This window comes from Cellvibrio zantedeschiae (assembly GCF_014652535.1).
GTDB classification, from domain to species: domain Bacteria; phylum Pseudomonadota; class Gammaproteobacteria; order Pseudomonadales; family Cellvibrionaceae; genus Cellvibrio; species Cellvibrio zantedeschiae.
In genome coordinates, this window is the sequence record NZ_BMYZ01000001.1 from 1,728,265 (window position 1) to 1,843,607 (window position 115,343).

At 44.3% G+C, this 115,343-nt stretch carries 98 protein-coding genes and 3 tRNA genes (2 of these 101 only partly in view); 45 read left to right on the forward strand and 56 right to left on the reverse strand.

Annotated features, from left to right (window positions below; translation table 11 throughout):
- Nucleotides 1-100: the start of a 5'-nucleotidase gene (locus IE104_RS07665; RefSeq protein ID WP_189417225.1), read on the reverse strand. Its footprint begins 827 nt before the window's first position; only the first 100 of its 927 coding nucleotides appear in the window; it begins with the start codon at nucleotides 98-100; its stop codon lies off the left edge, out of view.
- A gap of 200 nt (nucleotides 101-300) precedes the next feature.
- Between IE104_RS07665 and ccoG the strand changes: the two genes are divergently transcribed.
- The 3 genes from ccoG to IE104_RS07680 all read left to right on the forward strand — a co-directional run bounded on the left by ccoG (nucleotide 301) and on the right by IE104_RS07680 (nucleotide 3,783).
- A complete protein-coding gene (gene ccoG, locus IE104_RS07670) occupies nucleotides 301-1,725 on the forward strand; it encodes a cytochrome c oxidase accessory protein CcoG (RefSeq protein WP_189417228.1) in 1,425 nt (474 codons plus the stop codon).
- A 19-nt stretch (nucleotides 1,726-1,744) separates the two neighbouring features.
- On the forward strand, nucleotides 1,745-3,178 hold the full coding sequence (locus IE104_RS07675; protein ID WP_189417231.1) for an aminotransferase-like domain-containing protein: 1,434 nt from the start codon (nucleotides 1,745-1,747) through the stop codon (nucleotides 3,176-3,178).
- Nucleotides 3,179-3,306: 128 nt separating this feature from the next.
- A complete protein-coding gene (locus tag IE104_RS07680) occupies nucleotides 3,307-3,783 on the forward strand; it encodes a hypothetical protein (RefSeq protein WP_189417233.1) in 477 nt (158 codons plus the stop codon).
- 361 nt (nucleotides 3,784-4,144) lie between these two features.
- Here IE104_RS07680 and IE104_RS07685 read toward each other — a convergent pair.
- The 20 genes from IE104_RS07685 to IE104_RS07780 all read right to left on the reverse strand — a co-directional run bounded on the left by IE104_RS07685 (nucleotide 4,145) and on the right by IE104_RS07780 (nucleotide 22,016).
- Nucleotides 4,145-4,231: transfer RNA gene (locus IE104_RS07685), tRNA-Leu, on the reverse strand.
- Between the two features lie 34 nt (nucleotides 4,232-4,265).
- Nucleotides 4,266-4,339 (reverse strand) — tRNA-Cys (locus IE104_RS07690).
- A 116-nt stretch (nucleotides 4,340-4,455) separates the two neighbouring features.
- Nucleotides 4,456-5,016 (reverse strand): CDP-diacylglycerol--glycerol-3-phosphate 3-phosphatidyltransferase, encoded by a 561-nt coding sequence (gene pgsA, locus IE104_RS07695; RefSeq protein WP_189417236.1) that lies wholly within the window; start codon nucleotides 5,014-5,016, stop codon nucleotides 4,456-4,458.
- 85 nt (nucleotides 5,017-5,101) lie between these two features.
- Nucleotides 5,102-6,943 carry an excinuclease ABC subunit UvrC gene (gene uvrC / locus IE104_RS07700; protein ID WP_189417239.1) on the reverse strand — a complete coding sequence of 614 codons (1,842 nt, stop codon included), beginning with the start codon at nucleotides 6,941-6,943 and terminating at the stop codon, nucleotides 5,102-5,104.
- Between the two features lie 67 nt (nucleotides 6,944-7,010).
- Nucleotides 7,011-7,664: a response regulator gene (locus IE104_RS07705; protein WP_189417242.1), complete on the reverse strand. Its 654-nt coding sequence runs from the start codon at nucleotides 7,662-7,664 to the stop codon at nucleotides 7,011-7,013.
- Nucleotides 7,665-7,858: 194 nt separating this feature from the next.
- The gene (gene murB, locus IE104_RS07710; RefSeq protein ID WP_189417245.1) at nucleotides 7,859-8,878 is read right to left on the reverse strand and encodes a UDP-N-acetylmuramate dehydrogenase; all 1,020 of its coding nucleotides are present in this window, start codon (nucleotides 8,876-8,878) and stop codon (nucleotides 7,859-7,861) included.
- A 32-nt stretch (nucleotides 8,879-8,910) separates the two neighbouring features.
- Nucleotides 8,911-9,390, reverse strand: a complete 480-nt coding sequence (locus IE104_RS07715) for a low molecular weight protein-tyrosine-phosphatase (protein ID WP_189417248.1) — start codon at nucleotides 9,388-9,390, stop codon at nucleotides 8,911-8,913.
- 1 nt (nucleotide 9,391) lies between these two features.
- Nucleotides 9,392-10,153, reverse strand: a complete 762-nt coding sequence (gene kdsB, locus IE104_RS07720) for a 3-deoxy-manno-octulosonate cytidylyltransferase (protein WP_189417250.1) — start codon at nucleotides 10,151-10,153, stop codon at nucleotides 9,392-9,394.
- A gap of 9 nt (nucleotides 10,154-10,162) precedes the next feature.
- Nucleotides 10,163-11,161 (reverse strand): tetraacyldisaccharide 4'-kinase, encoded by a 999-nt coding sequence (gene lpxK, locus IE104_RS07725; RefSeq protein WP_189417252.1) that lies wholly within the window; start codon nucleotides 11,159-11,161, stop codon nucleotides 10,163-10,165.
- Nucleotides 11,162-11,282: 121 nt separating this feature from the next.
- Complete coding sequence (locus IE104_RS07730) at nucleotides 11,283-11,717, reverse strand: ExbD/TolR family protein (RefSeq protein WP_189417254.1); 435 nt, start codon at nucleotides 11,715-11,717, stop codon at nucleotides 11,283-11,285.
- A gap of 3 nt (nucleotides 11,718-11,720) precedes the next feature.
- A complete protein-coding gene (locus tag IE104_RS07735) occupies nucleotides 11,721-12,347 on the reverse strand; it encodes a MotA/TolQ/ExbB proton channel family protein (protein WP_189417256.1) in 627 nt (208 codons plus the stop codon).
- Between the two features lie 156 nt (nucleotides 12,348-12,503).
- On the reverse strand, nucleotides 12,504-14,846 hold the full coding sequence (locus IE104_RS07740; protein ID WP_229837711.1) for a DNA internalization-related competence protein ComEC/Rec2: 2,343 nt from the start codon (nucleotides 14,844-14,846) through the stop codon (nucleotides 12,504-12,506).
- Between the two features lie 23 nt (nucleotides 14,847-14,869).
- Nucleotides 14,870-15,502 carry a peptide-methionine (S)-S-oxide reductase MsrA gene (msrA, locus tag IE104_RS07745; RefSeq protein ID WP_189417259.1) on the reverse strand — a complete coding sequence of 211 codons (633 nt, stop codon included), beginning with the start codon at nucleotides 15,500-15,502 and terminating at the stop codon, nucleotides 14,870-14,872.
- 41 nt (nucleotides 15,503-15,543) lie between these two features.
- Nucleotides 15,544-16,620, reverse strand: coding sequence for a protease SohB (gene sohB, locus IE104_RS07750; RefSeq protein ID WP_189417261.1), 1,077 nt, complete (start codon nucleotides 16,618-16,620; stop codon nucleotides 15,544-15,546).
- Between the two features lie 28 nt (nucleotides 16,621-16,648).
- Entirely contained in the window at nucleotides 16,649-17,302 is a 654-nt protein-coding gene (locus tag IE104_RS07755; protein WP_189417263.1) for a cation/multidrug efflux pump, read from the reverse strand.
- A gap of 12 nt (nucleotides 17,303-17,314) precedes the next feature.
- Nucleotides 17,315-18,100, reverse strand: coding sequence for an NAD(+) diphosphatase (nudC, locus tag IE104_RS07760; protein WP_189417265.1), 786 nt, complete (start codon nucleotides 18,098-18,100; stop codon nucleotides 17,315-17,317).
- A gap of 20 nt (nucleotides 18,101-18,120) precedes the next feature.
- Complete coding sequence (locus IE104_RS07765) at nucleotides 18,121-19,827, reverse strand: FimL-related protein (protein WP_189417267.1); 1,707 nt, start codon at nucleotides 19,825-19,827, stop codon at nucleotides 18,121-18,123.
- A 128-nt stretch (nucleotides 19,828-19,955) separates the two neighbouring features.
- On the reverse strand, nucleotides 19,956-20,693 hold the full coding sequence (gene dnaQ, locus IE104_RS07770) for a DNA polymerase III subunit epsilon (RefSeq protein ID WP_189417269.1): 738 nt from the start codon (nucleotides 20,691-20,693) through the stop codon (nucleotides 19,956-19,958).
- 25 nt (nucleotides 20,694-20,718) lie between these two features.
- Entirely contained in the window at nucleotides 20,719-21,153 is a 435-nt protein-coding gene (gene rnhA / locus IE104_RS07775; protein WP_189417271.1) for a ribonuclease HI, read from the reverse strand.
- 23 nt (nucleotides 21,154-21,176) lie between these two features.
- Complete coding sequence (locus IE104_RS07780) at nucleotides 21,177-22,016, reverse strand: class I SAM-dependent methyltransferase (protein ID WP_189417273.1); 840 nt, start codon at nucleotides 22,014-22,016, stop codon at nucleotides 21,177-21,179.
- A gap of 129 nt (nucleotides 22,017-22,145) precedes the next feature.
- Between IE104_RS07780 and gloB the strand changes: the two genes are divergently transcribed.
- Nucleotides 22,146-22,928: a hydroxyacylglutathione hydrolase gene (gloB, locus tag IE104_RS07785; RefSeq protein WP_189417275.1), complete on the forward strand. Its 783-nt coding sequence runs from the start codon at nucleotides 22,146-22,148 to the stop codon at nucleotides 22,926-22,928.
- 133 nt (nucleotides 22,929-23,061) lie between these two features.
- Nucleotides 23,062-24,615, forward strand: coding sequence for a lytic transglycosylase (locus IE104_RS07790; protein WP_189417277.1), 1,554 nt, complete (start codon nucleotides 23,062-23,064; stop codon nucleotides 24,613-24,615).
- Between the two features lie 15 nt (nucleotides 24,616-24,630).
- Here IE104_RS07790 and IE104_RS07795 read toward each other — a convergent pair whose 3' ends face one another.
- The 5 genes from IE104_RS07795 to IE104_RS07815 all read right to left on the reverse strand — a co-directional run bounded on the left by IE104_RS07795 (nucleotide 24,631) and on the right by IE104_RS07815 (nucleotide 31,840).
- The gene (locus IE104_RS07795) at nucleotides 24,631-26,229 is read right to left on the reverse strand and encodes an ABC transporter ATP-binding protein (RefSeq protein ID WP_189417279.1); all 1,599 of its coding nucleotides are present in this window, start codon (nucleotides 26,227-26,229) and stop codon (nucleotides 24,631-24,633) included.
- 15 nt (nucleotides 26,230-26,244) lie between these two features.
- The gene (locus IE104_RS07800; protein WP_189417281.1) at nucleotides 26,245-27,117 is read right to left on the reverse strand and encodes an ABC transporter permease; all 873 of its coding nucleotides are present in this window, start codon (nucleotides 27,115-27,117) and stop codon (nucleotides 26,245-26,247) included.
- A 1-nt stretch (nucleotide 27,118) separates the two neighbouring features.
- Complete coding sequence (locus tag IE104_RS07805) at nucleotides 27,119-28,054, reverse strand: ABC transporter permease (RefSeq protein WP_189417282.1); 936 nt, start codon at nucleotides 28,052-28,054, stop codon at nucleotides 27,119-27,121.
- A gap of 1 nt (nucleotide 28,055) precedes the next feature.
- The gene (locus IE104_RS07810) at nucleotides 28,056-29,675 is read right to left on the reverse strand and encodes a peptide ABC transporter substrate-binding protein (RefSeq protein WP_189417284.1); all 1,620 of its coding nucleotides are present in this window, start codon (nucleotides 29,673-29,675) and stop codon (nucleotides 28,056-28,058) included.
- Nucleotides 29,676-29,779: 104 nt separating this feature from the next.
- Nucleotides 29,780-31,840 (reverse strand): M3 family metallopeptidase, encoded by a 2,061-nt coding sequence (locus IE104_RS07815; RefSeq protein ID WP_189417286.1) that lies wholly within the window; start codon nucleotides 31,838-31,840, stop codon nucleotides 29,780-29,782.
- Nucleotides 31,841-32,125: 285 nt separating this feature from the next.
- Between IE104_RS07815 and IE104_RS07820 the strand changes: the two genes are divergently transcribed.
- Complete coding sequence (locus IE104_RS07820; protein WP_189417289.1) at nucleotides 32,126-32,740, forward strand: histidine kinase; 615 nt, start codon at nucleotides 32,126-32,128, stop codon at nucleotides 32,738-32,740.
- A 12-nt stretch (nucleotides 32,741-32,752) separates the two neighbouring features.
- Nucleotides 32,753-33,724, forward strand: coding sequence for a sensor domain-containing diguanylate cyclase (locus tag IE104_RS07825; RefSeq protein ID WP_229837714.1), 972 nt, complete (start codon nucleotides 32,753-32,755; stop codon nucleotides 33,722-33,724).
- Nucleotides 33,725-33,744: 20 nt separating this feature from the next.
- On the opposite strand, the gene IE104_RS07830 is transcribed toward IE104_RS07825, so the two are convergent.
- From IE104_RS07830 to topA, 10 genes are all read right to left on the reverse strand, one after another.
- On the reverse strand, nucleotides 33,745-34,290 hold the full coding sequence (locus IE104_RS07830) for a DUF1415 domain-containing protein (RefSeq protein WP_189417292.1): 546 nt from the start codon (nucleotides 34,288-34,290) through the stop codon (nucleotides 33,745-33,747).
- 80 nt (nucleotides 34,291-34,370) lie between these two features.
- On the reverse strand, nucleotides 34,371-36,239 hold the full coding sequence (locus tag IE104_RS07835; RefSeq protein ID WP_189417294.1) for a SurA N-terminal domain-containing protein: 1,869 nt from the start codon (nucleotides 36,237-36,239) through the stop codon (nucleotides 34,371-34,373).
- 177 nt (nucleotides 36,240-36,416) lie between these two features.
- A complete protein-coding gene (gene hbs / locus IE104_RS07840; protein ID WP_189417298.1) occupies nucleotides 36,417-36,749 on the reverse strand; it encodes a non-specific DNA-binding protein Hbs in 333 nt (110 codons plus the stop codon).
- A gap of 156 nt (nucleotides 36,750-36,905) precedes the next feature.
- The gene (gene lon, locus IE104_RS07845) at nucleotides 36,906-39,320 is read right to left on the reverse strand and encodes an endopeptidase La (protein WP_189417301.1); all 2,415 of its coding nucleotides are present in this window, start codon (nucleotides 39,318-39,320) and stop codon (nucleotides 36,906-36,908) included.
- Nucleotides 39,321-39,474: 154 nt separating this feature from the next.
- Nucleotides 39,475-40,770: an ATP-dependent Clp protease ATP-binding subunit ClpX gene (gene clpX / locus IE104_RS07850; RefSeq protein WP_189417303.1), complete on the reverse strand. Its 1,296-nt coding sequence runs from the start codon at nucleotides 40,768-40,770 to the stop codon at nucleotides 39,475-39,477.
- A 104-nt stretch (nucleotides 40,771-40,874) separates the two neighbouring features.
- Nucleotides 40,875-41,504: an ATP-dependent Clp endopeptidase proteolytic subunit ClpP gene (gene clpP, locus IE104_RS07855; RefSeq protein WP_189417305.1), complete on the reverse strand. Its 630-nt coding sequence runs from the start codon at nucleotides 41,502-41,504 to the stop codon at nucleotides 40,875-40,877.
- Between the two features lie 178 nt (nucleotides 41,505-41,682).
- Entirely contained in the window at nucleotides 41,683-42,996 is a 1,314-nt protein-coding gene (gene tig / locus IE104_RS07860) for a trigger factor (protein ID WP_189417308.1), read from the reverse strand.
- 67 nt (nucleotides 42,997-43,063) lie between these two features.
- A tRNA-Leu gene (locus tag IE104_RS07865) sits at nucleotides 43,064-43,148 on the reverse strand.
- A gap of 207 nt (nucleotides 43,149-43,355) precedes the next feature.
- Complete coding sequence (locus IE104_RS07870; protein WP_189417310.1) at nucleotides 43,356-43,856, reverse strand: DUF6586 family protein; 501 nt, start codon at nucleotides 43,854-43,856, stop codon at nucleotides 43,356-43,358.
- A gap of 91 nt (nucleotides 43,857-43,947) precedes the next feature.
- Nucleotides 43,948-46,572, reverse strand: a complete 2,625-nt coding sequence (topA, locus tag IE104_RS07875; RefSeq protein WP_189417312.1) for a type I DNA topoisomerase — start codon at nucleotides 46,570-46,572, stop codon at nucleotides 43,948-43,950.
- Between the two features lie 380 nt (nucleotides 46,573-46,952).
- Here topA and IE104_RS07880 point away from each other — a divergent pair, with 380 nt between their 5' ends.
- Nucleotides 46,953-47,657 (forward strand): hypothetical protein, encoded by a 705-nt coding sequence (locus IE104_RS07880; RefSeq protein WP_189417314.1) that lies wholly within the window; start codon nucleotides 46,953-46,955, stop codon nucleotides 47,655-47,657.
- Here the strand turns inward: IE104_RS07880 and IE104_RS07885 are convergent.
- Entirely contained in the window at nucleotides 47,654-48,151 is a 498-nt protein-coding gene (locus IE104_RS07885; RefSeq protein WP_189417316.1) for a hypothetical protein, read from the reverse strand. The genes IE104_RS07880 and IE104_RS07885 overlap by 4 nt on opposite strands.
- A gap of 89 nt (nucleotides 48,152-48,240) precedes the next feature.
- Between IE104_RS07885 and IE104_RS07890 the strand changes: the two genes are divergently transcribed.
- Entirely contained in the window at nucleotides 48,241-48,702 is a 462-nt protein-coding gene (locus IE104_RS07890) for a universal stress protein (protein WP_189417318.1), read from the forward strand.
- Between the two features lie 5 nt (nucleotides 48,703-48,707).
- On the opposite strand, the gene IE104_RS07895 is transcribed toward IE104_RS07890, so the two are convergent.
- Nucleotides 48,708-50,648 carry an ATP-binding cassette domain-containing protein gene (locus tag IE104_RS07895; RefSeq protein WP_189417327.1) on the reverse strand — a complete coding sequence of 647 codons (1,941 nt, stop codon included), beginning with the start codon at nucleotides 50,646-50,648 and terminating at the stop codon, nucleotides 48,708-48,710.
- A 172-nt stretch (nucleotides 50,649-50,820) separates the two neighbouring features.
- Between IE104_RS07895 and IE104_RS07900 the strand changes: the two genes are divergently transcribed.
- On the forward strand, nucleotides 50,821-51,810 hold the full coding sequence (locus IE104_RS07900; protein ID WP_189417329.1) for a Gfo/Idh/MocA family protein: 990 nt from the start codon (nucleotides 50,821-50,823) through the stop codon (nucleotides 51,808-51,810).
- 25 nt (nucleotides 51,811-51,835) lie between these two features.
- Here IE104_RS07900 and IE104_RS07905 read toward each other — a convergent pair whose 3' ends face one another.
- Entirely contained in the window at nucleotides 51,836-52,315 is a 480-nt protein-coding gene (locus tag IE104_RS07905; protein WP_189417331.1) for an RDD family protein, read from the reverse strand.
- A 7-nt stretch (nucleotides 52,316-52,322) separates the two neighbouring features.
- Complete coding sequence (locus IE104_RS07910) at nucleotides 52,323-53,219, reverse strand: adenylate/guanylate cyclase domain-containing protein (protein WP_189417333.1); 897 nt, start codon at nucleotides 53,217-53,219, stop codon at nucleotides 52,323-52,325.
- 531 nt (nucleotides 53,220-53,750) lie between these two features.
- Between IE104_RS07910 and IE104_RS07915 the strand changes: the two genes are divergently transcribed.
- From IE104_RS07915 to IE104_RS07925, 3 genes are all read left to right on the forward strand, one after another.
- Nucleotides 53,751-56,753: a TonB-dependent receptor gene (locus IE104_RS07915; RefSeq protein ID WP_189417334.1), complete on the forward strand. Its 3,003-nt coding sequence runs from the start codon at nucleotides 53,751-53,753 to the stop codon at nucleotides 56,751-56,753.
- A 225-nt stretch (nucleotides 56,754-56,978) separates the two neighbouring features.
- A complete protein-coding gene (locus tag IE104_RS07920) occupies nucleotides 56,979-57,719 on the forward strand; it encodes a SapC family protein (protein WP_189417336.1) in 741 nt (246 codons plus the stop codon).
- A gap of 57 nt (nucleotides 57,720-57,776) precedes the next feature.
- Complete coding sequence (locus IE104_RS07925; RefSeq protein WP_189417338.1) at nucleotides 57,777-59,255, forward strand: tryptophan halogenase family protein; 1,479 nt, start codon at nucleotides 57,777-57,779, stop codon at nucleotides 59,253-59,255.
- A gap of 95 nt (nucleotides 59,256-59,350) precedes the next feature.
- On the opposite strand, the gene IE104_RS07930 is transcribed toward IE104_RS07925, so the two are convergent.
- The 3 genes from IE104_RS07930 to IE104_RS07940 form a co-directional block, all read right to left on the reverse strand.
- Nucleotides 59,351-60,559 carry a sigma-54 interaction domain-containing protein gene (locus tag IE104_RS07930; protein WP_189417340.1) on the reverse strand — a complete coding sequence of 403 codons (1,209 nt, stop codon included), beginning with the start codon at nucleotides 60,557-60,559 and terminating at the stop codon, nucleotides 59,351-59,353.
- 251 nt (nucleotides 60,560-60,810) lie between these two features.
- A complete protein-coding gene (locus IE104_RS07935) occupies nucleotides 60,811-61,809 on the reverse strand; it encodes a sulfate ABC transporter substrate-binding protein (RefSeq protein WP_189417342.1) in 999 nt (332 codons plus the stop codon).
- Nucleotides 61,810-62,298: 489 nt separating this feature from the next.
- Nucleotides 62,299-64,398 carry a TonB-dependent receptor gene (locus tag IE104_RS07940; RefSeq protein WP_189417344.1) on the reverse strand — a complete coding sequence of 700 codons (2,100 nt, stop codon included), beginning with the start codon at nucleotides 64,396-64,398 and terminating at the stop codon, nucleotides 62,299-62,301.
- Between the two features lie 427 nt (nucleotides 64,399-64,825).
- Here IE104_RS07940 and IE104_RS07945 point away from each other — a divergent pair, with 427 nt between their 5' ends.
- The 19 genes from IE104_RS07945 to IE104_RS08035 all read left to right on the forward strand — a co-directional run bounded on the left by IE104_RS07945 (nucleotide 64,826) and on the right by IE104_RS08035 (nucleotide 85,437).
- Nucleotides 64,826-67,474 (forward strand): TonB-dependent receptor, encoded by a 2,649-nt coding sequence (locus IE104_RS07945; RefSeq protein ID WP_189417346.1) that lies wholly within the window; start codon nucleotides 64,826-64,828, stop codon nucleotides 67,472-67,474.
- An 86-nt stretch (nucleotides 67,475-67,560) separates the two neighbouring features.
- Nucleotides 67,561-68,124, forward strand: a complete 564-nt coding sequence (locus tag IE104_RS07950; protein ID WP_189417348.1) for a heme-binding protein — start codon at nucleotides 67,561-67,563, stop codon at nucleotides 68,122-68,124.
- Between the two features lie 9 nt (nucleotides 68,125-68,133).
- Complete coding sequence (locus IE104_RS07955) at nucleotides 68,134-70,233, forward strand: protein-disulfide reductase DsbD family protein (protein WP_189417350.1); 2,100 nt, start codon at nucleotides 68,134-68,136, stop codon at nucleotides 70,231-70,233.
- Nucleotides 70,234-70,284: 51 nt separating this feature from the next.
- Nucleotides 70,285-70,899 carry a redoxin domain-containing protein gene (locus IE104_RS07960; protein WP_189417352.1) on the forward strand — a complete coding sequence of 205 codons (615 nt, stop codon included), beginning with the start codon at nucleotides 70,285-70,287 and terminating at the stop codon, nucleotides 70,897-70,899.
- Nucleotides 70,900-71,278: 379 nt separating this feature from the next.
- On the forward strand, nucleotides 71,279-72,244 hold the full coding sequence (locus tag IE104_RS07965) for an SMP-30/gluconolactonase/LRE family protein (RefSeq protein ID WP_189417353.1): 966 nt from the start codon (nucleotides 71,279-71,281) through the stop codon (nucleotides 72,242-72,244).
- A gap of 80 nt (nucleotides 72,245-72,324) precedes the next feature.
- Nucleotides 72,325-73,215 carry a dienelactone hydrolase family protein gene (locus tag IE104_RS07970; RefSeq protein WP_189417355.1) on the forward strand — a complete coding sequence of 297 codons (891 nt, stop codon included), beginning with the start codon at nucleotides 72,325-72,327 and terminating at the stop codon, nucleotides 73,213-73,215.
- Between the two features lie 395 nt (nucleotides 73,216-73,610).
- A complete protein-coding gene (locus IE104_RS07975) occupies nucleotides 73,611-74,081 on the forward strand; it encodes a rhodanese-like domain-containing protein (RefSeq protein WP_189417356.1) in 471 nt (156 codons plus the stop codon).
- 124 nt (nucleotides 74,082-74,205) lie between these two features.
- On the forward strand, nucleotides 74,206-74,706 hold the full coding sequence (locus tag IE104_RS07980) for a DUF6644 family protein (RefSeq protein ID WP_229837716.1): 501 nt from the start codon (nucleotides 74,206-74,208) through the stop codon (nucleotides 74,704-74,706).
- A 19-nt stretch (nucleotides 74,707-74,725) separates the two neighbouring features.
- A complete protein-coding gene (locus tag IE104_RS07985; RefSeq protein WP_189417357.1) occupies nucleotides 74,726-75,205 on the forward strand; it encodes a DUF6644 family protein in 480 nt (159 codons plus the stop codon).
- A 154-nt stretch (nucleotides 75,206-75,359) separates the two neighbouring features.
- On the forward strand, nucleotides 75,360-75,794 hold the full coding sequence (locus IE104_RS07990; RefSeq protein ID WP_189417358.1) for a cytochrome c: 435 nt from the start codon (nucleotides 75,360-75,362) through the stop codon (nucleotides 75,792-75,794).
- A gap of 355 nt (nucleotides 75,795-76,149) precedes the next feature.
- Complete coding sequence (locus tag IE104_RS07995; RefSeq protein WP_189417359.1) at nucleotides 76,150-78,915, forward strand: TonB-dependent receptor; 2,766 nt, start codon at nucleotides 76,150-76,152, stop codon at nucleotides 78,913-78,915.
- Between the two features lie 42 nt (nucleotides 78,916-78,957).
- Complete coding sequence (locus IE104_RS08000; protein ID WP_189417360.1) at nucleotides 78,958-79,377, forward strand: DUF6152 family protein; 420 nt, start codon at nucleotides 78,958-78,960, stop codon at nucleotides 79,375-79,377.
- Nucleotides 79,378-79,407: 30 nt separating this feature from the next.
- Nucleotides 79,408-80,232, forward strand: a complete 825-nt coding sequence (locus tag IE104_RS08005; RefSeq protein WP_229837717.1) for a hypothetical protein — start codon at nucleotides 79,408-79,410, stop codon at nucleotides 80,230-80,232.
- A 65-nt stretch (nucleotides 80,233-80,297) separates the two neighbouring features.
- Nucleotides 80,298-81,290 (forward strand): hypothetical protein, encoded by a 993-nt coding sequence (locus IE104_RS08010; RefSeq protein ID WP_189417361.1) that lies wholly within the window; start codon nucleotides 80,298-80,300, stop codon nucleotides 81,288-81,290.
- A 420-nt stretch (nucleotides 81,291-81,710) separates the two neighbouring features.
- Nucleotides 81,711-82,145, forward strand: coding sequence for a DUF6152 family protein (locus IE104_RS08015; RefSeq protein ID WP_189417362.1), 435 nt, complete (start codon nucleotides 81,711-81,713; stop codon nucleotides 82,143-82,145).
- Between the two features lie 29 nt (nucleotides 82,146-82,174).
- On the forward strand, nucleotides 82,175-82,981 hold the full coding sequence (locus tag IE104_RS08020) for a hypothetical protein (RefSeq protein ID WP_229837719.1): 807 nt from the start codon (nucleotides 82,175-82,177) through the stop codon (nucleotides 82,979-82,981).
- A gap of 9 nt (nucleotides 82,982-82,990) precedes the next feature.
- Complete coding sequence (locus IE104_RS08025) at nucleotides 82,991-83,959, forward strand: hypothetical protein (protein WP_189417363.1); 969 nt, start codon at nucleotides 82,991-82,993, stop codon at nucleotides 83,957-83,959.
- A 127-nt stretch (nucleotides 83,960-84,086) separates the two neighbouring features.
- Nucleotides 84,087-84,590, forward strand: a complete 504-nt coding sequence (locus IE104_RS08030; protein ID WP_189417364.1) for a c-type cytochrome — start codon at nucleotides 84,087-84,089, stop codon at nucleotides 84,588-84,590.
- Between the two features lie 100 nt (nucleotides 84,591-84,690).
- Nucleotides 84,691-85,437 carry a cytochrome b/b6 domain-containing protein gene (locus IE104_RS08035; RefSeq protein ID WP_189417365.1) on the forward strand — a complete coding sequence of 249 codons (747 nt, stop codon included), beginning with the start codon at nucleotides 84,691-84,693 and terminating at the stop codon, nucleotides 85,435-85,437.
- 78 nt (nucleotides 85,438-85,515) lie between these two features.
- Here the strand turns inward: IE104_RS08035 and IE104_RS08040 are convergent, their stop codons facing one another.
- The 8 genes from IE104_RS08040 to IE104_RS08075 all read right to left on the reverse strand — a co-directional run bounded on the left by IE104_RS08040 (nucleotide 85,516) and on the right by IE104_RS08075 (nucleotide 95,349).
- A complete protein-coding gene (locus tag IE104_RS08040; RefSeq protein ID WP_189417366.1) occupies nucleotides 85,516-85,695 on the reverse strand; it encodes a hypothetical protein in 180 nt (59 codons plus the stop codon).
- A 49-nt stretch (nucleotides 85,696-85,744) separates the two neighbouring features.
- Nucleotides 85,745-86,647: an SDR family oxidoreductase gene (locus IE104_RS08045; protein ID WP_189417367.1), complete on the reverse strand. Its 903-nt coding sequence runs from the start codon at nucleotides 86,645-86,647 to the stop codon at nucleotides 85,745-85,747.
- Between the two features lie 296 nt (nucleotides 86,648-86,943).
- On the reverse strand, nucleotides 86,944-87,549 hold the full coding sequence (locus IE104_RS08050; protein ID WP_229837720.1) for a DNA-formamidopyrimidine glycosylase family protein: 606 nt from the start codon (nucleotides 87,547-87,549) through the stop codon (nucleotides 86,944-86,946).
- 20 nt (nucleotides 87,550-87,569) lie between these two features.
- On the reverse strand, nucleotides 87,570-90,860 hold the full coding sequence (gene treS / locus IE104_RS08055; protein WP_189417368.1) for a maltose alpha-D-glucosyltransferase: 3,291 nt from the start codon (nucleotides 90,858-90,860) through the stop codon (nucleotides 87,570-87,572).
- Between the two features lie 133 nt (nucleotides 90,861-90,993).
- Nucleotides 90,994-93,687, reverse strand: coding sequence for a DNA ligase D (gene ligD / locus IE104_RS08060; protein ID WP_189417369.1), 2,694 nt, complete (start codon nucleotides 93,685-93,687; stop codon nucleotides 90,994-90,996).
- A gap of 5 nt (nucleotides 93,688-93,692) precedes the next feature.
- A complete protein-coding gene (ku, locus tag IE104_RS08065) occupies nucleotides 93,693-94,649 on the reverse strand; it encodes a non-homologous end joining protein Ku (protein ID WP_189417370.1) in 957 nt (318 codons plus the stop codon).
- A 65-nt stretch (nucleotides 94,650-94,714) separates the two neighbouring features.
- On the reverse strand, nucleotides 94,715-94,957 hold the full coding sequence (locus IE104_RS08070) for a hypothetical protein (protein ID WP_189417371.1): 243 nt from the start codon (nucleotides 94,955-94,957) through the stop codon (nucleotides 94,715-94,717).
- Nucleotides 94,958-95,211: 254 nt separating this feature from the next.
- Nucleotides 95,212-95,349 carry a KGG domain-containing protein gene (locus tag IE104_RS08075; RefSeq protein ID WP_189417372.1) on the reverse strand — a complete coding sequence of 46 codons (138 nt, stop codon included), beginning with the start codon at nucleotides 95,347-95,349 and terminating at the stop codon, nucleotides 95,212-95,214.
- 401 nt (nucleotides 95,350-95,750) lie between these two features.
- On the opposite strand from IE104_RS08075, the gene IE104_RS08080 reads away from it, so the two are divergent.
- The 8 genes from IE104_RS08080 (at nucleotide 95,751) to glgX (ending at nucleotide 107,257) form a co-directional block, all read left to right on the forward strand.
- A complete protein-coding gene (locus IE104_RS08080) occupies nucleotides 95,751-96,260 on the forward strand; it encodes a DUF4142 domain-containing protein (protein ID WP_229837723.1) in 510 nt (169 codons plus the stop codon).
- A 67-nt stretch (nucleotides 96,261-96,327) separates the two neighbouring features.
- Nucleotides 96,328-96,699, forward strand: a complete 372-nt coding sequence (locus IE104_RS08085) for a Rho termination factor N-terminal domain-containing protein (protein WP_189417374.1) — start codon at nucleotides 96,328-96,330, stop codon at nucleotides 96,697-96,699.
- A gap of 148 nt (nucleotides 96,700-96,847) precedes the next feature.
- The gene (locus IE104_RS08090; RefSeq protein WP_189417375.1) at nucleotides 96,848-97,954 is read left to right on the forward strand and encodes a mechanosensitive ion channel family protein; all 1,107 of its coding nucleotides are present in this window, start codon (nucleotides 96,848-96,850) and stop codon (nucleotides 97,952-97,954) included.
- A gap of 265 nt (nucleotides 97,955-98,219) precedes the next feature.
- Nucleotides 98,220-99,728, forward strand: coding sequence for a glycogen synthase GlgA (gene glgA, locus IE104_RS08095; RefSeq protein ID WP_229837725.1), 1,509 nt, complete (start codon nucleotides 98,220-98,222; stop codon nucleotides 99,726-99,728).
- Nucleotides 99,725-101,566 (forward strand): malto-oligosyltrehalose trehalohydrolase, encoded by a 1,842-nt coding sequence (gene treZ, locus IE104_RS08100; RefSeq protein WP_189417377.1) that lies wholly within the window; start codon nucleotides 99,725-99,727, stop codon nucleotides 101,564-101,566. Before glgA ends, treZ begins: the two co-directional genes overlap by 4 nt.
- 137 nt (nucleotides 101,567-101,703) lie before the next feature.
- Complete coding sequence (gene treY / locus IE104_RS08105; RefSeq protein WP_189417378.1) at nucleotides 101,704-104,607, forward strand: malto-oligosyltrehalose synthase; 2,904 nt, start codon at nucleotides 101,704-101,706, stop codon at nucleotides 104,605-104,607.
- Nucleotides 104,594-105,040: a DUF2934 domain-containing protein gene (locus tag IE104_RS08110; protein ID WP_189417379.1), complete on the forward strand. Its 447-nt coding sequence runs from the start codon at nucleotides 104,594-104,596 to the stop codon at nucleotides 105,038-105,040. Before treY ends, IE104_RS08110 begins: the two co-directional genes overlap by 14 nt.
- 42 nt (nucleotides 105,041-105,082) lie before the next feature.
- On the forward strand, nucleotides 105,083-107,257 hold the full coding sequence (gene glgX / locus IE104_RS08115; RefSeq protein ID WP_189417380.1) for a glycogen debranching protein GlgX: 2,175 nt from the start codon (nucleotides 105,083-105,085) through the stop codon (nucleotides 107,255-107,257).
- Nucleotides 107,258-107,323: 66 nt separating this feature from the next.
- Here the strand turns inward: glgX and IE104_RS08120 are convergent, their stop codons facing one another.
- The 3 genes from IE104_RS08120 to IE104_RS08130 form a co-directional block, all read right to left on the reverse strand.
- The gene (locus IE104_RS08120) at nucleotides 107,324-107,545 is read right to left on the reverse strand and encodes a hypothetical protein (RefSeq protein ID WP_189417381.1); all 222 of its coding nucleotides are present in this window, start codon (nucleotides 107,543-107,545) and stop codon (nucleotides 107,324-107,326) included.
- A 229-nt stretch (nucleotides 107,546-107,774) separates the two neighbouring features.
- Entirely contained in the window at nucleotides 107,775-107,948 is a 174-nt protein-coding gene (locus IE104_RS08125; protein ID WP_189417382.1) for a hypothetical protein, read from the reverse strand.
- Nucleotides 107,949-108,072: 124 nt separating this feature from the next.
- A complete protein-coding gene (locus IE104_RS08130; RefSeq protein WP_189417383.1) occupies nucleotides 108,073-108,279 on the reverse strand; it encodes a hypothetical protein in 207 nt (68 codons plus the stop codon).
- 271 nt (nucleotides 108,280-108,550) lie between these two features.
- Between IE104_RS08130 and IE104_RS08135 the strand changes: the two genes are divergently transcribed.
- Nucleotides 108,551-108,907 (forward strand): ElaB/YgaM/YqjD family protein, encoded by a 357-nt coding sequence (locus tag IE104_RS08135; RefSeq protein WP_189417384.1) that lies wholly within the window; start codon nucleotides 108,551-108,553, stop codon nucleotides 108,905-108,907.
- Between the two features lie 248 nt (nucleotides 108,908-109,155).
- Here the strand turns inward: IE104_RS08135 and IE104_RS08140 are convergent, their stop codons facing one another.
- Nucleotides 109,156-109,470, reverse strand: a complete 315-nt coding sequence (locus tag IE104_RS08140) for a BON domain-containing protein (RefSeq protein ID WP_189417385.1) — start codon at nucleotides 109,468-109,470, stop codon at nucleotides 109,156-109,158.
- A gap of 325 nt (nucleotides 109,471-109,795) precedes the next feature.
- On the opposite strand from IE104_RS08140, the gene IE104_RS08145 reads away from it, so the two are divergent.
- The 3 genes from IE104_RS08145 to IE104_RS08155 all read left to right on the forward strand — a co-directional run bounded on the left by IE104_RS08145 (nucleotide 109,796) and on the right by IE104_RS08155 (nucleotide 112,022).
- Nucleotides 109,796-110,215, forward strand: coding sequence for a PRC-barrel domain-containing protein (locus IE104_RS08145; protein WP_189417386.1), 420 nt, complete (start codon nucleotides 109,796-109,798; stop codon nucleotides 110,213-110,215).
- Nucleotides 110,216-110,403: 188 nt separating this feature from the next.
- Nucleotides 110,404-111,381: a hypothetical protein gene (locus IE104_RS08150; RefSeq protein ID WP_189417387.1), complete on the forward strand. Its 978-nt coding sequence runs from the start codon at nucleotides 110,404-110,406 to the stop codon at nucleotides 111,379-111,381.
- A gap of 152 nt (nucleotides 111,382-111,533) precedes the next feature.
- Nucleotides 111,534-112,022 (forward strand): hemerythrin domain-containing protein, encoded by a 489-nt coding sequence (locus IE104_RS08155; RefSeq protein WP_189417388.1) that lies wholly within the window; start codon nucleotides 111,534-111,536, stop codon nucleotides 112,020-112,022.
- Between the two features lie 96 nt (nucleotides 112,023-112,118).
- Here IE104_RS08155 and IE104_RS08160 read toward each other — a convergent pair whose 3' ends face one another.
- Nucleotides 112,119-112,622 carry a hypothetical protein gene (locus tag IE104_RS08160; RefSeq protein ID WP_189417389.1) on the reverse strand — a complete coding sequence of 168 codons (504 nt, stop codon included), beginning with the start codon at nucleotides 112,620-112,622 and terminating at the stop codon, nucleotides 112,119-112,121.
- Nucleotides 112,623-113,177: 555 nt separating this feature from the next.
- On the opposite strand from IE104_RS08160, the gene IE104_RS08165 reads away from it, so the two are divergent.
- Nucleotides 113,178-115,343 carry the 5' portion of a PAS domain S-box protein gene (locus tag IE104_RS08165; protein ID WP_189417390.1) on the forward strand. It continues 1,692 nt past the right edge of the window, so 2,166 of the gene's 3,858 nt are visible here — the first part of the coding sequence; its start codon is at nucleotides 113,178-113,180; the stop codon falls past the right edge of the window.

Sequence of the window (115,343 nt, forward strand, 5' to 3'; positions counted from 1 at the left end):
CCAGGCCCTCGCTCTCATAAATCTTGTGACTCTCGTCCAGATTAAACAAAGCGCGCGAAGATATAGCTATAACAAGCTTGGTTCCGAAACCACTAGGCATAAAATCATCCCAAGAAAATGTGACTTAGATTCTAAACTACCATCAAAACCCGCTTTTAGGGAACATTTTAGCGAATAAGGTTATAACTCCAACACAGCCCCCAACTCATCTGATACGGTATTTTAAATAATTTCTGTATCTGTTATGAATACACTTGGAAAAACATAATAGGCTGAAGTATTCAACCAAATGGTGAGTGAATGAACGAACCTATCCCTGCCTACAATATCCCTACTTCAGCCCAAGATTCATATCAGAATCAAAAGCTTACCCCGTCGCAGATTGGCGGAACCATTTATGTCAGAAGCTTTTTGGGGAGATTTCAAAATCTTCGCGTGAGCATTGCCGGCACCTTGGCCTGTTTGTTTTTCGCGACCGCGTGGATTAATTGGAACGGACATCAGGCGGTCCTATGGGATTTAAACGAACGTAAATTTTACGTCTTCGGCGCGACCTTCTGGCCGCAGGATTTTTCGCTGCTCGCGTTTGCAATGATTATAAGTGCATTTCTACTACTGGCTGTTACTGTGTTTGCAGGGCGCGTTTGGTGCGGTTACGCATGTCCTCAAAGTACCTGGACCTGGGCATTTATCTGGATGGAAAAAATCACCGAGGGCGATAGCTACCAACGCATAAAGCTAGATTCTGCTCCCTACTCCGTGAATAAAGTCTTCCGTAAAGTTTCAAAACACAGCTTATGGATTTTAGCCTCAACGGCGACGGGCATAGCTTTTATGGGTTATTTCGTCCCCATAAGACAATTGGTGCCTGAGCTATTTAGCGCGAAACTCGAAGTCGATTATTGTTTTTGGGTCGCATTTATTGCGCTCTGCACCTATCTTAACGCAGGTTGGTTACGCGAAAAAATATGTACACACATGTGTCCTTACGCGCGCTTCCAAAGTGTGATGTTCGATAAAGATACTCTTATAGTTGCATACGATAGCGCGCGTGGCGATAAACGCGGTTCTCGCAAAAAAGATGAAGACTACCAAGCACGCGGATTGGGTGATTGTGTTGATTGCTATATGTGCGTTCAGGTGTGCCCAACCGGAATAGATATTCGCCAGGGTTTACAAATGGATTGTATTAGCTGCGCCGCCTGTGTTGATGCTTGTGATTCAGTTATGGATAAAATGGGCTACGCGCGTGGACTGATTAGTTATACATCTGAACGAGAACTTGCAGGCGAGCAACGAAATACTTGGCGCCCCAGCCTATTTTCTTACGTTGCTGCGTTGAGCATTATTATTGCGGCACTTGTATTTAGCTTGCAGGATCGCGCGCAGATAAGCATGAGCGTTTACAGGGATAGAAATTTATTTCACACAAACTCTGCGGGCGAGATTGTGAATGTGTATCGATTAAACATCACCAACAAAACCCAATTGAGGCATCGCTACAAAATAGCCTTGGAAAATATTGAGTTTTTATATCTACCAAAAAGTTACGAAGTTGAATTAGCTCCCGGTGAACGTTTTGATTTACCCGTATCCATAGCGTTAAAACGCTTAAAAAATATGAACACCAAGGGTTTTATAGATTTCAAATTTAAAGTGATTAATCTGGATTCGCCGGCTGACAACATTTTAAAGGCAGCTACATTTATTCATCCAACCAGCTAATGATAGTGACTAGAAACTAATGACGCTTTATGAACAATTTGCGGAAGAAATTGCTGAATTGATTCGCACAGGTACGCTGCAGCCCGGCGAGAAAATTCCCTCTGTGCGGGTAGCGAGTCGCACTCATAAAATCAGCGCAGCAACGGTGTTCCAAGCTTATTATTTGCTGGAGCGTAGGGGGCTGATTGAAGCACGCGCTCGCTCCGGATATCTTGTTCGCGCCAATGCTAATGGCATGCTTTCGGAACCAGAACACTCGAGCCTTGCTCACAGATTTAAAGAAACTTCCGCAACGGAAGTCGACGTAAGTGAACTGGTATTTTCAGTTCTGGACTCCATTAAAGACCCGACAACGATTCCGTTAGGTTCAGCCTTTCCAAGCCCCGCCCTATTTCCACTGCAACGCTTATCACGTTCCATGACCAAAAGTTTACGCGAAATGCCTGCACATGCAGTCGTTACCGACATGACGTCTGGCAACGCAAACTTACGCCGCCAAATAATTTTGCGCGCAATGGCCACTGGCAATAAATATCCCGCTGATGAATTAATTATCACCAGTGGCGCATTGGAGGCATTAAATTTATGTTTGCAGACAGTTACCAATCCGGGCGATATGGTTGCCATTGAATCACCAGCATTTTATGCAAGCTTGCAAGTGCTGGAACGATTAAAATTAAAAGCAGTTGAAATTCCTGTGCATCCCAGAGATGGAATTGATTTAGATATTCTTGCTGACAGTTTAGCTCGTTTACCCATCAAAGCTTGTTGGATCATGAGCAGCTTTCAAAATCCGCTCGGCGCTAGCATGAGCAATGAAAAGAAAGAAAAGTTGTGTGAGCTAATTGCACAATACCAATTACCCACTATTGAAGATGACGTTTACACCGAGCTCTACTTTGGATTACATCAACCAAAACCGCTAAAGAGCTTTGATCAAAATAATCTGGTCATGTATTGCAGCTCATTCTCAAAAAGCCTCGCACCCGGTTATCGCGTGGGCTGGGTAGCAGGAGGAAAATTTGCTGAAAAAATTAATCGCTTGCAACTCATGACGACAATTTCGCCATCGATACCTGCACAAGCAGCTATCGCAGATTATTTACAACATGGTGGATATGATCGCCATTTACGAAAATTACGCGAGACATTAGAAACACAACAACAGAAAATGCTGTTGGCGATTGAACGTTACTTTCCAACAGATATTCGTGTCACCCAACCCAAAGGCGGATATTTTTTGTGGATTGAATTACCGCAGCGAGTGGATTCTCTACAACTCTTTAAACTCGCTCTTGCGCAGGGCATTAGCATAGCACCCGGCCCCATTTTTTCTGCGAGCCAAAACTTCAAGCATTGCATACGTTTAAACTATGGAAATTTGTGGGATACGAAGATTGAAGAAGCCTTCAAAGTACTTGGCAAGCTCATAGATTCGTTCAAAAACACCTGACCAATTACCTGGAATACCTTTCTGTGTCACCTATTGTTACTTAGCGAACATGAAAATCAGCGGAAACATGATGCAATAAGCTGACGCCAAAAACGGAAACTGGCACATATCAACAGCAATTAAGAAAGGTGATTCAAATGGAAAGAAAAAGTATCCCACTCTATTTGGCGGTAGCAGCTTTGGCGATGATGACTGCCTGCAAATCTACTAATCCTACTTCAGAAAAATCTACCCGTGCAGAATCAGCCCAAACACAACTTAAAAAACGTGAAGCTGAATGCGTTTACACCAAACAAACGACTTACATTTCACTATGGCAAAAAAACCAAAGCCAACAAAACCTTATTGAATCACTGAAGAAAAGAATCGCCATGCTACAAGACCGCATGACCCAAAAAGACGGAGCAGCTGGTCCGATCCCAAATATGATAGTGGAGCCATCCACTAACGCAGAAACATCAACCCCATACGATAAATGTATGAACAACCAAAAACTAAAAAGCGCAGGGGAATTAACAAAGGAAAATAAAAACCAGGAATCCCAAATTCATGCCCTTCACAAAAAAGCCACAGACTTATCCTTGGAACTACAATCCAAACGTTAACTAAATAACAAATTAGCAGGACGCAAAATTAACAAGCAAATGTTCGAAAGACCGGAAAAGCTTTTCCAGAACAAAATCTAGCACCAGAGCTAGCCCGAAAGTCTAAGCGCATGGATGCGCGACCACCTGAATCAGGCACCGGTTCAAGTCACGTAAATAAATTACTTACAGAGAAAATAATAATCGAAATTAAAACAGATGGTACTCAAGGCCGGAAAATTTTGTCTGGAACAAAATTTGGCAGCGCAGCTGGCCCGAAGGGCTGAGCGCATGGATGCGCGAACCACCTGAACCGGGTACCGGTTCAAGTCACGTGATGAATTTCTTACGAAGGAAATTAATAAATCGCTACAAAAAACGATGGTGCCCGAGGCCGGACTTGAACCGGCACGCCCCAAAGAGCGACAGATTTTAAATCTGTTGTGTCTACCGATTTCACCACTCGGGCAGAGTGCTTTTACTTTCGGCAAGTAAAAGAAATGTGGAGGCGCGATCCGGAGTCGAACCGGACTAGCTGGATTTGCAATCCAGAGCATAACCGCTTTGCTATCGCGCCCTTTCGAGAGGGCGCAATTTTAGCGGAGTCATTTTCAAAATCCTAGTGTTTTCTGATAGTTATGGGCATTTTTTTAAATGCACGGGGCATTTAAGCGGTGAAAATCAACAATACGCTTATTTTTTAGTCGCGCTCGTAGAGAAGAAGGGAGACGCCGCACGCAAGTAGATCACCATAGACCATAAAGTCAGTGCCGCAGCACCTGCCAGGGCTATATACCCAATCTCCATCAGATACCATTCTTGACGATCCATCAGCAAAACAATGATTGCGATCATCTGCAAAGTCGTTTTGATTTTGCCAATAAAGGAAACTGCGACACTTGCCCTTTGGCCCAATTCCGCCATCCATTCGCGCAGTGCTGAAATAATAATTTCACGCCCTACAATAACGGCGGCAGCTGCAACAAACCAGGCTGAATCATGATGCAAGGACACCAACAGCAGCAGCGCAATCGCAACCATGAGCTTATCGGCAACCGGATCAAGAAAGGCGCCAAAAGCGGTGCTTTGGTTGTATTTGCGAGCCACATAGCCATCCAGCCAATCGGTTATAGCGGCAACTGCAAAAATAATGGCGCAGGTGATATGAGCCCATGGCACGGGTAGATAAAAAATCACCACAAACAGGGGAATTAAAACAATTCGCAGAAGTGTTAGCTGATTAGCAAAAGTCATAACCAGTATTTCTCGCCAGAACAATAATCAGAGCAGGCAGTAGCATGGCCAAGCGTGCAAGTTTAGGTGGATGATACACTATCGACTATTCATTATGGAAAAATGCATAAATTTCTTCGGCCAAATACTGATTAATTCCACTGACTCGCATTAAGTCATTGATACTGGCCTTTTGGATTTCCTGAATTCCACCAAAATGACGCAGCAACTCCCTCCTGCGCACAGCTCCCACACCGGGAATATCTTCCAATGTTGAAGTCTTACGTTTTTTATCACGGCGCTGTTTGTGTCCGGTAATTGCGAACCTGTGAGCCTCATCGCGAATATGCTGGATCAAGTGCAGCGCAGGCGAATCATTGTTGAGCACAATTTCAGTATCCGTTTGCGCATTATAAAGCGTTTCAAATCCGGCTTTACGTGTGGACCCCTTTGCAACCCCAATCATCAATACGTCGTCAATGCCCAGCTCTGCCAATACCGCTTTTGCGATAGATAGCTGCCCCTTGCCACCGTCTATTAACAAAATATCCGGCATTTTGCCCTCGCCTTTTTTAAGGCGTGTGTAACGGCGCTCAAGAGCTTGTTGCATTGCAGCGTAATCATCACCCGGTGTAATTCCTTCAATATTAAAACGGCGATAATCGGATTTAAGCGGGCCATTAGTGTCAAACACAACGCAAGAAGCAACTGTGAGTTCACCACTGCTATGGCTGATATCAAAACACTCCATACGCTGTGGAATTTCCTCCAGCTGAAGGGCATCTTGCAACGCAATAAATCTATCAAGCGAATTTTGTTTGGTATTGAGATGTGCAATTAAATTTTGTTCAGCCGCATTCACGGCCATTTGCAACCATTGCGCACGATGACTTCGTACACTATGCGAAAAATAAACTTGGCGACCTATTGCTTGTTGCAATGCTGTTGCCAAAAGATCCACTTCTTCCAATTCGTGATTGGTAATAATTTCTCGTGGAATATCTCGCCCTGTGCTGGCCAAATAAAATTGCGCAATAAACTGTGTAAGAACATCTGCCGGTGATTCAGCGATTCCCATCTGCGGAAAGAAACTTCTGCTTCCCAAAATACGACCTTGGCGCACAAATAAAATATGCACGCAAATTGCATTGGGGCGAGTGACCAGCGCAACAATATCTATGTCGCCCTGCCCCTCTTCAATTACTTGTTGTGACTGAATGCTGCGTAAAAAAGTAATCTGGTCGCGAAATTGCGCCGCTTTTTCAAACGCAAGATTTTGCGCAGCCTCGTCCATCTGATTAGCTAACTCTGTCATTAGCTCCTGACCATTACCGGTAAGGAACATCCTGGTGTGGCGCAAGTCATTGGCATAATCTTCTTTATTAACCAGCTCCACACAAGGAGCAGTACAACGTTTGATTTGATATTGCAAGCACGGACGCGAGCGATTGTTGAAAACACTATCCTCACACTGGCGCACACGAAATGTTTTTTGCAAAAAGTGCAGGCTTTCGCGCACCGCTCCCACATTGGGAAAAGGTCCGTAGTAGTCTCCCTGCTTTTTCTTTGCGCCACGATGCACGCTTATACGCGGATAAGGCTCGCCACTCGACACAAAAATATACGGATAAGATTTATCATCGCGCAACGAAATGTTGTACGGCGGACGATTTGCTTTAATCAGGTTTTGTTCAAGGATCAAGGCTTCAGCTTCGCTTGAAGTAATCGTCACCTCAATACGATGAATACGATTAACCAGAGCAAAGGTTTTGGCTGACAAGCCTGTTTTACGGAAGTAACTGGCAAGCCGGGATTTTAAATTTTTTGCTTTACCGACATAGAGAATTTTCCCCTCGGCATCAAACATTTGATAAATGCCAGGCTGCTGGGATGCATCCGCCAAAAAGCGAACCGAATCAAAATGCGGAGGGAAATTTTTTTCAGACATGGTAATTAAAAGTGCGGCAATATTTCATTGCCGCACTTTACACTAAAACAGAGCATCGCATCAAAAATTACACGACCGCTTCAGGGTCTAGTAAATTGTGTTTCACGGCAAGAAGGGTTAATTCAACGTCACTATTGATATCGAGCTTTTCAAAAATACGATAGCGATAACTATTTACCGTTTTGGGGCTCACGCAAAAAGTGTTAGCAATATCATTCACTTTTTGGCCATTGGCAATCAGCATGGCGGTTTGGAGTTCGCGCTGTGAAAGCTTTTCAAATGGCGATTCCTGGCTGTTATTGCCTGAGAAGTTTTTGAGCGCCAATTGTTGAGCAATGCTATTGCTCATATAGAGATCACCACGAATAACTTTATCTATCGCATTGGTGATTTCAGAAAACTCGGCGCCCTTAGTCACATAACCTACCGCGCCCGCTTGCATCAAGCGAGTTGGATAGAGATCATCATCGCACGCTGTAACTGCAATGATCTTTAAGGTGGGGTTAACAACTAATAACTTTTTAGTGGCTTCTAATCCACCCATACCGGGCATTTTGACATCCATGAGTACAACATCAGGCAAAAGCGTGCGCGCTTTTGTCACTGCCTCTTCCCCGCTTTTGGCATCTCCTACTACTTGGTAGCCTTCAATATCGGCCAACATACGCACTATCCCCATGCGTACCAAGTCGTGATCATCGACAACGAGTATTTTAGTCAAACTAGCCCCCATGCCATATCGGCAAGTGTTATTTTTACTGATGGACGCTGTATGGCGCATTTTTCATGATTGTAGTCGCAGCCTTCGCAAACTACCACCTGTCATGCGTCCAACGCGCCTTTTTCTATTTAGATTTTGTGGGAAAACACCGCATAACGAACAAACTTAACAAATCTTAAAGGTTTTTTAGCTCTTTAGGGATAGTTTCTGGGTTCTTGTTCCAAATCTACCCCGAATTCCTTCGTAACAGAGGTTTTTATAAGCTCCGCCAGCACCAAAACGGCGGAGCCTTTTAGTCGCGACGGATTTGTCAAAACCAATGCCTGTTTTGCGTGTACCGCAGCCTCTAGCACATAGCCTTTCCAACCGGCGCGATCAATCAACCATCCCGCCGCAAGCTTTGCTTGATGGGTATCAACAGGGTAATAAACAATTTCCGGATATTTTTGTTGTAGCTCCGCTAGCTTCTCAAGACTGACAACTGGATTTTTAAAGAAGCTACCGACATTAGGTATCTGTTTGGGATCAGGTAATTTACTACGGCGAATATCACACACCACCTGACTTACCAACTCGGGGGTAATATCTTGCTCATTTTCATCAGCCAGCGCAGATTGCAGTGCAGGATAGTGAATTTTTAGATTTGGTTTTTTGGTGAGCTTGAATGTAACGGAAGTAATAATGAATTGATCAAGCAAAGCATTTTTAAAAACGCTATCGCGATAACCAAACTGACAAGCTTCATGAGTAAACGTAATTGCAAGACCAGATTTAACATCTAGTGCAGTTAATTCACTAAACACATCTTGCAACTCAACGCTGTAAGCGCCTATATTTTGAATGGGCGCAGCACCTACATTACCAGGAATTAAGGATAGGTTTTCCAACCCATAAAAATGTTCATCAAGGCAGTAGTCAACAAAATCACTCCAATTTTCACCTGCAGCAGCTTTCACGTAATAAAAGTTTTCATCCTCACGTACCAGCTCTTTTCCCAAAAACTGTACATGAATCACCAAGCCGGCAAAATCGTCATGCAGAACAATATTACTGCCACCACCCAATACCAAGAGGGGCAAGTTTTTTTCTTTCGCAAACTTCAAAGCAGCCAATAATTCTGCTTCGTCTTTAACTGCCACAAAAAATTCAGCGCACACCGGCGACGCAAGCGTGTTGTAATTCTGTAAGTTAAAATGAGGTAAATAAAGCGGCACTATCAATTCCAGGAAAAGTAATATAAAAACGCTTAAGAAAATTTATTTTTTTGAATAGCTTCAAGTAAACCAGCGGCAGCATCTTCTACCAAATCGAGCACTAACTCAAAGCCATCGCTTCCACCATGATAAGGATCTGGAACTTCAAGGTATTTAGTTTGCTTTCCGAAAGCTAAAAACAACCCCAAATGGCCAGCATAGTCGGCAGGTTTCAAATCTTCCAAATGTGCAAGATTATTTTTATCCATTGCCAATATATAATCAAACTCGTCGAAATCTATAGCCTTAACCGCACGAGCGCGTAACACTGATAAATCTATGTTGCGGATTTTTGCTGCGGCGATTGTGCGCGAATCCGGCGCTCGCCCTTGATGCCAATTGGCGGTGCCCGCAGAATCTATCTGGATTCGCTTACCAAGCCCCGAATCATTCACCATTTTTTGGAAAATACCTTCTGCCGTGGGCGATCTACAAATATTACCCAGGCAGACAAATAATACTTTTACGGACATTTTACTTCTCTAATAATTTCTTTATACGCTGCAAATCTTCTTCAGTATCCACACCACCTGGTACTGCAACAACAGCCTCGGCAATATGGATAACCTGGCCATTCCACATAACGCGCAATTGCTCAAGGGACTCAATTTTTTCAAGTGGCGCCGGAGACCAGGTAACAAATTTATGCAACAAACCTACGCGATAGGCGTATATACCTATGTGGCGCTGCGCAGGAAAATTGTCGGGTAGTGTGTCCACGTTTGCTTGAGCAAAATGGTCACGCGGCCATGGAATAGCTGCACGCGAGAAATACAAAGCACGCCCATTAACATCAGCAACTACTTTTACAATATTGGGGTTACGGAAATCTAGCAAACTATGTATGGGCTCACTTAACGTTGCCATACCGGCGTCTTTCATGCCGGCCAAGTTTTCTGCGACCTGGTTAATTACCTGTGCGGGAATTAAAGGTTCGTCGCCCTGCACATTTACAACAATTTCATCATCCGCCAAGCCCAAGCTTGCAACAACTTCCTGCAAGCGATCAGTTCCCGATGTGTGTTCTGCAGAAGTCATACAGACTTGCGCACCAAAAGATTTGGCCGCGCTTTCAATGCGCGCGTCATCTGTAGCGACAATTACTTGATGAGCCTTACTTTCACACGCACGTTCATAAACATGCTGGATCATTGGCTTACCTGCAATTTCTTTTAGAGGCTTTGCGGGTAAACGAGTAGACGCATAGCGCGCGGGAATTACAACAGTAAATTTCATAGATGCACCTTACAAGGAATCCAATTTATGCTGGAAGGCCTGCCAAAAATATTCATTCAATTGCGCGCCCACTACCAATGAATACCATTCCGATTTAGCAAATGCCTGGCATTTCACAGCATCTTTTTCAGTCATTACAATAGTATCCGCGCGGTAATCCGCAAAATCATCAGCAGAAAATTTGTGATGATCGGGAAAACAATGTGCGTAATAATTTAACGAAAGCCCATCAAGAGTTTTAAAAAATCGTTCTGGGTTACCTATACCGGCAACTGCATGAATGGGCGATTTAAAATCAATTTCGGTGAGAGAGCATTCTTGCCAAGACGCAACTTTGCGCCATGCAAGCGGTTGTACTTTCATACAATGAAGATGATGGTAACCTGATAAAAACTCTTTGCTCACCGGATTATTAATCACAATAAAATCAACTGACTTTAGCCGCGATACCGGCTCCCGTAAGGGCCCCACAGGTAAAAGTTGTTGGTTTCCAAAAAGACGCTGACCATCAACAACTGCAACCTCTAGCGCTCTGCCCAAGGCATAATGTTGCATACCATCGTCACTGAGAATGATTGTGCATCCCTGTTCTTCCAATTTTTTCGCCGCAGCAACCCTATCAGGTGCAACACAGACAAAACATTGGGTTGTGCGTTGAATAAGCAAGGGTTCATCACCAGCTTCGGACGCAAGGGATTTTTCATTTAACAAATAGGGATAGTTAGGAGCTGTGCCACCATAGCCACGACTGACCACACCAGGTTTGTGACCATGATTTTGTAAATATTTGACCAGTTCAATAATGAGTGGGGTTTTTCCTGTACCACCTACGGAAATATTGCCCACAATGATGACAGGGATTGATATTTTTTTTTGCAGGAAATGAACAAGAATAAATTTTCGCAGCGCACTAATTAACGCGAATAACCAACTTAAAGGCAGAAGCAAATAAATCCAGGCGGAATTACCGTACCATGCTTTTAACCAGAAATTGTGAGATTTTTTCACGCGATACTCAGCAATATTAAGGACTAAAGGTTATTGTTTACATTACTGGAATGTTATCAGCCAGCACGACAAAGCAATGAATGGCTTTCCACTCAAACGAATATGTCTCGCGATGAGTGATTTACTTTTTCTTCACTTCAACCGCTTCAGGTTGACGAGAGGTAATACTTAGCCGAGTGAAACCTAACTGACCTGCAACATCCATTGCGGTAACTACAAATTGATGCGGAGTTTTTGCATCGGCTGTCAACAACAATGGTAAATCGGTTTTACCTTCAGACGTTTTTAAAATCGCCGCCCTGAGGGTATCCGCTTCGTTATTCACCAAACTTTGGCCATTGATGGAAAAACTACCTTGCTCGCCAATTACAATTTCAATTTGTTGCTTAGAATCAGTTGAGGGTTCGCCTTTTGCTTCAGGTAGCTCAACGCCTAAATGAGTTTCTTTGGTGAAAGTGCTCGACAACATAAAAAATATTAATAGAAAAAACATCACATCAATCAGTGATATTAAATTCATAGGTTCCAGTTCGCGAGACTGACGACGGAATTTCATAAATTACACCAGCTTCACATCAACACTGCGGTCAGTATGTAGTGCATCCACCAACTTGATTGATTCTTCTTCCATTATCACGACGAGGCTATCAACGCGGCGCAAAAAATAACGGTGCAAAATAGTTGCAGGAATCGCCACAATTAAACCAGCTGCAGTTGCGATCAAGGCGACTGCAATGCCACCGGCTAACACACCAGCATTGCCAGAACCTTTCAACATAATTGCGTTAAAGGTTTCAATCATACCAAAGACGCTGCCCAACAAACCCAACAGAGGCGCCACATTCGCAATGGTACCTAAAGCACCTATGTAGCGCTCGAGATCATGAATTACTTGATTAGCGGCTTCTTGAATAGAATCCTTCATTACATCGCGGCCGTGACGAGAATTACTTAAACCAGCAGCAAGAATTTTTCCCAAGGGAGAGGATTGTTTTAATTCACGTAATTTAGCCGCATCAACCTGATTACTTTTAATCCAGCTCCACACTTGTGCGAGCAATGTACGGGGGGCGACTTTATTAGGATTGAGTGTCCAATAGCGCTCAATACTGATACCGATAACGGCTATCGAACAGAGGATGATTGGAATCATCATTACACCACCGGACAAGATGATTTCGAACACCGGAAACTCCTCACTATCAAACTTATTATTGGATACTTTTTGGCCACACTAAAAGCCATTTATGTTGCGGCGTACCTTACCACAAGACGTGTAGAAAACCATGCTAGACGTCAACTTTTCTAGACTTGGATACGAATACTTACAGGCAGAGTAGGCTTACTCGTTTACATCAAACCAGTAACGTCTTGCAGACTGGCGGTATTGAATTATCTTGAGAGAATCATCTTGCCATGTGAATTCCAGCGCACCACTAAGCGCAGTATTAAGCGGCATAGCTCCCACTGAATCATAGCGGGCTTTTATATCTGCGTGGGGATGTCCATGTTGATTGTGAAAGCCAGCGCTGTAGACAACTGTTTGCGGACGAACCCGGGCTACAAATTCAGCGGTCGATGATGTATGGCTACCGTGATGGGGTGCCAATAAAATATCTACCGGGGCTAGACTTTCCTGAGCCACCAGGTTTCGTTCTACCTCCTTTTCAATGTCGCCCGCCAGCAAAATTCTGTGTCCATTAAATTCAACCATTAACACGCAAGAATGATTGTTGGCTTTAGCATTTGGCTGAATGGGCCATGACACAAACTGAAAATTAATTTGATCCCACTGCCACGGCTTTTGGATGTGACAATTTTCTGCACCCGGACCAAGCTCATTGCGCTGCAACTTTTCGGGCTCCCCCAACCATAATTTTTTTACCTGAGTTGCAGCCAATACCCCATCCAAGCCACCTATATGATCTTGATCGTTATGGCTAACTACCAAAACATCTAAAGATTCGATTCCCTGGCTTTGTAAGTAAGGAACTATAATTCCGCTGCCTGCATCAAAATTTTCTGTATAGAGTGGTCCTGTGTCATACAGCAATTGATGATTGGGTGTGCGAACCAAGACAGCGGTTCCCTGCCCCACATCAAACACCAGCATTTGTAATTCGGGAAGAGATTTAAGCGGTACTAGCAATGACAAGATTAATCCTGCAGCACCAATATATTTATTACCTATACCGCGCGGCAACAATATTAAAAAAACACTGAGTACGGCGACGCCAATCGCGCAGGGATTAAAATTAATTAAGGGATTTAACTTGCCTGTTCCCGCAATCAATAAATAATTAAGCCATTTATGTACAAGATGCATTCCCCACTCAGCACAATGTAGAAAAAAATCTTCCAGCCCTGGAAAAGAAAAATGGCAAAGCGCAGAGATAATTAAACAAGGCACCACAAAAAAAGTAACCAAGGGGATGGCCACGAAATTTGCCGGCGGTGCAAGTAACGATGATGTATGAATTAGAATTGCCAAAGGAATAAGGAGGCCAATGAACATTACCCATTGCGATTTTACAAACACAATTAAGTAATTCCTGGTGCTATTCATAAGCCCCAGACGCCGGGTAATTTGAATTCGTCCAGAGAAACAAAAAATTAACATGCCCACTGCGCAAAACGAAAGCCAAAATCCAATGTCGTAAGCCGCCAAGGGGTCGTATAGCAGGACTAAAACTAACGCAATTAACAGGCTATCACGCGCACGAAAGCTACGCCGCCACAAAAGCATCAGCTGCACCACAACCAGCATTATCAGGGTTCGAATTGTCGGGATATTGAAACCCGCAATAAGGCTATAGAAAAATGTAAACAATACGGAGAAAATATAACCACTCACTACCGAAGGATATTTATGCCAAAATATCTGTACGCAGCGCCCGATTAAATTTCCGATAAAAAAACCGACAATTGCAAAAAAGCCGAGATGCAAACCAGAAATAGCAATCAGGTGATTGGTTCCCGTTTTAATCATTTCGCCCCAGCGTTCCCTATCCACTAAAGACGTATCACCTACTAACAAGGCAACCAGAATTCCCTTTTCAGTACTTTGGCTTTTATTGATAAGCCATTGTTGTAGCTCGAAACGAAGTACATCGATGGAAAATTTCGGCTGCGGCTTCAATAATAGATTTTCATCCTGGCGAATATAACCGGTCGCACCCACGCCGCGGCGTAAAAGTGAAGCCTGATAATCAAAGCCACCGGGATTTACAAAACCGCGCGGTCGTTTTAACTTCACTGTTAATCGCCATTCTTCGCCGGTTTTAACTCTTAGATCTGAATAGCTGCTGATATTCAGCTTATCTGGAAAGTGTTCAAAGGACGCACTGTGATCATAAGCGGAGTAGGCTTGCTTTACCGCGAATGAAAAAAGCTGTCGACGATTATTTTCTTGCGGTAAGCCAGTGACCCGGCCCTCTATAACCAAATCCCGTTCCACTAAATCAGGTAGGATCTGATTTTCAAGTAAGCGGCTCCCCGCCCAAGTTCCGTAACAAAAACCCAGCAATAGGAATAGCAAGCAGAGGACAAAAGGAAATTTTTTATGTAGAAAGAATGTGCAAAAAAACGCACCTGATAAAAGCGCAAGCAAAAAAGATAATGAAGGTAATTCCGGCAGGCATCCTACAAAAATAATACCGGAGCAAAAGAAGAGTAAAATTGCCATAACATCCTTGTCTGCAAACTAATTTAATTCAAACAAACGCCCGTTCCGCCTAATCCACAGTATCCATTGGGATTTTTGGCGAGATATTGTTGATGATAGGGCTCCGCATAATAAAATTCTTTAAGCGGTAAAATTTCTGTAGTGATCTCACCCAACCCGGCACTTACCAGTGCTTTTTGAAATTCAACTTGCGTTGCTTTAGCAAGCTCAAGCTGTTGTTCGTCAAAAGTGTAAATGCCTGACCTATATTGGGTGCCGCGATCATTACCTTGACGCATTCCCTGTGTGGGATTGTGGGATTCCCAAAACACTTTGAACAATTTGTTCAAGGATATTTTCGCTGGATCGAACACTACTAACACAACTTCATTGTGACCCGTTAAACCGGAACATACTTCTTCATAAGTCGGATTTGGTGTGTAGCCAGCGGCATAACCTACAGCAGTTGTATACACGCCTTCTTGTTGCCAAAAACGACGCTCTGCACCCCAAAAGCAACCCAGGCCAAAAACAATTTTTTCGAGTCCACTTGGGAAAGGTTCTTGCAAAGAATTTCCCAACACCATATGAGCATGAGTTACAGGCATTTTTTCTGTACGCCCAGGTAAGGCCTGCTCAGGGGTCGGTAATGCTAACTTCTGCTGCGCGTAAAACATAACTTGTCTCCGGCTTTATTGAACAGGCTTAGCTAACAGACTTAAAACCAACGGTTCAATTGAGCTTTTTCCCAAACACTGAACAATGCACGCTCTACCGCTGTTTGGGCAGCAAAACCAAACTTTTCCGTAAGGGATTTTTTCACGGTATATTCAACTTCAAAAATATCTGCCGTCTCAACTTGGTTCAGCAAGTATTCATCGCTGGTTTGCAGCAAATCGATCAAGTTGACGTCTTTAGCGCGGCGACCAAACCAAACTTCACCGGTAGCAACAGTTGCTATATCTACTTGAGGACGATGCTCACTCACGAAGTCTTTAAATAGCACGTGCGTATCTTCAATATCTTCTACAAATTTTTCGCGACCTTTTTCAGTATTCTCGCCAAACATAGTTACAGTTCGTTTGAATTCACCGGCAGTAAACATTTCGTAGTCAATATCATTTTTCTTGAGCAGGCGATGAAAATTCGGCAATTGTGCTACCACGCCGATGGAACCCAATATAGCGAATGGTGCGGCTACAATTTTGTTGGCGACACAAGCCATCATGTATCCACCCGATGCCGCTACTTTATCGACACATACAGTAAGCGGAATTTCTTTATTAGTGATACGTGCCAACTGGCTGGAAGCCAAGCCGTAACTGTGGACCATGCCACCACCACTTTCGACTTTAACCACCACCTCATCTTTCGGCGTTGCCAAAGTTAACACCGCACTTATGGCTTCGCGCAGGCTATCATTTGCTGATGCTTTAATGTCACCGTGAAAATCCAACACAAACACACGTTTTTTGTGTTCTGCATCTGCCTCTTGCGTAGGATTTTTTTTACTTTTTTCCTTAGCCGCTTTTTTGTGCTCCGCCTTTTCGAGCTTCAAACGTTTCTTTTCGTCTTTTTCAAGCTGTTTAATTTGATCTTCATCCAACACCGCATGTTGCAAGGCTTCGCGCATAGCTTTGAATTTTTCATTCAATTTGCTGATTTGAATATGCCCTTTCTCGGATTTTTTCGCGCGCGAACTGGCTGACACTATTAAACTAATAATCACAAATACCGCGACCACGAAGGTCAAGGTTTTAGCAAGAAACAAACCGTATTCTGTTAAAAATTCCAACGTACAACTCCAATCAAAAATTAAAAAACTATTTCCACTCTGCCATAGCTTTGCTCGCCACATCATTCAAGGGACGAACATTTAAACCAGTAGTGGTTAAACTGATTTCATAAAGCGCGCCATTCTTCATAGGCAAATAACGCGCAGTGCCGTAATGTGCATCGATTACTGAAAACCATTGCGGATGCTCATTAATAAAGTGCCATAAATCTAACTGCAAAGGACTTTTCACCAAAGAAAAACTCGAACGTTTTTCTGTAGTTTCTTTATGAATATCGTAATAGCGGCCGCTCAGGCGATCCAGGCGGAATGCCGGCTTAATATCAAAGCCCGAAAAGTAACCTTGCCATTTAATGATACGTGCATCCAACTGCCATTGATCACCATACAAACTAAATCGTTGTTGGTTGCCATTGGCATCCACCACCAAGGCATCAAAAAATTGATCTTCAATGGTTTCAAAATTGATAGTTGCAACAGGTTGCCCCACCAAGATTTGCTTGTAGCTATAAATATCGTAGGCAATCAAGGCGACAGCTACGCCAAGGGTAAGCAGGCTGAGACCAAACATACCTTTCAACCAGCCCACAAACCAGCTGCTGAGCCAAAGTATTTTTATCGCGCGAAAAGCGATATATGCAGCGACCAAAACAACGACTAGCGCAACCAAGGTATATAACATAGGAATCCTTATCTAATCTTTTGAGTCATTATTTGTACGAATAGATTGTCTTTCTTTCACAAATGCATCGATCAAACGGCCAGAAATAGTTGAAGGGGGCGGAATTTTTGGCAGTTGATCATAGCGGTACCAATAAGCAGCTACGATTTCTTGTTCATCTACGACTATGTCACCGCCCTCATAATCTGCGAAATATCCCAACATCAATTGCCCGGGAAATGGCCAGGGTTGGCTCGCCACATAACGAATATTGCTAACCCTAAGGCCCACTTCTTCCTTCACTTCTCGTTCAAGCGTTTGTTCGGGACTTTCTCCTACCTCGATAAAACCAGCAAGGCAGCTATATTTTTCTTCTTTGGAACGTACATGCCAAGCTAACAAGCATTCATCACCGCGCGTAACCAAGGTAATAATGCAAGGCGATAAACGGGGGTAAAAATCTATTTTGCAAGTTACACAGGTTTTTGCAAAATCTTGCGAATGTTGTTCTGTGGATTTACCGCACCTTCCGCAAAACTGGTGATCATAATGCCACCGCAAAACCTGTAAAGCTCGACCGGCCGTTTGAAATTCGTCTTCAGATAAATACTCCAGTAAATTGCGCAAACTCAACCACTGAAATCCCGGTAGATCGACCAGATTTATATCGATTACAAAAACGTTTTCGCCCAAGCTACTTTTTAAATCGTGTTTTACCAAGGGTTCCAAGTTTAAGCGAGCTATTTCAAACTGACTTAAAAGCGCAATCGAACCACTGTCAGAACATAAAAATTTTTCGTCCGCAACGACATAATGCACACACTTTTCCTGCACCGAAATTACACCTTATAACCCAAAGCTTCCAAGCTTTCTTCAGCAATACGCAATACTTCGGTATCTGCTTTTTTGTCGACTTTTAAACTATCTAAATAATATTCGAGGCTAATAATGGCGTCTGCAAAGGTATCCATCATATGTTGGATAGCGGCTTGCTGTTCGTCTTCCATCAGGGATTCGTCAATAAATTTCATGCAACCCGCGATAACTTTAGCGGCGCGCGGTAGCCCCAATACAAACATACCACCGCGAACACTATCCAAAGTTGCTGAAATATTAGCGATATGGGCTTTATCGTAATTGGATTCAGAGAAAGCACTTAATGCGCGCTTAACCATCGCCAAGCCAGATTCAACTTCGTCGATGACTAATTTTTCAGCTTCAGCAATTTGATTGTTCGCCATTACGTCATCGCGGGACAGCGCATTAATTTGTGCGAGCTTTTCATCGGACAAATTAGTTTTACCTAAACCAGCGATAGTACTTTCCACATAAAGCAATGTATCTGCAACACCTAATAAATCACTAGAGTTAACTGCTTCGCCTGTGGATTGCCAGCGTTGGATTTTTTCAATCTCTTGTTTAAGACTATTGCTCGGGGAAACCAATCCAACAATCGCTAAAATGTCAGCAATCTTTTTCAATGTATCTAATAATTCGGGAGACTCAGACAATAATTCCGCACCGCTTTGCGCCGCGCGCTCTAAAATATTTTTAGTGCTATGTAACTCATCAGTAAGTACAGCAGCCATGGAATTAATGGTGTTTACGCTAGGCCCTTTTAAGAATTCCATTTCGCGTGCAAGCTCTGCATCGCTATAGGTTAAGGGTGGTAAGCCGTAAGCAGAGACAACAGCTTTAGTTTTTTCAGTTGTTGATTTTGATAAAGTCAACAAATACAGCAATTCTTTAATTAAAGCGGTATCGGGCTCGCGGTTAATAACTGCATTACCCTCGAATTGCAGACGTTTGATTTCACGATCCAAACTGCTTAATAACATTTTGCGACTTTTTGTAATACGCAAATTCTCTTCGCAAACTGCGCTTAATGTCGCGTTAGCAAGCCACCATAAATTGCCCAAGGGGCTGATACCACAAACAGATTCCAAACGCTCAAGCGCGCGACACATAATTCCAAATGAGGGTTTAATTTGCGAGCCCTGCAAAACTTTTAACAAACCTGCTTGATACATATGACGCAAACGCCGCACTAATACCGGCAGATTTTCTTGCGTTGGTGCAGATTGACTTGTCGCTGTACGAGTAACTTTTAAGGGTTCAAACGCGAAATAATAACTTTCAGGCAGCAAGGGCGCACGGCGTGCCTGGCGCAATTCGTTAATATGAGGAATTAGCAACAAAGCCATACTACGTGATGTTTGCAAACAAAATTCCAAGTAGCGCGGCAGCATGAAAAACGCTGAGGTCAACAAATCCAAACGCTTGTCGGTTGTAGGATCGTCGCCGAGAGTAATGTCGTTAATATGCTCCAGTAGCTCGTCAGCTAAGAGATCCACACCTTTTAGCTGAATCAAACTCAAGGTGCCGCGAATTTGCCTGACACCCTCAATGCAATTTTGAAGTAATTCGCCGTTGGTTCTATCACTTGCAAACTGCTCAAGACGCAGGGCTGACTGCTCAATCGTTGCCAGCAACTCATCATGTACCATTTTTAACGAGGCAATATTAAAAGCTTCATTGACACTCATGCATTGAATCCTAGTTTTAATGTTATTTTTGACTCTATCTCACTTGTGGAGATTTTGCCTGATATTTATGGGTTGTAATGGAAGAATGCTAATGGTTTCTCAAATACCCGTCTATACGTGGAGTGATCCTAGACTTGAGCCTCAGCAACAACCTCTTTCAACCAAATGCAGTTGCCCGCGCTACTTTTGTTGATGCTTGCCAGTTTATCTTGATGAGCATCCAATTCCGACTCCTTGGCTACAAGCACTGGTAGCGGCCTGCGAGTGGAAGGCAGGCGCCTGATTTCATTTCCGGAGCTGCTGGAATCTTTGTTGTTCGATTGATTACCGCCGAGCGATAAGGCGGTTTGGCCACCCGTCATTAGCAAATAAACATCAGCCAAAATCTCGGCGTCGAGCAAAGCGCCATGGAGATCGCGCTGGGAGTTGTCTACGCCGTAGCGTTTACAGAGCGCATCCAGATTGTTCTTTTGGCCGGGGTGTTTAGCACGCGCAAGCAAAAGGCTGTCGATAACAGACCTATTGGTTTCAATAGTCGCTGGACGGGGAATCAGGCGCGCAAATTCGGCATTAATAAAGCCAATATCAAACGCCGCGTTGTGAATGATCAAATCGGCCTCGCCCACGAATGCCAGGAATTCATCGGCTATCTGCGCAAATTTTGGCTTATCGGCCAGCATTTCATTGCTAATGCCATGCACCTGGAACGCGCCTGCATCGACTTCGCGCTCAGGGTTGATGTATTGATGGTAGTGGCGACCAGTCAGGCGACGGTTAAAGAGTTCGACGCAACCTATTTCAATAATGCGGTGACCTTGTGATGTTTCAAGACCAGTGGTTTCGGTATCCAGAACGATTTGACGCATGTATTTCTCGTTTTTATAAAATGATTTAGCTTAATTCTTCGATGCCACGGTTGGCGAGGCTATCTGCAATTTCGTTTTCGCGATGCCCTGTGTGCCCCCGCACCCAACGCCACTCTACTTCATGCCGCTGGGTTTGTTCATCCAAACGCTGCCATAGATCGGCATTTTTAACCGGTTGTTTGGCAGCCGTTTTCCAACCGTTGCGCTTCCAACCGGCGATCCACTCAGTCACACCTTTCAAAACGTATTGCGAATCGGTGGTTAACAATACCGCACATGGTTCTTTTAAGGCACTCAAGCCCTCAATAGCAGCCATCAGCTCCATGCGATTATTGGTTGTTTCTGCTTCGCCGCCGTAGAGGGACTTTTCAACTCCACCATAGCGCAGTAGCGCCCCCCAACCGCCTGGGCCGGGGTTACCTTTGCAGGCTCCATCTGTAAATAATTCTATTTTTTTCAATCAGCTATCTCATTTATATACAGTTACTTCTTAACATTATATTGTGCTTGTGGTTGTTTTCCGCGGGTTGCTCTGCCGAGAATCTTTGTCACACCCCAACCACGCAAACCGGCGTAACCCTGCCATTGGGGCTTAAGCGGGGTCACGGCCAAACTGTCTTTTCGGGCGACTATTAAATAGAAGCCACCACCAGGAAGACCCAGCCTTTTACCCCAGCGCTCCATCCATTGCAAATATTTGGTGATTCCAGGTTTATGACAAGGGGGGCAGTAAAAACTTTGCTTTACGACTATGGGCTCGAAATCCAGTATCGCCAGCCAATCTAAAACCCTGCCCAACCGTAAGGATTGATGACGCCACTGCGGCGCATGGCTAAAAAAACGTACCAACCAGCGCCACGCACCAAACAAACTCCATGGATTGAACCCGATTACGACCAGATGGCCCTGCGAAATTAATGCGCTGGCAGCTTCGCGCAAAACCTGATGGGGTTTCTGGCTGTAGTCCAACACATGGTGCAAAAGTACAAGATCAATCGAATTGGCAGGCAAAGGTAAATGCGTAAAATCCGCCACGCCAGTCACAATTGGCTGTTCTGAGGCTTGCGGGTAAAGTGCAAAACGGTGAGATATACGGCTAGCCTGGGTTAAATCCAGATGCTGGGCGACGCTGAGCTGGAGCAAATGATAGCCGAACAAATCACGCAACTCGTTATCGATACAAGCCTGTTCGTTATCGACGAGTAACTGCCCGAGCGGTGATGCAAACCATTCGCTCAAGGGCCGCAAGGCGCTGCGCAAGGGCAATACACCAAAGCGTTTGCGCCACTGGCGACGAACCCCTGTTATAAACCTGTTTGGCATACAGCTACTCGCAAATCACATCTAACAAAATTTATCCCAACTTATATCGGCTTTTATCCCGGTGTGGCAACCAAGGGCTGATATTATGGACTAATACAGCACATTCCATTTTTGCATCATTGGGGCATTATGCTTCACATTCACACAATTCCGGCTTTCACGGATAATTATTTTTGGTTACTCCAGCCTGACATAGGCTCGCCGGATACCTATATCGTCGATCCGGGAGCTGCACAGCCAGTTTACGATTACCTGACCAAGCATAAATTGACCTTGCAAGGCATACTCTTAACGCATCATCATCACGACCATATCGACGGCGCTGCTGAGCTTGCCGAGAGCTTCAAAATACTCATTTATGGGCCTGATTCAAAACGCATTCCACAGGTTACACAGCATTTATACGAAGGCAACAGACTTCAACTGGGCAATATCTCGGCCGAGATAATGGAGATACCAGGCCACACTCTTGATCATATCGCCTACTTAATAAACACCCCAGACAGTTCACCTCTACTTTTCAGTGGCGATACTTTGTTTGCGGTGGGTTGCGGACGCTTGTTTGACGGAACAGCACCACTGCTTCACCAAGCGCTTCAGAGAATCGCTGCCCTGCCAGACGATACGCTCGTATTCTGTGGCCACGAATACACACTTGCCAATATCCGTTTTGCACTGACTATTGAGCCAGACAACACTGACCTCAAGTCCAGACAAGAAATTGAAATCCAAAAACGCGAACGTGGAGTCCCGACCCTGCCGACGCTATTGGACTTGGAACGACGAACCAATCCGTTTTTGCGTTGTCACTTAAATTCGGTTCGCACCTCCGTTGAACGGCTTAGCAACCAGACTTTGACGACAGATGCCGAAATTTTCGCCAGTTTGAGACTTCTTAAAGATCGCTTCTGAGAACTCGAACAGCTAGTCGGGTTGACCCATTCTGGCGCAATCCCTAGACTTGGCGTTTCGCAATGCTTTGTCAGATCAACTTTCGCACAATCAAGGAGGGGCGCAAGTAATCACCAATAAGAAACGTGACTCTATGAATTTCATAAATCGCCCGTTATTAACGATGGTATCTGTGACCGCCTTGATGGTTGGTTGTGACAGCTTGCATTTGAAACCCACTCCCAAATCAACCGCAAATCCCACCGCCGAAGCAGCGCAACACCCAATTACCGTTACAACGACAACTCCTGAAGAGCGCACTTATGAAACTGTTTGGGAGCGTATACGCGCCGGCTATAGCCTACCCCAAACATCTAATAATGCTGTTGATTCGCAAATTCGTTTTTACACCAGCAATAAAGCCTACTTCTACAAAATTACCCAACAAAGCGAACCATTCCTGCATTACGTTGCGAGTGAAATGCAAGCGAATGGAATGCCAATGGAGCTGGCGTTACTACCTTTTATTGAAAGCTCTTACAATCCAACGGCCATGTCACCCAACAATGCGGGCATGTGGCAATTTGGAGCAGCCACGGGGCGCAACTTTGGGCTCAAACAAAACAATTGGTACGATGGCCGCAAAGATGTTGTTGCCTCCACTGATGCAGCCATACGTTTACTAAAAAAACTTTACGCAAAATTTGATAACGACTGGCTGCTCGCTGTCGCTGCTTACAATGCAGGCGATGGTGCAATCCAGCAAGCCGTTGATAAAAATCGCCGCGCGGGTAAACCAACTGATTTTTGGTCGCTGCCGCTCAATAAAACCACCCAAGGTTATATCCCACAATTATTGGCGCTCTCAAGAATTGTGGCTGATCCAAATGTTTACGACTTTAAACTCTACCCAATTGCCGATGTGCCCTACTTCGTAAAAATAAATGTGGATTCGCAAATTAACCTTGCGGACGCTGCGCAAAATAGTTCACTCGACGTATCACTTTTAAAAAAATTAAATTCTGGCTACAAGGGTTGGTTAACAGATCCCACAGAGCCTCGCCATGTATTAGTGCCAGTAGATGCTGCAGCAACATTTAAATTACAGCTGGATGCATTACCCAAAGTAGCAAGTACAAAATGGCAGGAACATGTGGTGAAGAAAGGCGATAATTTGGATAGCATCGCAAAAAGATACGGCGCTAATAGCGCTCAAATTAAATCAGTAAATAATATTAAGGGTAATAATGTAGCTGTTGGCCAGCACTTACAAATTCCTTTATCCCCCACATCATCCTCTGCCGACAATAATTCCGCATTGGTAATTGCAGAACAAACGCCACCTAAGCAAATAGAAAGAACCGGTTACTATGTCGTAAAATCAGGCGAAAATTTATGGTCCATTGCAAAAGCACAAAATCTTTCGGTGGACAGGCTCGCCCAATTAAATAATTTAACCAGTAAAACTACTTTAAAACCTGGTCAAAAATTAGTTGTTATCGATCAATCTATTGCCAAAAATTCCGCCGATTCATCCAGGGATTCACGCAAACTTAACTACACCATAAAATCCGGCGACACCCTCGGAAAGATTGCTGCAAAGTATGACGTTAGCGTCAAACAAATTATGCAGTGGAATAAAATCAAAGACGAAACCAGTATTCGCCCAAATCAGGAATTGATTGTGCTGGTGGACGCAAAGAATTAAATAAAGGGTTAATTTTTATAGCTTGGGTATAGCAGCCAATAATTGCTGCGTATAGGATTCTTTCGGCGCAGAAAACAGCGCCTCGGTTTCCCCTTCTTCAATCACTCTTCCGTTTTGCATCACCAATACACGATCGCACAAATAACGCACAACCGACATATCGTGTGAAATAAATAACATGGTGAGTTGATGTTTTTGCGTAAGCTCTAACAGGAGCTTAAGAATTTGCGCACGAATAGTCACATCGAGAGCTGATACTGGCTCGTCAGCAATAATTAATTTTGGCTTCAACGCAATCGCACGGGCAATTGCAATGCGCTGGCGCTGCCCACCGGAAAACTCATGCGGATATTTGCGAATAAACCGCCGATCCAAACCCACATCATCCATTAATTGATTAACCAGCTCCAGAACCGTTTTTTTCGTAGCTAAACCATGCACTAATAAAGGTTCGGCCAAGGTATCAAACACAGTCATGCGCGGATTTAACGAAGCATAGGGATCCTGGAATATCATCTGAAAATGGCGGCGAGAATTTTTCAAATCCGATTCCGACAATCGCAACAGATCTTTTCCTTCCAGTAACACTTCTCCTGAATGCGCTTCCACCAAACGCATAATAGTTCGGCCTAGAGTCGATTTACCCGAACCCGACTCACCTACAACACCCAGAATTTCACCGCGATAGATTGTTAAACTAATATCATCAACCGCTTTTTGGGTATTGATTAAATGCTTTATGAATAAGCCACCAAATTGCGGAAACCAGGTTTTTAATTGTTTGACTTCCAAAAATGGAGGCTTGGCTTTATCGGCCAAACTAGGTGTAGGTTTTGCGGTTGTTAATACAGCACGCAACAATTTTTGTGTGTATGGCTGGGTAGGCCTGTTGAAAATATCTTCCGTTTTCCCCTGTTCTACTAATTTTCCTTTTTCCATAACCAATATATGGTCGGCCATTTGTGCAGCCACACCCAGATCATGAGTAATAAAAATAACGGCCAGTTTACGATTAACCTGAAGTTGCTTTATCAACTTAAGTATTTGCGCTTGAACACTAACATCTAATGCAGTTGTTGGCTCATCAGCTATTAATAATTCTGGTTCAGCAATTAACGCCATGGCAATCATGACACGTTGACGCATACCGCCGGAAAATTGATGCGGATATTGATCAATACGAGTTTCAGCATCTCGGATTCCAACTTCATTCAATGCATCAATTGCACGTTGACGTGCTGCTTTTTTGGAAATCTTATGATGTTGCAAAACCGATTCAACGAGTTGATCTGAAATTCGCATGTAAGGATTTAGCGAAGTCATGGGATCTTGAAAGATCATGCTTATTTTATGGCCGCGGATTTTGCGCAATTCAGCTTCGCTCATGCGCAATAAATCTTGCCCCGAAAACATGGCCGAACCACTTTCAATTTTGCCTGGCGGCATGGGAAGTAGGCCAAGCAAGCTATAACAAGCAACTGATTTTCCTGAACCAGACTCTCCTACAATTCCTAAAACTTCGCCAGCATTAAGCTTAAAACTTAAATTCTCAACTGCGACACTGGCGCCATCACGAGTATTAAAAACGATACGTAAATTTTCTACATGCAACATGGGAGGTCTCCAGATTTAGTCTTTCGACGTTCGTGGGTCCAAAGCATCTCGCAAACCATCACCTAAAAAATTTAGCGAAAATAAAGTAATGGATAACGCCAAACCAGGGAAAATTAATAACCATGGAAATTCTTCCATGACCTCCACACCACTGGAAATTAACGAACCCCAAGAGCTTTCCGGAGGCTGAATGCCCAAACCGAGAAAACTTAAAAATGATTCCAACAAAATAACGCCGGGAATCGTAAGCGTTGTATAAACAATAATGGGACCCAGAACATTGGGAATTAAATGACGCGTAATAATTTGCCAAGGCGACAAACCCATTGTCACCGCCGCTTCAACAAACTCTTGTTGTTTGATGTTCAACACCTGGCCGCGCACAATACGCGCCATGGTCAGCCACTCTACAGCACCTATAGCTAAAAACAGCAAGAGCATGCTGCTACCAAATATAACCGTAAGCAAAATAATAAAAATCGTAAAAGGCAAAGCGAAAATGGTATCTACAATACGCATCATTATCGCATCAACACGTCCACCCAAAAATCCCGCTGTTGCGCCCCAGAACACGCCTATCAAAAGTGCAACGGCGGTCGCAACAAATCCAACCATAAGTGAAACCCGGCTACCGTACATAATACGCGTTAGTTGATCGCGCCCCAATGTATCCGTACCTAGCCAGTGATAAGTAGATGGTGGTGTTGCCCCTAATTCCAAATTTTGTCCGTCATAGGTATAAGGCGCGATAAGGGGTGTTAACAAAGCCAAGGAAATAAAAAAAACTAACACGCACAAACCCATGATCGCCATTTTGTTTTTACGTAAACGCAAATAAGCATCTCGACCAAGTGATGTACCGCGCTCTATGTTGATTGCATTATTCATGTTAGCGCCCCCCAATCACTTCTTGTCGCAATTTGGGGTTAAGCAAAAGCAATATCACATCTGCAAGTAAATTAAAAATAACAATCAAGAAAGCAAAGAAAATTGTACACCCCATAATCATGGTGTAATCACGGTTAAACGCGGCTTGTATATAGAAGCGACCTATACCGGGAATTTGAAAAACACTCTCAACAATAAACGAGCCCGCCAACAATCCCGCGATAGCTGGCCCTAAAAAAGAAACAGCTGGCGTAATGCCACCACGCAGCGCATGCACGAATAAAATTCGTGCAGTGGATAGCCCTTTAGCGCGCGCCGTACGAATATAATCTTGCAACAAAACATCCAACATTCCGCCACGTGTAATTCGCGCGATATAAGCAGCATAAGATGCACCCAAGGTAATTGACGGTAAAATTTTATCGCCCGGTATTTTCCCCCAACCCGCAACAGGAAACCATTGCAACCAAATACCAAACACCAGCAGTAATAGTGGACCTAAAACAAATGATGGCAAACAAATACCCAACATAGCGCTAGACATGGGAATGTAATCCAGGTATGTATTGGGTTTTAAAGACGCGATAATTCCAGCCGATAATCCAATCAGCAATGCAAACAAAATCGCATAAAAAGCTAATTCAAATGTAACGGGGAAACCAGCCGCAATTAAATCATTAACTGTGTGGCTCGGATATTTAAAAGAAGGACCAAAATCACCTTGCAATAAGTTTCCTACATAACGTCCAAACTGTTGCCACACTGGCTCGTCAAGGTGATACCGCGCATTTAAATGTTTTAAAACATCTGGCGAAACTTTGCGTTCTTGATCAAAGGGACCACCTGGGGCGGAATGAATCAAAATAAATGTAACTATGGTTACCAAAATTAAAACTGGTATGGTTTGAAATATGCGCCTGATAATGAAGAAGAACATACTATTGGCCCATGTATTCCAAATAGAGATATTTATAGGGATGATAATCCAAAACGTTGTTGTAATACCCCTTTACAGACGGTGAGACTAAATTATTGGTTGTATAAATATAAAGGGGAATTAAAGGCATTTCGTCAACCAAAATCTGTTCTGCCTCTTGAAAATATTCGAAGCGCTCTTGTTGGCTTTTTGCGCTCTTGGTGAGACCAATTAATTCATCGTAGCGTTTACTACCCCATTGCGACTCATTAAGCGGGTCGTCACTTGTCATAGTAAATAAAAATGTTCCTGGATCAACAACCTCACCTACATTTCCGCGACGTAATATATGGAAGCTATGTGAATTTCGCGCATCCAAATATACTTTCCACTCCATATTTCGAAGCGTGATATTTATACCCAGATTTTGTTTCCACATTTCCTGAATCGCAACCGCAATTTTTAAATGATCCGCATGAGTGTTATAAACCAATTCTAATGTAGGGAAACCTTTACCATCTGGAAAACCAGCTTCAGCTAAAAGTTTTTTTGCTAATGGGATGTCGTAGTTAAACGAAGCGCGAGGTTTGTAACCATAAGGGTCATCTGGCGTTAGATGGTAAGCAGGCGTTTGACCAGCACGCAAAATATTCTTAACGATAGACTCTCGATCAATTGTGTAAGCCAGAGCTTTTCGCACTCTTACATCATCCAGAGGTTTCAACTTAGTGTTAAACACGTAGTAATAAGATGCATAAAAAGGATATTGACGGTACGCGGGTGAATTTCTGTACTTATCCACCTTGGCTGTTGGCAAAAACTCCGTCTTATGAATCTGCCCAGCAGCAAACATGCGTTCTTCTAACAAAACATTTTCATAAGGATAAAAATGCATTTCATTGAGCTTTACGTTGGTGCTATCCCAATAATAAGGGTTGCGCTTTACCGAAAAAATGACTTGAGGAATCCACTCTTTAATTATAAATGGACCGTTACCTACAAAATTTTCCGGTTTTGTCCACCCAGTGCCCCGCTCTTTAAAAGCATTGAATTTTTCAATTGTTTTTTTCTGCACTGGGAACATTGGAAAATGGTCCATCTGCGCTAAAAAATAACTGGTTGGGTTATTTAATATAATTTGAAATGTCGATTCATTTATTGCTTTTATTCCAACTTGGGAGAAATCTCTTATCTTACCTTTATAATAATCTTCTGCATTTTTAATCACAAAAAAATCAGTGACAAATTCGTTACCAATTTCCGGCTGCAACACCCGCTTCCAGGAATATTCAAAATCATAAGCAGTAACTTTATCGCCGTCAGACCATCGAGCAGCATCCCGGATATGGAACGTGTATTCTGTTCCATCCTCTGAAATAGTCCATGAATCAGCCACAGCAGGTTTAGGCTCCAGAGTTTTTGGATCTTTTAATACTAGACCTTCAAAAACAGCCATTTGTAAACGATACTCGGGAAGCCCGCTGGTGATATGAGGATCAATTTCGGAAGGCTCAGACATATTATTTATATGAATGATTTGTTGTTGGTCACCTATCTCTACTAATGTTTTATGCTTCCCGCATGCATTTAATACGAGAATCAATACACATAATGTGCAAATGAAGGAAGCTGAAAATTTCATAATTTAGTTAAATCAAAGTTTGTAATCGGCATAATAAACATCTATAAAACTCATCCGCATAACCAGTATTGAAAACTCGTAATGTTTTAACTAAATATTAATTTTTAGTGTGTATTCTCTAATTTTTTAGCGAAAGCATTAAAGCTGAAAGGCCGCCCTAAAAAATCGTTAACTAGATCTGCTGCATCTTTAGAGCCACCAGGTGCCAATACAGCCTTTCGATAACGTTGGGCAACTACTGGGTTACGCAAACCATCCTTTTCAAATTCACTGAACATATCACTCGCTATCACAAGCGACCACATGTAGGTGTAATAAATTGCGGAATATCCGTTCAAGTGACCGAAGCTAGCGTAAAAATGCGTACCGTCTACATAACCAAACGGAGAGTAAGTCGCCTGAATTTGAGCGGTAATTTTATCAAGGTCAACTGTAGCTGGATTAGTGTTATATAAATTCAAAGAAGTCGCAGCGTAAAACAATTGATGCTTTGTCCATAATCCGTGGCCGAAATCCCTACCTGCACGCATTTTAGCAACCAATGCTTTAGGAATTACTTCGCCTTTCGCGTTACGAGCGAAACTCGCAAGTGTGTCAGCATCCCACACCCACTCTTCCAACATTTGTGAGGGAGCTTCTACAAAATCCCACTCTGTTCTCGTACCTGAAAACGCTACACGCGTTTGGTGTCCACCAAACATTGTATGTAGCAAATGGCCAAATTCGTGCAGAAAAGTTTCAACATCACTATGTTCCAACAATTCATTAGGATCTTCGCCACCCGGGAAATTGCATACTAAAGCAGCGATGGGAAGTTGTACGCCCTTTATGCCACTTTGAATACCGAACTGCGCGGCGTGTTTATATTTACCCTCTCGCGGATGCATATCTAAATAGAAACGACCAATTACCTGATTACCCTCAACAATTTCAAATGCCTGCACAGAGGGATGCCACACTTGCGTTTGCCAAGGCCTAATAGATACACCAAACATTGTTTGCGTTAAATCAAAGATACCTTGCTGCACTTTCGCAAATGGAAAATATTGGCGAATTTTTTGCGCATCAACCTGGTACTTTTCTTTTTTGATAAGTTCTTGCAAATACATTTTTTGCCAGTCATTTACTTTTTTGGCTTTAGGATCAATTTTCTGTAAACGCCGCAAAAGAACCTGATATTCTTCTAGAGCACGCGGTGTTGCTAGCGCTGAAACCTTATCGATGAAATCCTGCGCATTTTTTGGCGACTTTATCATTTTGTCTTCGGTAACGTAGGTTGCGTAATCGCTATAACCTAATAACTGCGCCAATTCATAACGTTTTGCCAGCAAATTTTCCAATACAGGTTTATTCTCCGGGTAGGCCATACTGCGATAAACTCTATAGGCGCGTTCTCGTAAAGCGTCGCTTTTTGCGTATTGCATCAATGGAATGTAATCTGGCGAATCTGTCGTAAGGATTATTTTGCCTTCAGCATTAGGTTTATGGCGCTCAATATAATCTTGCGGCAAGCCTTGCAATTCTTTTAAGGAAGCTATTTCTATTTTTTTACCGCCTTCGCGATAATTTTTATCAAACTCTTGGCCAATTAAATTTATTTCTTCGCTTAGTTTTTTAATCTTATCGCGCGTCGCTTGATCTTTATCTACACCAGAACGCCGATAATCGCGCAGCATATGCTCAACATAACGTCGATCATCCGAACCAAGTTTACTCGCATCAATTTTACTAACCTGGTCAAATATAGCGCGGGATAAACTAATATCGGTATTAATCTCAACAAAGTGCTGCTCACAATTTTCAGCGGCTGATCGAACTTCTTTATTTGGATGAACCGAAGAATAAAGGCCAGCCTTACTTAACTGCAGGTCCGACAACATATCCATCTTGTTGAGCTTATCCAGCAACGTCATATAGGCCAGCGGTTTAACCTCGGCAAAACCATCCAGCTCAGCAGCAACCTTTTTAAAATCCATTTCACATTCCGCCAGGTAGGCTTTGGCTTCTGAATCCTCAGGCATCTCCCATGCAGGGCGCTGGTTGGCTAGTTCTGTAGACGGTGTTAGTTTGGCGACACGATGCTCACACGAAGCCAGAGCTATCAGAGCCGACCCCAACGTTACAAAAGCGATATGTGAACGACGTTTTAGCGAAAAACCGATCATTTTTATTTTTCCTTACCGTTAAAGTCCAATACACAATTGTCGTTTTGCTGCCATCAAGCAAGCCTTAGCAAAGGACGAATTAGCCCCGATGAAGATTGAATTTCTGCATGGTATTACACTTTAAGAGGCACTCAAAGCTTGATAAAAACCCCGGAAGCGAGGGATGAAACGCACTTTTTGCCAAAGAAATCAACAAAGTGACACAATTTTTAACAAGTCAATCGCATATTGCTACACAACTGCTAAGCTTGGAATAACTTAAACCTGATTAGCATGATTATAACTATGCACGCACACCTCCTTACGGAAGATCAACGCGACTGCCTGCAAGAAATCACCAACGTAGCCATGGGGCGCGCAGGTGATCGACTAGCAAGGTTACTGGATGTTTTTGTTGTGCTTTCCATACCCCATGTAAGCATTCTTAACCCCACCGATATCGCAATGGCGCTTCATTCATTAAACCGTGAAAGTAACGATGTAGTGCACGGGGTTTGCCAAGGGTTTATTGGGGGCGGGATCGCTGGCGAGGCGATGCTTATTTTTAATGGCACAGATTTCAACGATTTAGCCAAGCTACTCAAATATGACCGGGTTGCCGATGAGCAGGCCGAATACGAGCTATTGATGGATACCGCCAACGTACTCAATGGCGCTTGTTTAAAAGGTTTAGCAGAACAACTCGATACCCATTTCAGTTTTGGCCCCCCAATGTTGTTGGGGCAGCACTGTAACATTACGGATTTACTGCAGAACAACAATATGACCTGGAAGCAGGCATTAGTGGTTGAAATCAACTACTCTATTGAAAACCATAAGATTAATTGCGATTTATTGATCGTGATTGCCGAGCATTCCATCTCAGGATTGGTGGAAAAACTTAATTACTTACTCGACTAATAGCTGCCTCGAATGACCACGACCAATTCAGAAATTAGTAAGTTTTTTGAGGATGTTCATTGGCTAATGGACGTTCTGCAAAACATTGACGTTGGCCTGGTGGTCATGGATAAAAATTATCACGTCGTTATGTGGAATAGCTTTATGCAAAACCATAGCGGCAAAACCCCGGAAGACGTTTTACAACGCAGCATTTTCAGTGTTTTCCCAGAGCTTTCAGAAGGCTGGTTTAAACATAAAGCCCAATCCGTATTTGTTCTCCAAAACGCCACCTTTACCACGTGGGAACAGCGCCCTTACCTATTCCGCTTTCCGCATTACCGCCCTATTACCGGCACTGCGGAACACATGTACCAAAATAGCACTATCATTCCCTTAATGGATTCAAAAGGCCACGTTGAACAGATTTGCCTGATCATTTATGACGTGACCGACACTGCCATTAATAAAATGGCGCAACAGCACGCTAACAACCAATTACAAAACCTTAGTCGCACGGATCATCTTACCGGCCTCTTTAACCGCGGCTACTGGGAGTTGCGTCTTATCCAGGAATTCAAACGCTATGATCGTTATGATCAGGCGTCTACTTTGATCATGATGGATATCGACCACTTTAAGAAAGTTAACGATAAATACGGCCATACTGTGGGCGACGATGTAATCCGACAAGTTAGCCGTGCGCTAAAAGAACAAGTTCGCGACTTGGATATCGCAGGGCGTTACGGTGGCGAAGAGTTTGGCGTAATACTCACAGGAACCGACGCACAAGGCGCAAGTGTTTTTGCCGAGAGATTGCGCTCCAGTGTGGAGAAAATGGTTGTAGTTTCTGAAGGCCAACAAGTTAGATTTACTATCAGTATGGGACTTGCGCAACTGACTGATAAAATTGTGGATCATCGCGCATGGATTGAAAAAGCAGATGCTGCTCTCTATCAATCAAAAGAAGGTGGCCGCAACCGTTTCACAATTGCTGACACCTAGGATTTAATTTTTCTATCGTTTTACAATTTGAATAAATAAGGAAATAATTTTTTCTTTTGTTCTGCAGTTAAGGCTGCAACACAGACTTTATTACGCTCGGGAACTTCATCCACATCGTCAAAATATTCCAAGGCTTTTTCCAAACTGGCTTCACGGATAATGTGAATAATTGGATAAGGCGAACGATTCGTAAGATTTTCAACATCATCAGGCTCAGCACCCGCAAAACAATAATCAGGATGAAAACTCGCCAACTGATAAACACCTAACCAACCTTGCCGCTTTAATTGCGCTTGCGCCCAGCCCAGGCATTGGGTGTAGTCAAAAAAATCCTGCAGCGCATTGGGAATAATTACCAAGGTTGTTTCCAACTCAGCCACAGGTGTTTTATCCAACAACTCCATTTCTGAAACAAGATCTTTCAAGACAGCTTCTTCAGTGGTCGCTTCGCTGACACTAAATCTAACCCGATTTTCACGAGTTGGCTTTCCAGCAAATGGACATAGATTTAATCCAATCACCACGGAATTTAACCAAACTAGTACATCTTGTGTCACCGAGTTCATTGTATAAATTTCCCGCAAACCTTAAGTGTGAAGCATAAAAAAAGAGCTGCAAGCAGCTCTTTTTACCGAACCTATTTGCATCACTGCTTGATTTTAGCAACTTCTTGCAAATGCGATTGGAAGCTCTTGAAATCATATCCACCATTGATATTAGCCAATTGTGAAGCAATTGCTGCACGCTGCTCAGCAGGAACTTTCTCTTCCCCAGCTAAATGTACTCCACTCAGAGCTACGACTGCATAGTCGCCCTTAGCAGTTCTTACACTGCCAGAAACTGGCTTATCGCTAGCCGGAGCTGCCAGGCTGAACGCATATTGCAATACGTCTCTATCAGTAGCGCTATCATTACGCGTAATACCCGTTGCGGCCTTAAGCTCCAAACCAAGTGCCTTGGCTTGATCTGCAATTGAGGCCCCGGTATTGATTGCCGCAATAACGTCTTGCGCTTGCTTTGACAACAGCGCCTGAACTTTTTCAGCGCGAACAACAGTAGCAATTTGATCTTTTACTGAATCCAGCGGTTGCAATTGTGCAGGTTTGCGATCTGTTTTCTTCAACACAATAACGCGGCTTGGTTCCAACTCAATAATATCGCTGGCATTGCCCTCCTCCAAAACTTCTGGAGAAAAAGCAGCAGTTACAAACGCATTATTTGCTGTGAGATCTTTGCCACCTGTTTTACTAAACAAGCCTGTATTTTGCGCAGTTAAGCCTAACTCATTAGCAACCTCACCGAGATTGTCAGCGTTAAAGGCCCGGTCTTTTAGCTTTTCTAATTTAATACCAAATTGGCTTTCTGCTTCGCTGCGCTTCAATTGATCAATAATGCCTGCTTTAGCTTCTTCAAAAGTTGGAGCTTTAGACCCGCGCTCTGAAATCAACTTGATAATGTGAACACCAGCTTCGGTTTTAACCGGTGCAGAAACTTCGCCCACTTTTAATTTAGCCAAGGCTGATTCGAATTCTGTTGGGAATGCATCACCAGCTGAGAAACCGAGATCACCGCCTTGATTTTTTGAGCCCGCGTCAGTTGAAAATTCGCCCGCCAATTTCGCAAAATCTTCACCTGCGGCTAGCTTGGCTTTAACTTCTTCAGCTCGTTTTTGCGCATCTGCACCTTCAAATAAAATATGCGCAGCTTGACGTTCGGTTTTCGCAACAAATGCCTTGGTGTTTTGCTCATATTGTTTTTGAACCTGGTCATCAGTCACGGCAATATTTTTTGCGAGCTCGCCAGTGCTTAATTCAATATAATCAACCGCAACTTGTTCTGGAGTTGTGTAAGTTGCTGCATTCGCATCGTAATGCGCTTTAATATCTTTATCGTCAACAACAACGTTTTTTTCTACTGATTCGCTAGGGATTACAAAGTAATTGAAATCACGTGATTGAAAACTCAAGCCAATGATATTTTTAAGTTCTGCTGGAGTCACAAACGAAGTGTAAGCGATCGCAAATTGCAACTGATTAATCACAGTCTCCTCAGCAATCACATTTTGATAATTTGCGGGCGTTAACCCTTGGTAACGCAATATTTGCAAAAATCTTTCCTGATTAAAAACACCGTCTTGTTGGAACGCTGGTGTAGTTGCTATCTCATTGTTGATTGCAGCGGAGTTTGCAGCTAAACCACCTTTTTTCGCTACCTGAGCTAACAATTCACGCTGAATTAAACTCTCGATAACAGGCTGGCGTAGCTTTTCGTCGGTAAGGTATTCAGCGGGAACTGATTCACCATAACGATTTAGAATTTGTTGTTTGCGATTTTGAATACCGCGCGCAATATCATCTTCGGTGATTTTTTCACCATTAACAGTGATCGCTTTGTCAGCTGCACCATAATTCTGAAAAAGAGCCTCAGTGCCGAACAATGCAAAAATTACAATAATGAAACCAATGATAATTTTTGCAATCATGCCCGTAGACTTGTCGCGCAATTCTTGTAGCATTTTAAACTCCCAACAGACTCACTAACTTATTCACACAAAGCATTCAAAATCTCGTCTGCTTTGCATTGATAACAGATGTTTTATAAATACAATTAATAAAAAAGGCGCACTTTACAATGCGCCTTTTTCCTACCCTACCACCAACGTGATGAACAGAAGTCGGCAGCAATAAAAAGATTAATTCACAGCGTCTTTCAATGCTTTACCGGCTTTAAAACCTGGTACTTTTGACGCAGCAATTTGAATTTCTTTACCAGTTTGTGGGTTGCGACCGGTACGTGCAGCACGCTCTTTAACAGCGAAAGTACCAAATCCAACCAATACAACTGAATCACCACTCTTAAGGGCATTAGTGATATTTTCTACAACTGCATCCAAGGCGCGACCAGCGGCTGCTTTTGGAATATCTGCTGAGGCGGCAATCGCTTCGATAAGTTCAGTTTTGTTCACACATGACCCCTTTCTGATTATTTGTTCAACTAATTTGCGCCCTTCCCCCTGCTGGAGCAAGCAATGCGCGGCCTATACATTAAATGAACTGCGATTTATACCAACTGAGGAGAGGAGGGTCAAGGAAACATCAAACTTTATATTCAGCAATTTGAATTTTGTTCATTTTATAATCGCCATCCTTGGCGACACTGTGTCGTTTTAACACATTAAAGATTAATGAGTGCTAATGCGCGCTGCATCTGATTTTTGTGCGGCCTGTTCCAACGCGCGATATTCCTCATCTGAAAGCGGCTTAGGCATATGTTGAAGTGCGATTTCTAACACCTCATCAATCCATTGAACCGGCTTGATTGAAAGATCTGCTTTGATGTTGGCAGGAATTTCTTTTAAGTCACGCTCATTACCGGCGGGGATAACGACAGTTTTAATACCGCCACGATGCGCGGCCAACAACTTCTCTTTCAAACCGCCAATGCGTAAGACTTCTCCACGCAAGGTAATTTCACCGGTCATTGCTACATCTGCACGAACTGGAATACCTGTCTGCACAGATACCAACGCCGTACACATAGCGATACCTGCACTAGGTCCATCTTTTGGCGTAGCCCCCTCTGGAACGTGAATATGAATATCCACTTTCTCGTGGTAATCGGGGGCGATCCCCAATACCTGTGCACGTGATCTCACCACAGTTAAAGCCGCTTGAATTGACTCTTGCATCACATCGCCCAAAGAACCGGTTTTGATGATGCGCCCTTTACCAGTAACTGCAGACGACTCAATGGTTAGCAATTCACCGCCAACTTGCGTCCACGCCAACCCTGTAACTTGACCGACCTGATTTTTAGTTTCAGCTTTGCCGAAATCAAATTTGTGAACACCCAACAAGTCTTCAAGCTCAGCGGAATCGATAACATCCACGGTTAGCTTTTTCAGCTTCACATGACGAGTCACGATCTTACGGCAGAGCTTCGCAATTTCACGCTCCAAACCGCGTACACCAGCCTCACGCGTGTAGTAACGCACTATGTCGCGAATTACTTCGGGTTTGATTTCTACTTCATTCTCTTTCAAGCCATTGGCTTTCATTTGTTTTGGAATCAAATAACGCGTTGCAATACTGAGCTTTTCGTCTTCGGTGTAACCCGGGATACGAATGACTTCCAAACGGTCCAGCAAAGGACCAGGAATATTCATCGAGTTAGACGTACAGACAAACATCACGTCTGACAAATCGTAATCAACTTCGAGATAGTGATCGTTGAAATGATTATTTTGTTCTGGGTCTAAAACCTCCAACAATGCAGATGCCGGATCACCGCGATTGTCCATACCCATCTTGTCGATTTCATCGAGCAAAAACAGTGGATTTTTTACACCGACTTTCGCCATTTTCTGGATAAGTTTTCCCGGCAAAGAACCTATATATGTTCTTCTATGGCCGCGAATTTCAGCTTCGTCGCGCACTCCACCCAACGCCATGCGCACAAATTCACGATTAGTTGCACGCGCAATGGATTCACCAAGGGAGGTTTTCCCCACACCTGGTGGGCCGACCAAACACAAAATCGGGCCTTTAATTTTTTTCACGCGCTGCTGCACTGCGAGATATTCAAGGATGCGTTCTTTAACTTCATCCAAACCAAAGTGATCTTTATTCAACACCTCTTCAGCGCGAATCAAATCATGACGCACCTTGCTGCGTTTTGACCAAGGCACTTTAACCATCCAGTCAATATAGGCGCGCAACACAGATGCTTCGGCCGACATGGGCGACATCATTTTTAATTTGTTGGCTTCAGCGCGAGCTTTATCTTCAGCATCTTTGGGCATACCCGCCGCGGCGATTTTTTTCTCAATCTCGTCGGCTTCGCTTACATCTTCGCCCATCTCGCCAAGTTCTTTTTGAATAGCTTTTATTTGCTCATTCAAATAGTACTCACGCTGGCTTTTTTCCATTTGCTTTTTGACGCGACCACGAATTTTTTTCTCGACCTGAAACACATCGACTTCGGTGTCCATCAAGCCCAGCAGGTGATCAAGGCGAGCGCGAACGTCGATAATTTCGAGAATGGCTTGCTTCTGCGCAAGCTCCAGCGACATATGCGCTGCAATGGTGTCAGTCAAACGGCCCGGATCATCAATGCCCGAGAGCGAGGTAATCACTTCAGCAGGAACTTTCTTGCTTAAGTTAACGTATTGCTCAAATTGGCTTACAGCGGCGGAAACCATTGCATGAGCTTCCGAGCTGGATACTCCTACTTCTGCAAGCGGAGATATCTGGGCTTTGAAGTGTGTTTCCAGCTCTTCGACTTTTTCGATTTGAGCGCGCTCTTTGCCCTCAATAAGAACTTTCACAGTGCCGTCAGGCAGCTTCAATAATTGCAGGATCGACGCAATCGTCCCCACGCTGTAAAGATCTTCAGCTTTGGGATCGTCAAGCGATGGATTTTTTTGAGCAACTAATAAGACATGCTTATCGGCAGCCATGGCTTTTTCAAGCGCTTCTATCGACTTTTGGCGCCCCACAAACAATGGGGTAACCATATGCGGATAAACCACTACGTCACGCAGCGGCAAAAGTGGCAATTCATTTAATACTTGCGGAGTAAAATCTTGTGTTTCCATTAGGCATCCTCACAGGTTGAGGTAAAGACCTCATTTACCCTATTAAGAGTGGGGGAAGTTTCTTGAATTACAAGTTTATTGGCGCTAAATAAGTAAAAAGGGCGCTAAATAGCGCCCTTTTTATGCATTTCGTTCAATAAATCAGCAGTACAGATTATTCATCCGAAGCTGCTTTTGCAGGCATATCCATGTTTTCATAAACCAACAATGGTTCTGATTCACCTTTGATTACAGACTCGTCAACAACTACTTTGACGACGTTTTCCTCAGAGGGGATTTTATACATGGTATCGAGCAGAACGTTTTCCATAATAGAACGCAAACCACGGGCACCGGTTTTACGCTCCATCGCTCGCGCCGCAACAGCATCAAGCGCGTCAGGACGGAAATCTATAGCTACACCTTCCATCTCAAACAAGCGTGCGTACTGTTTAGTCAGCGCGTTTTTAGGTTCAGTCAAAATTTGGATCAGTGCAGCTTTATCAAGCTCATCCAAAGTCGCGATTACAGGTAAACGACCCACAAATTCTGGAATCAAACCGTATTTAACCAGATCTTCCGGTTCCAGATCGTGCAGGGTTTCGCCGAAATTACGCTTCTCATCTTTGCTCTTAACTTCTGCGCTAAAACCTATACCGCCTTTTTCGGAACGGTCGCGAATGACCTTATCCAGACCGGCAAATGCACCGCCGCAAATGAACAGAATGTTAGACGTATCAACTTGCAAAAATTCTTGCTGAGGATGCTTACGGCCACCCTGCGGCGGAACAGATGCCACAGTACCTTCAATCAATTTCAGCAGCGCTTGCTGAACGCCCTCTCCCGATACGTCGCGCGTAATCGAAGGGTTGTCCGACTTGCGGGAAATCTTGTCGATCTCATCGATATACACAATGCCCTGCTGGGCTTTATCCACATCGTAATCGCATTTTTGCAGTAATTTCTGGATGATATTTTCCACATCCTCACCCACGTAACCCGCTTCAGTCAGCGTAGTCGCATCGGCGATGGTGAACGGAACGTCCAGTAAGCGTGCAAGGGTTTCAGCGAGCAAAGTTTTACCGCTACCAGTTGGGCCAACCAGCAAAATATTACTTTTGCCCAGTTCAACTGGCTCTTTTTCTTTGGTCTTGGAACCCAAGCGCAAACGCTTGTAGTGGTTGTACACAGCAACAGCCAGCACTTTTTTCGCGCGGCGCTGACCAATAACGTATTGGTCCAGAATCGCTGAAATCTCGTGCGGTTTGGGTAACTTGTCCGAAGAACCCTCGGTTGTGCTTTCTTGAATCTCTTCGCGAATAATATCGTTACAAAGATCAACACACTCATCGCAAATAAATACGGACGGGCCAGCAATTAGCTTGCGAACCTCATGTTGGCTTTTACCGCAAAAAGAACAGTAAAGTAACTTTCCGTTTTTATCGCCAGTATCACCAGTGTGATCGGTCATTGGAACTACTCCATCTTAGTAAGCAAAACATCTGCTTGGGAAGAATCTAATCTGATACAAAATAACTAAACATCAACTTGCTACGAATAGAGTTTAGCTTTGGATTAGCGAACACGCTTGTCAATTACATCGTCAATCAAGCCATAAGCTTTAGCTTGTTCGGCAGACATAAAATTGTCGCGCTCGGTATCTATTTCAATTTTTTCAATCGGTTGACCCGAGTGGAATGCCATGAGTTCATTCAGGCGCGAACGCATTTTCAAAATTTCTTGCGCCTGGATGTGGATATCAGACGCCTGCCCCTGGGCACCGCCACTTGGCTGGTGAATCATTACGCGTGAGTTAGGCAGGCAGAAACGCTTACCCTTGGCTCCGGCATTCAACAGGAATGCACCCATGCTGCAGGCTTGGCCAATGCACATGGTGCTTACATCAGGCTTGATAAATTGCATAGTGTCGTAAATTGACATACCGGCTGTTACAGATCCACCAGGTGAATTAATGTACAAATGTATGTCTTTATCTGGGTTCTCAGCTTCCAAAAACAAGAGCTGGGCAACAACTAAGTTCGCCATGTAATCCTCTACAGGGCCAACCAGAAAAATGACGCGCTCTTTCAACAAGCGGGAGTAGATATCAAATGAGCGTTCACCGCGCGCGGTTTGCTCAATAACCATGGGCACCAAGCCGCCGGCCATATCGATTGATGAATTTCTAGAGTAATCGTAAGACATATTGCCTTTTATCCTTAAACAAAGGTTACAGCAACTTTGGGACAGCCCTAAGTCGACAGAATGGACAATAAGGAGCTTAACCTGTGATTTGATTATATGCCAGTATCAAGCGTAAATTGGAGAGAAATTGCGAGGGGGAAAGGCCGCAAAACGTGCGCTTTGCGGCTTTTTTGAACGATTAGCGTTGAGCGTTAGCCTTGATGATTTCTTCGTAAGCTGATGCTTGGTCAGTCACTTTGGCGCCTGCCAAAACATAGTCTACAACCTGGTCTTCCAGAACAGCAGATTCTACGCCAGACAACAATTCAGGATTGCTGTTGTAGTATTCCACCACTTCTTTTGGTTCTTGGTAAGTAGATGCAATATCTTCAATCATTGACTTAACGCGCTTGGCATCTGGCTTCAATTTGGCTGATTTCACAATCTCGCCCACAATCAAACCCAAGGTTACGCGACGTTGCGCTTCTTCCTGGAACATAGTGTCTGGCAACAAGGACTTCACATCGAAGTTTTGTTGTTGGCCACCAAAGCGTTGCAACATTTGGTTGCGCAGCACTTCGATTTCGTTAGCAACCAAGGCTTTTGGCAAATCAGTGGTGTGAGTAGACAACAATGCATCCATCACCTGACCTTTAACTTTGGCCTTCAAAGCGTTGGACAACTCACGGTCCATATTCGCTTTTACCTCTTTGCGGAATTGCTTCTCGCCGCCTTTCTCAACACCAAACTTAATAAAGAATTCTTTATTTAATTCAGGCAGTTGTGGAGCAGATACAGAATTTACTTTAATTGCGAATTGAGCTTCTGCACCTTTCAACTCTTCAGCTTGATAGTCAGCAGGGAAGGTAACAGTGATAGTTTTTTCTTCACCCGCTTGCAAACCTACGATACCAGCTTCAAAACCCGGGATCATTGAGTTGGAACCCAATACAAGGTTCTGGCCTTCTGCTTTACCACCAGCGAACTCAACACCGCCTTTAGTACCAACAAAGTCGATATTAACCTGGTCGCCATCTGCCGCAGCGCGATCAGCCGCAACCCAGGTAGTTTGGTGCTTGCGCAACACTTCAATCATGTTGTCTACGTCAGCTTCAGTAACTTCAGCTGTGTAACGCGTAATTTCGTAAGCGCTCAAGTCACTCAGGGTTACGCTTGGATAAACTTCGAAGGTCGCTACGTATTGAAGATCCTTTCCTGGCGCTAATTGCACAGCCTGGATAGCTGGTTGACCAGCTGGACGAACGTTTTCTTTTTGAACGGCAGCATAGAAAGAGCGGCTGATAACATCGCCAACCACTTCCTGACGTACACCAGCACCAAAGCGTTGTTGAACAACAGACATTGGCACCTTGCCCTTACGGAAGCCTTTAATGGTCACAGTACGAGCCGCTTGCTTTAAGCGATTTTCGACTTCAGCGTCAACTTGCTCAGCGGGTACGCCAATGGTAAGACGACGTTCTAGACCAGAAGTTGTTTCGAGAGAAACTTGCATATCTGCCTCGTAAGATAGATGTGGATCAATATTAAAAAAGCCGCAATGCGGCTCTTGGGAATTTGTATGGTGCGGACGGAGAGACTCGAACTCTCACACCTTGCGGCGCCAGAACCTAAACCTGGTGTGTCTACCAATTTCACCACGTCCGCTAAGCTTTAATGTTTAAAGCAGTTCTATTCTTGCTAACTGATTGATTTTTATACGAATATTAAAATAATCAACCGAGCCTATGCACGAAGGGTGCGAATTGTGCCATAGACATTAGCTGTGTTCAACCTTCTAAGCTGATTGCGGGTAAATTTAGCCGTGTACGGGCGTTAACAGGTGGAATTTCAGGTTATTTGCAGCAATTATGATCAAAATTCAGCGCTGGTTTCGCGCTGGCGCAACACTAAAGCGGTGAAATCTGTTTGCCAAGCTCTAACCACACTTAAGCTTATCTCTGGTATAGCTATAGATTCTGTGTCAACGAGGCTTATCAAATTCTCGCTTTCCTGAGTGTCTGGTCGCACAGGGATTCGCCACAGCGAATCATAATAGGCCTGCAATTGCGACAACCACGATGCGGGGTCTTTACGTAGATCTTCAAGCTCCTGTGCTTCAGCAGGGTATTTTCTAGCAGCGTTGAAGGCCGTAATTAAATCGTGTTCGCTGCGCAGTGCGATAATATTTTTCAGTCCGTAGGTTTCGGCAATTTCCCGAAGATAATGCTGGTGGGCGCAGACGAGATGAAACGCAGCAGCCTCAAGCAGCGAGTTGCGGTGAACCGGCGATAGTGATTCTTCATCAACACCTTGCAGCAATATCTTGGCCTGTATGAGTTTTTGGTTTACACGTGTCAGGGAAAGATTGGACATAAAAGAAACTCGGCTTGAGCAAGATTCAGAAAAAACAAAAGACAGAAAAGCCTGGGACTTTTCTGTCTTTTGGGAGGATGCAGAGCTTAATTTATTTGGAGTGAACCTTCCACTTCCCGCCCTCATAGAAAGCTTTCCAGCCAGTCGCTTTTCCATCCACTTCTGTTTGTACGTATTGCTCTTTGGTTTTACGACTGAAGCGAATAATAGCTTTGTTACCATCGGGATCCGTTACTGGCGCAGACAACAGGAAATGATATTTAGGATCAATTTGTTTTTTGTACGGCAGTAATTCAGCCACCAAAGGCGCACGGGTTTCGCGGTTTTTGGGGAACTGGCTGGCGGCCAGGAACAAACCGGCGGCACCGTCACGCAGCACGTAGTGATCGTCAACTTTTTCACAGCGCAAATCTGCCATCACAATTGGATCGACTTTTGGCGGCGCAGCTTCACCACTCTTTAAGAGTTTGCGAGTGTTCTTACATTCGCTGTTGGTGCAGCCAAAATATTTACCGAAACGACCGGTTTTCAGCTGCATTTCACTACCGCACTTGTCACACTCAAGCGTTGGGCCTTCGTAGCCTTTGAGCTTATAACTGCCCTGCTCCACTTCGTAACCAGCGCAATCCGGATTATTGCCGCAAATATGAATTTTGCGCGATTCGTCGAGCAAATATGAATCCATCGCTGAATTACAAATTTTACAGCGGTGTTTGGTGCGTAATTGTTTGGATTCAGCCTCTTCATCCGCATCCGCATCAACTGCTTCGTGGCCGGACACCAAATTCATAGTGTTTTTGCAGCGCTCTTTAGGCGGCAAGGCATAACCAGAGCACCCCAGGAACACGCCCGTACCACCAGTGCGAATTTGCATGTGGCGACCACAAAGGCTGCACGGAATATCGGTGTCCGTAGGATCGTTAGCGCGCATACCTTTGGTCGCGCTAGATGCAAGCTGCAGCTTTTTAGTGAAGCCTGCATAGAAATCGTCGAGCACTTTGCGCCACTTTTTTCCGCCCTGGGCGATGTCATCAAGTGACTCCTCCATGTTGGCTGTGAAGCTGTAATCCATAAGGTCATCAAAGCTTTCAACCAAGCGCTCTGTGACTATGTCACCCATCTTTTCGGCGTAGAAACGGCGATTTTCAACACGCACATAACCACGATCCTGAATGGTGGAAATAATTGCTGCGTAGGTCGACGGACGGCCAATTGCTCGCTTTTCCAACTCTTTTACCAAGCTCGCTTCAGTGTAACGTGCAGTCGGTTTGGTAAAATGTTGGTTTGGATTGAGTTTAATTAATGGCAAAACCTGACCAACTTTCATGTCTGGCAGCACCACGTCTTCATCTTTTTTAGCCGTTTGCGGCAACACTTTGGTGAAACCATCAAAACGCACTACACGACCACGTGTACGCAACTCAAATTCGCCCGCATTCACCACTACGCTCGTGCTGGTGTATTCGGCCGGGCTCATTTGACAAGCAACGAATTGCTGCCAAATCAGCGTGTACAAACGTTCGGCATCACGCTCCATGCCGCTCAACTGATTGGGCTGCACAGTCACGCTGGATGGACGAATCGCTTCATGCGCTTCTTGCGCGCCCTCTTTGCTGGAATACAACACAGGGCTTTCCGGCAGGTATTTTTTACCGTAAGACTCAAGAATAAAGTCGCGGCAAGCTTCAACGGCGTCTTTACTCAAATTGGTGGAGTCGGTACGCATGTAGGTGATGTAACCCGCTTCGTATAAGCGTTGGGCCATCATCATGGTTTTCTTTACGCCAAAACCTAAACGGGTGCTCGCCGCTTGCTGCAAGGTTGAGGTAATAAAAGGAGCAGAAGGCTTGGACTGGGTGGGCTTGTCTTCACGGCTAGCGACTTTGTAGCTGGCTTGCTGCAAGACTTTAACCGCTGCCATGGCCTGGGTTTCGTTGAGCGGCTTGAAGGCTTCATCGCCTTGCTTTTTTACTTCAAATGCGACTTGCTCGGACTTGCCTGCTTGTAGATCAGCAAATACGGTCCAGTATTCTTCGGGAATAAAAGCGCGGATTTCTTGCTCGCGCTCGACCACTAAACGCACAGCAACTGACTGTACACGGCCAGCTGATAAGCCACGCGCTACTTTCTCCCACAGCAACGGCGACACCATGTAACCCACTACGCGGTCGAGGAAACGGCGCGCTTGTTGGGCATCTACACGATTCTGGTCAAGGCGACCGGGGCTTTTGAAAGCGTTTTGGATAGCGGTTTTAGTAATTTCGTTAAACACGACACGGCGATAGCGATCATGGTCGCCACCTATAGCTTCACGCAGGTGCCAGGCAATAGCTTCCCCTTCTCTATCCAAGTCGGTTGCGAGATAGATGGTGTCGGCTTTTTCGGCGAGTTTTTTTAGTTCATCAACTACTTTTTCTTTGCCGGGGAGGATTTCGTAATGCGCCTCCCACCCGTTTTCAGGGTCGATACCCATGCGGTTTATGAGCTGGCTTTTACTTTTTTGCGCTTGATGAATGGCTTTCTGTTCAGCGGATAGCTTGCGGGTTGCGGCAGCTTGTTTGGCGCGCTCTTTGGCATCGACCGGTTTGGCACCGCCACTGGTGGGTAAATCGCGAATATGTCCAATACTGGATTTCACTACGAAATCTGCACCAAGATACTTGTTAATCGTCTTGGCTTTAGCAGGCGATTCTACGATAACTAAGGATTTGCCCATGTTTAAACTGTCTTTCCATTAATAGGTGGATAGATGAAATAAGTGAATTCTGGCGGCATTAGTGGCCAAGATGGTAGCAAAGCGGTATATCAAGATAGTTACAGGATAGTCACTTTGCAGCAAAGGTGCGCATATATAAGACTTGAAACTGCAGGGGTCAAGCAATTGTTAATATCTTATAAATTGAAAAATGCGTCGTGGCGCTGAAAAATAGTCTTAGAAACGATGCTAATAATTGCTATATTTATCCTTAAATATCATCGAGTTAGTTTAACCGGCCTAAAGCGCGCTTAAACCGGATAAATTTCCCAATAAATTTTTTGTGGCGAAACCACATATTTCTCCGCTTTTGTTCCAATTCTGGCCAGGTGTTCGGTTTCATGGTGGTTTTAATCGTTTTAGTCGTGCTAGCGCTTCTTGCCCTGATTATCGTCAGCGCAATTAACCGCAGACAGGAGCAAGAACAAGCCCGAAGGATGAAACAACGCAAACTTAAGCTTCAAGTAGATGCCATAGTCGACGTGGTTAATTGTCTTGAACAAACAATCCCCAACCACCTGCTCGTAAAGTATATAAATGATGAAACTATAGGTCTGTTACAACAGATCCTGGCTTTGGAAACGGGCTTAAAAACTCATATTGAAAATAGTATCCGCCACGCCATGCTGCGCTCGGAAGACTTGGCTATGGGGAAAAACCACGCCAACGCCACCTATCAAAAAGACAGCGATGCGCAAATCACCCAAACCCAGGTGCAGTTGAGCGAAGCGGTTAAAGTGTTGCGGCATATTTGCGCCCAGGGAAAAATTAACGAGACAGAGCTGGAGGCCTTTACCAGCGAGCTTTCCTGGGCGTTTTTGATGGTGAGTGTCGCTTCATTTATAGCGCAGGGTTACAAGTTTGCAGCGCTGGAAGACCGTTTCTCAGCGCAGGGGTATTTCCAAAAAGCCCAAAGCTTGTTGATGGAGTCCTTACATCCCAACCCACGCCGGGTAAGGATGATTAAAGAACTGAGTGAAATTATCGAAGGCTCGCGCAGAACCATGAGCCGTGACTTGCTGCCTGAACGACCTCTTCCAGACTAGGTTTTCTTCTCTGCAGCTTGCTTTAAAGACTCCAGAAGCTGTAAGACTTGCTCTAATACGGGCTCACCACCGCGTTCGTTCCAAAAAACATAAATCCCCTCACTCCCTGCACTTAGGGCGCGCACAGATTCTGGTAAAGCGGGTAGATACGTATGCAAAACCTTTAGCTCCGCATCAGACGCTCGCGCAGCTCCCTGCCAAGCCCACCAACCCAAAAGATTGATCTCGTGTTGATAGTTTGCGCGCACAAGCATCCAGCCTTTTTCGGTTTGGGTTTCCGCCGGAGGCAAAAAGTACACTGGCATAGCGGCAGGCTTTTCCTGCTCATCGGCCTGTTGCGGAATATTGCGCATTGAGTAGTGCGCACCGCGGGCACGCGCCATGAGGCGCATTTTCTCCCTGGTTTTTTGCGCAGCGGTGGGTTGCATCATTCGGATTGGCCCCAGAATCACGGCTACTACTACGACTAAAATTATTATTAATCCAATATTCATTGAAATCTGCCTCTTAGATGACAACAACTGGCTAGTTTGCTTGTCCAAGACTAGGCTTAATCTAACAGCCCAGTGAATAAGGAGTTTTTATGAGTCAAACCAACTGCTTGTATAGCCACATTTTGGTCGGGTTAGATTTAACGGACGAAACTCCGCAAGTGCTTGCCAAAGCCGTTAATTTTGCGCGCAGTTGCAATGCTAAATTGAGCATTGCTCACGTGCTTGAACCCATCACCTTCGCCTATGGCGGCGATATGCCGCTCGATATCTCCGAAGTTCAAACACAGCAAGTCCAGCGCGCGGAACAAGAGCTGCAAGAACTTACCAAACATATCGATTACCCCGTTGTACAGGAACATGTTTTGGTAGGACAACCCGCGAGCGAATTGCACTATCTAGCTGAACAACAGGATGCAGATTTAATCATTGTTGGCAGCCACGGGCGTAAGGGTTTTGCGTTGTTGCTTGGCTCAACACCCAACAGTGTACTGCATGGCGCAACCTGCGATGTGCTAGCGGTATATGTAGCGCCCAACACTCGAGCCGAATAACAATATCATTCGGCTTGCTGCATATCTTCCAATTCAGCCCAGCGTTCAAAACAAACTTCCAAATCCATTTCAACTTGCGCCAGGGCTTGCAATTTTTCTTCAACAATTTTTGGTGATTGGGAGTAAAAATCGGCGGCGCCAACTACGGCTTTCATAGCATCCAGTTGCTGCTCAAGTTGTTCGATTTTTTTCGGCAAATCGTCAAATTCTTTTTGTAATTTATAACTTAATTTTTTGGCGCGCGGCGCTGCAACCGGCGCACTGACTTTTGGTGTGCTAGCGACTTCATTCGTTTTATTTGACGCAGAGGGTTCGCTGATTGCTGGTGCTTCCTCGGGTAAATCTGCCTCAGTCCATTTACCGCCCTGACGAATCCAATCATCGTAACCACCCACGTATTCCAATACGTTTCCGCGGCCTTCGAATGCAATCACGCTGCTGACTATATTATTTAAAAATGCGCGATCATGGCTGACCAACAAGACTGTACCAGCGTAATCAGTAAGGATTTCTTCCAGCAGTTCAAGTGTTTCAACATCCAGATCATTAGTAGGCTCATCGAGCACTAGCAAGTTTGCCGACTTGCTGAATAATTTTGCCAAGAGCACGCGGTTGCGCTCTCCACCTGATAATGCACGCAGTGGTGTACGAGCGCGCTCGCCGCTGAATAAAAAATCACTCAAGTAGGAAAAAATGTGTTTGGCTTTACCGTCGATTTCAATAAAGTCACGGCCTTCTGATACGTTATCAACCGCACTTTTATCTAAATCCAGTTGATCGCGTAATTGATCAAAATAAGCCACTTTTAAATTAGTACCCAAGCGAACTGAACCTGATTGTGGCTGTAATTCACCGAGAATTAATTTAAGCAAGGTACTTTTGCCAGCGCCATTCGCACCCACCAAACCAATGCGGTCACCTCGAATAATCGCCGATGAAAAATTTCTTACGATTGGCTTGTTGCCCCACGAATAGGAAACATCTTTTAACTCTGCAACTAATTTTCCAGAGGCTTCGCCGGTAGCTAAAGAAAAATTCGCTTTGCCAATGACTTCGCGGCGCTCCGCACGCACATTGCGCAATTCTTTTAATGCGCGCACGCGGCCTTCATTGCGAGTACGGCGCGCTTTAATCCCTTGGCGAATCCACACTTCTTCTTCAGCCAGTTTTTTATCGAACAATTCGTTATGACGCGCCTCTTCGGCAAGCGCTTGTTCGCGATACACCAGATAACTCGCGTAGTCACCTGACCAATAACGCAGGTGTCCACGGTCCAGCTCCACAATATGAGTTGCAAGTGTTTGCAACAGCGAACGGTCGTGGGTAATAAATACCAGGGCGCCATTAAAATTTAATAATTGTTTTTCCAACCAATCAATTGCCGCAATATCCAGATGGTTGGTAGGCTCGTCGAGTAATAGCACATCAGGCTCAAGCACAAGTGCACGCGCAAGCGCGACGCGGCGACGCCAACCTCCCGAAAGTTCACGCATGTATTTGTCGGCAGGCAAATCGAGGCGCGTTAAAATCGACTCCACTTTTTGCTGCATCGCCCAGCCATCTTGCGCTTCAATATCGTGCTGCAGCTTTTCCATGCGCGCCAGGGTTGCGTCATTAAATTCAGTACCGTGTGCAAGGTGATGATATTCACTCAACAAATCACCCAAACCCGGAAAAGCGCAGGCAACCGAGTCAAATACCAATCGGTCGTCTGCATCGGGCAAATCTTGCTCCAGGCGCGCTATGCGCACGCCGCTTTGCAAAATAACCTCGCCTTTATCTAAATCAACTTCGCCAGCAATAACTTTAAGCAAGCTGGATTTACCTGCGCCATTGCGGCCAATCAAACACAGACGGTGGCCTTTTTCGACCACCAAATCCACTTCATCTAACAGGACTTGCAGGCCGTAACTTAAATAGGCTTTTTCAATTTTAATTAATGACATAAGACAGCGTTCTACTGTGTTGATTGGGCAAATGGACGCATGGAATTTCCATGCGCCAAAAACAAATTAATTGCCAGGCATGATACCTTTTTTTATCTGTTTAGCCTAAATTAACGCAGCATTAACTCGCTAACTGCCGACTTTTTAACCAAAGCCAACACAGGAACATAGCATGAGCAATCGAAAAATCATTCGCTGGGGAATTATTGGCGTTGGTGATGTATGCGAAGTAAAAAGCGGCCCGGCACTTTACAAGAGCAAAGACTCCCAACTTTTAGCGGTGATGCGACGCAACATCGACAAAGCCCGCGATTTCGCCCAGCGCCATCAAGTGGCGTTTTATTACGATGACGCCACTGCCCTGCTCGCAAATCCGGATATAGATGCGGTTTACATAGCAACGCCACCAGCATTCCATAAAGATTTTGCGTTAGCCGCAATAGCGGCAGGCAAGCAGGTTTACATTGAAAAACCTGTGACCTTAAATGCAGCCGAATGCGATCCTATTATTGCTGCTGCACAGCGAACAAATGCAAAAGTATGTGCTGCGCATTATCGTCGCTATGTGCCCTGCTTTATTAAATTTGCGGACTTATTGAAGAGCGGAGCCATAGGCATACCCCTACTGGCCAGAATTGATATGTTGCAACCTGCGGCATCTAATATCATTGCCAAAAGTGACGAAAACTGGCGAGTGAATCCCGCAGTTTCTGGTGGCGGTTTATTTCACGATTTAGCACCTCACCAACTGGATTTATTGTTGCAATGGTTTGGTTCTTTAGTAGATGCGCAAGGCATGGCACTTAACCAACGTAAATCAAATGATGCAGATGATTGCGTAATAGGTAATGCAACATTTTCCTCTGGAGCCATATTCCAGGGCTGCTGGCATTTTGCAGTCAACCCACTACATACCAGCGACACTTGCGAGATTCTAGGAACAGAAGGAAAAATTAGTATTAACTTTTTTGGCCAGCAAGTTATTCACTTACACAATGCGGATGGCGAACAAGAGTTTATTATTCCCAACCCTGAACATATTCAGCTGCCTATGATTGAGCAAGTGAACGCCTATTTTCGCGGCGAAAGGGATAATCCCTGCAGCATTCAAGAGGCTAAAGCGGTAATGGAATTGATCGATATATTTAGCAACAATGAATAAAAGCAATGATTTTTCTGAAGGTTTTTTATTTTTTCTTCAACAGGATAAGCTTGGTACCACTGAGCAAATCATGCAGCAACCGGCCTTGCGGATGAACCAAACTTAGCCAATAACCCATCCCCAAAAGCAACAATGACAACCAGGCGAAAGCGCTACGTTTTAGTGCTTGTGAATAGCTCACAATTTGATTGGTATTAGCGTCAACCAATTGCATACGCCAGGTTTTCATACCCAGGGTTTGACCAAATTTTTGCCAAAAATAAACATAAAAAAAAGTAATGACTAACAACCAACCTAGCGTAATAAAAACTTTCGCAAACAAACTCCAATGAATGCGTTGGCCAGCTTCAGGTTGGCCGAAGATTGCAACATCAATACCTACAACAAGCGCACCATAGGCAATGCTAATTGCCGCCAATAAAAGGCTGTCGTAAACCATAGCGGCAAAAATTCGGGGAAGTCCGGGTGCTGCGAACTCGGTGACAGGCGTTACATTTTTTTTCATGAATGTCTTAATGTTGGTAGTGAATTAACCAAGGATTTTTGGAATCAACTTGCTGACCGATACTGATCACGCCGGTACCTTGTAATGGGGCTTCTTCACGGCGTAAATAGATGGGAGTTTTATTTTCTTCGTGCACGTAAGTGCCATTAGTGGAATGATCAACCAGCACATATTTTCCGCGACGGAATTCTATGTGGCAATGCTCGCGCGAGCACACCGAATTATCCAGATACAAATGTACTTTATTGAGATCGCGTCCAATGGAATACGGAGTTTGGTCAGGCAAAATACTGACAATTTTGTCGCCCATTTTTAAGGTTAACTGGAAGGTGGAAACGAAGCGAGTTACATCGTGAATCGGCATAACGCGAGTCGACAAATCGTTTTGCTGGGAGGTCTCCCAAGCAAGGCGATAGATAATGGTTTTTTGACTGTCGCCCTTAATATTTACGCGATCAAACAATTGGCACTGATGCATGAGCGTCGCATCAAGTTCATCAATCACGCCCTGGGTAAGTACTATTTGATTGGCTCGCGCAATGTGCGCAACAAATGCAGCGTCGTTTACGGTATCGCCAAATGCGTCGGTCGGCGTAACGACCGTATCGCCAAACGCAATGCCAATGCGTATTCCCAAACCTATGTCGGCAAATTCACGGCTTGAGCGCTGTTGAATCGCAATAGCAACTCTACAGGCTGTAGCTGCACTGTCAAAACGTGCCATGACTTCATCGCCGATAGTCTTAACTACGGTTCCTTCATGAACAATCGTCGTTGCAGCCATATGGCTTACGGCGTCATCCACGATTGCCTTGGCATCCTGATTCCCCAGCTGCTTATAAAGCGCCGAGCTGCCGGAAACGTCGGCAAACATGATGGCTTGAGGGGTGTTTTGATTAAACATGTCTGCACTTATGTTTGATTTTTATGAATTCTAACAGGCTAAACGCCGCAAAACTTATTACTCCGCCGATTATGCATAAAAAAGACCAGAATTTGTCTTATGCTCAGGAAAACCGCACCCCTTATAGTCACTTTAAATATAAATGACATCGCAATCATCATTTTAAGCCAAAATTTTACAAAATTCCTTATACCTTCATTATTTAAAATTAAATCTTATTAATCATAGCCTTATCAAAACTTAACTTTAGGGCGTTGCAAAAAAAAGACGTTCATGCGAAATTGACAGCGCTATCAATTCGCGTTTTTCAATTATTAAAATGATAGCGTAACCATTTATATTATATTTATTATTTATTTCGAGCCTCTGCTTTTTGTATTGAAAACCTTCATTTGTTTTTCCAAAAACCAATTGCTTTTAAGGACGCTAAGCATCGTTGAGGGCTTAAAAAGCCTCGATGAAGTAAGGATTTACATCAAGAGTGGATAGTCGACATAAAAATATAATTTTTAATGATCACAGGAGAACTCCATGTACAAAACAGTTAGCTTTAAAAAGAAGCTTCTGGCTACTTTAGTGGCATCGTCGAGCTTGGGCTTAAGCGGTTTTGCTTTTGCCCAGGACGACGCGGAAGAAATCGTTGTTACCGGGATTAAAGCCAGTATGGCGCGCGCCATGGACATCAAGCAGGATTCGGTAGGTGTGGTAGATGCCATTACCGCTGAAGATATGGGTAAATTCCCAGACACCAACCTTGCTGAATCTTTGCAACGTATTACCGGTGTTTCTATCAGCCGCTCAAACGGTGAAGGTTCGCAGGTAACCATCCGTGGCTTCGGCGCGGACTATAACCTCATTACGTTGAATGGCCGCGCTATGCCGGGTGCAACTGCCAACCGTACCGGTGGCGGCACTCCATCCAGCCGCTCATTTGATTTTGCGAATATTGCCTCTGAAAGTATTGCTGCGGTAGAGGTTTACAAAACTGGCCGTGCAGACATTAGCAGCGGCGGTATCGGCGGTACTATCAACATCAAGACCCCTCACCCACTCGACAATAACGGCTTTAAAGCTAGTGTTGGCGGCAAGTTGGTAAGCGATTCAACCAACATCAACGGCGACGATGTTACCCCTGAACTTTCAGGCATTGTGAGCTGGTCCGATGAAACCTTTGGCGTTGCCTTGACTGCAAGCCACCAAAAACGCGACAGCGCGAACATTGGTGCTTTCGTAAGCAACTGGAACGACACTGCAATTTGGCACACAGCGGATACAACCCACGCTTATTTGCCGAACACTCCAGCTAGCGCCATCAAAAACGCTCCGTCAGAAGGCCAAAGCTACTCAGTTCCAACTGACATCCGCTACCAAATTACCGACGTTACCCAAACCCGCGATAACGCCCAGTTAACCTTGCAGTACAGCCCAGTAGAAAATGTTGTAGGTACTTTGGATTACACCTACGCGCGCAGAACTGACCACACTCAACGTGGCGAACAATCAATTTGGTTTCAGGGCGGTTCTTACGACGCAGTTACCTTTGATAGCGGCGCAGTGAAAACGGCTACTTTTGTCGCCCAAAATGGCGCCGGCGGTGGCGGCGGTCATGGTTTGGCAGTACAAGATGGCCAAATGAAGGATGAGCTCAAGTCTACCGGTGCGAATATTAAGTGGGATGTTAACGATGCTTTGACCCTGTCAGTGGATGGTCACCACTCAGAAGCTGTTAGCGGACCGGATACTCCGGAAGGTTACAACTGGGTTAACGTTGGCATCACCGCTCCAGTTATGGGCGGCTACCAGGCAACGTTCAACGATAGCCTGCCAATCCAATCTTTCACTTTTAAAGAGAGAGCAACTGGCCCTAACGTAAACGGCAAGTATGACGCTGACGACATCAGTAGCCAGATCATGCAAATGTTTAGCGCCCAACAAAAAGTAACCATCAACCAATTCAAAGTTGATGGTGATTTGTCGCTGGATAAAAACACCATTAACTTTGGTCTTGAGTCACGCAACACTGAACAAAACGCCAGCAACGGTTTTACCCAAACCACTATGGGCGACTGGGGTATTACCAATCCAGGCGATGTTCCTAACGAACTGGTACGCGCGATTAACTTCCCATCAGCGTTTGAGGATTACAACACCAAAGGTGCTACCACTACCGCATTTACCGGTAATGGCCGTGCAATTGGCCAGTGGGCAATCAAGCAATACGCCAATCAACCTGGCGGTGGCAAAGCTCACTTCACTGCAGATCCAGTTAACAACGAAACCATTGAAGAGAACATTCGTTCTATCTACGTTCAATGGAACCGTGAAGGCGAAGTTGCGGGCATGAAGACTCACGCAGCCCTTGGTTTGCGTTATGAAGCTACAGATGTAATGTCGTCAGCCTTAACCAGATTGCCATTGTCTTTGACGTGGGAAAGTAACAACGACTTCCACTACAACCGTCAGGCTAGCCAGACTTCCTTCTCACAAAAGGCAACCTACTCCCACACCCTGCCCAACCTGGATTTCGACATTCAGTTAACCGAAGGTGTTAAGGGTCGTGTGTCCTTCAACGAAACTATTGGTCGCCCGACTTACAACAACCTGAGCTCTGCCGTTACCCTGAACAACCCTTCAGGTGCAACTATTCCATCCATTCCAGGCCAACGCGTAACCGCGAGCGCTGGTGATCCATCAATCCTCCCATTGAAGTCACAAAACTTTGATGCATCCATTGAATGGTATTACGCAGACGCAAGCTACGTGTCTATCGGTGTGTTTGAGAAGCACGTAGAGAACTTTGTAGGCACCCAGCAAATCAACAAAAACTGGTTCGGCCTGCAAGATCCAACCCAAGGCGCAAGCGTAACTGCGGCCAGAGCGGCCTTGGCTGCAATGGGCCTGGACGGTAGCGATGACACCCGTTTGTTCACTATGACGGCGTTGATTGAAGCAGGTAAACAAGGGACTTATCAGGACAACCAAGCCTTCTGGGATGCGGCTGAGCCTTTGTACGACGTGAACTCGAAAGCCGACAGCCCGCTGTTGATCTATCGCACTACGGTTCCATTCAACGATAAGTCAGCCAAAATCCACGGTGCTGAATTCGCTGTTCAGCACTTCTTTGGTGAGACTGGTTTCGGTGTATCTGCAAACTACACCAAAGTTAGCGGTGACATAGGCTACGACGTATTGTTGGATCCAACCCAAAACCAATTTGCGTTAACCGGCTTGAGCGATACTGCAAACGCCTCCTTGATTTATGAAAACTACGGTTTCACTTCTCGTATTTCATACAACTGGCGTGATGAGTTCCTTGCAGCGGCTGGCCAAACCCCAACCTTCGTTGAAGCCTTTAGTCAAATCGACTTCAACATCAGCTACGCAGTACCACAATTTGAAGGTCTGTCTGTGTCGCTAGAAGGGATTAACGTAACGGGTGAGAACTTCCGTTCACACGCTCGTACCAAAAACCAGTTAGTGGGCCTGCAAGATTTGGGTGCCCGTTACAACCTGGGTGTTCGCTATAACTTCTAAGTCACGGCTTATAGTCACAGCTTAGAGTTAAGTGATTTATCCTACAAAAAAAGCCGCTGGAAACAGCGGCTTTTTTGTCTTTGGCTTATTTTGTCCAGCATTGGTTTACCCAGGATTTATTTAGCTTTAAGGGTGATATAATTTCGCCAAATTATTAGACCCTGACCAAAGAACCACAACAATTATAAACAATTGCAGCTCTCCATCGAATACCAAGGATCCACAATGACTAACCATGTTTTGCTCGACAATATCACCCACAAAGATTTAAAAATTATTACTAAAAAATCTGCCGAGTTCGGCGATAACCAACGCGGCGTAATTACCTTCCCTACCGAATTTCGCGCGATACAAAATGAGTACCCTATTTTTTTTCAACGCAATCCTGATACCGATGAATTCCAGGCGGTTGCCATGCTCGGCTTCGAGGAAGGAGAAAATTTATTTCTGGATGAAAAAGGTTGGAACGCCAACTATATTCCCGCCGCTATTAATCGCGATCCATTTTTGATCGGCTACAAAAATGATACCCAGGACGGCGCACCTATTAAACGTGTCGCTGTTCATGTCGATATGGATAGCCCGCGCATCAGCAAAAACGACCAAGGCGCAGCCGTGTTTTTACCCTATGGTGGTAACAGCGAATATTTAGAACGCATTCAACGTATGCTACTTGTTATTCAAGACGGCGTACCCACCAGCAAAGCCATGTTTGATGCCTTTAAAAAATGGGATTTGCTTGAGCCCTTCACACTCAACATTGAATTTATTGATGGCAAAAAATACAGCCTGATAAATAATTTCACCGTTAATGAAGAGAAACTTTACCAACTGGATGGCGCAGCCCTTCAAGAACTCAACAGCACCGGCTTTTTATTCTCCGCCTATATGGTTATTGCCTCCATGGCAAACATCCAAACATTAATAGAAAAACGTAATTCATTACTCGCTAAAACATCTGCCTGATAAATTCGGCACACGTATTAGCTATAACTGATTACACATAAAAATATTGGAGTCTCCATGAATAGCCCGGTAAAAAAAGTTGTTATTGCAGGCGGCGGAACCGCCGGCTGGATGGCTGCTGCCACACTCTCCTGTCAGCTCGGCCAAGTTATTGAAATCACCCTGATTGAATCTGATGAAATTGGCACTGTAGGCGTGGGTGAAGCAACCATTCCACCTATGCAAGCCTTTCACAAATTAATTGGTATTGATGAGCAAGAATTTCTACGTGCCACCCAAGGCACATTCAAACTCGGCATCAGTTTTGAAAACTGGGGCGAAATTGGCGATCAATATATCCACTCTTTCGGTCAAACCGGCAAAGAGTTTTGGGCCGCCGATTTCCAACACTTTTGGTTAAAACTGCGCGAGCTTGGTTCAACTGCTGAATTCGGCGATTTTTGTTTAGAACTACAAGCAGCCAAGGAAAACAAATTTGCGATTACCGAAAATCCGCGCATCAATTTCGCCTACCATTTCAACGCAACCTTATACGCGCAATTTTTACGCAAATTCAGCGAAAAACGCGGCGTAAAACGCGTTGAAGGAAAAATTGCAGAAGTTGCCACCAATAGCGATAACGGATTTATCCAAAGCTTAAAATTAACATCTGGTCAGGTCATTGACGGTGATTTATTTATCGATTGCACCGGTTTCCGCGGCTTGTTAATTGAGCAGACATTACACACTGGCTACGAGGATTGGTCACACTGGTTAGTTAACGATAGCGCCATTGCTGTACAAACCGAGAGTGTGGGCCCAGCAATCCCTTATACGCGCGCTATTGCACATCCAAGCGGCTGGCAGTGGCAAATCCCCTTACAAAGCCGTGTAGGCAACGGAATGGTTTATTCCTCGCGTTTTATTTCTGATGAAGATGCAAAGAAAACCTTTTTATCCAATTTAGATGGGCCCGCCATTACCGAACCTCGAGTGATTAAATTTAAAACTGGCCGCCGCATGAAGGGCTGGAATAAAAACTGTATTGCATTAGGTTTGGCGAGCGGATTTATCGAGCCACTGGAATCTACCAGCATTCATTTGATTATGTCTGGCATATTGCGCTTGATTAAACTTTTCCCAAACCATGGCATTAACGATGTCAATGTTGCGGAATACAACAAGCAATCGGCATTTGAAATTGAAAGCATTCGCGATTTTGTCATCCTGCATTACAAAGCGACTGAGCGTAGTGATTCTGAATACTGGCGCTATTGCCGCGATATGGAAGTGCCGGAAACTTTGGCGCACCGGATAAAATTATTTGCAGATAGCGGTTTAGCATTTAAAGGTGATGGCGAAATCTTCCGCATAGATTCCTGGACACAAGTCATGTTAGGCCAACGAATTTATCCGAAGTCTTACCATCCCATTGTTAACGTAATGAATCAGGATGATCTAAAAAGATCAATTGAAGAGTTCGCTGTAGGTATTAAAAAACGTGTGGCGCAACTCCCAAGCCATGCTGATTTTGTGAAAGGCTATTGCGGAATTTAGTTGAATTATCGCTATAAAAAAACCTCAGGCATCGTTGATACCTGAGGTTTTTTTCTTTAATTTTTACTGCTCAATTTGTAAATATTTAGCGTAAATCACCCGGCTTGCAACTCAGCTAGCTGCACTTCCGTAGGGTCTTCATAATCTCCCGCTCTTCCATAGCTATTGTCAGTTAACAAACCATGGCGCTTCAACAGAGTGCGCATTACATTACGGGAAATTCCCAACAAGGCAGCACCATGAACTTGATTGGAACGTACATAAGCAAACGCCTGATGCACAATTAAACTTTCCAAACGCTCAAAGTGCGGTCCATCGCCCTGCTCGGTAAATAACCTACGCAACTGTTGCGCAATAATTGCCAAGGGGTCATCTTGCGGAACATTGGAAGACGAATGAATACTTTGTGGCACACCCGCTATGTGAGGCTTAGGGCGCGACTCTGGATAAGCTTGGGAACTGCGTGGCGCACCGGTTTCCCAACCACCGGTAACCTTCAAATGAGATGCATCAATCGTATCCGCACCGGCCACCAAAAGCGCAAAATGAACTACGTTTTCCAGCTCGCGAATATTGCCCGGCCAGGAATAATGCAACAATAAATCTACCGCCTCTGCCGAAAATTGCGGGCGTTGTTTATAGCCCATGCGTTGGCTATAGGTTTTCAAAAAATGTTCTGCGAGTGGCAATACATCACCCGGTCTGTCACGCAGTGGTGGAAGTTTAACGTGTGCAATATTAATTCTGTATAACAAATCACGGCGGAAATGCCCGGCAGAAACCGCGTAATCCAAATCCACGTTGGTTGCTGCAACCAAACGCACGTCAACGGCAATAGATTTACGCGATCCGATACGTACTACTTCTTTTTCTTGCAGCACGCGCAATAGTTTTACTTGCAACGGAAGAGGCAAATCGCCAATTTCATCTAAAAATAATGTGCCGCCATTAGCCGCTTCAAACCAACCTTCACGCTTGCCCGCAGCACCGGTGAATGATCCTGCCTCATGGCCAAAGAGTTCGCTTTCTGCCAGGTGATCGCTAATCGCTCCACAGTTCACTGCAAGGAAAGGCCCCTTTCTACCGCTCAACAAATGGATATGGCGAGCAACCAATTCTTTACCCGTGCCTGTTTCACCGCCGATTAATACAGGCGCTTCACTGGGTGAAATTCGTTCAATATATTCTAACAACTCTGCTGAAATTGGATCAGAGAAAACCAACGCCTTAGCGCGTACAGATAAGGGTTGGGCATTACCACCTTCCAGAGAAAGCACAACGGGTTCTTTAGATGAGTCGCTCACGATGTGACCTCAGATTTATTTTGCAGTGAATACAAATTGCCATAAGGCTCAATATGTGACGCATTGTAAAAGTTAAATTCGAAAATCATAAGGAATTTATAAATCTAAAGTTATAACTAAAAAATAAATATTCAGACGACAAACGAGTTAATGAAAACCAACAAAATTCGCGAATAGAAAATTGCCTTTTCCATAAAACAACACCTGCACATGGCAGGTGTTGTCCGGGTTTTATCGACTTAGCGTAAAAATTACTTAACGTAAATTTTATCGAAAATGCCACCATCGCCGAAGTGTTCTGGCTGCGCCTTACCCCAACCACCAAAATCATCGATAGTAACGAATGCGAGTTTCGGGAAGTTTTTGGCATAAGTCGCTGCAACTTGTGCATCACGTGGACGGTAGTAGTTCTTGGCAGCAATTTCCTGGCCTTCTTTGCTGTAGAGGTAGCTCAAGTATGCTTGAGCTACAGCAGTGTTGCCTTTTGCTTCAGCATTTTTATCCACTACTGCAACAGACGGCTCAGCAAGAACGGAGATTGATGGAACAACGATATCAAATTTGTCTGCACCGAATTCTTTCAATGCCAAATGAGCTTCGTTTTCCCATGCCAAAAGCACATCACCTACACCGCGCTGTGCGAAGGTAGTGGTTGAGCCACGAGCACCGGAATCCAGCACAGGAACGTTTTTATACAACTTCGCAACGAAATCTTGTGCTGCTTGATCAGAACCTAATTTCTTTCTCGCGTAGCCCCAAGCTGCCAAATAATTCCAGCGTGCGCCGCCAGAAGTTTTTGGGTTTGGAGTAATGACTTCAACACCAGGCTTAATTAAATCATCCCAGTCTTTGATTTTTTTCGGGTTGCCTTTTTTCACCAGGAACACAATAGTAGAGGTGTATGGAGCACTGTTGTTAGGTAAGCGGGTAATCCAGTTATCTGCTAATAACTTCCCTTTTTTTGCCAAGGCATCTACGTCTGCAGCCAAAGCCAAAGTGGCTACGTCAGCTTGCAGACCATCAATTACTGCACGTGATTGACTGCCAGAGCCACCATGAGATTGCTCAACCTTAACAACATCACCCGTTTTTTCTTTCCAGTATTTAGCGAAAGCGGTGTTGTACTCTACATAGAGTTCACGGGTTGGATCGTAAGATGCATTTAACAAGGTAATATCTTTTGCAAAAGCAGTAGATGAAATTAATAGGGTTGCCGCAAAGAGCGCAGCGTGTTTGGTAAACAGCTTCATAAATTTTCCTCAGACAAAACAGATAAGGGTTAAAGCGAACAAAAAATTTAACCTTGTTGCTTGATGATACTTATGCCATATCTATGCCAGCGAAGATGTTTTTTTAGATGAGTTAAGTGAAACAAAATTAAAATAGTTATAAGGAAGAAAATTTAATCGGAATGAAAAATTAGTGTAATAAAGATTTAATATTGGCTAAGGTTTCTCTTGGATATCTAGAAGAAATGATAAAAAATATGGCGCCCGATTTTAATAAGCTTTCATAAACATAGATTGCGCCAGTACAAAAAAGTATCTGCAGAAGTAACAAGCCGCTAAAAAATCCTGTTTATATTTGCACACGTGTTGAATTTCAAACAAACACCACCAATCAGCCCTGTTGAATTCTGTACACCTGAAACCAAAACAGAAAAAAGCCTCTCAATCTTAATCCCTGGACAAAAATGAGAGGCTTTAGCAACGAAGGAAAATATGAAAGGGAAAATAAAGCTAGAAATTATATTTTAACCCTACGCGTACTGAACGGGGTTCTTCAGCGCGGCTTACACGACCACCCTCTAGATCAAAAGCATTTTCATAGTAGTAAACAATGTCCTTGCCATCGTGATCGAGCAGGTTTAATACCTCACCGTAAACAGTGATTTTTTCAAACTCATAGGCAAGGCGAACGTTCAACATGGTTTCACCGTCTGCACGCTTCGAGTTATCTGGCAATAAAGGATAAGAACCCAGGTAACGTAAACGTGCACTAAGCTCCCAGCCATTACGTGTTGCAGCAACGCCAATTTCACCCGCATTTTCTACGGCACCTTCAACGTATTCACCGCCCGATTCTTCCGGGTCGATGTTGCGCGCCTTGCTGCCGGTATAAACTGCATCAATCCCAAGCCACTCTACAGGTTTCCAAAAAGCGACCAATTCGTAACCCTGGCGTTTAGCACCACCCTTAGGTTCTACGGAGTTGGAGTCTCCCACAAAAATTAATTCGCTCGATAAATTTAACCACCAATAAGCCGCGCTAATTTTAAAATTGCCTTGCTCAAAACGCAGGCCACTTTCATAACCGCTACCGCGGACTAACGCAGGAACAGATACTTCTTTATTGACTACACCACGCGCGTCATTCGAGTGAAAGCCCTGCCCCCAGTTTCCGTACAACTCAATTTGATCGGTCAACGTGTAAGCGATTCCCAATTTAGGCGAGCTAATATTATCTGTGCTATCACCAACATTTATGGTATCGCCAGAGCCAGAATTAGCCGCTACGCTGGAGTCATAAACGTCTGCGCGAAAACCGGCAGTAAGACGCAATTTTTCTAGAGGACGCCAATTGGATTCGACATAAACACCCAAAGAGTTTTCATCAACTTTATTGTCACTAATGTTGGCGATAAAATAGCCCAATCGAGTTGCATTCAAACCCACTTTCGAAATTTTATCGTAACGCCATTCAGCGCCGACCAACACATCAAATTCATCGCCCTTATAAAAGATGCGTTCAAAACGCCCACCGAAGGTATTGCGGCGATCAAACTGATCAATTTGGCCATCTTCTGTGTAGGTGGGATTAGACAGCATGTGCCAATCGTAGAATTGACCATAGAGCGTTGCACGCCAATCATCGCCCAACCAATTGCTGGTTAAAATCCAGCGATTGGTTTTTCCATAGGCTGATGGATCAAGCGAGCAAAATTCGTCTTTGCAATTCTCACTGCCAAATGCACTTTCCGGTGTTTGCTCTGTAGGATGCCAGGTCGCTATGTAACCAGACAAAGAAAGATCCCAGGTTCCGTAATCCGTCTTCTCGGAATATTTACCCCACACAGATTTATGCTGGAGATCTTCTGGCAATTCCCAAGGGCCATCATAAGTTTTGTACTGGCCAATAAAAGTTAACTTGCCATCACCCACTTCGGTTGTACCGCCTCCAGCGACCCTACCCCATCCATAGCTTCCACCTTCAACTGCAAGAAATGGAGCACCGAGACTATCGATACTTTTAAAGTGCCCACTTCCCGCCATAGAAAAATCACCGGCAGCAGCACGGTAAGTTCCTTTACGATAATCAACGCGCTCCACCGTTTCAGGAATTAAACCATTCACATCCAAATAGCCCTGACCGTGGCCGTGAGTTCGAAGATTCCAGGGCACATCATCTATATAAGTGGTGAAGTCGGTACCGTGGTCCAAATTAAAACCGCGCAAAAAATATTGGTTGGCTTTGCCACTGCCCGAGTGTTGCGCAGCAATCATTCCCGGCACTGCTTCCAATAAATCTGCAACACGTAGCATTGGGCGCACGAGCAAATCATCGCCACCCACAGAACCTTCGCTGGCCGCGCCAGCCACACCGATAAGTTTTTCACCGCGACCGAAAATAATGACTTCATCTATAGCGTCAGCTACAGCAAGGCTGGCATCAGCCGATGCAATTAAAGCAGTTGAAGATTTAACTAAAGCGGTTTGCGCAGATAAATTAGCGGAATACAACAATGGTGCAGCAATGGAACTATAAAGCGCTAGCTGTTTAAATTTTGAAAATCGCGGTCGATAATTGAAAGACAACGGGGGCGTATTAAGCAAGAGCATTTAAAAATTCCTAATAATAAATAGTGATTGATCCTTTCGTTAGCAACAACAATATATTAACGAAAACTTTAAGATGACGATTGAACCGCCGATACTAGAGAAATACTTTTTTAATAAAAAAGACTATTTATTTATTAGCTTATAACGACAAAAATTTAATGTTGAATAATTAACAGCAGCAAAAAACATGCTGCAATCTAATCATCATGGGCCTGTTGAATTTCCAACACCCATCAAACTTTAAGATGTTTTTTACAAACAAGATTCCAGCTTCTAAAAAAACTTGGCGATAGCCGCAACCTCAAGCCAGACAAGGTTTTCCGAAAAAATACAAAACTTGGACGGTGCGATTTCCAGCACTTGGCACACTTATTGAGTTAGCCAAGCTCGTAAACCATTCAAAGATTTTTATAGCTGGAGTTATTTAATGAGTATTTCGCGTTATCCCCGTTTGCTGAATGTGCAGCAAGCATCCACCAACGCAGCGAGAACCACGCAGCCGTTTACACGCAAGTTTATTGCTACCGCAATAAGTTTTGTTATTGGTGCCTCTTTAACATCGTTCAATGTTTATGCCGCAGATGAAGCAACAGATAAGGACAAGCAACAGCAAAAAAGTAAAGCTGTTAAATTGGAAACTGTAGTAGTAACTTCGCGTAACCGTGCTGAAGCGGCGCAAGAAGTTCCTCTGCCCGTTCGTGTAATTGGTGGTGAACGCCTTGACCGCGATGACATTAAATCTGTGTGGGATTTACCATCAGTTGCACCAAACTTGCAGCTCAACAACCCTGGCGAAAACGCACGTAAAGTGAGCCCCGGCATCCGTGGCTTGGGTCGTGGTGGCGCTAACGATTCTATGGAGCAAAGCGTAGGAACAATCGTTGACGGCGTAACTCTTTATTACTCAGGCCAAGCCTGGGCAGATTATGTTGACCTCGATCGCATTGAAGTTTTGTACGGCCCGCAAGGCACATTAGTGGGTAAAAATACTTCTTTGGGTGCAATTAAAATTGCAACCAAAGCACCTAGCTTTAAACCCTCATCAAAATTTGAAGTGACCACTGGTGAACTCAATACTTTGCAAGGCAAATTTTCTACTACCGGCCCTTTAATTGATGATTTGCTGGCGTACCGCGGCACCTTTCTGGTAACTCGCAAAGATGGTCTTTACGACAATACTTATTTAAATTTTGGAAAGTCGCGCGAAACCTGGCGTGAAGAGAACAAAGTTGCAGGCCGTATACAATTTTTATTGACGCCTAACGAAGATTTCACCGGGCGTTTTATTTTCGACAAATTACGTTCAGATGAGCGTGTAAATACCGGTAACGTACTGGCTTCCAATGGCCCGGACATTTTTGCTGATGGAACTGCACGCCCTCTTACTACACCGATTACTGCCAACACGGGTTATACACCTTCAGGCCAATACTCTAGCGTAGGTTACCTGGGTAAATTTGCTGAGCGCTCAGCCTGGTTCCATAACGCAGACGGTACTGTTTATCAACCGCCAGTTGGCACTACCGATATTGAAAACTCACAAGCACGTCCGCAATTAACTAATCAACACGGTGCTTCAGCACAGTTTGACTGGCATGTGGCAAACCATACCTTTACATCAATTACTGCATATCGCTATCAAGATTTTGATATTAAAAACGGCGGTCAATTCGGTAAGTTTTATGTGAGCAACAGCGGCCAGCAATTGTGGAACGATCAGTTCTCGCAAGAGTTGCGTGTAGCCTCAGATACTGCTGAGAAAAAAGCATTCGATTATCAAGCGGGTATTTATTATTTGGATGCTGAAGTTTACAGCGATGACCCAAGTTTCTATGGGCCAGATGCTGGTGCATGGAATGCGAGAGCAGCTCAGTACACGACTTTAGTTGCGAACACGACTCCATCATTGCGTGCAGCTGGTCGTGAATTGTTGCGCGCATCTTTAGACGGTGTTTATCAATCTTCAGCAACTGATGCAACCGTACAAAGTTTGGCGGCTTATGCACAAGCTGACTGGCACATTTCTGACAAAGCAACCTTGTCGTTTGGTGTTCGTGATACCGAAGAAAGTAAACAAAATAAAATTGCTACACAAATTGATCGCCCCGGTGAAGACCTTGATGCACTCGGCGCTTTATATGGAGCAACTGCGGCACAAATTAAAGCAGCAAAAGATATTCGTTTAGCCTCTGTACCCATTCCAAACGGATTTGATTTTGTGAAAGCTAATGATATTGATGCAAATCTCGTCGCGTGGAATATCAGCCCAAGCTACAAATTAAGTGAAGACGTGAATTTATACGCTTCTGTTGGTAGAGGTGTTAAATCGGGTTTCATTTATTTCCAACAATATGTTGCGCCCACTGATGCAGGTTTCGTGTCTTACATCAAGCCAGAAAAAGTGTTGGACTATGAGTTGGGAATTAAAAGTTTATTGCTAGGCCGCACTTTGCAATTGAACGTTAATTTGTACAACACGGAAGTAACTGACTACCAGGCTTCATGGCGTCGTGACGATCCAAATTCAACCGTAACTGGCCAAACCATTAGTGGCTGGGGTAACGCGCCTAAAGTGGTCGCGCGTGGTATTGAGTTGGAATCTAATTACCGTTTCAATCAAGAGCTTGATTTCAATTTGGCCGCTGCTTACAACAAAGCAACTTATGAAGCTGAGTGGTTGGTGCAAACACCTGAACTGTTAGCAACCAATAAATATTTTGATGCTAAAGGTCAACAGATTGCCAACGTTCCTAAAGTTGTCATCAACTACGGTTTAAATTACCAAACTCCAGTTGCTGGTTATCTTGGTCGTATCACTTTGCAAAACACTTATCGTTCAAGCTCTTACTTCAACGATAACCATGCAGATTTTACGCGTCAGGATGCATACAACGTAACAAACTTAAGTTTGGCGATTGGCTCCTTAAACAAAAAATGGGAAGCACAGTTGAATATCCGCAACTTGTTGGATACCGACTACGCCACATCCAAGAGTACTTATTCGGCAACTGCTGGACAAACTCTCAACATAGGTGCACCGCGTTACACCAGCGTAACACTTAAATACAACTTGTAATTTTTTAAAAAATTGGATTGCAAGACCCAAGTACGGGTAGAGCTGTTTATTCAGCTCTACTTTTTTTATTTATAAGAGAGTGATTTATGAAAACCTTTAAACCTAGTTTATTAGCCAGCCTTTGCGCACTTACCCTTAGTATTACTGCACTTAATGTGACTGCGGCAGATGCACCTAAAGAAGCTGCAAAACCTGCTGAAGCTGCTCCCGCTGGTCAACAGCGCCAACAAGTGCCAGCTGCACGTGGCCCAGCGCTTGAATTGGCAATTGAAGCAGCACGTATTGCAAATGAAACTTGCGCTGCCGATGGCGGTCAGAAAATTGCAACCAGCGTGGTAGATTCTGCTGGTGTATTGAAAGTGTTATTAGCATCTGACGGTGCCTCACCACGCGGTGTTGCATCAAGTACCAACAAAGCGGTTACTGCGCTTAACTTTAAAGCTTCGACAAGCCAACTTGCCGAACAAGCCAAAACCGATAAAGCCCTGGCTGATAAAGTTGCAGCAGATACAACCATTAATGTTCGTCCCGGCGGTATCTTAATTAAAGTTGGCGATGAAATTATTGGTGCGATTGGTGTTGGCGGTGGCAGAACCGATGAACCCTGCGCATTGGCAGGATTGCAAAAAATTCAAGCGCGTTTGAAATAAGGATTGCCCATGGGTTTCTGGCGTTTTCTATGCTGTCTGTTATTAGTATTAACGACAGAAGCATCACATGCAATCAGCGACCGTGCTGCAACTGAACAAGTTGCAGCACAACTCCTTGCCTCTGTAGATTCAGTTTCTCCGGGCAGCGAAATTTATCTTGGTGTAAACCAAAAAATTATTCCGCACTGGCACACCTATTGGTCGAACCCCGGCGATTCAGGTTTAGCGACAACCATCAGCTGGAAATTACCAGAGGGTGCGAGCGCGAGTGATATTCTCTGGCCAATTCCCGGCCGAATTAGCTTGGGCACTATTACTAATTATGGATACTCAAATGAAGTAACCTTGCTCAGCAAAATTACCGTTCCAACAACCGTGCTAGTTGGCAGTCAATTTACAGTAGAAGCCACAGTCGATTGGCTCGTGTGCAATGAAGAATGTATTCCCCAACAAGTAGAGCTGAGTTTAAGCTTACCCGTGGTAACAAGTGCTCGCCCCGCAAGTAGTGGCAGTCCACTTATCCAGCAAGCTTTAGCGCAGCTACCTGTCACAAGCCCGTGGCCAGCAAGTGTTGATGCTGCAACGGGCGAATTAAATTTGCATATAGGCATATCCGAAGCACAAGCAAAAAACATTAAAGATATTTGGTTTTATCCCGCGGACTGGGGTGTGATTGCACAAAATGCCGATCAACCAAAACAAATAACCGCGTCTGCTATTTCACTCAAACTTAAAACAGGTGAAGTGCCGCTAAAACCTAATCAACCCTTGAAAGGCGTTTTGGTTGTTACCGAGCAAACACCGGAAGGTGTAATAGCAACCGGGTTTAATCTTGAATTAACTCCCACAACTCCCGCCACTGAGAAAGCGCCAGAAATCGGGTTTGTATCTGCTCTCTTATTAGCATTAGTCGGCGGGCTGATTCTGAACCTTATGCCCTGCGTTTTCCCCGTGCTTTCGCTCAAAGCACTTTCGTTAGTACGCCATGCAGACCACGCACCCGAAGAAGTTCGTTTGCAGGGTTGGGTGTATACCGCAGGCGTGCTGGTAAGCTTTAGTCTGCTAGCGGCGATACTGGTAATTTTAAAAGCCGGCGGTGCACAAATCGGTTGGGGATTTCAATTCCAATCGCCACTATTTGTAATTCTCGTTGCCTATTTAATGTTTGTTGTTGGACTTAATCTGTCCAGCGTATTCGTTATTGGCGGAAGCATTGCAGGTGTAGGCTCATCACTTGCAGATCGCAAAGGTTATAGCGGAAGCTTTTTTACCGGTGTACTCGCCACTATAGCTGCAACACCTTGCACGGCGCCCTTCATGGCCGCGGCCTTGGGTTACGCACTTTCTCAACCTTCCGCAAAATTATTTGCAATTTTCTTAAGCCTTGGTTTCGGTTTGGCCTTGCCTTATTTGTTATTAGCTAACTGGCCACGCTTACAAAGCTGGCTGCCCCGCCCTGGCGCCTGGATGGAAGTAACTAAGCAAGCCTTTGCATTTCCTATGTACGCCACTGCTGCATGGTTAGTGTGGGTACTTGCGCAGCAAGCGGGTCCAAACGCAGTAATTATTGCACTAGTTGGAATGGTGGCATTAAGTTTTGCTGCATGGCTTTACAACACAACCCGCAATGCATCTCCACGCACTGAGCGTGTCGGCACAATTGCTGCGCTTGCTATCGTTGTGGCAATAATCTTTACCAGCTATCGCGGACTGGAAACTTACGCAACTGCAAACCTGGCAAACGAATCTTCCAGCGAACAAAAAAATTGGGAAGCTTACACACCTGCGCGTCTTGAAAGTTTATTAGCAGAAGGTAAACCAGTTTTTTTAAATTTCACCGCATCATGGTGCATCAGCTGTTTAGTCAATGAAAGAGTCGCATTGAGTAATAGCACAGTCGTAAATGCATTCTCTGCCAACAAGATTACTTATCTCAAAGGCGATTGGACAAAACGCGATGCAGAAATCACTGCAATCCTGACTAAATTCGGTCGTAGCGGTGTTCCACTTTATGTATTTTATCCTGCAGGAAAAAACTCAAAGCCGATTAAGTTACCGCAACTACTAACACCCGATATCGTACTTTCCACCATCACAACCCAACAATGATTTATTTTTATTTACCTAAACTTTATCCACCCACAATCAGGAGTTAATACCATGTTACGCAAACTCACTACCCTTGTTGCATTAACTTGCGCTCTCGTTTCTTCGCAGGTTTTTGCAGAGCCAACTGTAGATCAAGCAGCTCCAACTTTTACCGCTAAAACAGCCGATGGTAAAACCATTGATCTCGCATCGCTCAAAGGCAAAACTGTTGTCCTGGAATGGACCAATCACGAATGCCCTTTCGTGAAAAAACATTACGATAAAAGCGGCAATATTCCTGGATTACAAAAAGAATTTACTGCTAAAGGTATAACCTGGTTGCAAGTGGTTTCATCGGCACCGGGTAAACAAGGTTATGTAGATGGTGCTGCTGCAATTAAAGCCAATAAAGACCGCAATGCTGTCCCAACTAATACTATTCTTGATCCAGAAGGTACTTTGGCAAAACTTTACGGCGCACAAACCAGCCCACACTTTTTTATCATCAACGATAAAGGCGTATTGGTTTATAAAGGCGGTGTAGATAACGTGGCCTCAAACAAACCAGAAGATATTGCCGGTGCAACCAATTATGTTCGCGAAGCATTGACTGCTATCGCCAGCGGCAAAAAAGTACCTAATCCAAGTACCAAGCCTTACGGTTGCTCAATTAAATTCGCTAGCTAAACCTTTTAGAAAAGGATTTCTTCGCGTTAAAAACAATCAAGTATTGGGGAGCATTATGCTCCCCTTTTTTTTGCATCCCGAAAATCCCTGTTGCCTCTGAGCTGTACAGAAAGAATAGCCAGCTGCTTTTTTTTCAACACCACTACAAAGCCCTGCTGCTCTTGCAGCAGAATTCTTGTCCACAAAAAAGTAACCCTAACTTATAGATTTAAATTTTCGTTAAAAATCAAACAATTAAAAAACCCGAATAAATTTGCTGACTACCGAGCTAAAACGGAACATTGGCGCGATACCTGCAAATCACCCTCGCCTGTTCCAGATGGCTAAAGCAAAAACTAACTACTAACACATCTATCTTTTTCCAATCCAGAGGAATCCCATGCGTTCTATTTTTTCCCAACATCCGGCCCGCACTTTGATTACCGCAAGCCTGTTGTTAATAACTGCTGGCACACATGCAGAAAACACTACAACAACAGCGATAGATGGCGTAGTTGCGCAAGGCACGCAAATTGAATTTATTAGAGACAAATTTGAAGGCACGGAAGGTCCGATCAGCTTGCCCGATGGCAGCTTAATTTTCACCGAGACACGAGCAAATCGCGTAACACGCATTGCCGAAGACAATAGCATTAGCACTTACTTTGACAATAGTAACGGCACCAACGGCCTTGCTTTTACCAAAAAAGGTGAACTTGTTTCTGTGCAAAACCTCAAACCGCAAGTGGGCATTGTCTACCCGAAAGCGAGCGAAAAAGTATGGGTAGATAACTACCAGGGCAAACCCTTCCAACGTCCGAATGATTTAGTGATTGATAAAAGCGGTGGCGTTTATTTCACCGATATTGGCGTACAACCCAAAGGCGAGAATACCGAGCCAGCACGCCCGGCCGTTTATTATGCAAAGGCTGACGGAAAGATAACCCAGGTATTAAATGATGTAGAACGCCCGAATGGTGTACAGTTGAGCCGCGACGAAAAAACACTTTACGTTGCAAATACGGCAGGCGAATATATTTTGGCTTACCCGATTCTGGGCAACGGAAAATTAGGCGCGCGCAAAGACTATGCAAAACTGGCCGGTTATGAAAAAGGTGAAAATGGCTTTTCAAGCGGCGCAGACGGCTTGGCTATAGACAATGAGGGCCGCTTGTACGTAGCCTCTAACAAAGGCATTGAAATATTTGATGCAACTGGAAATGCCTTGGGCGTAATTGCAATTCCACAAAAGCCACAAAACCTGGCATTCGCTGGCAAAGACAAGAAAACTCTGTATGTTGTGGGTCGCGGAGCTGCTTACAAAATTGCCGTATTAACACCCGGGTTTAAAGGCAGAGTTAAGTAATTTCTAAAATTTCGAAACAAACATTTGCAAATCCATTGGCGTTTTCGTTAGTGGATTTCACATCCAACAGGAGCATGTAAATGACCCGTAAAACCGCAAAAGATTTTCATCCGGAAGTGCTTAAACTTTTCGATCAATACGTGCATGGCCAAACATCACGCCGTGGTTTTTTAACTGGTGCGGCGAAATACACCGTAGCCGGTGTTACTGCTGCCGGTTTACTTGATGCACTCAGCCCGCGTTTTGCAGAAGCCCAACAAGTTAGCCCAAGCGATAAAACCATTAAAGTGAGCTATGAAGAATTCCCATCACCAAACGGTACCGGAAAAATTCGCGGTTATTTAGCGAAGCCTGCAAAAGCCAAAGGAAAACTGCCAACCGTTTTGGTTGTACACGAAAATCGTGGATTAAATCCTCACATTGAAGACATCGCTCGTCGTTTGGCAAAGGATAACTTTATTGCCTTCGCACCAGACGCCTTGTTCAGTTTGGGTGGTTACCCTGGCGATGAGGAAAAAGCGCGCGAATTATTCCCAAAACTCGATCAAAGTAAAATCATTGAAGATTTTGCTACGTCAGTAGATGTTCTTAAGCATTTACCGGGCAGCAATGGAAAAGTGGGCGTAGTAGGATTCTGTTATGGCGGCGGCGTTGCTAACACACTTGCCACTCGCATTCCTGATTTAGGCGGCGCAGTTCCATTTTATGGTAGACAACCAGAAGAAACTGAAGCTGCAAAAATCAAAGCTCCACTCTTGATCCATTATGCGGGCGCTGATGAACGTGTAAATGCAGGTTGGCCAAAATACGAAGCCGCGCTTAAAACAGCTGGCGTTAAATACGAAGCCTTTATTTATCCAGATGTACAACACGGCTTTAATAACGACACCACCCCACGCTATGACGAAAAAGCAGCAAAACTGGCTTGGCACCGCACGGTAGAATTTTTTAATAAAAATCTTCGCACATAATTTACACGATTTTCCTGAAAATACTTTTACTTACCCTCTCCAAGGTTTTCCCCAGGCTTTTATAGCTTGGGGATTTTTTCATTTCCTGTTTACATCTGATTTTTCATTTCTAACTCAAATACAACAACTGCTTAGAATTCAACACCCTCCAAAAACTGATTCTGTTGAAATAAAAGCAGAAATATATCTGTAATAACTTTTTGTTTTTCAAAAATATTTCCAGTTATTAAACAGTTAATAGTCACGCCTTTGCGCATCTGGCTTTAAACGATTTTTTATAAATTTAAAAAATAATTGCACGACTGGTACGCTAGTTGCTGAATTAGATTATCCCAGATGTTTCTGGGTGACCAGATTTTTCTGGTGGTCCCCATTTATTGAATAAGGTAAAACCAATGAAGACGTTTGTAAAATTAGTGGCTTTAGTAGCAGCATTTTCTGCTCCTCTCTCTTTCGCGCAAAATGATGCAGCCAAAAAGCCAGCTGAAGAAGCCCATGCTTACACAGCTAAAACACCAAAATTAAACCGTGCACAAGTGGATTCCTGGTTGGCAAAACCGGACAAAGTGGTTTTTATTGATCTGCGTCGCCCTGATGAACTAACCGCTATTGGTGGTTTGCCAGTTTATCTGAGCATCCAATCTAAAGAGTTGGAAAACAATATTGCTTACATTCCTAAAGATCGCAGCGTAATCACTATTTCTAACCACGCAGGTCGCGCAGGTAAAGGTGCTGATTTGTTGGCCAGCAAAGGGCTTAAAGTTGTGGGCGCTGTGGGTGTTCAAGATTATGAAGCTGAAGGTGGCACCTTGATCAAAATCACCAAGCCAGAGAAAAAGCCAACTGACGCTGCTGCACAAAAATAATTGGAAAGCGATTTAGTTATTTGCCACAAATCAACTAATCACCTATTTACGAAAGTGTTACAGGGAAGTAACTATTTATAATCTGAAGCAATTTTTTAATTTTATTGAACGAACTGAGCAATTCATGACACCCACTGATTTACTTCAAACAATGTACGAATCATCGCTAGGCACGGCCTTGAGCGAATCACTTTACGTTTACCCTTTGGTTGAAGGTACTCACCTGCTCAGCCTTGCCTTATCTTTTGGCTTAATTTTATTTACGGATTTGCGCCTTATAGGTGTGTTCCTGCGCGATGTACCTGTAAGCCAGGTTTTACAGCAACTGCGCCCCATATTATTAATTGGTTTTGCACTGACTTTTGCTAGCGGCATCTTATTAACCTTTGCTGCCGGACCAGGATTATTAGCGACGCCTCTATTCCCCTTAAAGGTTTTATTTATTTTCCTTGCTGGATTAAATGCACTTTGGTTTGAAATTAAATTTGGCCGCACTGTTACCCAGTGGGGTTCCGAGCTTGTCTTTCCAACCGGTGCAAAAATCGCTGGCTGGATATCTCTCATATCCTGGACAACGGTGGTTATCCTCGGTCGCCTTATTCCCTATTTCGATTCCACTTTTTAATTTTTAAGAGATTTTTTTCGTGAGCACACAAGCACTTTTTTTAGCCTTACAAAATAGCGAAATTGGTATTGGCATGGGTCAAGCCAACCGTTTATTCGGTATAGCTGCACAGTTATTTCATATTACCGGACTCATCTTTATCCTATCGTCTATTCTCCTGGTTAATTTACGTTTATTAGGTGTTGGATTAGTAAATCAACCCGTAGGACTACTGGTTAAAAAAACCAATGGACTCATTTGGTTTGGATTGGCGTTTCTTTTTTTGTCAGGCTTTTTTATGTTTGCACCCAGTGCAGGCCTTTATTACCCGAACCCTGCGTTCTGGCTTAAGTTTCAACTACTTGCAGCCGCACTTGTTGTTCAATTCACACTTTACAAAAAGGTTACTGCCACTGAAACACCTAATCCCTATTTAGCAAAAAGCGTTGCCGTTATTTCAATTGCATTGTGGTTTGCCGTTGGATTAGCCGGTAGAGCCATAGGTTTTGTTGCGGCATAAATATAACGACTCATTAAATAGGCTTTTCATGAAAAAAAATATCTCACTCCTAATACTCAGTTCTTTGGTAATAGGCATATTTTCCTGCAGTCCTAAAAATACAACGCAGCAGGAAGCATCTCCCTTCAGACCAAGTGCTACTATCCAGGAAATAATGCTGGCAGTTGTTGACCCGAATGTGGATCCAATTTGGAATTCGATTAAGACAACTGTTACCAGTCAAGGAGTTGAAGAAACCAGACCTACAACGAATGAAGATTGGGCAGCCTTGAGACTTCATGCTCTGGCATTACGTGAAGCAAGTAATTTATTAATCATTGAAGGGCGTCAAGTTGCTCACCCCACAGCTAGTACATCGATTCATCCGGTTGAACTGGGGCCTGATGAAATTCAGGCGCTAATTGCAGCCAATCGCCCTGCTTTCATTAAAAATGCGCAAGACTTGCATGATGCAGTAACACTTGCAATTACCGCTATAGATGCAAAAGACGTAGATGCTTTGGAGTCTGTTGGCGGTGCAATTGAACACGCATGTGAACAATGTCATTCACAATTCTGGTATCCGGGCGATAAACGTCCAACACACTAATTATGCTAATGCCCTAATTGATAGTATCAAAGCCCATGCTGGCATTTTATTTTGCCGCTTTTAAATTAGCCCCTTCAGGGGCTTTTTTATTTTTATCTAACACTGATTTAGCCTGATGATTAGGCAATATCCGTGCATCCAAATCAACACCTGACAAAACGCGCTGTCTTTAAATTAACACTAAGAATAGAAAATATATTTGTAGAAATGTTTAAAACAAAATAGTTAATTTATTAAAGCAACAGTTATTATATTAGCCTGAATATTTTTAAACATTTTTTAACAACTTTTATAAATTGAAATTGTGCTGGCATATCACTTGCTATCTCCACCGTATATTAACTGGAGATCAAATATGACCAACGCTCATGAATCGCAAGCCACACAAACACGCACGACAACATTAAAACCACAATTCAAAAGAAAACCTTTAGCAGCATTTTTTATTGCCGGCTTAACCTTAATGAGCACTTCGGCTTTTGCGGCAGGTGAACGCTCGCAAGCAGAAATCCAAGCAGAAATTAACAATCTTGAAGCAAGCTTGCAAAAAGCCAAGCAGGAACTTGCTGCAACAAATAACAAACCTGCTGCAACTCCCGCAACTAAACCGGCGGAAAATACCAAATCTAATGCAACTAAATTAAGTGCGGTGAAAGTACAGGGTCGTCGCAACCAATTGGAAGCTCAAAAAGATGTTCCTGCTTCTGTCTCCATCGTAAGTGGTACAGAGCTAGATCGTTTGGATGCAACCACAATCACCGAAGTGTTGAATCGTATAGGTAACGTTAATTTCAACTACGGTAACCCGCGTACCGGTAGCCTAACCTTGCGTGGCATTACTACCGGCTCTAACGATCAAATTGATCCAACCATTGGTACGCTTTTGGATGGTGTAAGTATTGGTTACTCACCAATTACTAACGGATATTCGTTTATTGATATAGACACAGTTGATGTGACGCGTGGCCCACAAGGTACCCAAGGAGGAAAGCCTTCAAACATTGGTCGTATTAGTTTTAAAACCAAAGCACCAAGTTTTACTCCGAGTGCGGAATTGCAACAAACGTTTGGTGACTGGGACACATTGCGCTCTACAGCAATTTTGGGAGGCCCGGTAATTGATGGCCTGCTCGCATGGCGTGGTACATTTCAACGTGAACAAGGTAAGGGACCTTTCATCAACCAATTCCCGGATCAGGAAGGTCGCTTCAGTTATAAAAATCAGGACCGCACCTTTGGCCGTATTCAATTTTTGTTAACTCCTAATGAAGACATTAGTGCAAAACTCAGCGTTGAATTTCAACCAAAAGGTTCTGAAAACGTTAATGGTTTAACTAACAGACATCCTGAGCCAACAACATTTAGCGATGGTGTTACACGCCCTGCCAGCTCTGTAGACGCAACCTATAAAAAATATTTGCGCGCCTGGTTTAATCAAGACAGCACACTTTGGAATACCGAACGTGATTATTACGCGAATCCTGTAAACGTTGATAACAACGGTTCAATCATTACCGGTTCCAGAGGCGAAACGCTTAATATCAATTGGGATTTAGGTAGCGTTGAGTTGCAATCTATCACTGGTCACAGAAGCCATTGGTTTAGTGCTGCAAACGATGAAGGCACGCCTTTTGATATCACCAAGAGCGGTGGCTATATCACCAGCTACTCGCAAATTAGTCAGGAATTAAAGTTAGTTTCTGAAAAAGGTAATTGGGTAGATTATCAAGCCGGTATTTATTATTTGAGCACTGATAATAATTCCTTGGGTAGCCGTACTCGTTATGGTGATGATGCCGGTGCTTTTTATGCGAGCGATGCACTTTACAACAGCCTTGCAGCTTCAGCATCTGGTCAAGCACTTTTGCGTGACTCACTCAACTATGCCTATAAAGGCCCTTACGCACTTGTTAAAAATGAAAGCAAAGCAATTTTTGGTGAAGCTAATTGGCATTTGAATGAAGCGTTCACCTTAACCACAGGCGCACGTATTACCCAGGAAGAACGTAACACCAGCCTCACCAGTTTAATTTTTGATAATGGTGTAGGTGCAGATTTAACAAATGCTTTTGGTGGCACAACCACATTCACCGATCGCATTGCTGGCGGTGAAGCAGCGTCAGACCGTTTGGCGAGCCGTTATTTCGGCGCAGCAGGATGGAGCGCATTAACAGCGGCACAAAAAACACAATTAATTAATGCTGCAAAAGTTCGTAACGGAACTCTACAACCTAACTCTGTGTTTGGTTTAGTTAAAGCGCCTGCATGGGACGGCGAACTCTACGCTGGAAATCTCAGCCTCTCCGATAAAATTAGCGAATCACTCACTGTTTACGGAACTGTGCAATACGGGGAAAAAGGTGGTATCGCACAAGTCTCAACTACTGGCGTTGCTAGTCTGGTAGATAAAGAGCGCACCACAGGTTATGAGCTGGGTTTCAGATCATCACTTCTCGACAAAACGCTAACACTTAATGCTGATATTTTTATCAACGACATTAAAGATTTCCAAACCACTGTAGGTGTGCCTGACCCAGTTGCGACAGCAGCTTATCGCGCGGCCAACCCAACTGTGTCGCTCGCCGATTCACAACAATACCAAAGCGTTGTAGGCAACCTGTCCGGAGTACGCGTTAAAGGCATTGAGATTGATGCATTTTACAGCGGCTTTGAAAACCTGACACTGCGTATTGCTACTGCATACAACGATGCCACCTATTCCGAAAATGCATTCCTTGCGCAACCAAACGAAATTAATAGCACAACGCCAGGCTTTAATAAGTTTTCAAATGTTAAAGGCGAAGACTTACCTAATGCGCCCAAGTTCACAACAACACTGGGTGCGAATTACAGCGTGCCCGTATTTGAAAATGGAAATTTCCATGCAAGCGCAAACTACAAATACAGTAGCAGCTATAAAACCAGCCGCTCAATTTACGACAAATTCGATGCAGCAGGCTCGCTTGATTTGAGTGTTGGCCTTGGCACCCTCAGCGGCTCCTTTGACGCGAATATAGTTGTGAAAAACGCGCTGGATGGCGACAACCACGTTGAAGGCTGGACCGGTTATACACCAAGTACTCCTCGCTGGGTTGGAATTATTTTCACCGGAAAATTGTAAGACTGGATAATCCAATAAATATCATTTGCAACAGGAGTTTTTATGAACACCAAAAATCTATTTACCAAATGTGCGTTAGTAAGCCTTTTTTCTTACGCGGGTTATGCAAGTGCACATCACGCATTTTCTGCAGAATTCGACGCGCTTAAACCTATTGAACTTAAAGGCGTTGTTAAAAAACTGGAGCTGGTAAACCCACACAGTTGGTTGTATCTGGAGGTTAAAAAAAGTGATGGCACGCTCGAGCAATGGGGCGTTGAATTTGGCGCGCCGTTTAGCTTGAAGCAAAAAGGCATCACCAAAGGGACCTTAACGCCGGGCAGTGAAATCGCAATTAAAGGTTACCGCGCTAAAAACGGCCAGAACTTTGGTTACGCAGTGAGCGCAACTTTGGCTGATGGCCGCAGCGTTGCAACTGGCGGTGCACCAGATGCACCAGCCACCCAAGCTGCGCCCCAATAAATATTAAAATTTATTCAGAGGATTTAATTCTTGAACACATTACTTGTAACCAAAACACGGTTTGCAACAACGCAAAGTGTTTCAACCAAGTTTGCCGGTCTATTTACCTTGGCCACCTTGATCCTGGTTTTTTCCAGTGGTGTTGCACTTGCCGCAACCAAAGAAAATGTTCCGCGCCTGGCAAATGGTAAACCTGATTTTTCTGGCATATGGGAAGCCACAAGTGCAATCGATTTCGATTTGGAGCCTCACTCAAATCGCAAGGATGCGCCTCCGGGTGCTGGTGTGGTTGAAGGTGGAACAATCCCCTATCTGCCTAGTGCGCTGGAACAAAAAAAGAAAAATTTTGAAAACCGAAATACTGATGATCCAACCTTGAAAGGTTATACACCTGGCGTACCACGCAGTGTGTATTACCCGGAACCATTCCAGATTTTTCAACGCGAAAAAGATTTATTTTTGGTTCACCAGTTCGGTCACTCTGTGCGCACCATTTACACCAATAATACTGATCATCCAAAAGATCCCAATGATTGGTGGCTGGGTGATTCGCGCGGTAAGTGGGATGGCGACACCTTGGTGGTGGACGTAAAAAACTTTAACGACCGAACCTGGTTTGATAAAGCCGGTAACTATCACAGCGATGCACTGCATGTTGTCGAAAAATGGAAATTTTTGGACAGCAATACTATTGAATATAAAGCCACCATCGAAGACGTAAATGTATTTAGTCGGCCATGGAATATCAGTGTGATTTTACATCGTCATCGCGAGCCGAATTTCCAGCTCATTGAGGACTACAGATTCACATTGGAATACGACGAATTCTATCCGCCGAAACCGCCCAAGCAATAAAGCTACTGCCTTGTGCACGGCTTATTAATTAGCTATCGGCTTGTAAACACATTTATGAGGAAGTTATGAAAACCAAAATCTTTCATCGGAACATCGGCCTGACGGGGTTGATAACATTAGTTCTTGGCTTTGCAGTTTTACCTGCAGCTGCTCAGACCACCCAGACACCCGCAGCGACCCCTGCCGCAACCCCGGCACCCGCACAAGGTGGCGGCATCGCCAATGAAAAAAAATTCAGCCCTATTGCATCAGGCAAATGGACTGGCCCACGTACGGCTGATGGCCAACCAAATATTTCCGGTCACTGGTCTAACACTATTGGTAACCACAATAACTTTACTGACCCACAAGGCGGAATTCCCAACGATCCAAATCCCCGCCGCGCAGACCAGGGACCGCGCGAATCACGCGCACCAAGTCGTGTGAGTGATCCTGCGGATGGACAACTGCCCTTTCAACCCTGGGCTTTGGCAAAGGTAAAAGAATTTCAGGTGGGTTTCCATAATCCGGTAAAGCCTGAATATATTGAACCTCTGGCACGTTGCGCTCCTGGCGGTATTCCAAAATCATTTTATTGGCACGGCTATGAAATTAGCCAGTACCCCGGTTATGTTTTATTTCAATTCAATTCTGGCACACGCATTATTCATTTGGATAAGAAACCACATTTAGCAGCCAATATTAAATTGTGGAATGGCGACTCACGCGGTCACTGGGAAGGTAATACTTTGGTGGTGGATGTGACCAACCATAACGGTAAAGCACTCTTTGGTCGTACTGGCGAGTTCCTTAGTGAAAATGCAAAGATTCAGGAGCGTTACATTTTTAACAACGAGGGTACACGCTACAACTACGTTGCAGTTTTTGAAGATCCCAGTGTTTACACAAGACCTTTTACCGTGACTATTCCTGCACGCAAATATTCAGAAAAAGATCAAACCAACGGTTGGCATTTTGAAGCTGAACCTGCGACTCATTCAGGTAAGGATATCAAGCTTGATCGTTACGAGCGTATCTGCGCTGAAAACAATGGTGGATTTGGACTAGGTGCCAAATAATTTTTGCCACACGAATGCATGCACCGAGGCATGTCCTGTTAAGGATGATTTTTAGCGAATGACAAGGACGTCATTTCAACAAGACACTGTTCAAAATCAAACACCCGCCTTGCTTGAATTAAAGCAAATTCCGGAAGTGATAATTATTAACACTCAGCCTGTGTTGAATTTATAACATCTTAGCTGGGCATAAGTGTCTTTGTGATTTAACCATTCTGAATTTTATCGAGAACTTATTAAGGGAATTGCCGATTTATTGAGCGTTTAAAGCCTGCGTCTGCTGATTTTTTTAGCAACCAATTAGATTTATAAAAACAGTAACTTAAAGCAAAGACATTGGCCTAATGCTTGCTAAACACCTTTGGTAGATCACATCTAAAACTATCATTTATTGTTTAGCGAAAGTTTCCGGAGTTTGTTATGCGCAGTTTTGTTACCAAAAATTTTGCTTTAGCAGTTGCTACCACAGCTCTGCTTGGCTCGTCATTATCAGCAAATGCGCACCACGCATTTTCTGCAGAGTTTGATGCACAAAAACCCGTGGAGCTCACCGGTGTTGTTACCAAGGGACAATGGGTAAACCCACACAGCTGGATATTTGTGGATGTTAAAAACGCCAAAGGCGAAATAGAAAACTGGGGATTTGAATTTGGTGCACCCTTCAGCCTTAAACAAAAAGGCTTAACGAAAAACACATTGCCCATAGGCACTGAAATCAAGTTAAAAGGTTACCTGGCTAAAAACGGTGAGAAGTTTGCTTACTCAACCAGCATTACCCTACCAGATGGCCGCGTATTCCAAACGGGCGGCGCGCAAGATGCTCCTGGGACACCTGCTGGTACAGCTGCCCAGTAATTATTCATTTAAGTGGAGTATATTTTCCCATGCGTTTTTTAAAAGCTCGACCTTTGTCGAGCAGTTCATTGTTATTAATAACAAGCTTGCTAATTTCATTAACCGCAAATGCTGCGGACAAAATTCCTAAACTAAATGGTCATCCGGACCTTTCAGGCATCTGGCAAACAACCAGTGCGGCTGATTACGATTTGGAACCACATTCATTGCGTGCCGATGCACCACCAAGCGCGGGAATAGTTGAGGGTGGAGTAATCCCCTACTTGCCCAAAGCTCTGGCGCAAAAGAAAAAGAATTTTGAAAACCGTTTAATGGATGATCCACGCCTCAAAGGCTGGACTTTGGGTGTTCCGCGCGGAATTTATTACCCTGAGCCTTTTCAAATTTTTCAGCGTGACCGTGACATCACCGTTTTTCATCAATTCGGTCATTCAGTGCGCACCATTCATACTAACAACACACAACATCCGGAAGATCCTAACGATTGGTGGTTTGGTGATTCGCGTGGCCATTGGGAAAAAGATACGCTCGTAGTAGATGTTAAACATTTTAACGATGGAACCTGGCTGGATCGCGCCGGTAATTTTCACAGCGACGCACTGCATGTTGTAGAGCGCTGGAAATTATTGGATGCAAATACCATTGAATACAAAGCCACTATTGAAGATGAAAAAGTATTTAGCCGTCCGTGGAATATCAGTGTGATTTTGCATCGCCATCGCGAGCCCAATTTCCAACTGATTGAAGATTATCGCTACACATTGGAGTACGACAAATACTATCCGTACCCTGCTGAATCAGCACCAGCAAAATCCTCATCAACAGCCGCTAACTAGGATGATGCTATGAAAACTATTTTTACATCCCGTTACCCTTTACATGCATTTATTGCCGGACTTTTGGCAATCGGTTCTGCAAGTGCTTTTGCGCAAGAAGATCGCGCAAGTTTCCCAAAATTTGAACGTGAAAATTACGTTTACAAAGTTGAGCAAGGCAAATGGACCGGCCCGAAACTATCTGATGGCCAACCCGATGTTCAGGGGCAATGGTCAAACACCATTGGCAACCATAATAATCTGGTGAATCCACAAGGTGGTGGCAATCGCAATAACGATAAACCGCGCGCACCAAGTCGCGTGGTTGACCCTGAAGATGGCCAAGTACCTTTCCAAGCCTGGGCGCGTGAATTACAAAAGGATTATGCGAAACATTTGCTCGACCCAACCAAACCGGAATACATAGAACCCCTTGCTCGCTGCGCACCTGCGGGGCCATCAAAGTCATTTATGTGGCACGGTTATGAAATTCGCCAATACCCTGGCTATGTCGTCTTCTTGTTTGATTCGGGCTCGCGCATTATCCATCTGGATAAAAAACCGCACCTGCCAGAGAACATTAAACTTTGGAATGGCGATTCGCGTGGCCATTGGGAAGGTAATACACTGATTGTGGATGTTACTAACAACAATTCCAAATCGCGCTTTGGCCGTAACGGTGAATTTGCCAGTGAGAATGCACAGGTTGCAGAAAAATTTATTTTCGATAACAATCGCGAACGTTTCACTTACCGAGCTACTTACACTGACCCAAGCGTTTATACTCGCCCATGGACATTGGAAATTCCCAACCGTCGCGTGGAGAAGTTCGCGGAAGATGGGTGGAATAATCAGCTAGGTGTGGCAAAACATAATGGTAAAGAGCTATTACTTGAGCCCTACGAGCAGATCTGTACCGAAAACAATGGCGGCTTTGGTGGTGGTGCGGTTAAGAAAACGGCAGATAACACATCGCCCAAAACAACTTTGACCCCGTAAAAATCACAATCACTAATGAAATATTATTGATTAATTACTAAACAAAAGTTAACGAATTAACACTAGAAGATACAGGCAAGAAAATACAAACTTATAAATCTGATTCCTTATATACGGAGTATTTACAATGAATTTAACGCTGAAAACCCTGAGCTTCGCCCTGTTGGCAACTGCCAGCGTCAGTTTATTTGCTGCTGATCCTGCGCCTGCTCCGGCGGCTGACAAACAAGCTGGTCCAAACCCCGCTAAACAAGCTATAGCTGTGCGCAAAGCTGCATTCACATTGATTGGCAACAGTTTCAAACCACTTGGTGATGCTGCCCAAGGTAAAGCCGAATACAATCAAGCCGATGCGCAAAAACGCGCAAATCGTATTTTGGTTTTATCAGAGTTTTTAGACAGCTCTTTCCCGGAAGCCTCTAATCTGGGTGAGCCAGATACCAAAGCCAAAGCAGACGCATGGACTAACAAAGCTGAGTTTGATAAAAAACTCAAAGAGTTCCAGGAACACGCTGCTACGCTCGCTAAAGTAACCGCTACAGAAAAAACTGCTTCAGACGCGTTTAAAGAAGCTTTTGGTGCTGTAGCAAAAGATTGCAAAGGCTGCCACGAGTCGTTCAAGGTTAAATAAAATACGCCTGAGTATTTATTAGGCCGAACAAACAAATGCCCCTGCTTTACACACAGGGGCATTTTTCTATTTATCTGCACCCAAAGTATCTGGTGAAACCATGACAGATTTAAATGAAAACTCCACAACTACTACGGAGAATAAAACAACGGCTAAGACCATAAAGGTTTGGGATTTACCGGTTCGAATTTTTCACTGGTTGCTCGTTTTATTATTCATTGCTGCTTATATCACCAACTCACTCGGCACCAATTATTTTCAGTATCACCTTTGGTGTGGCTACGCCCTTATTGTACTGGTGAGTTTCCGAATCATTTGGGGTTTGGTAGGAACCTATCATGCGCGCTTCTCTAATTTTGTGCGCAACCCTATAACCACTATCAAATATGCCATAAACACCTTAAGGGGGACCGAGAAACATTATTTGGGTCACAATCCCCTTGGGGCAATAATGGTTATTGTTTTATTGTTGGCCTCGTTAATTCAAGGGGTATCTGGCCTGTTTACAAACGATGAAATTTTAAATGTGGGTCCACTTTACGCTTATGTGAGTGATGAGTTAAGCCTGAAACTAACATCACTTCACCGTCAATTATTTTATTGGATTCTCGGCGCAATATTGCTACACATAGTAGCTGTACTTGTGCACGTATTTATCAAGCGCGACAATATTATTAAAGCCATGTTTACTGGCAAGAAAGCTCAGCAAGACCACGCTGTAGACCAAACGCCAATAAGCTCATCAAGAATATGGCTTGCGATCATAATCGTGATAATTCTGGCATTAGTTCTGGCCTGGATTATTTCGCATGCACCAACAGCGGCTTTATCAATTGAGGAATACTGAAACAAAGACCAGTTACTTTAAAAATAAAGGCGGTTACTTGACCGCCTTATTATTCACATGGTTTTTAACAGTTCACCTTTACAACTTATCGCTCTTTTTAAGCGGTACTACGCCACTGGGCTTTTCATCAGAATGCAAGCCACTCCCCTGATCAGTTTTTGCCTGTTGATTACGCGCAGAAAATGCAATAAACCAAATCGCCGTAAATAATATCAACGCAAATAAAATCCAGGCAGAATGTTCGGTTATCCAGTTCATGATCCCCTCCAAGACAAATTAAACTTGAAAAAATTTTCAATAAAATTAATTACGGAAGGTGTTGCCCGCCAGTTACACCAATAACCTCGGCAGTTATATAACTTGATTCCTGCGACGCCAAAAACACAAAGGCTGGTGCAACTTCTGCTGGCTGCCCAGGGCGGCCCAAGGGAACCTTTTCACCAAAGTGCTCTAGTTTTTCTGGCGGTTGTCCACCACTTTGCTGAAGCGGTGTCCAAATGGGGCCGGGTGCAACTGCATTTACACGGATGCCCTGCTTGACTAACATTTTTGCCAAACTTTTTGTGAAGGCGGTAATAGCACCCTTGGTAGAAGCGTAATCCAATAGACCAGCAGATGGTTGATAGGATTGAATTGAGGTTGTATTAATAATGCTGGAACCAGCAGGCATATGGGGCACTGCAGCCTGGCTAATCCAAAACATAGCAAACACATTAGTTGCAAATGTTTTCTGGAATTGTTCGGTGGTGATATCTTGAAATTCTTCTACATATTGTTGCTTACCGGCATTGTTAACCAATATATCCAGCGAACCTAATTCTGCTATAGCCTTAGCAACTAATTTTTTACAAAAATTTTCGTCAGTAATGTCCCCGGAAATAGCCAAAGCTTTATGGCCGTCATCTTTTATCTGTTTAATTGTTTCCTGGCCATCCTCTTCTTCACTGGGCATATAAGTGATAACTACATCTGCTCCCTCACGTGCAAATGCAATAGCAACTGCACGGCCAATGCCTGAATCACCACCTGTAATCAAAGCTTTGCGACCAGCTAGCCTGTTCGAGCCGCGGTAGGATGCTTCGCCATGATCGGCTTTGGGTTTTAAAAGTTTATCCAACCCTGGCTCAGGTTGAGAAGCATCAGGCTTGGCTTTTGGTAGCGGATACTGCGTTCGCGGATCTTGCATAGTGTATTGATCAAAAGTTTTCATGGAATCACCTCCAGCCGTAAAATCAAACTGTAATATGAGACCGGGCGCACACTATCTCTGTACGCTGTCTAACCGTGGATTTATATTGGCGGTGTAATTGCCCAACATTATATTTGATTATTTTTTTCAATCCCTGCTGTCGTTTAACTTTGAAAATCACTAGGAGTCCAATGAATATTTTTTCTGGCATTTCTCGCAGTAAAAACTTCGTCTGTAAGTTTTTCCCAGGTGCGCTCGTTTAAACGGAATATCACAGCGCGGGCAAATACGTTTATTATGAGCAAGCCAATGTTGCCTTAATACAAACGCCTTCTTCCATTCAAAAATTCAAAGCTGTAGTTGCGTGCTTCTTCTACAATCGTCCGCAGTTTAGCGGCTGGTAATGCTCCCACAGCTGAAAGCGGATGAACCCGCACCCGGAACAAAACCTCGTTTTTAATAATATTACCAACTCCCGCAAAAATATCCTGATCAAGTAGCGCATCGCAAACAAATGTTTGAGGGAGAGAACGCAATTTTTTACGGGCCGCAGCCGGGTTCCATTGATCCGACATAACGTCACCCGTCCAATCATAAGACTCGTCCAATTCACCCTCTATGAATTTGACTGAACAGGCATAAAAATTTAGCTCGGTATTATCGGTGCACTGCAAACTTAATCTGGCCGGGCTGTCTCTACGCTCGTTAATTCTGTAACTGCCAAACATAAGCATATGAATGCGAATTGAAAAGCCGGATAACTCAATTAAAAAATGTTTTCCCCAACTGCGCAACGATTTAATATGTTGCCCCTGCACCCGGGTTTTATCGATTTTACTGTTGCCTTCAACATGCAAAATTTTTCGACCGGTAAATTCTTGTGCTAAGTCTTTCAATATAACAATGGATGGGCCTTCAGGCATAAGCGGCTCCTCAATTCAAGTTAAGAGTAGAGTTTCAAACCCTCCTCACTTTCACGAATTAATCCTTGTAGAGGCACATCTAACCATTCAGGTCTGTAACTCGCTTTGAGTACTTCCCGTATTCTGTTGTCGATACAAGCCAATCGCAGCACAGCATCTTCACTCGCATCTGCCTGCCATGCATGGGGCAATTTCGTTGCAGCAGTTTTATAGGCACTGTAAAAAGCATCGCGCGTTTTACGACGATATTTAAGTGATATTTGCTGCAGGCGATTTGTTTCTGCTGAAGTGTCCACACCTTGTGCCGCCTTCAATGTTATGGTGCCCGCATCTTCAAATGAGCACAAAATATCTGCAACATCGATTAAGGGGCTCAATCGCAATTGGGTTTCATCTGCTATTATTCCATCTTCAAAGTTAACAAAATAAGCATCACTGCGGGCAACCAAAATTTGTGCAAGATGCAGGTTTCCGTGGATTCGAATGAGAACTCCTTCCACGGCATAGGCAGACAGTTTTTTAATTAACGCAAGAATCTTATTTTTACGGGAAATTAAACCTGCTGCGTCTTTAATATCTCTCTCTTGCAAAATGCCAAGCGCTTGCTGCAAGCGATCACTGATGTGGCGCGCCCATTGATTTGCTTCTTTTGTTTTGGTTTCAACATAACCAAAACGTGTGTTTTTTGATTCTTGCGCGAGTAGCAAATGCATTTCTCCCAAACGAGTGCCCAGGATTTGCGCAAAGCTTTCAAGTTCATCCATCGCCGGGTATTGAATATCCATGGAGGATGTGCCTGCCGTTAACCGATCACGCAACGCGCGCTCAAGGGTATTTTGCGTCCATTGCCAGGCATCACCCTGATTGCTGATGTAGGCTTGCAAAATCATCAATGTATATTGCTTACCTTGTTCATCAACACGTTTTACCTCGCCGAGAATAGGAACAATATTGGCGAACTGCGCTTCACTCAAATAATTACTTATCTCTATTTCAGGGTGCACACCTTCAGCCAATTTCCTAACCGGTTTTAGCACCATGGTGCCGCCAATAACGACTGAACCATTGGCCTCGTTAGTGGCGACCAAATCAATTTCGGTATCAGTTTTTTCTTCGATATTCTCCAATTGTGGCGTGGCAATAAATTGCAATTCACCATTGTCTCCCAAAGAAAGAACTCGTTGATCTTGTAAATATTGCAATACTTTGCGATTGAAATTGGGCAAGGTAAAAGCATCTGTCAATAAACCCACTGCGCGCTTTTGACGCAAACGTGTCAATGCCAGCTGTTGCGATGCAGTACCCGCAAGATGATCAGCAATCACACCTAAAGGTAAAAAATATCCTTCCCTTAAATCTTCGCGATTAATTTCTACCTCAGCCAATGCAAAAAAATCTTCCGGTTCGCCGAAGGGAACAACATAGGATAGGTGGACTTCATTTAAGGGCTCGCCTATATGCGTAAACCAAGGGCATTTAGGTAAATAACCAGGCAGTGCTTCTTGCTCAAGAATAGTTCGTGCGGGTGCTTGTAATAAATCCAATAAATCCTGTTTGATAATAATTGTACGTAACTCCGGCAAGCGCTCCACCGGAGCGACATACCAGTTAGGCATTTGAGTATCGTCTGCCAATAAAAACCAGTAAAAACCATAAGGCGGTAAAGTTAAAAGATAATTGAGTTTGGTGATTACAGGAAAAGAAGTACCACCAATCATTTCTACGGGTATTTTTCCTGCATATGCCGACAAATCAAGCTCACCTGCTTGCGCTGCGCGCGACATATTTGCGACACAGAGAATAATTTCTGTCACGCCTTCGGGACTGGTGTATTCACGCAAATAAGCCAGAATTCTACGATTGGCCGGTGCGAGCATCTTTAAATTGCCGCGTCCAAATGCTTTTTGCTGTTTGCGCACCGCGAGCATACGACGCGTCCAATTTAATAAGGAGTGCGTATCGCGCGCTTGAGCTTCGACGTTGATTGCCTGGAATCCATAAAGCGGATCCATAATTGTCGGTGCAATTAAACTTGCTGGGTCGGCACGAGAAAATCCACCATTGCGGTCATCAGACCATTGCATGGGCGTGCGCACGCCATGACGGTCGCCAAGAAAAATATTATCGCCCATACCAATTTCATCACCGTAATAAAGTGTGGGTGTTCCCGGCATGGACAAGAGCAAACTATTTAATAATTCAATACGGCGACGGTCTCGCTCAACTAAGGGAGCCAGGCGCCTGCGTATACCCAGGTTAATACGTGCACGTTTATCGGCAGCGTAATAATTCCAAAGATAATCACGCTCCTGATCCGTAACCATTTCAAGGGTGAGTTCATCGTGGTTACGCAAAAATATGGCCCACTGGCAATTTTGTGGAATCTCTGGCATTTGTCGCAGAATATCGATAATTGGAAAACGGTCTTCTTGCGCAATCGCCATATACATGCGTGGCATTAATGGAAAATGGAATGCCATATGGCATTCATCGCCATTACCGAAATATTGTTGAATATCTTCAGGCCAAAGATTAGCCTCCGCCAATAACATGCGATCTGGATAGTGAGCGTTAAGCTCAGCGCGAATTGTTTTTAAAACCTCGTGAGTCTCAGGTAAGTTTTCATTGGCAGTTCCCTCTCGCTCAACCAAATAGGGAATGGCATCCAGGCGCAAACCATCAACGCCAATATCAAACCAAAACCGCATCAGACTTAAAACTTCTTTTAAAACTTCAGGATTGTCAAAATTTAAATCGGGTTGATTGGAATAAAACCTGTGCCAAAAATATTGGCCCGCCACTGGGTCCCAAGTCCAATTTGAACTTTCAGTATCAGAAAAAATAATTCGTGTGCCTTCGTACTTTTGATTGGTATCGGACCACACATAAAAATTACGGGCCTTTGATCCCTTTTTCGCGCGTCGTGCTTTCTGAAACCAGGGGTGTTGATCCGACGTATGGTTGATTACCATTTCAGTAATAACACGGAGATTGCGTTTATGGGCCTCACGAATAAAACGGCGAGCTTCGGCCATGGTGCCATATGCGGGATGTATATCTCGGTACTCTGCAATATCGTAACCATCGTCGCGCATGGGCGAAGGATAAAAAGGTAGGAGCCAAATGGCATTAACGCCTAATTTGGCAATGTAATCCAGTTTATCTATAAGTCCGGCGAAGTCACCAACACCGTCGTCGTTGGCGTCAAAATAGGATTTAACATGGACTTGATAAATAACTGCGTCCTTGTACCACAAGGGGTCATGGAGAAAAGATTGTGCGGAAACCTTGACCTTGCTTTTACCGACCATAGAAGCGCCCTTTCAGTTAATCTAAAACCGGCCAGCAAAATTCCTTTACTGAACAGAAATGTTTTTATAATTAACTAAAGTGACTCTATAAACTGTACGCCAAACAACATTAGAAAAATAAATAGCCGTGCACTTAGGGGCGATTTGCGTCCAATTTTTTCCACATAGCTTGCGTAATAGTTTGGCTATTTTTATAGTCCTCCCATGGATCAGTTTTTAATCGTTCGAGACGCTGGTGCAAATTTCCTATGTTCCACTGTGCGGATGAAGTTAATTTCATTAACTCATCTTTTGTTATTGGCACTGACACAGGTAAACCGCTGCGGGCACGCACTGAGTATGCTGATACTGCACTCGCACCGCGCTGGTTCCGCAAATAATCGATAAATATTTTTCCAATGCGATTTTTAGGGCCCATTTTTGCAACAAAACGCTCCGGGATCTGGCGACTCATAAATTGCGCAATTGCCTTGGAAAACTCTTTTACATATTCCCATTCCGCATCAGGCTTTAGCGGAATAACAATATGAATACCTTTGCCCCCGGTAGTTTTTAAAAACGCATCCAACTTTAATTCGTCAAGCACCGCCAAGGTAAGACGAGTTGCTTCAATCATGCTGCGCCAGGGCAATGCGGGGTCAGGATCGAGATCAAGCGTTATGCGATCAGGCGTTTCAATATGATCGACTTTCGCCCCCCAGGTATGAAGTTCAATAGTACCCATTTGTACGGCGCCAACCAGAGCTTCGGTGCTATCAATCTCCATGAGCGCAGCGTGCCCGGGGTCAAGTGCCCTATCCAACTGCTTGATATTGGGAATGCTTAGATGCTGCACATGCTTTTGAAAAAATTGCTCGCCGTCTATCCCTTCGGGAACACGTAAAAGGGAAACGGGGCGATCATTTAGATGCGGCAGAATCCAATTGGAAATTTCGTTATAAAACACCGCCACATCTTTTTTGGTCGATTTGGAATCAGGATCAACTATTCTGTCAGGGTGAGTAATTTTAATGTTGAAAACCTGATTATCTCCCACTGATTTCTTTTGCTTGGTTTGACTAGCATTAGAGGTGTGTTTACCAATAATTTTTTCGATGGGCGCACTATTATTTCCAGTCATAGATTTTTTTATTTTTTCGGGCGGAGGTAGATCACTTGGCAAACGGGCTTGCTCACGAATAATATCGCGCACGGGTTTGTCGGTTCGCAATGCAACAAATGCCGCTTGCCTTAAAATTCCCTCGCTCGTCCATTGCGCAAACTCAGCTTCGCAAATTAACTTTGGCTCTACCCACTGCACGCCACGCATTTGGGAGCTTTGCAATTTATGCGATAAGGGCGTTGAGTCACGCTCCAACTTTTTCATGGTGTCGTATAGCTGCTCTAATCCTTTTCTATCGAAACCAGTCCCTATACGCCCCGCATAACGCAATTCAGGTTTACCCATAGTTTCGTGTACCGCTACCAGCAATGCTCCAAAACCTGAGCGCGAGCCTTGGGGCTTTGTATATCCAACGATGACAAATTCTTGCCGTAATCTGCATTTAAGTTTAATCCAATCACCGCTACGCTTGCTGACATAAGGACTACCGGCACGTTTGCCAATAATTCCCTCCAACGACATAGCACAGGCACTGGCCAGTATATTTTGGTGATCTAGCATAAATGCAGATGAAAAGCGCAATGGGCTTTTACGTGGGGCAGGAATAATAGCTTCAAGTTCAGCTCGGCGGGTTTCAAGCGGTTCTTCGCGTAAATCTCTACCGTTTAAAAAAGGCGCGTCGAAAAAGTAGTACAAAATATCTTTACTTTTGCCTAATTCAAATGCATTTTGCAGTGCTTGAAAACTTGGCAGGCCAGAATCATCCAGTACCACCACCTCACCATCAAGCCAGGAATCTTCAAGCCCAAGCGCTGCTATGGCTTCTGCTTGCAGCGGAAGCTTATGGGTCCAATCGTGACCATTGCGAGTAAACAAATTAACTTTGCCTTTTTGTATTCGGGCAAGAATGCGGTAACCATCAAACTTTATTTCGTAATGCCAATCACCGGAAGGTGGCTCGCTGACTAAAGTGGCTAACTCGGGAGATAGAAATTCAGGCAAGACTATTTTTTTACTTTTTTTATTAGCCTCTGTATTTTTTGCGGATTTGCTAAATGAGTTTATAGATTCACTGGCAAGGCCTATAGGCGTTTTTTTGATAGATTTTTTTTCAATTGGTGCAGATTTGGATAGGCTTTCGCTTTTTGATTTTTTAATCAATGCACCGCTAACCACGCTTTGCGGAAGCGCAGTTACAACATCATATTCCTCAGCAGGACGTGCACTTTCATCGCGCTCTTTAATCAGCAACCACTGTTCCTTATCACCGTTACCGCGCAAATTAGTGCGCACCAACGTCCAATCTCCGGCAAGTTTTTCACCTATAAGCGTAAATTTTAGTTTGCCGTTTTTATGTGCCTCGACTGGATCATCGTACGGTTGCCAAATGCCTTGATCCCATACTATGACATCCCCACCACCATATTGGCCGTGTGGAATAGAGCCTTCAAATGAAGCGTAACTTAGGGGATGATCTTCTACATGGACGGCCAAACGCTTTTCTTTGGGATCAAGACTTGGGCCTTTCGGAATTGCCCAACTTTTCAATGTGCCGTCAATTTCCAAGCGAAAATCATAATGCAAACGGCGAGCATCATGTTTTTGAATCACAAATTTCAGGGCGTGTGCGGTTTTTTTTCCTTTACTTTTAGTTAGATCGCCAGCGGGTTCCGAGGTTAATTTAAAATTGCGTTTGCGATTATATTCGCTCAATGCGCTAGCCATTAAAGTTACCTCGCTGATTTTGCCCGAACTGTTTTTGCTGAGGGAGACTTACCCTGCGTTGATTTTCCAGAAGAAGCGCCAGTTTTTTTCTTTGCCTTAGCTTCAGGCTTGGCTTTTGGTTTGCTTGCCGACACTGACTTGGACTCCTCACTTTTTGAGGACTTGGTTTCTGCTTTGCCACGCAAACTGCGTTTTAAGAGTTCGGTTAAATCAATAATATCTGCACTCTTACGTTCTGTTTCGCCAATATCAGTTTCCACATTTTCGATCTCGCCATTACGCGCTTTGGTTTCAACCAACTCCATAATTTTTTCGTGAAAGCTATCGCGATACTCTTCAGGCTCCCATTTTCCTGCCATGTCACTGACCAGCCGCTTCGCCATTTCTTTTTCACTTTTCGTCAAGCTCGCTTCAGTAGTGGTTTTGGTTAGGGCTATGCTATCTAAACTCCGCACCTCAGTAGGCCATCGCAATAAAATCAAGACCAGCGCAGAATCTATTGGCATAAGAGCAGCCAAGTGTTGCCGAGTGTGCAAGATAACGTACGCAAGAGCGACCTTATTCGTATCGGTTAAAGTTTCACGCAGTAACGCATAGACTTTTTCGCCACGTTTATCAGGCGCAAGGTAATAAGGAGTATCGATATTGGTGAGAGGAATTTGGTCGCTGTCGATGAAGGAAAAAATATCAATAGTTTGGGTTGACGCAGGATGAGCAGTTTTAATTTCTTCTTCGCTTAAAATAACATAGCGCCCTTTTTCGTACTCAATGCCTTTAACGACATGTTCTGGAGCAATCTCCTTGCCGGTGACCTTGTTAATACGTTTGTAGCCAACTGGCTCCATAGAACGTTCATCAAGCCAATCAAAATCTATCGATTGTGATTCTGTAGCAGATTGCAGCGCCACAGGAATATGCACCAATCCAAAACTGATCGCCCCTTTCCAGATAACACGCGCCATATCAATCGCCTTTGTTGAACTAAATCTTAAATTATGCGAATTCTTAAATTAACTTAAGTATTGAATTAAAGAGCCACACCATCACAATAAATGACTTTGTCGGCGTCAGTAATTTCATCAATTTTTTCCAGCATAGCTATAGCTGCAGTTTCAGCTTCAAACTCATCCATAGAATGAGGATTTATAACCCAGAGCGCATGTACGATTGAACAAGGCAGCTTGCGTTGAAATTCAATTAAGCCAACGTAGCTATAACCTTCTCTCATTGCATCAGTCCAGGCTATGTGGTTCGCGAACTCCTTAACCATCACTAATCCTCCCCAAAATTGCGATGAACTATTTAACTACTTCATCCCAGCCATTGATATCGGTGTTTTGACAGTGGAGGTTGCTTGCCCTGATCTACAACTCATATCCGCAAGCGGAATTAATGCATATACAATTTGACGTAAAATTAAATACTCGAGATTTTTCACGGGATTTACCTGCTTATGCTTAAGGATTTAAAAGACACACTGAGGCACGAGCCAAGGCCCGCACCCCAGATATTCGGAAAATAAAATTAGGACTTTTGTCCGCCTTTTGAGCTTCCGCCTTGCTTGGAGGTGGTTTTAGAACTTGCTTTACCGCCCTTTTTTCCAGCCTCTGAAGCCAACTTTGAATTGCTAGCAAAACCCTTACCTTCGTTTTGTGGACTCATGATAAATACCTCTCGATGAATTTTGAAAACAGATTAGAGTGCTAAGCACTCATTTAAATCTAAGCATCCTTATTTATTTCTTTCAATAGATTTTTAGAGCAATTTGCAATTACTTTATATTTTTCTAATGCTTAATTTAGTTGAAAAAACTATTACAACATTATTATGCAAATTAATATTAATTATTAAATTTTAATCGCTCATTTCTGTATTTTTGAATTATTAATATCAATTTTTAATGGCAGGAAAAATTATAAGTAATGTGGGGCATGGTGCGCTAACACACTGATAATTGTATTTTACTTATTCATTATTAGAGCCATGGTGCGCTATTAGCGTTCCAGTTACTCATCACAATTACTATTTTTTAGCTAATCATCAAAGAGGTAACAACAATGAAAATGACGAAACTTTTTTTAACCAGCGCATTTCTATTTAGCCTTGGCGCCCTATGCAACACCGCAATGGCAAAAGACACTATTGAGCCAGCAAAATTTGTAGACGAAGCTTCTGCCGGAGGCGTTGCCGAAATTGAAACAAGTAAACTTGCTTTGCAAAAATCGACCTCACCAGCGGTGAAAACTTTTGCACAAGAGATGATTAACGACCACACCGCAGCAAATAAAGAGCTGTCAGCCATTGCTGCCAAGAAAAACTTGAAGGTTTCAACCGAAGCCGAATTGGCTAACAAAGCTAAAGCGCTGATTCTTAAACAACGTGATGGTGAATCTTTTGACGAAGCCTATGCAAAAAACCAGGTAAAAGCGCACAAAGATACAATCGAGCTTTTCAACAAAGCTGCGGTGTCACCTGATGTTGAGCTTGCCAGTTTTGCAGTAGCAACTTTGCCTAAATTAGAACACCACCTCCACTCTGCCGAAGCTCTGGCAAAAACCTACGAAAAGAAATAAGCCATATGCTGTAACAATGCAGGCCCCGTCTGCATTGTTACAACAACTCAAATTAGAGATCACTTCCATGCCACAAGGTAGTAAAGCCAAATACACCGAAGCCCAGAAGAAAAAAGCTGAGCATATTGAACAGAGTTATGAGCAAAAAGGTGTATCGGAAAAGCGCGCCGAGTCCATTGCTTGGGCAACAGTTAACAAACAATCTGGTGGCGGGGAAAAATCCGGATCTGGAAAAACAAAGCCTGAAAGCCAAAAGGCCGCGGCGAGAAAAGACTCTGCACAAAAAGCTGCCTCAACAAAACATAAAAAATTAGAATCCGGGTCGCTTGAGTCGAATACAAAGCAAGAATTGCTCGCTAAAGCTCGCTCAAAAAACATTCCAAATCGCTCATCCATGAATAAAACAGAATTAATTCTCGCATTGCGTAAACCATCCTAAAACTAAACTTCAAGTACACGCTACATTGCTCCCTCTCCCCGGTTCCCCCAGAACAACTTATGTGCGTTTCCATACAGAGCCTATCTTGCCTGAATGTTATTAATACATTCGTATCTATGTCGATTCGCTGTAGCTGGGGAAGCCTAAAATGCCCGATTGGAATGATTATCTGCCGGAATTAAAATTACTATTAACCGCACTCATCGTGGTAGTAATTCTAAAAATACTGGCGCCCTGGTTGACACGTTTGATCACACGCATAGCGGCACCTTTTTCTTTTGCGCGCGACATATTGGAACGTATTAAACCGCCCATCCATTTGTTAATTCCATTGTTAGGTTTGCGCGCGGTATTAGGCTCTGCACCGAACGATTTATCTTTTATTGATCAAGCGAGACATTTCACCACTCTAGCAATAATCGCCACTTTCACTTGGCTTGGAATAAGGATAATAGGAGCGGCACAGGACATTATTATTCAACGCCACCCTGTGGATGTGATTGATAACCTTGCAGCTCGGCGCGTGCAAACGCAGACCAAAGTGTTAGTGCAAACCCTGGGATTTTTTGTGTTGCTATTTGGTATTTCGGCAATGTTAATGACCTTCCCTGGCGCCCGACAATTTGGTACCAGCTTGTTAGCATCTGCGGGTTTAGCTGGTTTAGCAGTCGGCTTCGCAGCAAAACCCGTGCTCGGAAATTTGATTGCAGGCCTGCAGCTGGCATTTACCCAGCCAATTCGTTTAGATGATGTGGTTATTGTTGAAAATGAATGGGGACGGGTTGAAGAAATTACGGGCACTTATGTGGTTATCCGTATTTGGGATGACCGCCGTTTGATTGTGCCTTTGCAATATTTTATTGAAAACCCTTTCCAAAACTGGACGCGCAAAACATCAAACCTCATCGGTTCGCTTTTCTTATGGGTCGACTACGCGATGCCGCTAGCACCCTTGCGCAAAGAGCTCGAAAGCCTTTGCGCACAATCACCCGATTTATGGGATGGCAAAGTTTGCGTGTTGCAAGTTACCGAAGCTACTGACAAAGCGATTCAGCTGAGAATTTTAGTTAGCACAAAAGATTCTTCCAGCAATTGGGATTTGCGTTGTTTTGTGCGTGAAAAATTAATTAATTTTATAGCCTTGAACCATCCGGAATGCCTGCCCCAAGTGCGTGCCAATTTACATGAAGAAACACCCAAAGCGGCTCCTGTTGAACAACAGATTCGCGAGGCGGAACACCAGCCGGCGGTTTAACGACCTGCATTTAACTAGCGGATTATTTATAAAATACATTCTTGCAAAAAATGAGTGAAAGAAAAGGCGATAGAAATAGGAAACTTATGCACTAGCAGTTAGTCACCAGTTAAACGCTTCATTTTCGAACACTGCAAGTTGCTTGATTTTTTATCATCATTGCCAAACTTATTGGCGCTATCAGCATTATGGAGTTGTTATGCATAGCCCTCTTAATCGAGCACATTCTAGCCCTGTGAACCCCACAGTTCATTCGCAGAGGCGCATGCTGGAATCTCATGCTGCTCATACAGATACCAATCGTCGCAGTCGCCGCAATATTTTATTTGTTACCTCGGAGCACGCCGATTTAATTAAAGTCGGTGGATTGGGTGATGTATCCAGCGCTTTGCCGAAGGCCCTGTTAGCTTTCCACGATATACGCGTTTTAATCCCGGGCTATTTTAGTGTTCTCAACAGCGATCATCGAATAGATATCATTGCTCACCTACCCGCTTACGCAAATTTGCCTGAGTGCGATTTAGGATGCATGCAGATAAAAAATGGCCCGATTATTTATGTGTTGATATGCCCCGAACTTTATGAGCGGGAGGGAAACCCCTACAGCAATACCGATGGCCAGGACTGGAGCGATAATCATATTCGATTTGCGCGACTTGGATTAGCGGCTGCACAAATTGCGCAGATGGGAAATAAACTTGATTGGTCACCGCACATTATCCACGCCAACGATTGGCCTGCAGCGCTTGCCCCTGCTTATATAAAATGGCAAGGCATAAATATCCCCAGTGTTTTTACCGTTCATAATCTTGCGCACCAGGGTTTATTTTCGCCCGACTGTTTACCAGCTTTGGGTTTGCCTTTAGATGTTTTCACCATTGAGGGAATGGAGTTTCACGGCAAAATATCTTTTCTAAAAGCAGGCCTCGTTTACGCGAGCCATATAACTACCGTTAGCCAAACATACGCACGCGAAATTACCACGCCTGAACACGGATGCGGTCTTGATGGATTATTAAAAACAAAATTCAACCAGGGTTTATTAAGCGGCATTATCAACGGCATTGATGAAAGCTGGGAGCCACTTTCAGATCCGCATTTGGTAGAAGGTTTTGGCGCGCGCCAATGGAGCCGCAAGCTCGCCAACACTCGCCACGTTGAAAAACTGTTTGGTTTGCACCATAGCAACGGACCTTTATTTGCAGTGGTGTCGCGCTTGGCACATCAAAAAGGTTTGGATCTCACATTGGGCGTTGTAAAAACAATTGTGCGTGCCGGTGGCCGATTGGTCGTTATGGGTACCGGAGAGTCTCGCCTGGAAGCTGAGCTGGAACGTCTCGCTCGCCAGCATCCCCAGCAAATTGGAGTGCACATTGGTTTTAATGAAGCCGAAGCGCGAAGAATTTTTGCTGGCAGTGATTTTCTTTTAATGCCTTCGCGTTTTGAACCTTGCGGATTAAGCCAAATGTATGCGCAAAGTTTTGGCTCACTGCCTATTGCTCACCGCACCGGCGGTTTAGTAGATACGATTGAAGACGGTGTGACGGGATTTTTATTTCGTGGTGCCAATATAGAAAGTTATCGCAACGCAGTGCAACGTGCACTTTATGTTTTTAAACATCCTAATCTTTTATCTGCAATGCGTTGTCGCGCCATGGCGTCCCCACCTTTTTGGCAAGACTCTGTGCAACCTTACGATAATCTTTATCGAAGCTTGTTGAAAAAGAGTGAGAACGGAAAGGTTATTTTTGGAAACTGGAGGGCGCCCGCATGACCCAACATCAGGGTGCATTTTTAAACCAACATCATGGTGCATTTTTAAACAAGGATGGCACTACACATTTTGCGCTGTGGGCACCAGACGCACGCACGGTAGCGCTTGAGTTGGGCAAGGGGGATTTGGTTCATAACTTATATAAAGACCATGATGGTTGGTATAAAGCCACAATTGAATGCGCAGCAGGAACTGCATACCGCTATTTGATCAATAATGAATTACATGTTCCCGATCCAGCTGCACGCCGCCAATTGGATGATGTGCACGGTTGGAGCTGTGTTGTTGATCAAGCCTATCCCTGGAAAACGGTGACTTGGCACGGCCGCCCGTGGCACGAGGCAATTATTTATGAATTGCACGTTGGCGCTTTGGGCGGTTTTAGTAAAGTTGAAGAAATGTTACCTACGCTGGCCGAGCTAGGTATTACCGCCATTGAACTTATGCCGCTTAACGAATTTCCTGGCGAACGCAATTGGGGCTATGACGGCGTGCTCTTATTTGCGCCCGAATCTTCTTACGGAACGCCAGAACAACTTAAAAGTTTGATTGATAGCGCGCATGCCTTAGACATGATGGTCATTGTGGATGTTGTGTATAACCACTTCGGCCCCGATGGAAATTATCTCGGTCAATATGCCAAACATTTTTTTCGCACCGATATAAAAACCGGCTGGGGCGATGCGATTGATTTTCGCCAACAGCCAGTGCGTGATTTTTTTATTGAAAATGCGCTCATGTGGATTCTTGATTACCGTGTTGATGGATTACGCATTGACGCAGCACATGCCATTAAAGACAAAAATTTTCTGTTGGAACTTTCAGAACGTGTGCGCGGTGCAGTGTTACCGAGCCGCCACGTACACTTAGTTTTGGAAAATGAAGACAATGCCGCAAGTTTGCTGACAAACGGTTTTGATGCCCAATGGAATGATGACGGCCATAATGTTTTGCATCACCTGCTCACTAACGAGCATGAAGGCTATTACGCTGATTTTGCAGATTCGCCCACAACAAAACTGGCGCGCTGTTTGAGCGAAGGATTTATTTACCAGGGCGAGTACACGCCCCGTGGTCGCTTGCGTGGCGAAATAAGTAAAGACCTACCACCGACAGCATTTGTATTGTTTTTGCAAAATCACGACCAGGTTGGCAATCGCGCTTTTGGTGAGCGTTTAATTCAATTGGCAGATCCGGATGCGCTGAAAGCAGCCGTTGGTCTATTACTACTCTGCCCTATGATTCCGCTGCTATTTATGGGTGAAGAATGGGGCTGCAAAAAACCATTTTTATTTTTTACCGATCATCACGACGACTTAGCGAAAGCGGTGTGTGAAGGTAGGCGCAAAGAGTTTGAAAGCTTCGCAAAATTTAATGATCCCGAAATGCGCGAAAAAATTCCCAACCCCAACGAGCTGGCTACTTTTACCCAATCGATTCCTGAGCAACACGATGAAGAAGAACACAGCGAATGGCGCGAGTTTTATAAAGGTTTGATTGCATTGCGCCACACCGAAATTATTCCGCGCTTGAAAGGAGCAAAGAGTGCGGGCGTTAACATTCTTGAAGACCGTGCGTTGGTTGCATCCTGGATGATGGGTGATGGCCAGCTACTCAGAATTTATATCAACCTATCCATTTTTCCGGTTCACGTTACACCTTCGTGGAACAAAGCGCGTTTAATTTTTAGTCACCAGGTATTAAGCGCGGAATATGCACAGGGAATTCTTACACCCGGCAGTATTTTGGTTTGTATCGAAGAAGATGCAAGAGCCACTGAAGAGGACATTACAATAGAGAGTTTGGAGGAACCCGCATTTGCGTTGGCAACCAGTTGAACGTGATTCATGGCGCGTGAGCAACATGTTTGCTCACGCGCCAATCACTGAATGAGTGTTCGTTAACCCACAGACCTTAGGCGCCTAATTTGAGACAAAGAACTCATGTATAACGGTTTGTTCGAGAGCAAAACACTATGCCTGAAGTTCGCGCCACAGTGCGTTTGCAATTCCATCGCGGTTTCACCCTAAACGATGCTATTCCACTAGTTCCTTACTTCAATAAGTTGGGCATTAGCCATATCTATTCGTCACCCGTACTTAAAGCTCGCAGCGGTTCTGTGCATGGTTATGATGTTGTCGACCCCACCTGTATAAATCCTGAAATTGGCGGTGAAAGCGCGCTTGTCAGTTTGGTTGCAGAGCTTCGCAAATACGACATGGGATTGATTGTAGATATTGTCTCCAATCATATGGCCGTGAGTAACGACAACCCCTGGTGGCAAGATGTTTTGTGCTGGGGCTTGCACAGCCCTTACGCAAATTTTTTTGATATCCAATGGAACTCCCCCGACCCTTTACTCAAAGGTCAATTACTTCTTCCGGTATTAGGTAGCGGTTACGGCGAAACACTTGCAGCCAATGAAATAAGTCTGCAATTTAATCAAGCCGAAGGAAAATTTTACGCGCAATACTTTGACAATTTGTTCCCACTCACGCCAACAAGTTATGGCCATATTCTTGGCAAAACCAATATCGATAGCCTGCGTCTTTTGGGGCAAGCTTTTGATGATTTGGAAAACCGCGAAAATGCGTGGGAAGTCGCCAAAGAGTTGCAAGCAGATTTGCGCGATCTTGCCGAAAAAGCCGAAGTCATTCCAGCAATTACGCAAGCCATAAGTTTTTACAACGTGGCTTTAGGAAAAGAATCTGCACTGCGGGATATGCAACGTCAAACTGCTAATGATGATCTCGACGTTATAGAAGAACCAGATCCGCAAGACAACGACAACTTTCAGCGTTTACACCAGTTGCTTGAGCTCCAGCATTATCGCTTGGCAAGCTGGCGCACCGCTGCCGATGATATTAACTGGCGGCGCTTTTTTGATGTGAACGAACTCGCCGGTTTAAGAGTAGAACGCCCCGACGTTTTTGAAGCGAGTCATCGCAAAATTTTTGAATTAATCGAACAGGGGCTGATTGATGGCATACGCATAGATCACATTGATGGCTTGGCCAACCCGCGTGCTTATTGCCGCAAATTGCGTCGCCGTGTTGATCGTTTGGCGGCCTTGCGCCCGCGCGAATTAGCGCAAAAACATTTTCCCATTTATGTTGAAAAAATCCTTGGTGAAGGTGAACACCTGGCTACCCAATGGATGGTAGACGGAACTACCGGTTATGAATTTATGAACCAGGTTTCGCTGTTACAACATGATCCGCTTGGTGAATTACAACTCTTTGATTTATGGAGCACCACTACCGGCCGCATGGGTACTTTTAAAGATGAAGCGCGTGAAGCGCGGCGTCTTGTACTCGCTAGCAGTTTGGCTGGTGATCTTGAAACCGTTGCACAGGGCTTATTGCTGATTGCACGCACCGACATTACGACCCGCGATTTAACCCTGGGGGCAATCAGGCGCGCACTGACAGAGCTCATCGTCAACTTCACGGTGTACAGAACCTATGCAGGAGCTTGCGGCAGAACGGGAGATGATGAGCACTTTTTTAAAGAAGCTCTCGCTGGCGCACGCCTTACTTTGGCAGAAGCTGATTGGCCACTGCTGGATCAACTTGATCGTTGGCTGGGAGGTGAAGCACTTGCAAAACTTCCCCCCGGCGAAACGCGCAACCTGCGTCAAACAGTACTGACGCGTTTCCAGCAGCTCACCTCGCCCGCTGCTGCAAAAGCAATAGAAGACACTGCCTGCTATCGATCTGCGGTTTTGCTGTCGCGCAACGATGTTGGCTTTAATCCCCATTGCTTTAGTGCATCCATAACTCAGTTCCATGAACAAATTGCCGAGCGCAACACACGCTTTCCACGCAACTTGCTGGCAACGGCTACCCATGACCACAAACGCGGTGAAGATACCCGCGCCCGTCTTGCGGTTATCAGTGAACGCTCAGCCTGGTTTGCAGAACGAGCCCAGCGTTGGCGCTCCATGTCCGCACCACTGCGTAAAGAATTGGAAGATGGCACCGCGCCCTCGGCGGGCGATGAACTGATTCTTTATCAAACCCTATTAGGCTGCTGGCCGCTGGAATTTACAGCGGACGCCAAGCCCGATGTTCAGGTCTATCTCGACCGATTGATGTGTTGGCAAGAAAAATCCGTCCGCGAAGCAAAATTGCGTAGCACCTGGAGTGCACCAAACGCGGCCTATGAACGCGCGACCCAGGAATTTCTTATGCGCTTATTAAACTCTGAAGAAGGCGCGCCTATACGCGCCGAAATTGCACATGCAGCTCAGCTCATCGCACCAGCCGGTGCATTGAACAGCCTTAGCCAAACCCTATTACGTATGACTGTTCCCGGCATTCCCGACCTCTACCAGGGCGCAGACTTCTGGGATTTCAGCCTGGTGGACCCTGATAACCGTCGTCCCGTGGACTTTGGCGCGCGTATTGCAGCTTTGGAAACCAAGGCCACCGCCCACGAATTGATTGAGCACTGGCAGGATGGCCACATTAAGCAATGGTTGATTGCACGAACATTAGCGGCGCGCGCCCGTCATTCCGAGCTGTTTCGCGACGGGGATTACCAACCGCTCACCATTGAAGGTGAGCAAGCGGACAAGGTGGTTGCCTTTATGCGTCGATACCTTAACGACTATGCGGTCGTCATAGTGCCCCGCCTTACCGCAAGCCTGCTAGCAGATAGCACAGTTCCACATATTCCTGTAACAGCCTGGGGCGATACTCAAATCCTGTTACCCGCTGCACTCAAAGACGCCGATTTCGAAGGCCAACTGGATGCAAGCCGAATTAAAGCCAAGGCAAACGCGCTCACCCTGCGCGATGCTTTGGCAACAACTCCCGTTAACTTTTTATTTTTCTCCGTTACGCACTCACAGGAGCTCCACCATGAACATAAATGAACAACAAGTCCGTGAATTCGCCTACCAGATCTGGGAATCTGAGGGTCGTCCTGTTGGACATTCCGAGCGTCACTGGGAAATGGCCAGCAAGTTGGTCGAGGCGCACAATGAAGAACATTTTCACGTGCAATCCCAAGGCGATACTGACACCCCAGCTAACGAGCCTGTGGAGCCTATATCACCCGGCCAGCCACAACAGCAACCTGTGTCAGACCCTATCCAACCAGGTGAACCACCGCAACAACCTGCTCAACCTATAGCGGTAGCACCCCCCAGAAAATCCCGTGCGAAAGCGGCAGCGGATGTGCCAGCCAAATCCTTAATTGACACTAAACCTATAGCGCTTGGCACACCTGCAGACGAAACCACAACCAAGCCGTCGGCTAAGAAGCCGGCTAAACCACGAAAATCAAAAACTGTAGAAAATGCTTAAGGGCTCTCGCCCAAGATTTTTGCAGTAGTTGGGAGATCGAGTATGACCAAAAATCAGGAACATCCCGATATTAAAAATTGTACAAGGATTACCGAAGGACACCCATTTCCCTTGGGTGCAACATGGGATGGCCAAGGCGTAAACTTTGCCATTTTCTCCGCCCATGCCACCAAAGTCGAACTCTGCCTTTTTGATAGCGAAGGAAAGCAAGAGCTTGAACGTATCGAGCTTCCGGAATTTTCGGATGAAATATGGCACGGCTACTTGCCCGATATGCAAGCTGGCCAGGTATACGGATATCGAGTTTATGGCCCCTACGACCCCGCTGCGGGGCATCGCTTTAATCACAACAAACTATTGATTGACCCCTACGCAAAACAATTGGTGGGTGAACTTATTTGGGACGAAGCCTTATTCGGCTACACCATTGGGCATCCTGATGGCGACCTGAGTTTTGATGAGCGCGATAGCGCACCCTTCGTCCCAAAAGCAAAAGTCATTGATCCAGCGTTTGACTGGCAGGGCAAAAACAGCCATCGCGCGCCTTGGGATAAAACCATCATTTACGAAACCCACGTGCGCGGCATCAGCATGCGCCATCCGTCGGTTCCAGAAAAGTTGCGCGGGTCTTTCGCTGGCCTCGCCACCAGGGAGCTGCTGGATCACATTAAAGAACTAGGCATCTCCAGTGTTGAGCTGCTGCCGGTCCACGCGTTCGTACACGATAACCATTTACTGGAAAAAGGCCTTAAGAATTATTGGGGCTACAACAGCATTGCATTTTTGGCACCCCATGCCGAATACCTCAGTAGTGGCAACCTCAATGAATTTAAAGAGATGGCTGCCAGCCTGCATGATGCCGGGCTGGAGCTGATTCTCGACGTGGTTTACAACCACACTGCCGAGGGCAACGAGCTGGGGCCAACCTTGTCTTTGCGCGGCATAGACAACGCAACTTATTATCGCCTCGTTCCAGACAACAACCGCTATTACATCAACGATTCTGGTACGGGCAACACACTTGACCTTACGCATCCTTGCGTCCTGCGTTTAGTCACAGATTCGCTGCGCTATTGGACTACCGAAATGGGAGTGGATGGGTTCCGTTTTGATTTGGGCACCATACTCGCGCGCGATGAGCGCAACGGCTTTAACGAGCGTCACGGATTCCACGTTACCTGCAGGCAAGACCCAACGCTCAGTCAACTTAAATTAATTGCAGAGCCTTGGGATTGCGGACCTGGCGGCTATCAAGTCGGTGCTTTCCCACCGGGCTGGTTCGAATGGAACGATCGCTTCCGCGATACAGTGCGGGCCTTTTGGCGTGGCGATCAAGGCAAACTGCCTGAATTAGCAAGTCGCATTACCGCATCCGGCGATTTGTTTAATTGGGGCGGTCGTCGGCCTTTTGCCTCGGTAAATTTTATTACCGCACATGATGGTTTTACCCTGCGTGATTTGGTCAGCTACAACAACAAACACAACGAAGCCAATGGCGACGAAAATCGCGATGGAACAGACAATAACCTTTCCTACAACTACGGCATTGAAGGCCCTACGGATGATCCGGAAATTAAAGCCCTTCGCTCTCGCCAAATTCGCAACTTGTTGAGCACCCTACTCTTGTCACAAGGCACACCCATGTTGGTGGCTGGCGATGAATTTGGACACAGCCAACAAGGCAACAACAACGTCTATTGCCAGGACAGCGAATTAAGTTGGCTGGATTGGAATTTAGACGAAGAAGCTAAAAGCCTGCTGGAATTTACTCGCAAACTTATTCAACTGCGCCACACCTACCCCATATTGCGTCGCGGTCGTTTCCTGGTGGGCAATTACAACGAGGAAATAGGAGTAAAAGATGTAACTTGGCTCCACCCCACAGGCGTAGAAATGACCGATGAAAGTTGGGGGCAAAATGATTTAGCCTGCCTTGGTTTAATCATGGATGGCCGCGCTCAACCAACCGGCATTCATCGCCAGGGCAGCGACGCAACTTTGTTGTTAATTTTGAATGCACAGGCGGAGGCTGTTAATTTCACATTGCCCGAAGTTGCGCAAGGTACTGGCTGGATAAATTTGTTGGACACCAATCTCGCCGCTGAGACACCTAATAAGTCATTTATATTTTGTGAAGACTTTATTGTTACACCGCGTTCAGTACTGTTATTTGAATTGAAAAAGAAAGATGCATCCGAAATAAGCAGTGCTGAATAATATCATCAGCAAAAGAAAAACCCCGGTTCAACACCGGGGTTTTTCTTTTGCGTTAAGCCAAACTAATTAAGCAGACTTTTTACCGGTAGCCAGCAGTAAACCACCAACTACCAAACCTGCAACGCCAGCCCATACAGGAACGTTTACACGTTCCTTGTCTTTCACTTCCATATGCAAAGGACCAAGGTCAGCCTCATGTGTTTCTTTAGTGTAGGTAAAGCCACCATAAGCAAGACCTAAACCACCTAATACGATTAATAAAATTCCGATAATTTTTTGGATACCCATTTTATTTTACCCTCTATTTACCTTAATGAAATTTACCAACCTGATCCTAGCGTTGGTTACCTTTTCGTAAAGCACTACTTAATAACATTAATAAAGCAACCACAAGAATTGAAGACAATAAGGAAGCCACAGAAAATGTGGTTAACATGCTGATTACACTAAACACCACTAAAAAAATTGCCGCAGCTTCCAACATAATCAAACTCAACTGTTGAATCCCAGCCAGACTTTATTCGCCAACTTTTTGTTGGCCCCAGTGATGCAACGACCAACCATCGGAATCTCCGCAATACACATAACCAGCAGTATTTGGGCAGTCAGTCTTAATACCGTAAACAACCAACATGATAAAAAGCACGCAAAAGATTGATACAAGAAGGTGCCATAATTTAAATGTTTTCATCGCATTCTCCTGACTCAATAAAATCTTCGGACAAGTTATTTTAACTTTGCACTTGAGTTAATCTTAATCAACCCAAGGTGAATTTCTGTGCGTTAGCCAACTTAAATGCCACAAGCAAATAAGATCAGAATGCAAATTGGTTATCGCGCAATTGGTTTCGCATAAAATTTTTATTTGCGGCACGTTTATACATGTGGCGATGCTTGTCCAAGTCATCAAAAAAATCATCTCTTTCAAACGCATGGGATTTTTTATCCCTACGCGCAGGCGACTTGTGTGGCTGACTACCAGCTGTGTATTTATGGTCATCGAACTCTTGATAATATTTCATAGCTCTATTCCTTAAAAATTAAATGTTTCAAGCACAAGCTTGATGAGCGAACAATAAAATCAAAATAAGCTCATATCCGTACGCTACCTCTCTTATTCGGGAGCGAAGAAAGCCGATAAATATCATTCAAAATAAGTACGCTGGCGCACGGAATTTCTTCTATTCACGCGATATTTTTAATGTTCAGATGGCGCCAAACCGACACACACCATGGCTTGTCGCTGTCAGCAAACCCATCAGGGATTCATTAACCACTTAAAGGTATTTAGCCATGTCATTCCTATCTGCAGTGACCAAATCGGAACTAAAAAATAGCAAACACCAAGCACAACAATCCTCTGAAGATGTGCTTAAGGAATTCAAAAGCTTTTTAAGCGATGTAGAAGATCTTTTTCACTCAACTACATCAGCAACTGGTGACGATTTGGTAAAAGCCAAATCGCAATTGAAGCAGCGCATTAGCACGGCAAAAGAAACCATTGGCGATGCTGGAGATAATATCTTTAAGCAAGCCCGCAAAACCGCTGCGATCACCAATACCTATGTTCACGATCAACCCTGGAAAGTAATTGGTACTGGTATAGCACTCAGCTTCTTGCTTGGCTTTGTGTTGGCGCGTCGCGATTAAAATTTCCTGGCAATTAAAAAAAATAAAGCGGCCTTGCGCCGCTTTATTTTTAACTGAACACTTCAATTACCAATGCTTATAAACGCTTCGCATTAATAAAAAAGTCCAGATGGAACATTGTGAAAACAACCCTGGACACACACACGATACCAGTTTTGCTTTCTGCTCAATCTGGACAAGAAGTAATCACTGACTATTTACAACATGCTTAACACTAACAAGCACTTCCAATATCATCAGCTAATTCGTCACTTGAGGCGCATATCGTTTTTAACTGATTTTACACCGCCGACACCCGCTGCTACACGCACGGCAGTATTAATGTCAGCCTGGGAAGCAACGAAGCCACTTAACTGAACAACACCTTTAAAAGTTTCCACATTAATCTCTGCCACTTTCAAAGTAGGTTCCTGCAAAATTGCAGCCTTCACTTTAGTAGTGATAACTGTATCGTCTACATATTCGCCTGTGCCTTCTTGCTTGTGAGTAGAAGAACATGCGACTACTGAAAACAATGCAAAAACCATAAAAAATATTGAAAAATATTTACTGACTTGTTTCATATTAAATCTCCTTACTTAAGATAATCGAGCATCGTAGTCGGTTGCGTTATGCAATCCTGAGATCAGATTATTCTTTAGCTAAACACAACTTCAGTACGCTGGCGCACAATTTATGATATCTGCTTAATAGGCTTACACATGAGACAAATTAATTTCGTTTTAAATTCATAAAAAATTTAAATTTTAAATAATGATAAAACTATGTGAGTTCACGTACAGACCCTAAAACATCTGGTTAATATAGTGAATTCGTAGACATCGGCATTTCGCCGCCATTGTTCCGCATTACATTTGAGCGCAGGCAATTTGTGCACAGGAGATTAATATGAATTACGAAACTCGCGATACTTACGGTATTTATAAAAATACTCATCATCAAGGTCCTGGCCCACAATTAATGGGCGCAGACACGCTCATTGGCAATGACGTGTATAACTACGAAGAAGAAGATATTGGTGACATTAAGGAAATAATGTTAGATGTCGCAAGCGGAAATATTGCTTATGCTGTGCTTTCGTTCGGATCAATTCTTGGCTTAGGCGAAAAATTATTTGCCGTGCCTTGGACCGCATTAAAGCTGGATACGGAGAATAAAAGATTTTTGCTTAACATCAACAAAGAGCGTTTACAAAATGCTCCTGGTTTTGACAAAGATAACTGGCCAAACCTGGCTGATCAAACCTGGTCAAACGACATTCACTCCTATTACGGAATTCGCCCCTACAATGGCCGCTTTCGCAATTAGAAGAATGTTTTTTGAAACACGAAAAAGCCCTCGATAATGAGGGCTTTTTTATTTGAAAAAATAAAAAAATATTACGTAAATTTTTTGCGTTAGCTAACGCACTGAAACTAAAAACCTTAATTCATATTCTAAAACTTGTAGGGTCACACACCTTGCATTATGCAGCGATAAATTTTCTGGAGGTTGATATGGAAACACAATTCACAAGAAATACTGCGAATGACTATCGCGAGAATGTAGCAACCACTTCATTAGCAAACAATTCACTTGCAAATGCCAGTGCTGTTTCATGGGGTGCAATATTTGCGGGTGCGGCAGCAGCAGCGGCTCTATCACTCATCCTGCTTGTATTAGGCACCGGCTTGGGCTTTTCTTCCGTTTCCGCTTGGTCTGACAAAGGCGTTAGCGGAACAACATTTAGCGTATCCACTATTCTTTGGGTGACATTAACGTCTTTAGTTGCATCAGCAATCGGTGGTTATATTGCCGGGCGCCTTAGAAATCGCTGGCTAGCAACTCCGTCTGATGAAGTTTATTTTCGCGATACCGCCCACGGCTTTTTAGCTTGGGCAGTTGCAACGCTTGCCACAGCTGCTTTATTGACATCGGTTGTTTCCACAATTGTTGGAGCGGGCGCTCAAGCTGGAGCAAAAATTGTCGGTGGCGCAGCGGCCGCATCAACAGCAGTTGCTGCAACAACCAATAAAGACCCAGCGGAACCAACCAGCCTTGATGCAACTGCTACGCCCTACTTTTTGGATTTGCTGTTCCGTAAAGACCTTAATTTAGCGACTGCGAATGGCAATGCTGTTCCAGCATCTCCCGAACCTGAACCAGGCACTGATGCATCGAAAGCAGAAGTCGCACGCATTTATATTAATGCACTTTCAACAGGCGCATTACCTACTGAGGATGCAAGATACGCAGCACAAGTCGTAGCGCAGACAACAGGACTTACTCAACAAGACGCAGAGAAACGCGTAACTGACGTTTTCAAATCCTTGCAAACAAAATTGCGTAATGCAGAAACCGCTGCCCGCGAAGCCGCAGAGCAAGCACGTAAGGCGACAGCTTATGGCTCACTGTGGTTATTTGTTTCCCTGTTAATCGGCGCGTTTATCGCAAGCTTTACGGCAATCTTCGGCGGTCGCCAACGCGATCTGTAATTCACTGAATTTTGAACACAACCCAAGAGGAGAACTCTTATGCGCTCAATACTTTTATATCTACTGGGAATCCCTATCCCGCTCATTATCTTAATTGCGATATTGACCTAATTCTTAGTTTGTTTGATTTTTAACTTTAAGAGGAATTCATCATGGCAACTGCAGCAAAATATGTAGAGTCTACAAGCGCGCAGAAAACGAAAGAGGCAATCGCCTTGCTGCGTGCAGATCATAAACTGGTAAATGATTTGTTTGAGGAATATGAAAAGTCTCGTTCAGCAGCCAAGAAAAAAGCGCTGGTAAAACAGATCTGTACTGAATTAACCATTCATGCACAAATCGAGGAAGAAATTTTTTATCCTGCGGCCAAAAAAGCCTTGCAGGATAAAGAATTGATTCCAGAGGCAACCGTTGAGCACGCCACCTTGAAGGATCTTATTGCGCAGGTGGAAGGATTGGAGCCAGATGGCGAAATGTTTGATGCAAAAATCAAGGTATTATCTGAATACGTCAAACATCACGTTAAGGAAGAACAAAATGAGATCTTCCCAAAAGTAAAAGCATCTAAATTGGATTTAGTTGAATTGGGAGCCCAGCTAACAGAGCGTAAAGAAGAATTGTTGGCGGCAGCGCTTCACTAAAATTCCCGTGCCGTGACAAGACGGTGCTTCACTCTTGCGAACACTTTGTTATTTTCGGATAACAAAGTGTTTTGCTTTTGATAGTTGAGAAACTAATTAAATCACATCACTCAAATTACCCAGGGTTGCGTGAATCAGATCACTAACCCTATAGGTTTCTTCATAAGACGATGTTTCAACCACCAATACAATTTGTCGACTTAAGATTGCGTCGTGCACAAGGTCCGATAACATTCGCTGTTCTCCCCGCGTGTAAAAGCTCTTATTAATAACACCCAAGCTCTCTCCCCATCCCAGGGAAACCAATTGCGGCACTAATGACTCTTCTGCAATAAGCGTCACGTCGGTTGCATCCAGGTGCACGCCCACCAAACTACTTAAGCCAGTACCCGATAAAGAATCTGCAGCACCACCAGCAAACAAATTTCCTTCGCCCTCCAGTCCGTTCTCCTTTATAAGGCTGGTCGGCAGGATTGAATACTTGTCAAAAATGCGGATGAATTTATGGGAAACAGCTTGCGAGATTAACTGTGAAAAAAGTTTTTCCGCGCTCGACCGGGCAGAGAAAAATCCAATGACGTAATGTCTGTATATTTTCATTTTAATGTCCCTAAAAGTATTACTTTTCCTTATGCTAACCATCGTCAACTTGACTCGTCAGTGTGCGACCACACAGAAGCGCCCTCTCCAACCGTACTTATGTCTGATAACGAACGGAACCCATATCCTACCGCGAGCATGCTCTTGCACGCCAATAAATCGAACCCAAATAGATTACATCCAAGCTGGATATTTTCCATCCAACATAGGCAAAACTAACAATTGCCTATTTATGTGACACTTATGTGGGCTAACCAACAGACACATATCCTATCTAGCTCGATGATTTAAATGACGCTAGCCCTTATCAGGTCCTATTCCTATATGAGTTTTTTTGCCAAGACAGCTTTATGATTGCCACCGCAGGAATGAACACGTAAAAATCGTTTGGTACAGCTGATAATGAAAGGTAATATCGAGAAAAGCCGACTAAATAATAGGGATCTACAGCATGCCAGTTTTAATCAAGCATCCACACACAAAAGCGCCTGCAGATTTGTTTGTGCCTATAGTTGATTTGAGCCATATGACAATCAATCATAGGACAATCAATCTATGAGAGTAAGAACTACTCGCGCCAACATTTTTTGGCTTTCCTTACCCACCATTCTCGTGCTGGCAATGGTGGCAACGCTATTTTGGTTTTTTGACCGCATGCAGGCCGCCGTTGACGCGCGCACACAAATCACCACCTCCCTCAGTCAGGCGCAAACTGTATTAACCATGATGATTGATGCTGAAACAGGCACCCGTGGTTATTTATTAACCGATGACGAAAGTTTTTTGAAACCCTACCAAAATGTGCGCGACGGAATTCCCGTAAAACTTAAACAATTACGCGCAATTACCACCACACCAGAAGCCCTGACACAAATTGACAACGTGGAACCATTGGTAAAAGCCAAATTGTCTCGCCTTGCTACTGCCATTGCACTCAAACGAACCAATGATTTAAAAACGGTATTGAATAGCTTTCCCAACAATGAAGGGAAAGTCATCATGGATAGCATTCGCGAACACATGGACCGTTACAATCGCATTCAAAATACGCAACTAGCGCACTACAACCGGGAATACCAAACGAACATGAACTTTCTGTTCGCGTTCATTGTATCCGCCAGTGTTTTTATGTTGCTGTTTGCACAAGTGTTTGCCTACAGCATTTATCGCAACATCCATCAGCGCTTAATGGATCTTGTTCACGCCGAAACAAAAAATTCGCTTGAAAAACAAGAGGCAATGAACCAGCAATTAAACTCTGCCTATCTCACTGTGCAGGATAGTGAACGAAAACTGGAAGTTACCCTCAACTCCATTGCCGATGCAGTAATCGCCACGGACCGCGAAGCGCGCATCACATTAATGAACCACGTTGCAGAACTTTTAACGGGCTGGTCGCAAGAGGAAGCCGCGGGCCGCCCCATTCCAGAAGTATTTAAAATTATTAACAAGGAAAGCCGACAACCCGTTGCCGTACCTGTTATAGAAACTTTGTTATACGGCACCGCGCAAGGATCAAGTGACAGCGTATTAATTTTCCGCGACGGCAACCAATGCAACATTGCCAACAGCTGCGCACCTATTCGCGACCACGACGGGCAAGTAATAGGCGCAGTATTGGTATTCCGCGATATCACCGCAGAAAATGCCGCACAGCAAGCGCTGTTGGACAGTAATGAATTAGTTAAAACCATTTTGGGTACAGTGGCTGACGGTATAGTTACATTCCACGTGCGCAGCAACATGATTGAAACCGTAAACCCCGCGGCCGAGAAAATGTTTGGTTACGAGCCTAACGAATTAATTGGCAAAAGATTTAGTTCAATCGTACCTGAGCTTAATGAAGATAAGGGCTCCCTGGACTATTACAACGCAAGCCCGGAAGAACGAGCCAACGGTATAGTTCGCGAAGTGACAGGTCGCCTGAAAAACGGCCAAACATTCCCAATGGAAATTGCCGTAAGTGAAATGCGCTTGGGCGGCCAGCGCTTCTTTACCGGCGTGTTGCGTAACATTACCGCACGTAAACATGCCGAAGCGGTAATGCGTGAATCTGAATACCGTTACCGCAATTTATTCGATTCCATCGACGAAGGTTTCTGCGTTGCCGAAATGATTTACGAAGGTGGCGAAATCGTTAATCAACTCTTCCTGGAGATTAACCCTTCGTTTGAAAAACAAAGTGGTTTACACAATGCGCAAGGCCGTTTTGTGCGCGAGTTGGTACCCAATTTGGAGGTGGATTGGTTTACGGTTTACCACGAAGTTTTGCAAACCGGCGAACCCGCTCGCTTTGAATACGAAGCCAAAGCCTTGCACCGCTGGTTAGATATTTATACTTGCCGCCTGGGCGAACCGGGTAGTAAAAAAGTAGCGATTTTGTTTACCGATGTGACCGAACGTAAACGCTCAGAGCAAGCCCTACGCGAAAGTGATGAGCGCGTACGCCTCGCAACCGAAGCGACCGGTGTGGGCATTTGGGAATGGAATATTGCCGAGAATTACATGCGTTGGGACGCACAAATGTTCCGCATTTACGGTATAGAACCTACACCCGATGGCTTGGTAAAACGCGAAGATTGGCTTAAACATTTATTGCCAGAAGATCGCCGCACTCAGTTGGCATTAGATAAAGCAATGACACTGCGCGACCGTTCCAGCCGCGAATTCCGCATTCATCGCGCCGGTGAAAAAAATGAAGTTCGCCATATCCAATCCGTA

Bases quoted from the DNA above. Each gene is read 5' to 3' on its own strand.
- IE104_RS08130 (WP_189417383.1), bottom strand. From the start codon at position 108,279: ATGAAATATTATCAAGAGTTCGATGACCATAAATACACAGCTGGTAGT.
- IE104_RS08135 (WP_189417384.1), top strand. From the start codon at position 108,551: ATGTCATTCCTATCTGCAGTGACCAAATCGGAACTAAAAAATAGCAAA.
- IE104_RS08015 (WP_189417362.1), top strand. From the start codon at position 81,711: ATGCGCAGTTTTGTTACCAAAAATTTTGCTTTAGCAGTTGCTACCACA.
- IE104_RS07945 (WP_189417346.1), top strand. From the start codon at position 64,826: ATGAGTATTTCGCGTTATCCCCGTTTGCTGAATGTGCAGCAAGCATCC.
- tig (WP_189417308.1), bottom strand. From the start codon at position 42,996: ATGCAAGTTTCTCTCGAAACAACTTCTGGTCTAGAACGTCGTCTTACC.
- msrA (WP_189417259.1), bottom strand. From the start codon at position 15,502: ATGTTTTACGCGCAGCAGAAGTTAGCATTACCGACCCCTGAGCAGGCC.
- IE104_RS07810 (WP_189417284.1), bottom strand. From the start codon at position 29,675: ATGAAATTTTCAGCTTCCTTCATTTGCACATTATGTGTATTGATTCTC.
- IE104_RS08080 (WP_229837723.1), top strand. From the start codon at position 95,751: ATGACGAAACTTTTTTTAACCAGCGCATTTCTATTTAGCCTTGGCGCC.
- gloB (WP_189417275.1), top strand. From the start codon at position 22,146: ATGCTTCACATTCACACAATTCCGGCTTTCACGGATAATTATTTTTGG.
- IE104_RS07675 (WP_189417231.1), top strand. From the start codon at position 1,745: ATGACGCTTTATGAACAATTTGCGGAAGAAATTGCTGAATTGATTCGC.
- IE104_RS07790 (WP_189417277.1), top strand. From the start codon at position 23,062: ATGAATTTCATAAATCGCCCGTTATTAACGATGGTATCTGTGACCGCC.
- IE104_RS07970 (WP_189417355.1), top strand. From the start codon at position 72,325: ATGACCCGTAAAACCGCAAAAGATTTTCATCCGGAAGTGCTTAAACTT.
- IE104_RS07975 (WP_189417356.1), top strand. From the start codon at position 73,611: ATGAAGACGTTTGTAAAATTAGTGGCTTTAGTAGCAGCATTTTCTGCT.
- IE104_RS07980 (WP_229837716.1), top strand. From the start codon at position 74,206: ATGACACCCACTGATTTACTTCAAACAATGTACGAATCATCGCTAGGC.
- treS (WP_189417368.1), bottom strand. From the start codon at position 90,860: ATGGTCGGTAAAAGCAAGGTCAAGGTTTCCGCACAATCTTTTCTCCAT.
- IE104_RS07905 (WP_189417331.1), bottom strand. From the start codon at position 52,315: ATGAAAAAAAATGTAACGCCTGTCACCGAGTTCGCAGCACCCGGACTT.
- IE104_RS08085 (WP_189417374.1), top strand. From the start codon at position 96,328: ATGCCACAAGGTAGTAAAGCCAAATACACCGAAGCCCAGAAGAAAAAA.
- IE104_RS07880 (WP_189417314.1), top strand. From the start codon at position 46,953: ATGGTGGTTTTAATCGTTTTAGTCGTGCTAGCGCTTCTTGCCCTGATT.
- IE104_RS07765 (WP_189417267.1), bottom strand. From the start codon at position 19,827: ATGAGTGTCAATGAAGCTTTTAATATTGCCTCGTTAAAAATGGTACAT.
- IE104_RS07815 (WP_189417286.1), bottom strand. From the start codon at position 31,840: ATGATCGGTTTTTCGCTAAAACGTCGTTCACATATCGCTTTTGTAACG.
- IE104_RS08125 (WP_189417382.1), bottom strand. From the start codon at position 107,948: ATGAAAACATTTAAATTATGGCACCTTCTTGTATCAATCTTTTGCGTG.
- IE104_RS07825 (WP_229837714.1), top strand. From the start codon at position 32,753: ATGACCACGACCAATTCAGAAATTAGTAAGTTTTTTGAGGATGTTCAT.
- IE104_RS07835 (WP_189417294.1), bottom strand. From the start codon at position 36,239: ATGCTACAAGAATTGCGCGACAAGTCTACGGGCATGATTGCAAAAATT.
- IE104_RS08075 (WP_189417372.1), bottom strand. From the start codon at position 95,349: ATGAGTCCACAAAACGAAGGTAAGGGTTTTGCTAGCAATTCAAAGTTG.
- ccoG (WP_189417228.1), top strand. From the start codon at position 301: ATGAACGAACCTATCCCTGCCTACAATATCCCTACTTCAGCCCAAGAT.
- ligD (WP_189417369.1), bottom strand. From the start codon at position 93,687: ATGGCTAGCGCATTGAGCGAATATAATCGCAAACGCAATTTTAAATTA.
- IE104_RS08160 (WP_189417389.1), bottom strand. From the start codon at position 112,622: ATGAAAATATACAGACATTACGTCATTGGATTTTTCTCTGCCCGGTCG.
- ku (WP_189417370.1), bottom strand. From the start codon at position 94,649: ATGGCGCGTGTTATCTGGAAAGGGGCGATCAGTTTTGGATTGGTGCAT.
- pgsA (WP_189417236.1), bottom strand. From the start codon at position 5,016: ATGACTTTTGCTAATCAGCTAACACTTCTGCGAATTGTTTTAATTCCC.
- IE104_RS07920 (WP_189417336.1), top strand. From the start codon at position 56,979: ATGACTAACCATGTTTTGCTCGACAATATCACCCACAAAGATTTAAAA.
- IE104_RS08040 (WP_189417366.1), bottom strand. From the start codon at position 85,695: ATGAACTGGATAACCGAACATTCTGCCTGGATTTTATTTGCGTTGATA.
- IE104_RS08155 (WP_189417388.1), top strand. From the start codon at position 111,534: ATGGCAACTGCAGCAAAATATGTAGAGTCTACAAGCGCGCAGAAAACG.
- IE104_RS07870 (WP_189417310.1), bottom strand. From the start codon at position 43,856: ATGTCCAATCTTTCCCTGACACGTGTAAACCAAAAACTCATACAGGCC.
- IE104_RS07895 (WP_189417327.1), bottom strand. From the start codon at position 50,648: ATGTCATTAATTAAAATTGAAAAAGCCTATTTAAGTTACGGCCTGCAA.
- IE104_RS07730 (WP_189417254.1), bottom strand. From the start codon at position 11,717: ATGAAATTCCGTCGTCAGTCTCGCGAACTGGAACCTATGAATTTAATA.
- treY (WP_189417378.1), top strand. From the start codon at position 101,704: ATGCCTGAAGTTCGCGCCACAGTGCGTTTGCAATTCCATCGCGGTTTC.
- IE104_RS08025 (WP_189417363.1), top strand. From the start codon at position 82,991: ATGAAAACTATTTTTACATCCCGTTACCCTTTACATGCATTTATTGCC.
- IE104_RS07890 (WP_189417318.1), top strand. From the start codon at position 48,241: ATGAGTCAAACCAACTGCTTGTATAGCCACATTTTGGTCGGGTTAGAT.
- IE104_RS07995 (WP_189417359.1), top strand. From the start codon at position 76,150: ATGACCAACGCTCATGAATCGCAAGCCACACAAACACGCACGACAACA.
- IE104_RS07965 (WP_189417353.1), top strand. From the start codon at position 71,279: ATGCGTTCTATTTTTTCCCAACATCCGGCCCGCACTTTGATTACCGCA.
- IE104_RS07935 (WP_189417342.1), bottom strand. From the start codon at position 61,809: ATGAAGCTGTTTACCAAACACGCTGCGCTCTTTGCGGCAACCCTATTA.
- IE104_RS08000 (WP_189417360.1), top strand. From the start codon at position 78,958: ATGAACACCAAAAATCTATTTACCAAATGTGCGTTAGTAAGCCTTTTT.
- IE104_RS07820 (WP_189417289.1), top strand. From the start codon at position 32,126: ATGCACGCACACCTCCTTACGGAAGATCAACGCGACTGCCTGCAAGAA.
- IE104_RS07715 (WP_189417248.1), bottom strand. From the start codon at position 9,390: ATGTCCGTAAAAGTATTATTTGTCTGCCTGGGTAATATTTGTAGATCG.
- IE104_RS07900 (WP_189417329.1), top strand. From the start codon at position 50,821: ATGAGCAATCGAAAAATCATTCGCTGGGGAATTATTGGCGTTGGTGAT.
- IE104_RS08120 (WP_189417381.1), bottom strand. From the start codon at position 107,545: ATGGGTATCCAAAAAATTATCGGAATTTTATTAATCGTATTAGGTGGT.
- IE104_RS08070 (WP_189417371.1), bottom strand. From the start codon at position 94,957: ATGGTTAAGGAGTTCGCGAACCACATAGCCTGGACTGATGCAATGAGA.
- IE104_RS07755 (WP_189417263.1), bottom strand. From the start codon at position 17,302: ATGTTATATACCTTGGTTGCGCTAGTCGTTGTTTTGGTCGCTGCATAT.
- IE104_RS07780 (WP_189417273.1), bottom strand. From the start codon at position 22,016: ATGCCAAACAGGTTTATAACAGGGGTTCGTCGCCAGTGGCGCAAACGC.
- clpP (WP_189417305.1), bottom strand. From the start codon at position 41,504: ATGTCTTACGATTACTCTAGAAATTCATCAATCGATATGGCCGGCGGC.
- IE104_RS07910 (WP_189417333.1), bottom strand. From the start codon at position 53,219: ATGTTTAATCAAAACACCCCTCAAGCCATCATGTTTGCCGACGTTTCC.
- IE104_RS07960 (WP_189417352.1), top strand. From the start codon at position 70,285: ATGTTACGCAAACTCACTACCCTTGTTGCATTAACTTGCGCTCTCGTT.
- IE104_RS08020 (WP_229837719.1), top strand. From the start codon at position 82,175: ATGCGTTTTTTAAAAGCTCGACCTTTGTCGAGCAGTTCATTGTTATTA.
- IE104_RS08035 (WP_189417365.1), top strand. From the start codon at position 84,691: ATGACAGATTTAAATGAAAACTCCACAACTACTACGGAGAATAAAACA.
- IE104_RS08140 (WP_189417385.1), bottom strand. From the start codon at position 109,470: ATGAAACAAGTCAGTAAATATTTTTCAATATTTTTTATGGTTTTTGCA.
- IE104_RS08045 (WP_189417367.1), bottom strand. From the start codon at position 86,647: ATGAAAACTTTTGATCAATACACTATGCAAGATCCGCGAACGCAGTAT.
- IE104_RS07740 (WP_229837711.1), bottom strand. From the start codon at position 14,846: ATGGCAATTTTACTCTTCTTTTGCTCCGGTATTATTTTTGTAGGATGC.
- glgA (WP_229837725.1), top strand. From the start codon at position 98,220: ATGCTGGAATCTCATGCTGCTCATACAGATACCAATCGTCGCAGTCGC.
- IE104_RS08150 (WP_189417387.1), top strand. From the start codon at position 110,404: ATGGAAACACAATTCACAAGAAATACTGCGAATGACTATCGCGAGAAT.
- IE104_RS07805 (WP_189417282.1), bottom strand. From the start codon at position 28,054: ATGTTCTTCTTCATTATCAGGCGCATATTTCAAACCATACCAGTTTTA.
- IE104_RS08090 (WP_189417375.1), top strand. From the start codon at position 96,848: ATGCCCGATTGGAATGATTATCTGCCGGAATTAAAATTACTATTAACC.
- IE104_RS07955 (WP_189417350.1), top strand. From the start codon at position 68,134: ATGGGTTTCTGGCGTTTTCTATGCTGTCTGTTATTAGTATTAACGACA.
- treZ (WP_189417377.1), top strand. From the start codon at position 99,725: ATGACCCAACATCAGGGTGCATTTTTAAACCAACATCATGGTGCATTT.
- IE104_RS08110 (WP_189417379.1), top strand. From the start codon at position 104,594: ATGAACATAAATGAACAACAAGTCCGTGAATTCGCCTACCAGATCTGG.
- IE104_RS08010 (WP_189417361.1), top strand. From the start codon at position 80,298: ATGAAAACCAAAATCTTTCATCGGAACATCGGCCTGACGGGGTTGATA.
- glgX (WP_189417380.1), top strand. From the start codon at position 105,083: ATGACCAAAAATCAGGAACATCCCGATATTAAAAATTGTACAAGGATT.
- IE104_RS07925 (WP_189417338.1), top strand. From the start codon at position 57,777: ATGAATAGCCCGGTAAAAAAAGTTGTTATTGCAGGCGGCGGAACCGCC.
- kdsB (WP_189417250.1), bottom strand. From the start codon at position 10,153: ATGAAATTTACTGTTGTAATTCCCGCGCGCTATGCGTCTACTCGTTTA.
- uvrC (WP_189417239.1), bottom strand. From the start codon at position 6,943: ATGTCTGAAAAAAATTTCCCTCCGCATTTTGATTCGGTTCGCTTTTTG.
- lon (WP_189417301.1), bottom strand. From the start codon at position 39,320: ATGGAAACACAAGATTTTACTCCGCAAGTATTAAATGAATTGCCACTT.
- IE104_RS08145 (WP_189417386.1), top strand. From the start codon at position 109,796: ATGAATTACGAAACTCGCGATACTTACGGTATTTATAAAAATACTCAT.
- clpX (WP_189417303.1), bottom strand. From the start codon at position 40,770: ATGACCGATCACACTGGTGATACTGGCGATAAAAACGGAAAGTTACTT.
- topA (WP_189417312.1), bottom strand. From the start codon at position 46,572: ATGGGCAAATCCTTAGTTATCGTAGAATCGCCTGCTAAAGCCAAGACG.
- IE104_RS07990 (WP_189417358.1), top strand. From the start codon at position 75,360: ATGCTGGCAGTTGTTGACCCGAATGTGGATCCAATTTGGAATTCGATT.
- IE104_RS07885 (WP_189417316.1), bottom strand. From the start codon at position 48,151: ATGAATATTGGATTAATAATAATTTTAGTCGTAGTAGTAGCCGTGATT.
- IE104_RS07915 (WP_189417334.1), top strand. From the start codon at position 53,751: ATGTACAAAACAGTTAGCTTTAAAAAGAAGCTTCTGGCTACTTTAGTG.
- IE104_RS07940 (WP_189417344.1), bottom strand. From the start codon at position 64,398: ATGCTCTTGCTTAATACGCCCCCGTTGTCTTTCAATTATCGACCGCGA.
- IE104_RS08030 (WP_189417364.1), top strand. From the start codon at position 84,087: ATGAATTTAACGCTGAAAACCCTGAGCTTCGCCCTGTTGGCAACTGCC.
- IE104_RS07830 (WP_189417292.1), bottom strand. From the start codon at position 34,290: ATGAACTCGGTGACACAAGATGTACTAGTTTGGTTAAATTCCGTGGTG.
- IE104_RS07800 (WP_189417281.1), bottom strand. From the start codon at position 27,117: ATGAATAATGCAATCAACATAGAGCGCGGTACATCACTTGGTCGAGAT.
- IE104_RS07795 (WP_189417279.1), bottom strand. From the start codon at position 26,229: ATGTTGCATGTAGAAAATTTACGTATCGTTTTTAATACTCGTGATGGC.
- IE104_RS08050 (WP_229837720.1), bottom strand. From the start codon at position 87,549: ATGCCTGAAGGCCCATCCATTGTTATATTGAAAGACTTAGCACAAGAA.
- dnaQ (WP_189417269.1), bottom strand. From the start codon at position 20,693: ATGCGTCAAATCGTTCTGGATACCGAAACCACTGGTCTTGAAACATCA.
- IE104_RS07950 (WP_189417348.1), top strand. From the start codon at position 67,561: ATGAAAACCTTTAAACCTAGTTTATTAGCCAGCCTTTGCGCACTTACC.